The sequence below is a fragment of the Lactobacillus sp. wkB10 genome (assembly GCF_000760615.1).
Lineage (GTDB): Bacteria > Bacillota > Bacilli > Lactobacillales > Lactobacillaceae > Lactobacillus > Lactobacillus huangpiensis.
On the sequence record NZ_JRJB01000007.1, the window covers coordinates 1 to 112,574 of the forward strand.

134 protein-coding genes, 7 tRNA genes, 1 riboswitch and 1 other annotated feature (1 of these 143 running past the window's edge) are annotated in these 112,574 nt (G+C 36.3%); of the genes, 126 read left to right on the forward strand and 15 right to left on the reverse strand.

Going from position 1 to position 112,574, the window contains the following annotated elements; genetic code table 11:
* Positions 1–96 precede the first annotated feature (96 nt).
* Together LACWKB10_RS05550 and LACWKB10_RS05555 are read left to right on the forward strand one after the other, a co-directional pair.
* Positions 97–169: transfer RNA gene (locus LACWKB10_RS05550), tRNA-Asn, on the forward strand.
* Between the two features lie 8 nt (positions 170–177).
* Positions 178–267 (forward strand) — tRNA-Ser (locus LACWKB10_RS05555).
* A 73-nt stretch (positions 268–340) separates the two neighbouring features.
* On the opposite strand, the gene LACWKB10_RS05560 is transcribed toward LACWKB10_RS05555, so the two are convergent.
* The 3 genes from LACWKB10_RS05560 to LACWKB10_RS09825 all read right to left on the reverse strand — a co-directional run bounded on the left by LACWKB10_RS05560 (position 341) and on the right by LACWKB10_RS09825 (position 3,268).
* Entirely contained in the window at positions 341–1,453 is a 1,113-nt protein-coding gene (locus LACWKB10_RS05560; protein WP_034979873.1) for a tyrosine-type recombinase/integrase, read from the reverse strand.
* 132 nt (positions 1,454–1,585) lie between these two features.
* On the reverse strand, positions 1,586–2,428 hold the full coding sequence (locus LACWKB10_RS09820; RefSeq protein ID WP_052060297.1) for a hypothetical protein: 843 nt from the start codon (positions 2,426–2,428) through the stop codon (positions 1,586–1,588).
* Positions 2,429–2,521: 93 nt separating this feature from the next.
* On the reverse strand, positions 2,522–3,268 hold the full coding sequence (locus LACWKB10_RS09825) for an XRE family transcriptional regulator (protein WP_052060298.1): 747 nt from the start codon (positions 3,266–3,268) through the stop codon (positions 2,522–2,524).
* A 147-nt stretch (positions 3,269–3,415) separates the two neighbouring features.
* Between LACWKB10_RS09825 and LACWKB10_RS05580 the strand changes: the two genes are divergently transcribed.
* Positions 3,416–3,706, forward strand: coding sequence for a helix-turn-helix transcriptional regulator (locus LACWKB10_RS05580; protein ID WP_161779308.1), 291 nt, complete (start codon positions 3,416–3,418; stop codon positions 3,704–3,706).
* A gap of 21 nt (positions 3,707–3,727) precedes the next feature.
* The gene (locus tag LACWKB10_RS05585) at positions 3,728–4,069 is read left to right on the forward strand and encodes a DUF771 domain-containing protein (protein ID WP_034979878.1); all 342 of its coding nucleotides are present in this window, start codon (positions 3,728–3,730) and stop codon (positions 4,067–4,069) included.
* A 38-nt stretch (positions 4,070–4,107) separates the two neighbouring features.
* Here the strand turns inward: LACWKB10_RS05585 and LACWKB10_RS05590 are convergent, their stop codons facing one another.
* Positions 4,108–4,332, reverse strand: a complete 225-nt coding sequence (locus tag LACWKB10_RS05590) for a hypothetical protein (protein WP_161779309.1) — start codon at positions 4,330–4,332, stop codon at positions 4,108–4,110.
* Between the two features lie 293 nt (positions 4,333–4,625).
* Here LACWKB10_RS05590 and LACWKB10_RS05595 point away from each other — a divergent pair, with 293 nt between their 5' ends.
* The 67 genes from LACWKB10_RS05595 (at position 4,626) to LACWKB10_RS05910 (ending at position 47,058) form a co-directional block, all read left to right on the forward strand.
* Entirely contained in the window at positions 4,626–4,841 is a 216-nt protein-coding gene (locus tag LACWKB10_RS05595) for a helix-turn-helix domain-containing protein (protein ID WP_034979884.1), read from the forward strand.
* A 70-nt stretch (positions 4,842–4,911) separates the two neighbouring features.
* Complete coding sequence (locus LACWKB10_RS10190; protein ID WP_161779310.1) at positions 4,912–5,076, forward strand: hypothetical protein; 165 nt, start codon at positions 4,912–4,914, stop codon at positions 5,074–5,076.
* A gap of 49 nt (positions 5,077–5,125) precedes the next feature.
* Positions 5,126–5,425, forward strand: coding sequence for a hypothetical protein (locus LACWKB10_RS05600; protein WP_034979887.1), 300 nt, complete (start codon positions 5,126–5,128; stop codon positions 5,423–5,425).
* The gene (locus LACWKB10_RS05605) at positions 5,425–6,339 is read left to right on the forward strand and encodes a DUF1351 domain-containing protein (protein ID WP_034979891.1); all 915 of its coding nucleotides are present in this window, start codon (positions 5,425–5,427) and stop codon (positions 6,337–6,339) included. Before LACWKB10_RS05600 ends, LACWKB10_RS05605 begins: the two co-directional genes overlap by 1 nt.
* On the forward strand, positions 6,339–7,175 hold the full coding sequence (locus LACWKB10_RS05610) for an ERF family protein (protein WP_034979895.1): 837 nt from the start codon (positions 6,339–6,341) through the stop codon (positions 7,173–7,175). Before LACWKB10_RS05605 ends, LACWKB10_RS05610 begins: the two co-directional genes overlap by 1 nt.
* 10 nt (positions 7,176–7,185) lie before the next feature.
* Positions 7,186–7,968, forward strand: a complete 783-nt coding sequence (locus LACWKB10_RS05615; RefSeq protein WP_052060299.1) for a conserved phage C-terminal domain-containing protein — start codon at positions 7,186–7,188, stop codon at positions 7,966–7,968.
* 15 nt (positions 7,969–7,983) lie between these two features.
* Positions 7,984–8,784 (forward strand): DnaA ATPase domain-containing protein, encoded by an 801-nt coding sequence (locus LACWKB10_RS05620; RefSeq protein ID WP_034979898.1) that lies wholly within the window; start codon positions 7,984–7,986, stop codon positions 8,782–8,784.
* On the forward strand, positions 8,781–8,999 hold the full coding sequence (locus LACWKB10_RS05625) for a hypothetical protein (protein ID WP_034979901.1): 219 nt from the start codon (positions 8,781–8,783) through the stop codon (positions 8,997–8,999). The genes LACWKB10_RS05620 and LACWKB10_RS05625 overlap by 4 nt, the downstream gene beginning before the upstream one ends.
* Positions 8,971–9,783, forward strand: coding sequence for a Rha family transcriptional regulator (locus LACWKB10_RS05630; protein WP_034979905.1), 813 nt, complete (start codon positions 8,971–8,973; stop codon positions 9,781–9,783). Before LACWKB10_RS05625 ends, LACWKB10_RS05630 begins: the two co-directional genes overlap by 29 nt.
* Before the next feature lie 2 nt (positions 9,784–9,785).
* Entirely contained in the window at positions 9,786–10,025 is a 240-nt protein-coding gene (locus LACWKB10_RS05635; RefSeq protein WP_034979908.1) for a hypothetical protein, read from the forward strand.
* A gap of 25 nt (positions 10,026–10,050) precedes the next feature.
* Positions 10,051–10,488 (forward strand): helix-turn-helix transcriptional regulator, encoded by a 438-nt coding sequence (locus LACWKB10_RS05640; protein WP_152560565.1) that lies wholly within the window; start codon positions 10,051–10,053, stop codon positions 10,486–10,488.
* Positions 10,489–10,504: 16 nt separating this feature from the next.
* Entirely contained in the window at positions 10,505–11,236 is a 732-nt protein-coding gene (locus LACWKB10_RS10195; RefSeq protein WP_052060300.1) for a helix-turn-helix transcriptional regulator, read from the forward strand.
* A gap of 137 nt (positions 11,237–11,373) precedes the next feature.
* Entirely contained in the window at positions 11,374–11,727 is a 354-nt protein-coding gene (locus LACWKB10_RS10270; protein WP_200878506.1) for a hypothetical protein, read from the forward strand.
* Between the two features lie 9 nt (positions 11,728–11,736).
* Positions 11,737–11,931, forward strand: a complete 195-nt coding sequence (locus LACWKB10_RS05660) for a hypothetical protein (RefSeq protein ID WP_034979913.1) — start codon at positions 11,737–11,739, stop codon at positions 11,929–11,931.
* A 180-nt stretch (positions 11,932–12,111) separates the two neighbouring features.
* Entirely contained in the window at positions 12,112–12,237 is a 126-nt protein-coding gene (locus LACWKB10_RS10350; RefSeq protein ID WP_255358044.1) for a hypothetical protein, read from the forward strand.
* Positions 12,237–12,734, forward strand: coding sequence for a class I SAM-dependent methyltransferase (locus tag LACWKB10_RS05665; protein ID WP_034979915.1), 498 nt, complete (start codon positions 12,237–12,239; stop codon positions 12,732–12,734). Before LACWKB10_RS10350 ends, LACWKB10_RS05665 begins: the two co-directional genes overlap by 1 nt.
* Positions 12,703–12,984, forward strand: coding sequence for a hypothetical protein (locus LACWKB10_RS05670; RefSeq protein WP_034979918.1), 282 nt, complete (start codon positions 12,703–12,705; stop codon positions 12,982–12,984). Before LACWKB10_RS05665 ends, LACWKB10_RS05670 begins: the two co-directional genes overlap by 32 nt.
* Positions 12,968–13,327, forward strand: coding sequence for a hypothetical protein (locus tag LACWKB10_RS05675; protein ID WP_034979921.1), 360 nt, complete (start codon positions 12,968–12,970; stop codon positions 13,325–13,327). Before LACWKB10_RS05670 ends, LACWKB10_RS05675 begins: the two co-directional genes overlap by 17 nt.
* A 17-nt stretch (positions 13,328–13,344) precedes the next feature.
* Positions 13,345–13,770: a single-stranded DNA-binding protein gene (gene ssb / locus LACWKB10_RS05680; RefSeq protein WP_034979923.1), complete on the forward strand. Its 426-nt coding sequence runs from the start codon at positions 13,345–13,347 to the stop codon at positions 13,768–13,770.
* A gap of 12 nt (positions 13,771–13,782) precedes the next feature.
* The gene (locus LACWKB10_RS05685) at positions 13,783–14,010 is read left to right on the forward strand and encodes a hypothetical protein (protein ID WP_034979926.1); all 228 of its coding nucleotides are present in this window, start codon (positions 13,783–13,785) and stop codon (positions 14,008–14,010) included.
* 8 nt (positions 14,011–14,018) lie between these two features.
* Complete coding sequence (locus tag LACWKB10_RS05690) at positions 14,019–14,345, forward strand: hypothetical protein (protein WP_034979929.1); 327 nt, start codon at positions 14,019–14,021, stop codon at positions 14,343–14,345.
* 11 nt (positions 14,346–14,356) lie between these two features.
* Positions 14,357–14,749 carry a hypothetical protein gene (locus LACWKB10_RS05695; RefSeq protein WP_034979932.1) on the forward strand — a complete coding sequence of 131 codons (393 nt, stop codon included), beginning with the start codon at positions 14,357–14,359 and terminating at the stop codon, positions 14,747–14,749.
* 14 nt (positions 14,750–14,763) lie between these two features.
* Positions 14,764–15,273, forward strand: a complete 510-nt coding sequence (locus tag LACWKB10_RS05700) for a RusA family crossover junction endodeoxyribonuclease (protein ID WP_034979936.1) — start codon at positions 14,764–14,766, stop codon at positions 15,271–15,273.
* Positions 15,266–15,763 (forward strand): hypothetical protein, encoded by a 498-nt coding sequence (locus LACWKB10_RS05705; protein ID WP_034979939.1) that lies wholly within the window; start codon positions 15,266–15,268, stop codon positions 15,761–15,763. The genes LACWKB10_RS05700 and LACWKB10_RS05705 overlap by 8 nt, the downstream gene beginning before the upstream one ends.
* A gap of 11 nt (positions 15,764–15,774) precedes the next feature.
* Positions 15,775–16,263, forward strand: coding sequence for an ArpU family phage packaging/lysis transcriptional regulator (locus LACWKB10_RS05710; protein WP_034979942.1), 489 nt, complete (start codon positions 15,775–15,777; stop codon positions 16,261–16,263).
* A gap of 114 nt (positions 16,264–16,377) precedes the next feature.
* On the forward strand, positions 16,378–16,692 hold the full coding sequence (locus LACWKB10_RS05715; protein ID WP_034979945.1) for a hypothetical protein: 315 nt from the start codon (positions 16,378–16,380) through the stop codon (positions 16,690–16,692).
* Positions 16,693–17,146: 454 nt separating this feature from the next.
* Positions 17,147–17,217: transfer RNA gene (locus LACWKB10_RS05720), tRNA-Trp, on the forward strand.
* A 36-nt stretch (positions 17,218–17,253) separates the two neighbouring features.
* Positions 17,254–17,427, forward strand: coding sequence for a hypothetical protein (locus LACWKB10_RS10200; protein WP_161779311.1), 174 nt, complete (start codon positions 17,254–17,256; stop codon positions 17,425–17,427).
* Between the two features lie 87 nt (positions 17,428–17,514).
* Entirely contained in the window at positions 17,515–18,042 is a 528-nt protein-coding gene (locus LACWKB10_RS05725) for a terminase small subunit (protein ID WP_034979948.1), read from the forward strand.
* A complete protein-coding gene (gene terL / locus LACWKB10_RS05730) occupies positions 18,026–19,474 on the forward strand; it encodes a phage terminase large subunit (RefSeq protein WP_235191504.1) in 1,449 nt (482 codons plus the stop codon). Before LACWKB10_RS05725 ends, terL begins: the two co-directional genes overlap by 17 nt.
* A 15-nt stretch (positions 19,475–19,489) precedes the next feature.
* A complete protein-coding gene (locus tag LACWKB10_RS05735; RefSeq protein WP_052060302.1) occupies positions 19,490–20,893 on the forward strand; it encodes a DUF1073 domain-containing protein in 1,404 nt (467 codons plus the stop codon).
* Positions 20,877–21,668, forward strand: coding sequence for a phage minor head protein (locus LACWKB10_RS05740; RefSeq protein ID WP_034979951.1), 792 nt, complete (start codon positions 20,877–20,879; stop codon positions 21,666–21,668). The genes LACWKB10_RS05735 and LACWKB10_RS05740 overlap by 17 nt, the downstream gene beginning before the upstream one ends.
* Positions 21,669–21,713: 45 nt before the next feature.
* Positions 21,714–22,100, forward strand: a complete 387-nt coding sequence (locus LACWKB10_RS09835; RefSeq protein ID WP_052060303.1) for a LysM domain-containing protein — start codon at positions 21,714–21,716, stop codon at positions 22,098–22,100.
* A gap of 2 nt (positions 22,101–22,102) precedes the next feature.
* Positions 22,103–23,245, forward strand: a complete 1,143-nt coding sequence (locus LACWKB10_RS05750) for a DUF2213 domain-containing protein (RefSeq protein WP_034979954.1) — start codon at positions 22,103–22,105, stop codon at positions 23,243–23,245.
* Between the two features lie 15 nt (positions 23,246–23,260).
* Entirely contained in the window at positions 23,261–23,785 is a 525-nt protein-coding gene (locus LACWKB10_RS05755) for a hypothetical protein (protein WP_052060304.1), read from the forward strand.
* A 10-nt stretch (positions 23,786–23,795) separates the two neighbouring features.
* Positions 23,796–24,725: a major capsid family protein gene (locus LACWKB10_RS05760; RefSeq protein WP_034979956.1), complete on the forward strand. Its 930-nt coding sequence runs from the start codon at positions 23,796–23,798 to the stop codon at positions 24,723–24,725.
* 9 nt (positions 24,726–24,734) lie between these two features.
* Complete coding sequence (locus LACWKB10_RS05765) at positions 24,735–25,121, forward strand: DUF4054 domain-containing protein (protein WP_034979959.1); 387 nt, start codon at positions 24,735–24,737, stop codon at positions 25,119–25,121.
* Positions 25,118–25,750 (forward strand): hypothetical protein, encoded by a 633-nt coding sequence (locus tag LACWKB10_RS05770; RefSeq protein ID WP_052060305.1) that lies wholly within the window; start codon positions 25,118–25,120, stop codon positions 25,748–25,750. The genes LACWKB10_RS05765 and LACWKB10_RS05770 overlap by 4 nt, the downstream gene beginning before the upstream one ends.
* Positions 25,743–26,141 carry a hypothetical protein gene (locus LACWKB10_RS05775; RefSeq protein ID WP_034979962.1) on the forward strand — a complete coding sequence of 133 codons (399 nt, stop codon included), beginning with the start codon at positions 25,743–25,745 and terminating at the stop codon, positions 26,139–26,141. Before LACWKB10_RS05770 ends, LACWKB10_RS05775 begins: the two co-directional genes overlap by 8 nt.
* Positions 26,119–26,667 (forward strand): hypothetical protein, encoded by a 549-nt coding sequence (locus LACWKB10_RS05780; protein WP_034979965.1) that lies wholly within the window; start codon positions 26,119–26,121, stop codon positions 26,665–26,667. The genes LACWKB10_RS05775 and LACWKB10_RS05780 overlap by 23 nt, the downstream gene beginning before the upstream one ends.
* An 11-nt stretch (positions 26,668–26,678) precedes the next feature.
* Positions 26,679–27,833, forward strand: coding sequence for a DUF3383 family protein (locus LACWKB10_RS05785; protein ID WP_034979969.1), 1,155 nt, complete (start codon positions 26,679–26,681; stop codon positions 27,831–27,833).
* Positions 27,834–27,846: 13 nt separating this feature from the next.
* Positions 27,847–28,278 carry a hypothetical protein gene (locus LACWKB10_RS05790; protein ID WP_034979972.1) on the forward strand — a complete coding sequence of 144 codons (432 nt, stop codon included), beginning with the start codon at positions 27,847–27,849 and terminating at the stop codon, positions 28,276–28,278.
* Positions 28,279–28,337: 59 nt separating this feature from the next.
* On the forward strand, positions 28,338–28,745 hold the full coding sequence (locus LACWKB10_RS05795; RefSeq protein ID WP_052060306.1) for a hypothetical protein: 408 nt from the start codon (positions 28,338–28,340) through the stop codon (positions 28,743–28,745).
* Positions 28,729–28,956: a hypothetical protein gene (locus tag LACWKB10_RS10235; protein ID WP_052060307.1), complete on the forward strand. Its 228-nt coding sequence runs from the start codon at positions 28,729–28,731 to the stop codon at positions 28,954–28,956. Before LACWKB10_RS05795 ends, LACWKB10_RS10235 begins: the two co-directional genes overlap by 17 nt.
* 77 nt (positions 28,957–29,033) lie before the next feature.
* Complete coding sequence (locus tag LACWKB10_RS05805) at positions 29,034–33,842, forward strand: phage tail tape measure protein (protein WP_034979974.1); 4,809 nt, start codon at positions 29,034–29,036, stop codon at positions 33,840–33,842.
* A gap of 53 nt (positions 33,843–33,895) precedes the next feature.
* Complete coding sequence (locus tag LACWKB10_RS05810) at positions 33,896–34,870, forward strand: LysM domain-containing protein (RefSeq protein WP_034979977.1); 975 nt, start codon at positions 33,896–33,898, stop codon at positions 34,868–34,870.
* 6 nt (positions 34,871–34,876) lie between these two features.
* Positions 34,877–35,287 carry a hypothetical protein gene (locus LACWKB10_RS05815; RefSeq protein ID WP_034979980.1) on the forward strand — a complete coding sequence of 137 codons (411 nt, stop codon included), beginning with the start codon at positions 34,877–34,879 and terminating at the stop codon, positions 35,285–35,287.
* Positions 35,287–36,276, forward strand: coding sequence for a hypothetical protein (locus LACWKB10_RS05820; protein WP_034979982.1), 990 nt, complete (start codon positions 35,287–35,289; stop codon positions 36,274–36,276). Before LACWKB10_RS05815 ends, LACWKB10_RS05820 begins: the two co-directional genes overlap by 1 nt.
* Before the next feature lie 11 nt (positions 36,277–36,287).
* Positions 36,288–36,740, forward strand: a complete 453-nt coding sequence (locus LACWKB10_RS05825) for a hypothetical protein (RefSeq protein ID WP_034979984.1) — start codon at positions 36,288–36,290, stop codon at positions 36,738–36,740.
* On the forward strand, positions 36,737–37,117 hold the full coding sequence (locus LACWKB10_RS05830) for a hypothetical protein (protein WP_034979986.1): 381 nt from the start codon (positions 36,737–36,739) through the stop codon (positions 37,115–37,117). Before LACWKB10_RS05825 ends, LACWKB10_RS05830 begins: the two co-directional genes overlap by 4 nt.
* Positions 37,107–38,285 (forward strand): baseplate J/gp47 family protein, encoded by a 1,179-nt coding sequence (locus tag LACWKB10_RS05835; protein ID WP_034979988.1) that lies wholly within the window; start codon positions 37,107–37,109, stop codon positions 38,283–38,285. The genes LACWKB10_RS05830 and LACWKB10_RS05835 overlap by 11 nt, the downstream gene beginning before the upstream one ends.
* A complete protein-coding gene (locus LACWKB10_RS05840; RefSeq protein WP_052060308.1) occupies positions 38,278–38,856 on the forward strand; it encodes a DUF2612 domain-containing protein in 579 nt (192 codons plus the stop codon). The genes LACWKB10_RS05835 and LACWKB10_RS05840 overlap by 8 nt, the downstream gene beginning before the upstream one ends.
* Before the next feature lie 14 nt (positions 38,857–38,870).
* Positions 38,871–40,565 (forward strand): hypothetical protein, encoded by a 1,695-nt coding sequence (locus LACWKB10_RS05845; RefSeq protein ID WP_034979991.1) that lies wholly within the window; start codon positions 38,871–38,873, stop codon positions 40,563–40,565.
* Positions 40,566–40,576: 11 nt separating this feature from the next.
* The gene (locus LACWKB10_RS05850; RefSeq protein WP_034979992.1) at positions 40,577–40,999 is read left to right on the forward strand and encodes a hypothetical protein; all 423 of its coding nucleotides are present in this window, start codon (positions 40,577–40,579) and stop codon (positions 40,997–40,999) included.
* 48 nt (positions 41,000–41,047) lie between these two features.
* Positions 41,048–41,326 (forward strand): hypothetical protein, encoded by a 279-nt coding sequence (locus LACWKB10_RS05855; protein WP_034979994.1) that lies wholly within the window; start codon positions 41,048–41,050, stop codon positions 41,324–41,326.
* An 11-nt stretch (positions 41,327–41,337) separates the two neighbouring features.
* A complete protein-coding gene (locus tag LACWKB10_RS05860) occupies positions 41,338–41,730 on the forward strand; it encodes a hypothetical protein (RefSeq protein WP_034979997.1) in 393 nt (130 codons plus the stop codon).
* Positions 41,730–41,885, forward strand: coding sequence for an XkdX family protein (locus tag LACWKB10_RS10010; protein ID WP_081945349.1), 156 nt, complete (start codon positions 41,730–41,732; stop codon positions 41,883–41,885). Before LACWKB10_RS05860 ends, LACWKB10_RS10010 begins: the two co-directional genes overlap by 1 nt.
* Positions 41,860–42,249 (forward strand): hypothetical protein, encoded by a 390-nt coding sequence (locus tag LACWKB10_RS05865; protein ID WP_152560567.1) that lies wholly within the window; start codon positions 41,860–41,862, stop codon positions 42,247–42,249. Before LACWKB10_RS10010 ends, LACWKB10_RS05865 begins: the two co-directional genes overlap by 26 nt.
* Positions 42,250–42,261: 12 nt before the next feature.
* Positions 42,262–42,492, forward strand: coding sequence for a hypothetical protein (locus LACWKB10_RS05870; protein ID WP_034980002.1), 231 nt, complete (start codon positions 42,262–42,264; stop codon positions 42,490–42,492).
* Positions 42,493–42,522: 30 nt separating this feature from the next.
* Entirely contained in the window at positions 42,523–42,843 is a 321-nt protein-coding gene (locus LACWKB10_RS09840; RefSeq protein ID WP_052060309.1) for a phage holin, LLH family, read from the forward strand.
* The gene (locus LACWKB10_RS10310) at positions 42,830–43,627 is read left to right on the forward strand and encodes an N-acetylmuramoyl-L-alanine amidase (protein WP_052060310.1); all 798 of its coding nucleotides are present in this window, start codon (positions 42,830–42,832) and stop codon (positions 43,625–43,627) included. The genes LACWKB10_RS09840 and LACWKB10_RS10310 overlap by 14 nt, the downstream gene beginning before the upstream one ends.
* A gap of 126 nt (positions 43,628–43,753) precedes the next feature.
* Entirely contained in the window at positions 43,754–44,227 is a 474-nt protein-coding gene (locus LACWKB10_RS05885) for a Panacea domain-containing protein (RefSeq protein ID WP_052060311.1), read from the forward strand.
* Complete coding sequence (locus tag LACWKB10_RS05890) at positions 44,220–44,642, forward strand: hypothetical protein (RefSeq protein ID WP_034980008.1); 423 nt, start codon at positions 44,220–44,222, stop codon at positions 44,640–44,642. The genes LACWKB10_RS05885 and LACWKB10_RS05890 overlap by 8 nt, the downstream gene beginning before the upstream one ends.
* 217 nt (positions 44,643–44,859) lie before the next feature.
* Positions 44,860–45,276, forward strand: a complete 417-nt coding sequence (locus tag LACWKB10_RS05895; RefSeq protein WP_034980011.1) for a hypothetical protein — start codon at positions 44,860–44,862, stop codon at positions 45,274–45,276.
* Between the two features lie 11 nt (positions 45,277–45,287).
* Positions 45,288–45,788: a hypothetical protein gene (locus LACWKB10_RS10240; protein ID WP_034980015.1), complete on the forward strand. Its 501-nt coding sequence runs from the start codon at positions 45,288–45,290 to the stop codon at positions 45,786–45,788.
* Positions 45,789–45,924: 136 nt separating this feature from the next.
* Positions 45,925–46,284 carry a hypothetical protein gene (locus LACWKB10_RS05905; RefSeq protein WP_034980017.1) on the forward strand — a complete coding sequence of 120 codons (360 nt, stop codon included), beginning with the start codon at positions 45,925–45,927 and terminating at the stop codon, positions 46,282–46,284.
* Positions 46,285–46,704: 420 nt separating this feature from the next.
* Positions 46,705–47,058 carry a hypothetical protein gene (locus tag LACWKB10_RS05910; protein WP_034980021.1) on the forward strand — a complete coding sequence of 118 codons (354 nt, stop codon included), beginning with the start codon at positions 46,705–46,707 and terminating at the stop codon, positions 47,056–47,058.
* 1,107 nt (positions 47,059–48,165) lie between these two features.
* Here LACWKB10_RS05910 and LACWKB10_RS09845 read toward each other — a convergent pair.
* Positions 48,166–48,834, reverse strand: coding sequence for a hypothetical protein (locus LACWKB10_RS09845; RefSeq protein WP_052060312.1), 669 nt, complete (start codon positions 48,832–48,834; stop codon positions 48,166–48,168).
* A gap of 623 nt (positions 48,835–49,457) precedes the next feature.
* Between LACWKB10_RS09845 and LACWKB10_RS05920 the strand changes: the two genes are divergently transcribed.
* The 7 genes from LACWKB10_RS05920 (at position 49,458) to LACWKB10_RS05950 (ending at position 54,481) form a co-directional block, all read left to right on the forward strand.
* Positions 49,458–49,530 (forward strand) — tRNA-Val (locus tag LACWKB10_RS05920).
* A 119-nt stretch (positions 49,531–49,649) separates the two neighbouring features.
* Positions 49,650–49,721 (forward strand) — tRNA-Glu (locus LACWKB10_RS05925).
* Positions 49,722–49,725: 4 nt separating this feature from the next.
* Positions 49,726–49,798: transfer RNA gene (locus LACWKB10_RS05930), tRNA-Val, on the forward strand.
* 80 nt (positions 49,799–49,878) lie between these two features.
* Positions 49,879–49,959, forward strand: a riboswitch (SMK box riboswitch).
* Complete coding sequence (gene metK, locus LACWKB10_RS05935; protein WP_034980024.1) at positions 49,957–51,156, forward strand: methionine adenosyltransferase; 1,200 nt, start codon at positions 49,957–49,959, stop codon at positions 51,154–51,156. It overlaps the preceding riboswitch by 3 nt.
* Before the next feature lie 29 nt (positions 51,157–51,185).
* Positions 51,186–52,640 carry an MDR family MFS transporter gene (locus LACWKB10_RS05940; protein ID WP_034980028.1) on the forward strand — a complete coding sequence of 485 codons (1,455 nt, stop codon included), beginning with the start codon at positions 51,186–51,188 and terminating at the stop codon, positions 52,638–52,640.
* A 139-nt stretch (positions 52,641–52,779) separates the two neighbouring features.
* Positions 52,780–53,526, forward strand: a complete 747-nt coding sequence (locus tag LACWKB10_RS05945; RefSeq protein ID WP_034980031.1) for a tyrosine-protein phosphatase — start codon at positions 52,780–52,782, stop codon at positions 53,524–53,526.
* A gap of 466 nt (positions 53,527–53,992) precedes the next feature.
* Positions 53,993–54,481: a cupin domain-containing protein gene (locus tag LACWKB10_RS05950; RefSeq protein WP_034980034.1), complete on the forward strand. Its 489-nt coding sequence runs from the start codon at positions 53,993–53,995 to the stop codon at positions 54,479–54,481.
* A gap of 55 nt (positions 54,482–54,536) precedes the next feature.
* On the opposite strand, the gene LACWKB10_RS05955 is transcribed toward LACWKB10_RS05950, so the two are convergent.
* A complete protein-coding gene (locus LACWKB10_RS05955; protein WP_034980037.1) occupies positions 54,537–55,199 on the reverse strand; it encodes a phosphatase PAP2 family protein in 663 nt (220 codons plus the stop codon).
* 285 nt (positions 55,200–55,484) lie between these two features.
* On the opposite strand from LACWKB10_RS05955, the gene leuS reads away from it, so the two are divergent.
* Both leuS and LACWKB10_RS05965 read left to right on the forward strand, forming a co-directional pair.
* Positions 55,485–57,899, forward strand: a complete 2,415-nt coding sequence (gene leuS / locus LACWKB10_RS05960; protein WP_034980040.1) for a leucine--tRNA ligase — start codon at positions 55,485–55,487, stop codon at positions 57,897–57,899.
* 95 nt (positions 57,900–57,994) lie between these two features.
* Positions 57,995–59,638 carry a polysaccharide biosynthesis protein gene (locus LACWKB10_RS05965; RefSeq protein WP_034980042.1) on the forward strand — a complete coding sequence of 548 codons (1,644 nt, stop codon included), beginning with the start codon at positions 57,995–57,997 and terminating at the stop codon, positions 59,636–59,638.
* Between the two features lie 232 nt (positions 59,639–59,870).
* Here LACWKB10_RS05965 and LACWKB10_RS05970 read toward each other — a convergent pair whose 3' ends face one another.
* From LACWKB10_RS05970 to LACWKB10_RS05980, 3 genes are all read right to left on the reverse strand, one after another.
* On the reverse strand, positions 59,871–60,974 hold the full coding sequence (locus tag LACWKB10_RS05970) for a pyridoxal phosphate-dependent aminotransferase (protein WP_052060313.1): 1,104 nt from the start codon (positions 60,972–60,974) through the stop codon (positions 59,871–59,873).
* A 151-nt stretch (positions 60,975–61,125) separates the two neighbouring features.
* Positions 61,126–61,350: a PspC domain-containing protein gene (locus LACWKB10_RS05975; protein WP_034980044.1), complete on the reverse strand. Its 225-nt coding sequence runs from the start codon at positions 61,348–61,350 to the stop codon at positions 61,126–61,128.
* 325 nt (positions 61,351–61,675) lie between these two features.
* Positions 61,676–61,759: transfer RNA gene (locus LACWKB10_RS05980), tRNA-Leu, on the reverse strand.
* Between the two features lie 101 nt (positions 61,760–61,860).
* Between LACWKB10_RS05980 and LACWKB10_RS05985 the strand changes: the two genes are divergently transcribed.
* The 5 genes from LACWKB10_RS05985 to fba all read left to right on the forward strand — a co-directional run bounded on the left by LACWKB10_RS05985 (position 61,861) and on the right by fba (position 67,627).
* On the forward strand, positions 61,861–63,141 hold the full coding sequence (locus LACWKB10_RS05985; RefSeq protein WP_034980046.1) for a serine hydrolase: 1,281 nt from the start codon (positions 61,861–61,863) through the stop codon (positions 63,139–63,141).
* Position 63,142: 1 nt separating this feature from the next.
* Complete coding sequence (locus LACWKB10_RS05990) at positions 63,143–63,985, forward strand: NAD(P)H-hydrate dehydratase (RefSeq protein ID WP_034980049.1); 843 nt, start codon at positions 63,143–63,145, stop codon at positions 63,983–63,985.
* A gap of 41 nt (positions 63,986–64,026) precedes the next feature.
* Positions 64,027–64,674 (forward strand): L,D-transpeptidase, encoded by a 648-nt coding sequence (locus tag LACWKB10_RS05995; RefSeq protein WP_034980052.1) that lies wholly within the window; start codon positions 64,027–64,029, stop codon positions 64,672–64,674.
* Positions 64,675–64,929: 255 nt separating this feature from the next.
* Positions 64,930–66,615, forward strand: coding sequence for an arginine--tRNA ligase (gene argS, locus LACWKB10_RS06000; protein ID WP_034980055.1), 1,686 nt, complete (start codon positions 64,930–64,932; stop codon positions 66,613–66,615).
* Between the two features lie 97 nt (positions 66,616–66,712).
* Complete coding sequence (gene fba / locus LACWKB10_RS06005) at positions 66,713–67,627, forward strand: class II fructose-1,6-bisphosphate aldolase (RefSeq protein ID WP_034980057.1); 915 nt, start codon at positions 66,713–66,715, stop codon at positions 67,625–67,627.
* A gap of 54 nt (positions 67,628–67,681) precedes the next feature.
* On the opposite strand, the gene LACWKB10_RS06010 is transcribed toward fba, so the two are convergent.
* Positions 67,682–68,251 (reverse strand): histidine phosphatase family protein, encoded by a 570-nt coding sequence (locus LACWKB10_RS06010; protein WP_034980059.1) that lies wholly within the window; start codon positions 68,249–68,251, stop codon positions 67,682–67,684.
* Between the two features lie 129 nt (positions 68,252–68,380).
* Between LACWKB10_RS06010 and LACWKB10_RS06015 the strand changes: the two genes are divergently transcribed.
* From LACWKB10_RS06015 to LACWKB10_RS06050, 8 genes are all read left to right on the forward strand, one after another.
* On the forward strand, positions 68,381–69,244 hold the full coding sequence (locus LACWKB10_RS06015; protein ID WP_034980061.1) for an aldo/keto reductase: 864 nt from the start codon (positions 68,381–68,383) through the stop codon (positions 69,242–69,244).
* A gap of 330 nt (positions 69,245–69,574) precedes the next feature.
* Positions 69,575–71,065, forward strand: a complete 1,491-nt coding sequence (locus LACWKB10_RS06020) for a PRD domain-containing protein (protein WP_034980063.1) — start codon at positions 69,575–69,577, stop codon at positions 71,063–71,065.
* Complete coding sequence (locus tag LACWKB10_RS06025; RefSeq protein ID WP_034980065.1) at positions 71,046–71,483, forward strand: PTS sugar transporter subunit IIA; 438 nt, start codon at positions 71,046–71,048, stop codon at positions 71,481–71,483. The genes LACWKB10_RS06020 and LACWKB10_RS06025 overlap by 20 nt, the downstream gene beginning before the upstream one ends.
* Before the next feature lie 12 nt (positions 71,484–71,495).
* Positions 71,496–71,972: a PTS sugar transporter subunit IIA gene (locus LACWKB10_RS06030; protein WP_034980067.1), complete on the forward strand. Its 477-nt coding sequence runs from the start codon at positions 71,496–71,498 to the stop codon at positions 71,970–71,972.
* A gap of 6 nt (positions 71,973–71,978) precedes the next feature.
* Positions 71,979–72,308, forward strand: a complete 330-nt coding sequence (locus tag LACWKB10_RS06035) for a PTS fructose transporter subunit IIB (RefSeq protein ID WP_034980069.1) — start codon at positions 71,979–71,981, stop codon at positions 72,306–72,308.
* A gap of 80 nt (positions 72,309–72,388) precedes the next feature.
* Complete coding sequence (locus LACWKB10_RS06040; RefSeq protein ID WP_235191505.1) at positions 72,389–73,432, forward strand: PTS fructose transporter subunit IIC; 1,044 nt, start codon at positions 72,389–72,391, stop codon at positions 73,430–73,432.
* A gap of 84 nt (positions 73,433–73,516) precedes the next feature.
* Entirely contained in the window at positions 73,517–74,416 is a 900-nt protein-coding gene (locus LACWKB10_RS06045; RefSeq protein ID WP_034980075.1) for a ketose-bisphosphate aldolase, read from the forward strand.
* A 221-nt stretch (positions 74,417–74,637) separates the two neighbouring features.
* The gene (locus LACWKB10_RS06050; RefSeq protein ID WP_034980078.1) at positions 74,638–75,369 is read left to right on the forward strand and encodes a S9 family peptidase; all 732 of its coding nucleotides are present in this window, start codon (positions 74,638–74,640) and stop codon (positions 75,367–75,369) included.
* Between the two features lie 78 nt (positions 75,370–75,447).
* Here LACWKB10_RS06050 and LACWKB10_RS06055 read toward each other — a convergent pair whose 3' ends face one another.
* Entirely contained in the window at positions 75,448–76,815 is a 1,368-nt protein-coding gene (locus tag LACWKB10_RS06055; RefSeq protein ID WP_034980082.1) for a serine hydrolase, read from the reverse strand.
* Positions 76,816–76,998: 183 nt separating this feature from the next.
* On the opposite strand from LACWKB10_RS06055, the gene LACWKB10_RS06060 reads away from it, so the two are divergent.
* Together LACWKB10_RS06060 and LACWKB10_RS06065 are read left to right on the forward strand one after the other, a co-directional pair.
* Positions 76,999–78,765 carry an oligopeptide ABC transporter substrate-binding protein gene (locus LACWKB10_RS06060; protein WP_034980084.1) on the forward strand — a complete coding sequence of 589 codons (1,767 nt, stop codon included), beginning with the start codon at positions 76,999–77,001 and terminating at the stop codon, positions 78,763–78,765.
* 19 nt (positions 78,766–78,784) lie between these two features.
* On the forward strand, positions 78,785–79,699 hold the full coding sequence (locus tag LACWKB10_RS06065) for a proline-specific peptidase family protein (RefSeq protein ID WP_034980086.1): 915 nt from the start codon (positions 78,785–78,787) through the stop codon (positions 79,697–79,699).
* Positions 79,700–79,854: 155 nt separating this feature from the next.
* Here the strand turns inward: LACWKB10_RS06065 and LACWKB10_RS06070 are convergent, their stop codons facing one another.
* Complete coding sequence (locus LACWKB10_RS06070; RefSeq protein WP_034980088.1) at positions 79,855–80,724, reverse strand: RluA family pseudouridine synthase; 870 nt, start codon at positions 80,722–80,724, stop codon at positions 79,855–79,857.
* A gap of 84 nt (positions 80,725–80,808) precedes the next feature.
* On the opposite strand from LACWKB10_RS06070, the gene LACWKB10_RS06075 reads away from it, so the two are divergent.
* The 5 genes from LACWKB10_RS06075 to LACWKB10_RS06095 are packed head-to-tail and all read left to right on the forward strand — an operon-like array spanning position 80,809 to position 87,903.
* Entirely contained in the window at positions 80,809–82,866 is a 2,058-nt protein-coding gene (locus LACWKB10_RS06075) for a PBP1A family penicillin-binding protein (RefSeq protein ID WP_034980090.1), read from the forward strand.
* 14 nt (positions 82,867–82,880) lie between these two features.
* A complete protein-coding gene (locus LACWKB10_RS06080; RefSeq protein WP_034980093.1) occupies positions 82,881–83,234 on the forward strand; it encodes a YlbF family regulator in 354 nt (117 codons plus the stop codon).
* Positions 83,235–83,236: 2 nt separating this feature from the next.
* On the forward strand, positions 83,237–84,448 hold the full coding sequence (locus LACWKB10_RS06085) for a DNA repair exonuclease (protein WP_034980096.1): 1,212 nt from the start codon (positions 83,237–83,239) through the stop codon (positions 84,446–84,448).
* Positions 84,432–86,933, forward strand: a complete 2,502-nt coding sequence (locus LACWKB10_RS06090; protein WP_081945350.1) for an AAA family ATPase — start codon at positions 84,432–84,434, stop codon at positions 86,931–86,933. The genes LACWKB10_RS06085 and LACWKB10_RS06090 overlap by 17 nt, the downstream gene beginning before the upstream one ends.
* Positions 86,926–87,903 carry a 3'-5' exoribonuclease YhaM family protein gene (locus LACWKB10_RS06095; RefSeq protein WP_034980102.1) on the forward strand — a complete coding sequence of 326 codons (978 nt, stop codon included), beginning with the start codon at positions 86,926–86,928 and terminating at the stop codon, positions 87,901–87,903. The genes LACWKB10_RS06090 and LACWKB10_RS06095 overlap by 8 nt, the downstream gene beginning before the upstream one ends.
* 40 nt (positions 87,904–87,943) lie before the next feature.
* Here the strand turns inward: LACWKB10_RS06095 and LACWKB10_RS06100 are convergent, their stop codons facing one another.
* From LACWKB10_RS06100 to LACWKB10_RS06110, 3 genes are all read right to left on the reverse strand, one after another.
* Entirely contained in the window at positions 87,944–88,843 is a 900-nt protein-coding gene (locus tag LACWKB10_RS06100) for a peptidylprolyl isomerase PrsA (RefSeq protein ID WP_034980104.1), read from the reverse strand.
* A gap of 114 nt (positions 88,844–88,957) precedes the next feature.
* Positions 88,958–89,302: a hypothetical protein gene (locus LACWKB10_RS06105; protein ID WP_152560568.1), complete on the reverse strand. Its 345-nt coding sequence runs from the start codon at positions 89,300–89,302 to the stop codon at positions 88,958–88,960.
* Positions 89,303–89,308: 6 nt separating this feature from the next.
* On the reverse strand, positions 89,309–89,740 hold the full coding sequence (locus LACWKB10_RS06110; protein ID WP_034980109.1) for an HIT family protein: 432 nt from the start codon (positions 89,738–89,740) through the stop codon (positions 89,309–89,311).
* Between the two features lie 90 nt (positions 89,741–89,830).
* Between LACWKB10_RS06110 and LACWKB10_RS06115 the strand changes: the two genes are divergently transcribed.
* The 26 genes from LACWKB10_RS06115 to LACWKB10_RS06240 all read left to right on the forward strand — a co-directional run.
* Positions 89,831–90,571, forward strand: a complete 741-nt coding sequence (locus LACWKB10_RS06115) for an ABC transporter ATP-binding protein (RefSeq protein WP_034980112.1) — start codon at positions 89,831–89,833, stop codon at positions 90,569–90,571.
* A complete protein-coding gene (locus LACWKB10_RS06120) occupies positions 90,564–91,760 on the forward strand; it encodes an ABC transporter permease (protein ID WP_034980114.1) in 1,197 nt (398 codons plus the stop codon). Before LACWKB10_RS06115 ends, LACWKB10_RS06120 begins: the two co-directional genes overlap by 8 nt.
* Positions 91,761–91,768: 8 nt before the next feature.
* Positions 91,769–92,428, forward strand: coding sequence for a tRNA (guanosine(46)-N7)-methyltransferase TrmB (gene trmB, locus LACWKB10_RS06125; RefSeq protein WP_034980116.1), 660 nt, complete (start codon positions 91,769–91,771; stop codon positions 92,426–92,428).
* Between the two features lie 35 nt (positions 92,429–92,463).
* Positions 92,464–92,784, forward strand: a complete 321-nt coding sequence (locus LACWKB10_RS06130) for a thioredoxin family protein (protein WP_034980119.1) — start codon at positions 92,464–92,466, stop codon at positions 92,782–92,784.
* Positions 92,785–92,805: 21 nt separating this feature from the next.
* Entirely contained in the window at positions 92,806–93,453 is a 648-nt protein-coding gene (ytpR, locus tag LACWKB10_RS06135; RefSeq protein ID WP_034980120.1) for a YtpR family tRNA-binding protein, read from the forward strand.
* A 156-nt stretch (positions 93,454–93,609) separates the two neighbouring features.
* A complete protein-coding gene (gene murC, locus LACWKB10_RS06140; RefSeq protein ID WP_034980122.1) occupies positions 93,610–94,920 on the forward strand; it encodes a UDP-N-acetylmuramate--L-alanine ligase in 1,311 nt (436 codons plus the stop codon).
* Between the two features lie 471 nt (positions 94,921–95,391).
* The gene (gene polA, locus LACWKB10_RS06145) at positions 95,392–98,076 is read left to right on the forward strand and encodes a DNA polymerase I (RefSeq protein WP_034980124.1); all 2,685 of its coding nucleotides are present in this window, start codon (positions 95,392–95,394) and stop codon (positions 98,074–98,076) included.
* Between the two features lie 12 nt (positions 98,077–98,088).
* Entirely contained in the window at positions 98,089–98,919 is an 831-nt protein-coding gene (mutM, locus tag LACWKB10_RS06150; protein WP_034980126.1) for a DNA-formamidopyrimidine glycosylase, read from the forward strand.
* Complete coding sequence (gene coaE, locus LACWKB10_RS06155; RefSeq protein ID WP_034980129.1) at positions 98,916–99,533, forward strand: dephospho-CoA kinase; 618 nt, start codon at positions 98,916–98,918, stop codon at positions 99,531–99,533. The genes mutM and coaE overlap by 4 nt, the downstream gene beginning before the upstream one ends.
* On the forward strand, positions 99,520–99,987 hold the full coding sequence (gene nrdR / locus LACWKB10_RS06160) for a transcriptional regulator NrdR (protein WP_034980131.1): 468 nt from the start codon (positions 99,520–99,522) through the stop codon (positions 99,985–99,987). The genes coaE and nrdR overlap by 14 nt, the downstream gene beginning before the upstream one ends.
* Positions 99,988–99,989: 2 nt before the next feature.
* Positions 99,990–101,351: a DnaD domain protein gene (locus tag LACWKB10_RS06165; protein WP_034980133.1), complete on the forward strand. Its 1,362-nt coding sequence runs from the start codon at positions 99,990–99,992 to the stop codon at positions 101,349–101,351.
* Between the two features lie 10 nt (positions 101,352–101,361).
* Positions 101,362–102,261, forward strand: coding sequence for a primosomal protein DnaI (dnaI, locus tag LACWKB10_RS06170; RefSeq protein WP_034980135.1), 900 nt, complete (start codon positions 101,362–101,364; stop codon positions 102,259–102,261).
* A gap of 318 nt (positions 102,262–102,579) precedes the next feature.
* A complete protein-coding gene (gene thrS / locus LACWKB10_RS06175; protein WP_034980136.1) occupies positions 102,580–104,514 on the forward strand; it encodes a threonine--tRNA ligase in 1,935 nt (644 codons plus the stop codon).
* Positions 104,515–104,722: 208 nt separating this feature from the next.
* Complete coding sequence (locus tag LACWKB10_RS06180) at positions 104,723–105,460, forward strand: amino acid ABC transporter ATP-binding protein (protein ID WP_034980138.1); 738 nt, start codon at positions 104,723–104,725, stop codon at positions 105,458–105,460.
* 14 nt (positions 105,461–105,474) lie between these two features.
* Entirely contained in the window at positions 105,475–106,293 is an 819-nt protein-coding gene (locus LACWKB10_RS06185; protein WP_034980141.1) for a transporter substrate-binding domain-containing protein, read from the forward strand.
* On the forward strand, positions 106,290–106,928 hold the full coding sequence (locus LACWKB10_RS06190; protein WP_034980142.1) for an amino acid ABC transporter permease: 639 nt from the start codon (positions 106,290–106,292) through the stop codon (positions 106,926–106,928). Before LACWKB10_RS06185 ends, LACWKB10_RS06190 begins: the two co-directional genes overlap by 4 nt.
* Before the next feature lie 13 nt (positions 106,929–106,941).
* The gene (locus LACWKB10_RS06195) at positions 106,942–107,595 is read left to right on the forward strand and encodes an amino acid ABC transporter permease (RefSeq protein ID WP_034980151.1); all 654 of its coding nucleotides are present in this window, start codon (positions 106,942–106,944) and stop codon (positions 107,593–107,595) included.
* Positions 107,596–107,658: 63 nt separating this feature from the next.
* Positions 107,659–107,770 (forward strand) — a sequence feature (ribosomal protein L20 leader region).
* Between the two features lie 37 nt (positions 107,771–107,807).
* A complete protein-coding gene (gene infC, locus LACWKB10_RS06200; protein WP_034980154.1) occupies positions 107,808–108,320 on the forward strand; it encodes a translation initiation factor IF-3 in 513 nt (170 codons plus the stop codon).
* Between the two features lie 22 nt (positions 108,321–108,342).
* On the forward strand, positions 108,343–108,543 hold the full coding sequence (gene rpmI, locus LACWKB10_RS06205; RefSeq protein ID WP_034980158.1) for a 50S ribosomal protein L35: 201 nt from the start codon (positions 108,343–108,345) through the stop codon (positions 108,541–108,543).
* 36 nt (positions 108,544–108,579) lie between these two features.
* Entirely contained in the window at positions 108,580–108,936 is a 357-nt protein-coding gene (gene rplT, locus LACWKB10_RS06210) for a 50S ribosomal protein L20 (protein WP_034980161.1), read from the forward strand.
* Between the two features lie 106 nt (positions 108,937–109,042).
* Positions 109,043–109,567: a YqeG family HAD IIIA-type phosphatase gene (locus LACWKB10_RS06215; RefSeq protein ID WP_034980172.1), complete on the forward strand. Its 525-nt coding sequence runs from the start codon at positions 109,043–109,045 to the stop codon at positions 109,565–109,567.
* Positions 109,560–110,675, forward strand: a complete 1,116-nt coding sequence (yqeH, locus tag LACWKB10_RS06220) for a ribosome biogenesis GTPase YqeH (protein WP_034980174.1) — start codon at positions 109,560–109,562, stop codon at positions 110,673–110,675. Before LACWKB10_RS06215 ends, yqeH begins: the two co-directional genes overlap by 8 nt.
* A gap of 11 nt (positions 110,676–110,686) precedes the next feature.
* Complete coding sequence (locus LACWKB10_RS06225; RefSeq protein WP_369792487.1) at positions 110,687–111,325, forward strand: nicotinate-nucleotide adenylyltransferase; 639 nt, start codon at positions 110,687–110,689, stop codon at positions 111,323–111,325.
* Complete coding sequence (gene yqeK, locus LACWKB10_RS06230) at positions 111,318–111,914, forward strand: bis(5'-nucleosyl)-tetraphosphatase (symmetrical) YqeK (protein WP_034980179.1); 597 nt, start codon at positions 111,318–111,320, stop codon at positions 111,912–111,914. The genes LACWKB10_RS06225 and yqeK overlap by 8 nt, the downstream gene beginning before the upstream one ends.
* Before the next feature lie 9 nt (positions 111,915–111,923).
* Entirely contained in the window at positions 111,924–112,271 is a 348-nt protein-coding gene (gene rsfS, locus LACWKB10_RS06235) for a ribosome silencing factor (protein WP_034980181.1), read from the forward strand.
* A 6-nt stretch (positions 112,272–112,277) separates the two neighbouring features.
* A protein-coding gene (locus tag LACWKB10_RS06240) for a nucleotidyltransferase (protein WP_034980183.1) crosses the window boundary here: on the forward strand, positions 112,278–112,574 show its start. The gene runs 858 nt beyond the window's last position; the window shows 297 of its 1,155 coding nt (coding positions 1–297); its start codon is at positions 112,278–112,280; its stop codon lies off the right edge, out of view.

Here is a 112,574-nt window from a genome sequence, read left to right on the forward strand (position 1 = left end):
TAACCATGCCGAACACAGCAGTTAAGCTTCTTCACGCCGAGAGTAGTTGGTGGGAGACTGCCTGCGAGGGTAGGACGCTGCCGTGCTTTTTAGCAATCCGGCTTAGCTCAGTTGGTAGAGCGCTTGACTGTTAATCAAGATGTCGTCAGTTCGAGTCTGACAGCCGGAGTTTAAATTGGAGTGTTGTCCGAGTGGCTTAAGGAGCATGATTGGAAATCATGTATATGGGTTAATCCTGTATCGAGAGTTCAAATCTCTCACACTCCGTAAATAAAAGCTCATAACAATTGATGTTATGAGCTTTTTACTTATCTATGTTCGCCAAAAGTTCGCCATGCTTCTAAATTTCATCAAGTATCTTTACAATTTGTTGATCAGATTTTTGTTTCAGCTCATCAAGCATGTATGCATAAACACCTGCCGTAATACTCATATTTGCGTGCCCTAAGCGTTTAGAAATAGAATATAGGTCAACTCCCTTAAATAATAATAAAGCCACGTGAGTGTGCCGTAAGCTGTGAAAATGGAAGCCTTTTTTATTTATACCGATTTTTGCTAAATGTTGTCGCAAAGTTTTATTTACGGCATTTGAAGTAGGAATGGTTCCTCTATTGTCGATAAAAATTCTTTCATGATTATTTACTTTTAATTTGCTTAAAATATCGAGTAATTTTTGATCAACTTTAATTATTCTGGTTGAAGAAATATTTTTTGTGCTCTTGTTAATTTCATTTGAGTCATAATTTACAATATTTTTATTATCGTAATCCCATGACTTATTTATTGTTATTGTTTTATTTTTAAAATCAATATCATGCCATGTTAAGACTTTTATTTCACCAGGACGCATTCCAGTATAGATAATGGTTAATAACATGTATCTGCTGGTGTAACGAGTATTTAAACCGTTTAGTAATGACTCTTTTAATTTTTGAACTTGCTTAAAGTTTAGATAGTCTATTTTACGTGTACGTTCAGAATTCCACGTTAGGTTAATTCTATCTGTAAAATTGGCTGATATTAATCCTTCACTGATTGCATCTTTGACACAGCTACGAATTGTACCATTTGTTTTTTGAACAGTTACTTTAGCATGTGTTTTTCCATATGAGTTAAAAAAGTCTTGATAACGTGCCCTGGTCATTTTAGACAGCTTTATATTGCCAAAATTTTCTTTAATAAGATCATAGGCTCTACGATAACGCCTTTTAGTGCTATTAGATTTTCCAGGCGCTTTATAGCGGTTATACCACTCGTCAAAGTAATCAGCAAAAGTTGGATCTTGATCCGATATTAAATTTTTATCTTTGGCTACTTCAAATTCATTAGCCCATTTTTTAGCCTGCATTTTGGTAGCAAAGCCGCTTTTAGTCTTATATTTACGATTATTTTGCTCATCATACCAAGATACCTGAGCTTGCCAAGATTTACCACGCTTTTTTATATAAGCCATTTTAAATTTTATCTCCTATGCTATAATAGGGTATGCAAAAGGGCATAACCCTGTTGTATTTGTGATACTTCTAAGAAATTACTATTCGAACTGAAATTTCTTAGAAGTTTTTTGTTTCCAAATATTTAAATTTTATTTTTTTGTCAAGCCTATTAATTCTAAATTAGATAATATAACTTCTCCAGCAGTTAAATCAGCCGTTACTTTGCTGACTTGGCCGCTTTCAGTGTCTGTGCCTAATATTTCGTTCAAATCATCATCTGATCCATCAGAAATCAAATTACCACTTCCTTTTATTGGCCTTATGACGTATCTGCCAGGTTTAATATCACGTCCTACTAGCCATATGCCAGCACTAATTTGTGTTTTATAAGTATATTTATCTGGAGTTGGGGTGAAGCTTGTAGACTCTATCCCGTCTAAATTAATTTTGTCACCCTTTACCAAGTTTGTAGTAAATGAAGTTACCTGGTCGCTATTCACATCGTTGCCCAAAATAACGTTAATTGTAGCATCACTATTAGATAGATTGCCACTTCCTTGAATAGCTTTTATAACGTATCTGCCAGGTTTAATATCTCTACCCACCTTATATTTACCTGCGCTTAAAGTAACTGCTTTAGCTGTGTTTTTTTCAGGTTCGGGTTTGGAAGCCTTTTTGGTATTGGAAACTGAAATCTTTTTCTTCTTTTTTTTAACAGATTTTCTAACATTTTTTGGTTTTTTTGAATGATGAGCGGTAGTATTGTATGCTTCATCATGTTTTTCGGCATCATTTGAAGCTGATACAAAGAAACCGCAAATTAAAACTAGTATTAAACCCCATACCCACCAACGTTTCACTAATAGTTTCTTTGGTGGCTTTTTGCTTTGTCTTAATGCCTCTTTATAATCTTTGCTTTTTTTTAACTTTCTGTCACTAATAATCATGTAAATAATAAATATTATTAGTGCAATTATCCATAATAATTCCATTTGCATTCTCCTATTATACTTTTAACAATACATTTACAATTTACCATTTTTATAAACGACTTAAAAGATTAAAATGGCATATGTTTTTCATTCCTACTTAACATCGTATTCCACATGGACAACTTTACCTAGAATTTTTCCAGGCTTATCTTTATTTAAAACGATCGGATCATAGGCATTATTTTCAGGAATTAATATTACTTCATTACCAGCAAATTTAACTCGTTTAATCGTTGCTTCATCATCTATTAGAACAGCTGCTAAATCACCATTTTCAACAGTAGGTTGTCTTACCAATGTTACTAATGATCCGTCTGGAATTAAAGGCTGCATGGAATTTCCTTGGCAATATAGCATAAATAACTTATTAGAAGGGACATGGTCAAATGTCAGATCACGATAGCCTACAACATTTTGTTCTGCAAAAATTGGCTCACCACAGGCAATATTGCCCAAAATTGGTACTCTAACTTGATAATTATGTGGTTTGACTTGAGTATGCTTTTTAAATTCCTGATCGTTAGCTGGCTGAAGTGGACTTTCGCCTATTGGATAAGAGTGCAAAATTTTAGATAGAGCATCCTTTGTATTCTCATGAACTGTATATTGCGCTTCGTGAAAATTATTAATAGTTTTATTAACTTTGTCAGTCGGATCATTAATTAGATCATCTACAGAGCAATGTAATACACTTGCTACTTTTTCCAAATTTTCAACACTTGGACGCTGCTTTTTCCATTTATAAATGGCATTTTTCCCTAAATGAGCTTGGTCATTTAATTGCAAAAGGCTTAATCCGTGTTGTTTAGCCAACATTTTAATATTATCTATAAGCGACATGTTTATCTCTCCAAAATCTAGACAATCGTCTTGACATATTTAGACAAATGGCTTATTATTAAATCATCAAGTAATTAAGCAAGAAAAAACAAGCCTATCAATTTATATTTTTGGCCTTTAATTGATAAAGCGAACTTTTTCTTTTATTTGTCATACGTTAATTATAGACAATTGTCTAAATTAATGCAAGAACTTGATGAAGAAATAACAAAAAAGAAGGTGAAATGGATGTTTGATCAGTCTTTAGAAGAAAACGCTAAAAAGTGTGAAATTAGATTTAAAGTTGCCTTATTAGAGCATCAGATTAATCAACGCGAGATGGCTACTAAGCTAGGCACCGGACCGCAACAGATTAATCGAGCTATTAAGGGCGATACCTCTCCTATGTCTAAAAAGCTTAGAAAAAAGATGCAAAAAATCTTAGGTATCACTGACTAAATGAAAGGAAGTGATTATGTAATGGCAAATGTAATAGATTTACCAATACCAGTTGAAACTTTGACTGGTGTAGTCGACCAAATAATGGAAAAACGGGGCTACGTTCCCGCAAAGTCTTTGGCTGGTAGAACTATCAAAATGAAAGAATTTTCCGAGAAGTATTGTGGTAAGAAAGCTCCAAACTGGATTAGGTTATTCATTTTTGATGAATTTCCAGAAGTTAACGTGAAAAACGGTGGATGGGTGGTTAATCCAAGGAGAACGGAAGAGGGCAGCAAAACTATTATTTTTGAAAAACCTGCAGCTGAATGGATGGAAAAGCATCGCAATGACATTGACTGGAATGCAAAACTACCCCAATAAGGAAATTAAACAAAAAGAAAAGCCATCCTAAAGGATGGTTAATAAATTGAATTACCTTGTGAAATACCAGCTGAATTTAATTTTTGTGAAATAGAAGAAGTGATAGGTTTATTGCTTTCTTTCAAAGCATTCATCTCCTTCTTAGCTTCTCCGCTAACAGGATCAAACTTAAACTTAAGATTATCCTTAATGAACGATTTTCCACTATAACCCTTTGCTGCTTCAATTGCAGGTTTTATTTCTAAATTATAAGAGTTTATCAATTCTCTAAAAGCTGTATTCAATTATGTTAACGCTAAGGCTTTTTATCCTTAGCTTCTACTAGTTTTCTAGCAGTTCAGCATATATCTTCAACTCAAATGAGTTGCCGAGCGCTCGTGGGATATTGTCCTATGCGTTGCACCTTCAATTAAGCTTGGCTCAGGGTTGCCATATCCAAAAGACTTAGGTTTTCCCTGAATTCACTCGGTTCACATGATATATCACTATATCAAGGGGCAATTCACTATAAGTATATAGCACTATATATAGTGCTTTCAAGAAAAAGGCATACTAAATGTGGAATAAAATTCAAGAAATCATGGAAGCTAAAAAGATTAGCATTTATAAATTGTCAAAGCTAACAGGATTACCATGGAGCACTATTGCGAACTATAAAAATGGCTCTGAAATGTCATTTAAAAATGCTTGCAAAATTGCTGATGCGTTGGAGATTAGTTTAGACACACTTAGAAAGGAAGTGAAGGCAAATAAGAGAAAAAATTCTAATTAAAATTCATGTAAAGGAGCTAAACAAAGGAATTTTTGAATGAGGAAAAAATTATGGAAAGGATATTAGAAGAATGGCAGCACATATTATACGCAGGTTTCGGCACTTGTCCGAAAAGCAAAGGATTGTTAATCGTGTCATTGCTAGTAGCAATTGCTGGGCTGGGATTAATGATCTACGTCCTAAGTTTACCGCCCTTTCTGCCAGGGACAATTTGACACACAAAAAAGCCCGATAGCGATCGGACCTTAAGTTAATAAAGAATACTAAGGAGATTATAGCACATTATGGAGTGTATTGGAACAGAAGCTAATGGTGGCTTAGCTACCTATGGTGAATATGGCTGTGACTACAGCACTGCAAGAGACTTTGTGGTTGCACAAGCCTTTTTAATGAACGACCTTAAAAAGTTTACTGAAACAGTTGGCTATTCACCACAAAATCCACGGGGAATGCGAACATACGAGGACATGTTGGAAGATTTTGCATCCTGGTGGGATGACCCCGATGGAGAATGGTGGTACGACGTAGCAATGTTCTACTTTGACGGGCATGAATTGACTGACAAAGAAAGAGAGGCGCTTTAATGATGGCTGAGAGTGAAGAATTAAAAAAAGGACAAGAAATAATTGCACTAGGGAGTAAGCAATATGGCATTGCCTTTACTCCTGCAAAAATAGATTTTCCTGAATACGAAAAAATGAAGAGCAGTGTTGATGCAATTAATTCTGAGTTTACCAAGTATGACGTAGACACAAACAATTTTAAATCAGCAAAAGAAGCAAGAGCTAGGCTTAATAAACTAAGCAAAGCGCTAAATGACAAGAAGATAACGATTGTTAAAGAAGCCGACAAGCCAGTATTGATCTTCAAAAAGCAAATTAAAAACCTACTGGATGAAATAGGTCAGGCTTCCGACCACATCGGAGATCAGATCAAAGTGTTTGAAGAGAACGCTAAAAAACAACGTGAGGCCAATATTAATGTTGATATTGATAAGCGTTGTAATCAAGCTGGAGTTGATCCAGCAAAGATTGAAATTAATCCAAAATGGTACAACAAGTCGGAGTCTTATGCAACGTTCGAAAAAGAAATCAATCAGCAAATTAATATTTTAATCAAAGAAAAAAAGCAAAAGACAGAAAACATTAAAGTTGTCTCTGCTAAAGCGGATGAATTAGGGCTACCTTATCAACATTGGGTTGAGCAGTTAAATAATTCCTCTCTAAGCAATGTTTTAAGCGAAATGGATAATTATGCCAAAGAAGTCGAAAAAGCCGCTGAACGTGAGAAAAAGCCTAAACCCGAGGCAAACAAAAACATTGTTGAGAAGAACGGTAAAGCTATTGATAAGAACACTGGTGAAGTTATAGCTGACTATCACATAGCCTACCTGATTACTAAAAAGGCAAGAATTAAGCTAGGCGGTACTAACTATCAATTTAACCAATTATTGCAATATCTGAAAGACATGGGATTCAAAATTGAGAAGGTGAACTAATGGAGTTTATCGGAGATGAACAGAGCCGTGCTACTTGGAATCAGCATTTTATTCAGGTTAAAAGCAAGATAAAACAGCCTAGAAGGACACACACAGTTAAAGTTGTGACGCAAAAGGGCAGGAATTACAGTTACAAGTATGCTGATTTAGCAGACGTAGACAAAGCTGTAATGGACGCTTGTCGACTAGTTAAGGACAAAGATGGCAATACAGCGTTTGCATACTACTTCGACATAGAAAACAGTAGCCAGGGCGTGTGTGTGCAGACAGTTATGGTAGACACATCAGGTGCTCAAATGATAACAGATAAGGTCTGGTTCAGCAATTCCAAAAGCGAAGATGCACAAAAGACAGCGAGTTTAATAAGCTACGCAAAGAGATATAGCTTAAGTGCTGCTTTCGGAATAGCAAGTGAAGATGACGATGATGCGCAGAGCCTTAAACCACAAGATACACGTAAGCGGGTATTAACTCTGGATAAAGACGAACTAGATAGGTTCCAAGTCGATGTTTATGGCAAAAAGCTTTATCTAAAAGATATTTGGCAAGATTACATAGAAGGTGAAGACCCTGAAACAATGCACTGGCTAATGGCACAGAAGGATCCTCAGACATTGCAGGCTATTAAACAGTTGCTGGATCAATATAATCTTAAAAAGCGGATTCAGGAAGTTAAGTACAAAAATTTAAAAAAACCTGAAGACGAGAAGAAAAAAATTGATGAAAAAGAAACTGGCACAAAAAAGGAAAATGAGAAAGAAAAAAATGATGAAATTAAGAAACTAGTTGACGGTGATACTACTGATGACGAAACCCAGACACTTAATCTTTTTTAGGAGTTAAAAAATGGCAAAAATAATTAAAAAAGGTAACAAGAATTTTACCATTACTTCAAATAAAGCAATTAGGGATAGTCGCTTAACATGGGAAGCTAGAGGCGTTTTCAACTACCTATGGTCACAAGCAGACGAGTGGACTTATAGAGCTAAGGAAGTAGCCACTCATTCGCCACAAGGAATCGACAAGTTGAATAAGTGCCTCAAGGAACTTGAGAAGTATGGCTATCTTGAAAGAAAGCGCAGTAGAGAAGGTGGAATGCTTAAAGAAAGCATATGGACTCTAACAGATTCACCTAAGTTGGATTTACCAATACAGGTGAAACCTAAACAGGCAAAACCTATATTGGCAAAACCTAAACAGGCAAATCCAAGACTAAGAAATACTAATAGTAAGAAACAACAAGTAGAAGAAACAACAAGTAAAAGAAATAATGGTTCAGCTGAAGCAGAACCTAGCACTATCCACAAAGATGTCATTGATTATCTAAACGAAAAGATAGGTGCTAGATACAAGGCTAGTTCTGCTATCAACAAAAGGCTGATTGATGCACGAGTCAAAGAGGGATACAAGTTAGACGACTTCAAGCGAGTAATAGACAACAAGGTGGCTAGTTGGTCACATGATCAAAAGATGAGCAAGTACCTGCGACCACAGACGTTATTCGGGACAAAGTTTGAAAGCTACTTGAACGAGCGAGCGCCTAATGTGCCAGCACATGCAGACTTTGGAGCAGAAGCTTACGCAAACGGGACAATGGATGGTGTGGATGAAGATGACCTACCCTTTTAGGCAATTGGAGGAGCTATGAAAATAAATGGCAAAGCAGTAAATATAATTGCACATCGCACAAGAAAAACTGATCAGATTTGTCCTAAACACCATGTGCACCTGGTTTACTTAGACGGCTTTAAAAAAATGAAACCGTTCTGCGAACAGTGTCAATACGAGAAAAATCAGGCGCAGATAAAAAAGATGGCTCAAAACCTGAAGATAAACCAAACTAAAGGCTATCTTAAGCGGCAATCGTTAGTCGATCGGGATGAAGTATTTGATTATACATTTGATAATTTCAAGGCTAAAGCTGGTTCAGTTGAGCGCCAAGCTAAGCAAGGCGCAAGAATGATTGCTGGCGAATATCTCAAATACCCAGATAAGAAGGGCAACAGCCTGCTGTATGGCAATGCAGGTGCAGGAAAAACGCATCTGGCAATGGCTATCCTTAACGCAGTTAATGACAATTCTGATCCAATGGTGAGATGTCTATTTATCAGCGTAAACAAGCTAATTCGGGAAATGAAGAACTGGTTCCAGGATAAAACAGGAATATGGTCACCTAAGCATGTAACCGATGTAGTCAGCAAGGCTAATCTAGTTGTCCTAGACGACTTGGGAGCTGAGAGTGCTAACAATATGGCTACCAGCTTTGTGCAGGACACGATATTTGATATTTACGAAAGTAACCAACGGATCATAACAACAACTAACTTGAGTTTAGATGAGTTGTATAGAACCTATCACTCGAGGCTAGTAAGCAGGATGCAAGAGAGCGATAGACGGAAGGTTATTGACTTTTCAAAAATAGCTGATAAAAGGCCACGAATATGACTAATAAGAAAATAGAAAAAGCTAGTGACTGGGACACTATCTACAACAGGATGTTCCAGAAACGAGCAGTAGAGAGATTTAATTATGACGTTGCTAATGGTATTGGAGCGTTTGACAAACAAGAGAAAAAACAGCTAGAAAAGCTACACCAGTTTTTCGTAAATTTAGAGAAAGAAAGTGACAGTAATGCAGGACGTTCAGTTATTTACATTTAACGGAACAGAGGTAATAGACAGTCGTGATGTGGCCAATATGATTGGCAAGTCACATGCTCATCTGAGCAGAGACATCGACAGATATATCAGAGATATAGATGATAAGGAGCCCGATCCAAAATTGGATTCGGCTCGCAAAGCCAATAACAGCAGTGGTTCGGCTGATTTTTTCATTAAGTCAACGTATACCGATAAAAACAATCAAATAAGACCGTGCTATTTGTTGACTAAACAAGGTTGCGAATTTGTCGCAAACAAGCTTACTGGTAAAAAGGGCAATCAATTTACAGCAGAATATGTGACGCTATTTAATCGCATGAGGCAAAGAGAGGATAGCCGAATTGAGATGGTTTATAAAGAGTGGAATATCCCGACTACCTTTGCAGGTGCTCTAAAGTTAGCTACCGAACAAGCAGAGCAACTAGAAAAGCAGAAGCCCAAGGTCGATTATTTCAATTCACAAATGAGGAACCCAGGTTTGATGACTACAACAGAAATCGCTAAAGATTACGGCTGGAGTGCTGCCAAACTTAATCAGGAATTGCATAAGCGTGGCATTATCTACCAACAAGGCAGTGGCCACCGCAAAGTATGGGTAGTATATCGTGACTACGCCAATAGAGGCTACACACAATATGAGCCATTTACTTATCAGAATGGCGGTAAACAGGGAATGCACAACAATCTCAAGTGGACGCAAAAAGGTAAAAAGTTTATCTACGACCTACTGGCAAAAGATGGTATCAGGCCAACACTAGAACAAATGGACTTAATGGAGGATTAAAAATGTCTGTAAAAGTTTTCAACAATACAAAACATAAATGGTTAAGTGAGATTAGACAACACATGATTTCAGAACGACTAGAAGCTGTTTTTCTGAAAAGAAAAAGTAATGGTTACTCGTTTAGCAATTATAACGAGGCTAAGAAATGGGTAGATAAGCTTAAAAATAATGGCTACAAAGATTATTCAAATGATGACTGGCTATTTTATGAGGAAGATAAATTGATAAGCAAAAATATGTAGAGGTATAAAAATGAGAATTAAAGAATTGTGCAAAGAAAAAAACGTTAGCCAAGAAGAGTTGGCCAAATTATTTGGAGTAGATGTTGATGAATTTTGCCAGCTCCAAAATAACTATGAAAATCGTGGATTTGATCAAAGGCAATTAGAAAAAATTGCAATGCACTTGGGTGTAACAGCTACCTATCTAAAAGGAAATACCCCATATGTTAGCAAGGAAGAACGTGAATATCGAAAAAAACTAAAACAGATGGCCCAGTCTCAACTTGACATGACTGAATATAATTTTCATCCAAGTAATAATCTGGATTCTGGTTATGGTGTAACAGTATCTGTAACGGCACAGCTTTGTATTGCTGCAAACCTTGTAACGCTAATTGAAAGAGCTGAAGACCTGAGCGATAAAATCAGTGAGCTAGATAACACGCTATATAGCTTAGGCATGGCAGTTAGCAGTCATCCTTAAATAGAGGCAAAGAAAAATGAACAGGCTAAAAGAACTTAGAAATCAAAGGAAATTGACCCTTGATGATATAGAAGAAAAAACTGGAATAAAGCGAGGTACATATAGTAATTACGAGAATGGCAAGACTGAGCCAAAGCTAAAAGTGTGGCAAAAGCTGGCAGACTTTTTCAATGTATCAGTCACATACCTACAGGGATTTGAAACACAAGTACCTAATAGACTAAGAGAATTAAGAAGAAGTCATGGATTAACTTTAAAAGATACAGCTGAAAAAGTAAAAGAAAAAGAAGCCTTAATTATCACAGCTGATGCTTTAGCCAAGTACGAAAGAGGGGATAGAGAACCCAAAATTGAAACATGGCAAAAATTGGCAGACTACTTCGGCACATCAGTTTCTTATATCCGAGGCGATTTAGATACAGAATATCTAGAAAAAATAGTTGAGTTGTTGATGCTTATTAATTTTCCAAATGTATGCTTAAAGTATCGAAAAAATGAATTGAATGATTCATATAAACCATTTTTCACCATCTCTATTACTAGTCAAATTATTAAGTTATTAGGATATGACTCGAGAGAAAAATTCCAAGAAATTTATAAAAAAGCAATGAGGCTAGGTGATAATCCTGAAAATAGTATTGAAGTAAAAGCGTACAAGGAACCATTTTTAAAAATTTTAACTACGTCAAAAGAAATCACGAATCATTTACTTAAAGAATATGAAAAATTAGAGGAGAAACAAAAATGAACGGCAAGAAAATAACATTTAACGGTGACTTAGACAACTTTAAAACTAAGGATAAGGGTGTCACAATTCAGATTAAAACAACGACAGATCACCTTTCGCTAGACAAGCTTAACGACATTGCAGACGGTCAGATCACTGTGTATCTCGAGTCCAGCCAACTGGAACTGATTGAAGAACTGGACGGTGAGTTTGAAGTTAGCGATATAGCAATGCTAGACAAGTTGCACAGGATAGATGCTAATGGTCAACGAGAGACCAAATACACGGTAACAACTAAAGATGGCAGTGTTTACGGCTTAACTGAGGACCTATTCGAGAGTCTCAATCAGCAAATGCCGGATGAGCCTGAAGAGCCAGTGGATAATGGCATTGATGATGTCCCAGCAGATAGCAACTTTGAACCCGAAGACGATAACAAAGATGACGGAGAAAAGATGGATCTGTTTGAAGTTAACCCTGAGACTAAAAAGATAGAGCAGGTTACAGAATAGAGGCAAAAAATGTGTGAATATTGCGAAGGGAAATATGGCTCAGAACTTCTTATAAAAGGGAATGAATCTGTATTTATTGATGTGTCAAAAACCAGATTAGAGTTAGTTAAGGCAACTAGAGACGGATATGGACTAGTTACTTTCGATAGTCAAAAGATTAACTATTGCCCAGTTTGTGGCAGGAAGTTGAATAAGGATAATTGATGAAGCAACAAAAGTATTGCTCAACATGTGAGAAAAAAATTAATGGGCAAAGCGAAGATTATATCTCCATAAAAAGCCTACATGAAGGCAGTATAAACTTCTGCAATATTGATTGCATGTTCGAATACATGAAAGTACATAACGAGTATTTATTAATTGGCAAGAAAATGGAGGATTTAAATGGCAAGAGCAGTATATCGGAAGAATAAGTATGGCAAGGTTACCTATGTGGGGCATGTGCCACCGCAATATAAGTTAAAGGACAACGAGTTCTTTCAAAAATTGCCGAATGAAAGGCATGATTGATGAAGATACTAGATGCATGTTGTGGCTCTAAGATGTTCTGGTACAACAAGCATGAGCCACATACGACATATATCGACAATCGAAGTGAAAAGGATCAGGTCAAGGATCGTCAATATATCAGGGATATAGTTATCAGTCCTGACATCATTGCAGATTTTAGGAAGCTGCCTTTCAAAGATGATGAGTTTGACCTAGTAGTCTTTGATCCACCACATTTAATCCACGCAGGTGAAAACAGCTGGCTAAAACTTAAATATGGGTGCCTTCCTAAAGACTGGTCAACTTACATTAAGGCAGGATTTGACGAGTGCATGAGAGTTTTAAAGCCAACAGGAACTTTGCTTTTCAAATGGTCTAATAATCAAATTCCTTTTAACAAAGTTCTTAACGTGATTGATCAAAAACCTATTTTGGGAGACCGCAGAGGTACTACAAGGTGGTCTGTGTTTATCAAAGGAGCAGAAAATGGACAAAGCAATGACAAAAAACAAAATTAAAAAGAATGTAATTACTTTTGATAATACGAAGGGCGAAGGCTGTGCTATTAATCTTGACGATTTTGATTATGCAGAAATTGTTCAAATTAAAACAAGCGATATTTTTACAGTTGAAATCTGGAATGATCAGGGCTACTTAATTGGCGATTACATAGTAACAAGCGATGTGGCAGAAAAAATCAATAGTGCGCTTGAAAAAGTTAAAAAGAAGAAAGAAGAAGGAAGAGATAAAAATGAAAATGCTAATTGATAGTAATGGTGTCTTTTGCTTTTCTCAAAGGGCAATTAAATTAATGTGCAAATACAAAAATTTAAACTATGACGACAATGAAAGTAATGATTTATTTGAAATAGCTTGTAACCCTAAAATCAGATTTGATAAAGATGCAATAAAAGCAGTAGAAAAACTTGGTATTACAGCCAACGCAGACGGTAGCAAAATTGTAGTTGCTGAAATTCCAGATGGCTATGATTATAGAATTATTGTTCCAGATACTGGGGGAGAAGACCTATATTTTAGCAAAAGCAAAATACATTTATACAACTCCGAGCCAGAATATGATGATGAAGAACAAGAGATTGATTATTATTAAAAGAAAGAGTTAAAAAGATGATTAACAGAGTTGTATTAACTGGTAGGTTGACTAAAGACCCTGAATTGAGAACAACACAGAGTGGGCTATCTGTAGTTGCATTTAACTTGGCAGTTGATCGGCAATACAGCAATTCCCAAGGTAAAAGAGATACTGACTTTATCAGCTGTGTCATTTGGCGCAAAGCAGCAGAAAATTTCTGTAATTTTACGTCTAAAGGTTCACTTGTTGGTATAGATGGCCGAATTCAAACCAGAAGCTATGAAAACAAAAATGGCCAGAAAGTATATGTAACAGAAATAGTTGTTGACAGTTTTTCACTTTTAGAGTCGAAAAAGGATAGGTTGGCAAACAATAACAGTAGTAATGAAAGCCAAGCACCTGATCCATTTGCTGAATCGGGAGACTCAATTGATATTTCGGATGACGATTTACCGTTTTAGGAGGGATGCAAGATGAGCGAAACTGTTAAATTTAGGGGAAGCTCTAATGACGGTGTTATCAGAATGTACGAAAAGCAAATATCAGATATCACTGGTTTAAATATTGATATTCAAAATAAAAAAATTGTAGTTTACACAATAAAAATTAAAAACCGAATTTACTACATTAATAAAGATGTTTTTTTTGAAACTTTAGACAAACTGAAAAACCTGAATTTACACGATATTAATTTTAGTTGAGGTAAAAAATGAAGGCATATTTAATTGACTATTTGGATAGAGATTTTCAGGACTTTGTTTTTGCTAAAACAAAAGAAAGTGCTGAACAAAAGTTTTTAGGAGGGAAAAGTGCGTTTGGCAGTAAGCTTAAATATCCTGATGAATCTAACATTCGAATTGAAAGATGTAAGAAATTAGATAACTGCGAAAAGTTATCAAAGTTGCAAATGGCTGAAAAATTAATTACTGACTTCGGCTGGTGCTGGAAAACCGATGGCAATGAGTATGACCAAATTAATTTTGACAAACAAAAATTTGAGAGAGACTGGGACGATCGCTATTGGGGAATAGCTTAGGAGATACAAAAATGGATGAAACAGAAGCATTTTTAGTCAAATCAATAATAACATTTAAGCAATTGCTGCTATCTGTAGAAGGCTGGAAAAATGGTAAGGATAAGCCTATGGCGCCAAAGAGTGAATTGCCAGACTGCATTAAGAAAAGAGTGATTTGGGTTAGAAACAATCTCATGGATATCGATGATGTAACTTTTATTGATTGTATGCAAATAGCATTACCTAGTCCCGTTAATGAAAACAAGCTCAAAAAAGAATATCGCGACCTTTGGCTTCCAATGGGTGATGATTATAAGCAATATTGTCACCATTTCAATGCAAGATTGCTTAATATTCTAGGACAAGCAGTTGCGGTGGCATTAATATATGGTCTTAATGACGATTCTGAAGGGGATGAAAAATGAAAGGAGGCTAATTAATGCAGAGCGATAAGTTAAACTATCACAGCTTGGTATTTGGCATTCTGGGTGATCCACAAGGTAAGGCTAGGCCGAGATTTGCTCGCAGGGGTAAGCTTGTTAGTACATACACGCCACAAGTGACTCAAAAATATGAAGAACTGATTAGATTCAGCGCTTTAAAAGTAAGACAGAAGAATGGCATAACTAAGCCTATTTCGGGAGACATAATATTAAACATCAGGGCATACTTCAAGATTCCAAAGACCTATTCTAAAAAGCGCAAAGAAAGATGCCTTAATGGGGAAGAGAGACCGAGCAAGAAGCCTGACAGCGACAATATCGCAAAAATTATCCTGGACGGCTTGAATCCAAAGATGAAAGTGGATCATGTGCAGCACAAGGCTGTATGTGTGCATGAGGGGCTATACCGTGACGATAAGCAGGTGGTGTCGCTCAAGGTGGATAAGTATTACTCAGACAAGCCAAGGGTAGAGATTACAGCAATTTGGAGTGATGAAAGTGGCTGACATACCTTACGATATTATTCATAAAATAGAAGCTAAATATGGCACGCTAGCAATACCAGATGATAATCCGTTAATGATAAAGTTGCACAAAGCAACAGGTGCAGAGCCACGGCTAAAAATGAAGACAAGTGCAACGGGCCAGCAGTTCACACCGCACTATTACGATGATGAAGTTATCAGGCTGACTAAGATGGGCTATTCTGTAGGTGAGATTGCCGAAAAGTTATGTCATGCCAGGTCAACAATAAACAGAATATTGCTATACTACAGAGTTAAACCAAGGGCCTCTTTCAAAGGAAAATATGATGATGTTTATATTGTTGATTTAAGCAATTTGAAATATTGGGGAATTGTTGCTAGAAATATTGAAGAAGCAAAAAGAAGGACTCACGGTGAATTTAACGCCAAAAAATATCATTGGTGCGATATTAAGCCCGGTGAAAAGTTTATGATAGCTGGAAATGACACTGAAGTATTTGTAAAAAAGTAGGTTTGAAAGTAATGATTGGAGTTGTCGAATTGAGCTTATTTAAAAAATCAAAAATCGATAAAGCTAAAACAATACAGAATGTTAGGGACTTCTTTGAAGATGACTTCAAGCATTATCTCAACCTTGCCAATAAGCATTTAAGTGATATCTCTAGCCCCACACTAGATGATAATGGTATTACAGTACATGATGGACTCAACCATCAGGATGAGCGGATGGCGGTAAACATTGACGCTCAAAATGTTGTTAAAGCTGTGGATCACACTATCAGTAGTTGCAGCTATCCAAACAGCATTATCTTGTATCTTTATTTTATTCAGAAAATTTCAAACGATAATATTGCTAAAAGGCTGGGCTATCAAAATACTAGGTTCCATGAAATAAAAAATGATGCGTTAGTAGAATTTGCCGAAAGGTTTGATTATTGGAGGCAGGAAGACAGCACTGATATTGAAGATTTACGCAGTTTTGAAGATTTAGAAACTGTGAGCGAAAAATAAAAAAGCGGAGTTTTAGCGGACATTTAGCGGAGTAATAGCGGACAAAGAGCGGAGGTCAAGCGGAGTGTTTTCGTTATATTATGGTAATGTCGAAAGATTAGGAGAAATAAGCTAATGGATAATTTTAGTGATGAATTAGTTAAAAGTCTGACAAATCTAATTAAAGATCATGACAGGAAATTATTAATTTCAAGTATTGCTGAAAAGCAAAAGAGGGAAAAAGAAAAATCCAACATTATGATGAATACGGATGAAATTTCTAAAAAAGTTGTTGATTTCTCAAGTACAGCAATGGATTTTTGTAAAAAAGCTTTAGAAGTACAGATGGAAGATCTAGAAGACATGGAAGATCTAGAAAACATAGATCCTTCTAGATTGTCAGCAATAACAAATCTTTATAAAGCTGTTTACAGTGCATGGTTTAATTAGTATTCGTCCGAAACGACGTTAAACTAGCAACAACAATTTTTTCTTAAATTATACTCCTCCAAGAGTTGCGGTAATGGTTGTAGCTGAGTTCGAGTCTCAACACCGCAATAGCAATAAGCAACTTTCCAACGCGTGCAATTATCAAATGGGAATTCAAGATAAGACGGCATGTGCATTATATGGCACGATGAGTCTTACACTTATTGCAATATAGGGACGTGGCAGTAATGTAACTGCATGTGGCGATCGCATAACACAAGAAACACAAGTTTTAGGTGCAAATCCTAACGTCCCGCTAGACACGCTATAACCTTAATGCATGTTTATTTAGGATATTCATAATATGTTTTAGAGTTTAATATTAGGTATTAAGTGAGCGTGTCAGATATGGATTATTGATATGGTGGTCAATATTATTAATGCAAGGATTAGACCTATCAATAGTCCATTTTTTATGCCCTTGGTGCAAAGGTAGCATAGCGGTTTCCAAATCCGTTGATGTAGGTTCAAGACCTGCAGGACATGTATCAATAAATTTATTAAAGAAAAGAAGGACAAAAAATGAAGATAACAGTAGAAATAGAGCCTAATGAAATTATTGAAATGGTTGAGAAATTAAGTAAAAGTGATAAATATGCAGAGACAATTGCAAATAGAGTTGGACATTATTTTGAGGATGATTTCGTCAAGTCACCAGACAACACTAATGCGCCCAGATTTCGTATGAATTATTAACATTAAAAATAAGCATAAATAAGATTATTATGCACCTGAATAAAGGCGCTTTTTTTGTACCTGAAAATAGAAAGAAGGTGATAAGTATTGAAGGATAAACTTACGGTTAAACAGCGCAAATTTGCAGATGAATATATGATTTCAGGTAACGCAACGGAAGCAGCGATTAAAGCAGGATATAAGAAAAAATCAGCCTATTCAATAGCCGGTCAAAACTTGAAAAAACATGAAGTCATCGCCTACATCCAAAAAAGGCGGAAGTCAATTGAGAGTAAGAAGGTTGCCGACCAGAAAGAGATTTTTGAATACTTATCATCTATCATGCGTGGGGAAGAAAAAGAAAAGGTGATGACATCAAACGGCATTGTTGAAGTTCCAATCCCGGTTAAGACAAGACTTAATGCAGCAAAAGAATTGCTTAAACGTAATCCGGGAGATCCACTTATTAAGGCTCAGACAGAAAAGGCAATTGCAGAAGCTAAACTTGCTACTGCACAGGCAGAGGAAGTAGACAAGATAGTTGATTCATCGTCTAAAAAGTTTGAAAAACTGTCTGTTGATGACCTTAGAAAATTAGCACATATAGGGGATGATATTGATGAATTACAGCCATAGCGAAATACGTGCAATCGAACGCGGGGCACAAGAAGAATTAGCTAGACGTGAGTATCAATATTTCTTCGAGTTGGCAAATCCTAAATTGAAACTTTTTCCACATATAAAATACATTTGTAAAAAGCTACAAAAGATCATGGATGGTGAACAAAAGTTTTATATTGTAGAAATGCCTCCACAACACGGAAAATCGACAACTATTACCGAAACTTTTGCCAGTTATTTTCTTATGAAAAACCCTGATAAGCATGTGATGATAACGACATATTCAGAGTATCTCTATACCCAGTTTGCTGAGGCTAACAGGAGAATTTTTAGCCAATGGGCTCCTAGACTATTTGGCTTGCGGATGAGCAAAAACACATCAAAAACATTCAATATCCTTAAACATGATGGTGGATTCTACGCAACATCAATGCTTGGTGGCGCTTCTGGTATGTCAGCAGATTTATTGATAATTGATGATCCAAACAAGAACGCTGAGGAAGCATCTTCAGCAACAATAAGGAAAAAGATATGGGATGAGTGGACAATGACCTTTTATCCCAGGCTCCAAAAAGGTGGCTCCGTTATTGTCATTATGACAAGATGGCACACAGAAGATCTTGCCGGTCAATTGCTTAAAGGAAAAGCATTGCCCTGGGAAGAGATCAAACTCCCAGCAATTGCTGAAAACATCCCTGCTGGCGAAACAGATGCAATAGGCAGGCACAATGGGGATGCACTATGTCCTGAATTACATTCATTGGAAGAACTGGAAACGCATAAGCTTGACATGGGAAGTCATAAATTTGAAGCAATGTACCAACAATCACCAACATTAGAAGGTGGCAACATCTTTAAACGAGATTGGGTTAAATTTTATGTTCCTGATCGTCAAAAGATGACAGAGCTAGGTCTTACTGACAAAGATGTGGAAATACCTGAAAGGCACTTCGATGAACAGGTCCAAGCCTGGGATGCAACATTCAAGAGCAAAGAGAATGATGACTTCGTAGCTGGGCAAACGTGGGCAAGACGTGGAGCTAAACTATATCTCTTACCACACTGGTGTCATAAGCGCTTATCTTTCACACAAACATTGGATGCCATTAGAGCAATGACGCAACGATACCCACATGCTACAGCAAAGCTAGTTGAGGACAAAGCTAATGGTCCTGCTATTATCGATACTCTTAAGAAAGAGATACCTGGTATTGTTCCAGTATCGCCAGGAGCAGACAGCAAAGAGGCACGTGCTAGTTCTGTTAGTCCAATCTGGGAAGCAGGGCAGATATATGTACCGCATCCCTTGTGGATACCTGAAATTGACGATTGGCTTGAAGAAATATTCGGGTTCCCTAACATGCCACACGATGACAATGTGGACTCGATGGTTTATGCAGTGAGACGGCTGAATAAAAAATCAAATGGACCGTTTATCAGATTTTAGAAAGGAGGCAGGTCATTGTTTGGAATTGGAAAGAAAGAAAAGAAAAATAAGACTATCCGCTCTGATGGTTTGGATATGAACTCACATCTACCGTATTCGTTGTTACATTGGCGATATAGTTGGGATGAGCAGGACTATAATAAACTTAACAATCAGTACAAGCATGATGCTATTGCACGTAGAGTAGTGGCCAAGCCTGCAGAAGATGCTACTCGTAATGGCTGGCGGTTGGTTATTGCAGATGACCCAGATAAACAAGAAACATACCAGGACGCATTAGACAAGCTAAGGCTTAATGATGTACTTACTCAGCAATTAATATATCAGCGACTGCATGGGGATGGATACATCAACGTTGGCGTGAAGGAGATAAACAACGGTAGTTCTGACCTCAGAAAGCCATTAATACCAGAAAACGTAAAAGACGTGGCATTCGTTCATGCTTTCGGGCAGAATCACATTGAACAGTATCAATACAATGATGATCCAACAAGCGATAATTACAAAAAAGAGCAATCAATTACTATCCGTCCAACTCAGGCAGGATATAAAACAAATGAGCAAGGGATGCAGATACCTAATCCGGTCAATTCTAAACCTATTATATTAGACAGGAGCCGTTATTTTCATATAACGCTCGACAAATTCGAGGATGATGCAACTGGTACGTCAATCATTACTAGATGTTCAGAGCAATTAAAGGCGATGAACATAGCTCTTGAATCAACAGGCAAGATGCTTCGGGAATTTACTTTTAAAGTCATAAACAGTGACGAACTGGCAAATGAAAACGATGAAGATTTCGAGCGAGATCTTCATCGGCTGACTCAGGCAATGAATACAGAGGCAGTTGCAGTCCTTCATGGGGATGATGAATTGACAAAAGTAGCGACACCTGTTAACGGATATGACACGTTGCTTAACTTCGTCTGGCAAGAACTCAGTGCTGCATGCAACATCCCTAAGTCAGTGCTGACTGGAGAACAAGCAGGATCATTGGCAGGTGCAAGCCAGGATGTAGTTAACTACTATGACACTGTCAAGGCGATGCAAGAGTCACTGCTTAAGCCAGAAATAGAGTACATTGTCAGACTGCTGATGTATGCCGATGATATAGGAGATGGCCAGGAAGATCCAGACGATCTTGATTGGCACATTGAATTTAATCCGCTATGGTCACCAGACGATAAAACACAGTCAGAGACTTTCAACAACAATGCTAATGCTGCTTCAACTTTGGTTGGCTCTGCTATTTATGATCCTGATGAGGCAAAGCAGATACTGAATGGCATGAGCAATAACGCTATTCAGGGGATGCAAAATGTCACTAAGAATGACAGCTCTGACAAGCTGACACCAGAACAGGTCAAGGAGTACTTGGATGACATGAAGAAGGCAACTCATGGGCAAAAGACGTAATGGCTATCCGCTTAAGTTGGAACGCTGGTATGAGCGAAAAATGGATCAGCTAATCAGACAGTGGCAAAAGCAGGCTAATCAGTTTGTTGAGCTACATTTAAAGCCTTATGTAACTGGTGGCACAAAAGTATTGCATGATGCTGCTAATGACGATCCCAATTGGGCAAACTCAATTCAGCAAACCTTAAAGCTTTTTTCTTTGACAATGGATGATACGCAAGATGAAAGGACTATTGTGTCACTCGTTACTAGGTGGCTTATATCAATCAATAACTTCAGTTTGCAGAAGGCTAAGAAGTATACGGTCACTGTGGGTAAAGAAGAAGGCACAATAGCTGTTAATCCTTTGATGGGAGAAACGGTATTGAGCAATTACACTAAGGGCAAAATAGCAGAAAACACAGCTTTGATTAAGACTATGAAGCACAGGTATATTGATCAGCTAAAAACAGACATTTATCAAAATATCAATCATGGAGGTGGTGTAACAGACATATCTCATGCAATAAACTATCGGACAGGGATGTCATTACGGCATGCAACGTTGATTGCTAACGACCAGACGGGCAAAGCCTTATCACAGCTAGACGCTTATCGGAGCCAGAAGGCAGGATATACAAAGTACGTCTGGCGGTCGATGGAAGATGGACGTGTGCGTCCTAAGCATCAAAGTCTTGACGGCAAGACATTCAAATATAACGATCCTAGCGGTGGTGATAATGGACTATTACCAGGAGAGCCAATACGATGTCGTTGCTATGCCGAACCAATATAGCTGACACTCACTCGAGTGTCTTTTTTTATGCCAAGGAGGACAAAAATGGCAGATGATAACAAGAAAACTGATAAGAGTAATAACAATAATGGCAATGCAGATAGCAATACTGTTAAGCCAAGTAGTACGACAGTAGCTAGTTCGAATAATAGCAGTGGTAGCACAACACCAACATGGACTAAGCCAACACCAACCGCAAATAAAGGAGGTGAGAAGATGGCAAAAGACCCAGAAGGGATTTTTGACTACTCTAAGTGTCAGACATATACCGTTAAGAAGGGCGATACATTGTTTGATGTAGCTCAGAAGTTTGAAGTTGCATTACAACAACTACGCTATTTTAACCATTTGGACAAGGCAACATGGCGGATTAAGGAAGGACAAACATTGTATGTTCCAACCAAACCAATTCATGTGCCAACAGGTAAATAAAGATGCTGACACGGTATGATACTGCACCTATCGATAAGGTTACGCAAGACGCTCAGACAGGGTTTGTCCACATAACAGATGTGCCAATAGCTCGTGTGGGCGTCTTCCCATATCTCAAGGCAGATAGTTCTATTGAAATGGAAGCCAAACTTCCTGACGAACTCTTGAGCGATAGCACAGTTTCTAGTGCTGATAGTAAGCCTGTTACCAATGATCATCCCAAAGAGCTGGTTAATCAGCAAAATGCTTCAAAATATATGAAGGGGTTCACAGCTGATAATGCACATGTGGATAATGACACATTAAAGGTAGACATGACGATTACAGACGCTGATCTTATTTCAGAAATTAATAAGGGAAAGCAGGAGCTGTCAATTGGCTTTGAAACGGAGATTGTGCCCGAAAAAGGTGAGTACAAGGGTATTGCCTACGATTCGGTACAGAGAAATATACAGATAAATCATGTTGCTGTCGTAGAACATGGTCGTGCTGGTCACTCAGTACGGTTAATCGGTGACAGCGCAAAAATGGTTCAACAAGATGAAGTTCATAAGAAAGGACAAAGTATGGAAACAACAAAGGTGCGCTTAAATGACGCAGATGTAACAGTTGCTACTGGGGATGCAGACAAGATCATCAAGTTAGATGCTGACAATTCTGAAAAGCAAAAGCAGATAGATGACCTTAAGGCAAAAATAAAAGATTTGCAAGACCAATTAGACAAATTGCAAGGTGACGATGAAGAAACCAAGAAAAATGCTGATAAGGCACAAGCTAAAGCAGATGCGGCTGAAAAAGAGTTAGCAGACCTAAAGAAAAAGTATTCTGGGGATGCTATGGATAAAGCCGTTACTGCACGTTTGGAATTGATTAACAAAGTTAAACCTTATGTAGGGGATAGCTACGATTTTGCAGGCAAATCAGAAAAGCAATTGAAGCTTGATGCAATTAAAGCACTAGATGATTCAGTTGATTTGACCAACAAGTCTGATGACTATATTGAAGCTTATTTTGATTCAATGTGTAAGACAAACGATTCAGCACACATTAATGGATATAATGGTCCACAGCCTAATATTGGCAAAGATAGTAATGATTTAGATGAATTAAGAAATAAACGTTACAACTTTAGTAATCAATTTTAAGGAGGTAAAAAAATAATGAGTTTTGGAATACCAGACGGTAGGCTATATCACGATAATCCGCTAAGTGCAGGATCAGTTGCAGCACCTTTTGACTCAACATCAGTAAACACAGAGCATGCAGGAGCTGAAATTGCTTTTGGTGGAGCAGTTGTGATTAAGGACGGCAAAGTTATACCAGCAACAGCTGGTCCAATTTATGGTGTTGCTTTAAAGAGAACTTATGTTGATGGCGATAACTTGTTCGAAGAAACCATTGAAAATGATAGATGGAAAGTTGGAGAAACTTTAGGTGTGATTAGGGATGGAACTATATGGGTTCCAATCAGCGAAGATGTTGATCGTGGAGAAAATGCAGCGGTTGACTCTACCGGTAAGTTTAAACCAGCAACAGGAAACGATGTAGTAGTGGGTGTGTTTACTTCAGATGGTGAAAAGGATTCTACGGCAAAACTGCAAACCAGGATTCAATTCGCATCAAGCGCTCAAACAACTCCTGCAAGCACATCCGCACCTGATAAAACAGAAACTAATAGTAAATAGGAGGAACTAAATGATAAATTCAGGATTAATTAGTAGCCGAGATTTAATTTATCTTGACAAAATCGTATATAACCCGAAGAGCGCACCACTAATTGCAGACAGCTTGTTTTCATCAATTCAAATACCAGAAATTTTAAAGGAATATCACTTCCTAGTACGTGATGGTAATGCTTCTGCAGCAGAGTTTACTAATCGTATGACTGACATCCCAGAGGTTGATGAAGGCGTAACAGAGTATTCTGTACCGATTACTAAAAACGTGCTGGCGCTATCGTATACTGAGGATGAACTAAAAGAGGCTGCTGTGTTAGGTATTGACTTATTAGCAGATAAAGCTAGTTTGGTGAACCGTGGTCTTGCTGAACGTAAGGACAAAATCATTTTTAACGGCTTGGAATCAAAGGGCATTATCGGTTTAACAAATACGAATACTGATAAAACAGGCTTTCAACAGATTAATGCAGAACAAACCTTTGCCGAATTTGGCACAGATACTGAAGATGGGGCTCTCAAATTACGGAATTTTTTGAAAGATGCAATTAGCAAAATTACACACTTAGTAGGTTATGCTGATTCAAAACCAACATTGCTACTTCCACAAGCAGAAATTGATGAATTAGAGCGCCCTTTCAACAAATACAATCCAGATAAAACGGTTAGATCAATGATTGAGCCATGGTTGTCAAAGATTGTTGCTGTACCAGAACTGGAAGGCAAGTATTGGCATGCAAAGAATTCACACTTGGCTGACAGAAACAAGGACATGGGTATCTTATGTTTAACAGACCCAGATATTGCTCAGATTCCCGTTGCTTACAAGGTACAACGCCAACCAACAGAATATCATAATATGGTCACTAAGATTCCGTATAAGGAAAAGCATGGTGGTCTAGCTGTCCGTTATCCTTCTGCCTTTGTTCAATTGCTGAACATCAACTAGAGGTGCATCATGAGTGCGGATGTTAAGCCAGATGATCTCAAAAAGCTGGCACCAAGCTTAATATCAGATATCCCCGAAGAAAGCATTACTGCGTTAATTGGTAATGCTTATTTAATTGCATTGGGTGACCATTTCCCAAAAGAAGTGACAATCGATGGCGAAGGGATGCCTGTGCGGAAGATGGCAACTGAATACATGGCTCTGCACCTGGTATCGACAGAGGGTAAGTCTGGTCAGGGCATCGTGTCTGAGAAAGTAGGCTCTCTTGAGAGACACTATAGTGCTTCTGTTAACACAGACTGGCTTAATGGCTCTCCTTGGGGACAGGCATACTTGCGACTATATAAGCAGTATGGTGGCAGTAGGAAAAGCAGATATGCGGTGGTTCAGCATTGAGTCTCGAAAAAAAGGGTGACTTTGGATTTGAGAAAATCGAAAAAGAACTGAGCTACCTGAAACAAAACCAAGTAGCTGTTGGCTTCTTTGGCGAAGATGACAGTCTCTTATTAACAGTTGTTCGTGCTAACGAATATGGAGCGCACATAGTGCCGAAAAATACTAAGTATCTTTGGGTTCCATCTAGCAATGCAATTCATCGTTATGGCAAAACCGTTCGTGCAAGGGATGTTAAGGGACTGTTTGTACCTAAAGGCAAACATGTTGCATGTGTTTTTGAGAACGGCAAATCGGTAGTCTATTTCTACCTGATGTCAAAATCTGACATACCAGCAAGACCGTTCTTGAGGAAATCACTGGATGAGAACAAGAAAAAGTACGGTCGAATCATTAAAGCAGGTATAGAAGATATTCTTTACAAAAGCGGAACTGGCAAAAAACTATTATCTAAGTTAGGCATTACTGCAGTGGCAGATATTAGACAGACATTGACCAGATGGACAAAGCCAGGCAATGCTCCGCTGACAATTGCTAATAAAAAAGGACAGAACGATCCATTGACAGACACAGGTGACTTGCCAAAACGAGTTACCTGGAAGATTATCCCGACAGGAGGCAAGGATGAGTAGTTTTTATTTATCGTTTAAAGAAATGCTGAAAGACTTTGGAGTGGATATCAAAGTTTACCCGTATAAGAGCCCAGCTGATAAACCTCATTACCACTATGTGGGAGGGATAAAAGTTCCTGATAATGATGAAGAAGTAGAACCTGAACTGCGTCATGAACCTGTATTGCCTGTCAGCGATATGACAGCCATGATGCCTCAAATTTTACCCGGCGGAATAATGCAACAAGGAGACCTGGTATGGTATTCAACTGGAGTATATTCAGAAAATACCAAAGTTGAAGTACCTTCACAAGGAGGGATGTTTAGAGTTATGCCTTTTTCAAATTACAAGGATTATTCAGATGTCATTATTTATGAATTAAAAGGGGATGATAAGCATTCAGCAAACTAAACTGCCTGAATTAAGGGATCACTATTTAGTCCAATATATTTTGGGCAAGATAGTAAACCATGTGTGCAATTGTGAGCTGGTTGAGCAGAACAATATAGAGGAAATGGAAAATTATCCCTTTGCCACGTTCAATTGGATTACATTAAGTAACCCAACAACGAGCGACTGGCTTAGAGATCATCCCCAGTATGTCTGCACCATGCAAATTGACATCCATGCTACGACTTCAATCGAAGCATTAAATTTAGCAGGCAAGCTTTACACTGCACTACATGAGAGCCCTTATGTTAGGGCATTTAAACAGGCACAAATCGTGCCACAGAAAATAACAAATACGAGCAATCGGACCACATTGTCAGGTATTAACTATGACAATGACTTTGGCTTTGACTGCTCGTTTTTAGTTAATGGTAATTTCACATTTCAAGAAAACGACCTGCAGTTTGACTTCGAAGATACAGAGATTAAGTCAATTAACGCTGCAGGTAACACAAAATTGACAGACGGAACTGTCACAAACAATTAAAGGAGGAAAATATGGCAAATTCAATAGTAGCCTACGATAGACCATCAGATGTTGTCGTTGTGATGTCTAGTGTGAGACCTAAACCAACTGTAGGTTTAGGCAATCTATTAATTATCAATCAATTATCGAGCGCACCAGCACAAAGTGGCTCTGGCAATACCAGCGCACCAACTGATCAAGCAGAAACACCATCGGACAGTATTTCAGAAGAGGAAAGACTGGATGGTTTGCTATTACGCAAAACTGATACAGCCACTGGGGCTGTATATCGCGAATATTCATCGCTTGATGGCGTTAAGGTTAACTACTCAGACAATGAAGATGTTTTGGCAAAAGCAGAAGCATATTTTGCGCAAGATAACCATTCAGATCGAGTAGCCGTGTTAGACGTGCCTAATGGCAAGGAACAGGATGCATTAGGTGCATTCTGGTTTTTTAACTGGACATTTGCAATCCGTGCAAAGAGCGATGACCAACAGTCTGAGCTGACATTACTGTCAAATATTTTTGAAGCTAACAAAGATCATTTTCTGGTTATCCAAACCAATGATGTATCTGCGTTAGTTGGCTTACAAGGTCAAAACTACACTATTGGTTTAAAGCATGATACGGCTGAGGCAATGGATGCAGCTTTTGTTGGTGCAATTGCAACATTACCTGTAGGCTCTGTTACCTGGAAATTTAAGACTCTAAACGGAATTACACCTGAAAGCTTAACAGCCACAGAGCTAGTTGGTACCAACAAGGTAAATGCTGTAGCTTACACCACTGTATTTGGCAAGGATCAAACTACAGAGGGCAAGACACTATCTGGTGAATACATTGATACAGTGCATGGCATTATCTGGGTTAAGAACAACACGGAATCAGCAATGGAAAAATTGCTACAGAACAATGGCAAAGTTCCATATAGCCAAGTTGGCATCAATTTGGTTCTGGGTGCAGCAACTCAAGTTTTAAACAAGGCGTATGAGCAAGGCATAATTCAAGCCGATGCTAATGGCAAGGCAGACTTCTCAATTAGTGCAACACCTAGAGAACAACAATCAGCACAAGACCTTTCTAATCGTCATTATGGTGGCTTGAGTTTCACCTACCATGCATCAGGTGCAATTCATACCTTAACAGTTCACGGAACAATTGATTCAGACACTATTTTTCAATAAAGGAGGATAAAACATGTCACAAAATTCAGTATTAACAGGTTTAGCAACCAAAACATATAATGCGGCTGATACCGTTGTTATGGTAGATGGCCATCAATTGTACGCTTATGGCGAAGACACAATGTATACGGCAGACTATGATAACGACACTATTACCGTTAAACAAGACGCACAGGGCAACGGTTTTGCCTCAAAAAATGCAAAGCATGGCGGAACAATAACGCTTAATATGGTGGAAACATCACCAGCAGCTAAGCTCCTGCATGAATTAGCAGAGACCGGAAACTTCCCAGTCGATATTGTAACCTCATCAATTCATATATCTGCAATGCACTGCTGGATTGCCAAAAAGCCAACCTCAACTGGTGGCGCTGAAGCGTCCAATCAAGCTTGGCAGATAAAGGCTCTGTACATGGATGAAACACCACTCGTTGATGAAATGTAAGGATTGTTAGTTAATATAAGCCCTGATGGGATGCACAGTAACAAAGGAGATAAATTTAAATGGCAACTACAAAAAAATCAGAAACCAAAAAGACTAATTCGGAACTAGCACTTGAAGCTCATGCTAAACAGAATTCGGCAAAAAAGAAGGCAGAGTCTTCAACAATTGCAAATATGATGGGAAAGACACAAGATTTTGTTATCTGTGAAGGTACCTCAAAAGAATATACAATTACACTACAGTATCCAGGTGCTGCTAGGGCACTAGAAATCGAGGACATTGCTGGAACAGGAAAATCAGTTGGAGATATTGCTTACAGCACTTTGATGGAGGAGGCTATTAAAGACGTAATCGTTATGCCTAAAGTCCAAACTATTGACAGTTACTGGAATTCCCACGCTGGCTTAGCTGAAGTTGCAATAACGGTATTATCCTTTCTTAACGCAGGGATTGAAGGCAACTTATAGTCAAGCCCAAGTTAAGAGAAAAGCTGATGCACTTGAGCGTCAGCTACGTCTAGTAATGCATGGTGTTCCCCTAGAACTAGTTGATCATGCTACAGGTGATCAATTGTTGGTTATGGAAGAAATAGTTAACAGGGATATCGAAATTCAATATAAAATAAAGGAAGCCGCCACAAGCAATGGTATTGGCATTGCATTTGGCGGAAAAAAATAAACAGAATGAGGGATGAGGCCATTCAATAAATGATGGCTTTTTATTTTGCAAAAATTTAGAAGAAAGGAGGATGGTTAATGGCTAGTAATCACGAAGGATATAGCTTAGATGTTAATGTTGATTTTAGTGAACTTGAAAAAGCTAATAAGGCCACAGGTGCATTATATGAAGCTCTCGGTAAAGTTAATCAAAAGTTCTCTGGGATGCACGTCCCTGACGGTATTCCCAGAGAAATCAATAATATTAACAGTGCCACTGCTTCATATGTCAAAAGACTGGAGTCAGAGGGCAGAATTCATCAAGCTAATACCGAGCGTGTTAAAGCTTATCAAGCAGCTGTTTCTAGCCTCACTTCTAAGCAAAAAAGTTTAGAAATTCAGTTAAGCAAAATTGCTGAAAAATCAGGTGTAGCAAGTAGTGCTTATCAAAAACAGCAAATTAGAATTAATGAGACCGCAACAGCTGTTAATAATCTTAATTCTAAAATTCAAAATCTACGCCCAACAGGATTTAACAGACTAGTCAGTGCTACTAAAAAGGTAGATGATGCTACTGAAAAAATGAAGTCCAAGCTGCATAGTGTATGGGCTGATATCAAAGGTGGTGCAACTGTAGCCGCAGGCGCAATTGGTGCAGTTGGTGCAGCTACTATCTCTGGTGCAAAAAAAGCTGGTGATCTGCAACAGACCTACAAAGAAATAACTAACCTAGCTACTCTAGGCGGTGAAAAAGCTAAAGAGGTTACTAAATCCGTAATGACCATGCAATCACAGGGTCGTGACATGTCTATAAAGTATGGTAAATCTCAGTCAGCTATTGCAGAAGGTTATGAAGATTTAGTAAAACGTGGCTACACCACAAAGCAAGCAATTGGAGCCATGGAAAGTGAGTTACAGGCATCTGTAGCTTCTGGTGACAAGTTTGCGGATGTAACTACGGTTTCTTCACAAGTTATAGATTCATTTGGATTAAGAGCTAAAAATACGACCAAAATGCTTAAAAATACCAAAATGGCAGTTAACGAGCTGGCATATTCAGCTGATGCAACGTCAACCGGGTTTTCAACAATTGGTATTGGTATGTCATATGTTGGTGCCGCAGCTAAAGCTCTTAATGTTTCGTTAGCAGAAACAGCGTCCGCAATGGGCGTTCTTTCTAACAATGGATTAGAAAGCGATAAAGCAGGTACTGGACTTAGATCAGTAATTAATGGTATTGGTAATCAAGTAAACCTAATTGGCAGCAAAAAATCTATTTTTGATCGAATAGGTGTAAAAAGATCAGATATAGTAGATGCTCGTGGAAAAATTAAGCCACTATCTCATGACCTTTCAGTAATTTATAAACAAATAAAAGCTCATAGTAAAGATACTGTTCAATCAAATGGATTTTTTAAATCTATTTTTGGAGCGACAGGACAGCAAGCAGCAATAATTCTTGCGAAAAACACAAAAGAATTAAAAGAGTTAACCAATAGTACGCAAAAAGCAGGTAGTAAAGGTAACTATGTTGCACGTCTTGCAGCTAAGAATGGACAAACTGCAAAAATGCAGGTTGCTAAGGCTAAGCAAGCAATATCCGCCTTCCAAGTTGAAATGGGAGCTAAGTTCTTGCCTGTTATAAACAAAGCGGGAAATAAGCTGGCCAAATTTTTAACGACAAAAGATGGCAAAAAATTTGAGAAAAATGTGGCTGGTGGAATTAGCAAAGTTTCTGACGCTTTGATTAATTTTATGGATTGGTCAACTAAGCACACTGGCACACTTAAAACTATAGGTGGAGCTATATTAGCCGGATATTCGGTAAGCAAAGGCATCAAATTTATCAATTTTTTAGGTGATGCTAAGAAAGCGTTAGAAAAAATCAGTACTGCTAAAGGCCTAGTTGGCAATGGCTCTAACTTTACTCCGCTGAATGGGATGATGAAATCGGCTCATTCAGCTGGAGGGTTTAAAGGTCTTACCACAGCAGGAAAAATTGGAACTGGTTTAGCAGGAGCAGGTGTAGCAATAGATGCAGGCTCTGAATTTGTCAATGCTTTTAACGATCGTCATTCAGCTGACAAGCGTAGCCAAGATATCGGCAAGGGCATTGGCTCTGGCATTGGTGGTGGTATTGGTCTCTGGTTTGGCGGACCCTTAGGCGCAGCCGTTGGTTCCCAAATTGGCAAAGTCGTCGGTGGCTGGGGTGGCCAAGCGGTTAACAAGTTCACCAAAGGCTGGCAGGCTAAGAAACCACCTAAAAAGTTTTGGAGCCTAGAAAACCTAGGCTGGTCTACACATGATATGGCCAAGAAGACTGGTAAAGCAGCAGGTCAAGCCGTTAATAGCCTTAAAAAAGGCTGGCAATCTAAAAAGCCACCTAAGAAATTCTGGTCATTAGAGAACCTAGGTTGGACTACACATAATATGTGGAACAAGACAGTCTATGGTACAGCAATTAATGCTGGAAAAGCTCTAACCAAGGGATGGATTGCCAAGAAACCGCCAAAGAATTTCTGGAGTCTTGAAAATCTAGGCTGGTCAACCAAGAACATGTTTAATGGCTTTATTAAAGGGGTCAAAAACGTAATCGGATGGTTCAAGGACCAATGGCATGGGTTGACTTCATGGTTCAGCGACAAGAAACAAGGCTTTGACAAGTGGGCTAGTGGTGTCGGCAAAGCAATTGGCAATTTCACTAAGCCAGCTACTAAATCAGTTAAAGCCCATGCTCAAGGTGGTCAGATTGGGACTACTCACACTGCCCTTGTTGGTGAAGGTGGCGCAGAACTAGCCTATACCGTTAATGGCAATAATGCTCGTATTCTAGGGGCTAATGGTCCTGAAATAGCAAAAGTTCATGCTAATGAACATATTCTTAATGCCAAAGATACCCACAAGGTATTGCATGGTGGCTTGGGACAAGGCTATGTTTTAAAAGGCTATGCTAACGGCAATACCAATCTTGATAAAGTAGCTAAAAACACCTCTTCATCATGGGCAAAGATTACTGCAGAGACTGGCAAAGAGACCAAAAAGACACGTGTCCGTACAGTTAAGGACTACACTACTATGCGTAAAGGTGTCCACTCTCAAATGGGCAGTTTGCATGATGGCACCATCAATTTAGCCAAATCAACATCTAAAGGCTTCGGCAAAGCACTTGACAAGATGAAGGGCTACGCCAAAGATGCGATGCAAGATACGATTGATCAGATTAATCGTGGCATTAGTGGCATTGATAAGGTATTAAGCCAGTTTGGCGGTAATGCAAGTGTCATTAAACCTGTTAAGTTTGCAGCAGGTTCAAATGGTCGCTTAACACAAAACACGCTGGCTATGGTTAATGATGCTCAATCAGGACCAAGACAAGAAGCAATCGTTAAAGGCTCTGGTGACATCTGGATTCCAAGAGGCAATAACCGTATCCTTCCACTTGAAAAGAACGATGCTGTCCTGAATGGGACGCAAACGCAAAGCCTAGCTCATAGTTGGGGAATGGCACACTTTGCCAAAGGTAGTGGTGTGTCTACTAGCTTTTTGAAGAAGTTAGTTTCAAAAGGCAAGGCTAATCCAGCTAAGAGTTTTGCCAATATGTTTTCTAACAAACTAAACCGAGGCAAGATTGACATTACCGCTGGTACAGTTGACCTTGCTAAAAATTCAGGAACTAAATATGGTGTTCCCTGGACTAATGCTATGTGGACTGTTATTGACAATGCTATTGGTGCAGGCAATGGTCATGGCGGTACTCGTGAGGCATTTCTAAAATACGCTGAAGCCACATTCAGCGGAGTTAGATACGTCATGGGTGCTGCATCAAAAATGGCAAGCGACTGCTCAGGCATGGTCATGCAAGCCTTGCGTCACTTTAACATTGACATCGGTCGGTCAACAGTTGATATGCAACATTCGGGTGGTACTGAATATTTGGGTAAATCATTATCTAAGACAGTACCAGGTGACCTTGTTATCTTTGGTCACGGAACTGGTGCTGCAGGACATGTGGGGATTATTAAGAACCCACAGACAGGCACCATGTTTAATGAGACTCCACCTAGCGCTAGAGTATCACGAATATCAGACGATACTTCAATGGGCTATGGCTTCTACCGTGTTAAAGGATTACATGATGCTTCTGCCAAGTCAGCTAATGCAAAGCCTTCTGGAAGGCTTATGAACTTAGCCAAGAGTCAAATAGGTGCAGGTGCCATAAAATGGATCAAGGATAAGCTTGGTGATGAAGGAGCACTCGGAGCCAATATTGGCGGTGAAGGTGTCCAACGCTGGGCAGGCACGGTTAAACGCATCCTAGGGATGCTTAATTTGTCTACGTCTAAAGGCATGGTCGATAAGGTATTGCGCCAAATTCAAACAGAATCTGGCGGTAATCCTGCAGCAAAACAGCCAGGAGCAGATCCAGACGGTGATGGCTCTGGCCCAGCACTCGGATTAATGCAAACCAAACGTGCAACATTCGATGCGTACAAGCGCAAAGGTGCGGGTAATATCTTTAATGGACCCGACAATATCTATGCTGGCTTAAACTATGCAAAACACAAATATGGTTCTGATCTTTCAGCATTAGGCAATGGTCATGGCTATGCTGAAGGTGGTAATCCTCCTGTCGGGCAGAACGTGCTTGTTGGCGAAAAAGGACCAGAAATTGCTAGGTTTAAAGAACCAGTTCATGTTTATTCCAACAAACAATCCAAGAATTTTGGCTTAGATCGAGTTCTGCAGAAAGTAAAAATTAAAAAGCCTAAATCTGTGGGGATGTCCCCAAATGTCACTATTAACATTAATGGTAATATTTCGTCAGAAAGGGATGCCAGAAAGTATGCTGATATTATTGATCGCAGAATTGCACAGTATTTTGAAAACATTGGCTTAGATTTTGGCTAATTTAAAAAGGTAGCTTAAGTGCTGCCACTTTTTGGTAAAGAAAGGAGATATATGTGTCCTACAAATACAAGCTAGTAAAAGTTAAGTCCTCAACGTCAACTAAGAAAGCTAAAAAAGCCGAGAGCAAAGCTAAAACTGCCTTGAAAAAAGCGGAAAAGAAGAAAAGCAAATCTGATAAAGCAGTCAGGGAGCTAAAAAAAGCACCTAAGAACGAGTCTGCTGGAGCTAAAGCTGTACGTTTGGCTAAGTTGAAAAAAGCCGAGAAACGCAAAAGCGCTGATGACAAAAATTATCAGCGTAAAAAAAGTGCGCACACCAAGGCATCTTCTAAACTTTCAAAGCTAAATAAGAAAAAAAAGCAGAAGAAGTATGATGACAAGATCGCAGCTAAGTTGGAAAAACACGATGCTAAATGGACCAATGAGGGCAAGTGTGCCATATATCCCACCAATGCAACTAAGCATGGTACTAAGATCATCTATATTTTGCCTTCTGATAATGAGAATGAGAGCAATTCAGTAAACGTCACCTCATGGCCAGTAGACAAAGGCACTCCAAGATCTAGCTATGCGAGGATGTCTGATCGTGGGATAACAGTTGAAGGTATTTTAAAGGGCAAAAATGGTGATAATGCGCACGACAAGTACGTTACTTTGAGAAAATGGGCAGAAGACTGCGTGGAGCTGTCATATCGTGGAGGCATTGTCTATTACACACATCTGATAATATCGGGACTTAGTAAAGATAATCCAGGGCTAAAAGATGACCTGCACGTGTCTATTACATTCAAATATGTCACTGCAGCATCTATTTCGACCAAGTCTGGTAAAAGCAAAAAGTCGGCTAAAGCTTCTAAATCAAAGTCTGGGAAACGGACTAAGAAGTATACTGCGTTAACCATTAAGCCAGGCGATACTCTTTGGGCATTGTCAAAGAAGTATGGCAAGTCTGTCAAATGGCTCACCAAAGTCAACAAAATAAAGGATCCCAATAAGATCTATGCAGGAAAAAAGATAAGGGTTAGGTAGAAAAATATGAGAGATTACATTGATATAGATGTCGATGATCTGCCTGATATCTTTGACATTAATATATTTGATGAAGAGTACGTTATGCGTGTCGATTATAATCGTTTTGCTGATTTTTACACGATCACCATTCAGAAAGATGGTGAAACATTGGTGGAGCAGGAGCCGTTAATATTAGGACAGCTAGTCGGCATCGATATATCCGATCCACGCTTGCCAAGAGTTGACATTAGAGTAATGGATGAAACAGGACAGGCAACAGATGCAGGCAGGGGCAGTTTTGGTGAAAACGTCAGGCTCTATTTCGATGTTGTCGATCCTAACGGCTCTGAAACTGTTGATCCGACAATCGAACCTTTAGGCTTTGACCCAGATGAAACTGCGGATGATGAAACAGACGAGGAAGTGTCTTATTAATGGCTATAGTTACGAAAAGCCCTCACATGTGGTTTGTTGTTGAAAATAGCAGTGGTGAGAAACAGACATTGCTTAATGAGCAGAAGTTTGAAAAGAACTATCCGTTTAGTTTTACCGCACCTTTTTCTGATACCCCTAGTCCACAGGACAATACCGTCACTATTTACAATATGAGCAAAGAACATGCTGCCTTTTATAAAAAGAAACAAAAAGCACTGCTCTATTTTAATTGGGGTTCAAGCAAAAAACTAATTGCTGAAGGTTTTATCTCGAAAGTCGAACCAGGACAAAGCGATGGTGTCACCACCTCCAAGATCATTACTTTTACAGAAGGAAAAGATTACAACAATCTACAAGCCCGAAAATTAAGACTTAAAAAAACTAAAAAAATAAATAAATATAAAACCATCAAAACCAATGTTCCGGGACATTATAAAACTTATAAGAGCGGTAAGAAAAAATGGATTAAAGCAACTGTTAAGAAAAAGCGCATTAAGACACGTGCTACTAAGACCATCATGGTCAATAAAACTTACCGTAAAGGCACAAGCTATAAAAAATTGATCCAAGGAGTTGCTTCTCAATCTGGCATTAAAATTGCCAAAATTGATTTAGCCAAAAATCCAACGATTAAAAAAGCTTATACAGCCAAAGGAAAGCCATTGACCCTTTTGAAACAACTTGTTACTAAAACAGGCTCTAAGATGACGTATATTCAAGGTAATTTGGAAATTGTGAATCCTAGAAGCAAAAAGCGTTCCTGGATCGTTATTGACGATGATGATCTAATTCAGCAGCCAAATCCGAGTGAAGATACTGACAAGGACAATGTTTGGGAAATTGTAACGCCACTAATTCCTGAAGTGACAATCAATGTTGGTATCAAGATGAACAGCAGGTTCCTTAAAGGCTCATTTTACGTTAAGTCAGGAGAACATTCATTTGACGGTGACAATCCACAAACCCAGATGTCGATCATTAAGATTTAGGAGGTGCAATTATGGCTAATGCACACATAGCAGCTAAGGATGCAGTTTACAAAGGGATGCAAAACTTTAAAGAAGCGATAATGTCTGAAATAGAGTGTGCCCAAATTGCCAAAGTTATTAGCTATGATAATAAAAAGCATGTGGCAGACATACAGCCTTTAGCGGTGGGACCAGATGGTCAGCAGTCAGCACAATATTTGGATGTCCCTGTATCCGCTAATTGCTATCTAATGGACGAGTTTATTGACAGCCTCAAATCTGGCGAAAGTTGGCTCAAACAGAACGGTATTAGTCTGCCGAAGAAAAAGCTGATGAAAAAAGGAGCAATTGTCGTAACAGTCGTGCTAGACAACGATAGTACCAACTGGGATGGCTCGGGCAATACTTTTGATACTGATACATCAAGGCTACACGATGCCAATGACGCTATTGTTATTGGTGTTTTAGGGGGCGATATTTTTTGAGAGATTTGAAAGTTGACGACCATGGGGATTTGGTCATTGATCCAGTCACGCACGACTTAGAAATAGTTGATGGAATAGATGAAATTGCTCAAAGAATTAAGGCTACATTATCTATCCACCTGGGCGAGATGGCCAACTTAGATCCTGACCAGGGTACAAATTACACTAATTTTTTCGTTAAAAACTTTAAAAAGAATATCGCCCAGACTGATATTGCTGATGCGATTGAACGCAATATTCCAGAAGTCAATGAGCTGACAGATGTGACTTTTGAAAAACAGCCAGAGCGTGGCTTGAAAGTTGAGTTTAAAGCTAATGTGACATTAGAAGATGGAACTAACGATACAGCGGAAGGAGGTTTAAATATTGGCGATTAAATTTGGAATAACCGATAAGGGCTTCATTTCTCCAACCTATGAAGAATGGCTTGACTCAATAAAGGACGATCTTAAATCAAGATTCGGGGATGATATTGCTTTATCATCAAACTCAAACTTTGGCATAATTGCTGAAATGTTCGCTTGGAGGCTAACCGAGATAGCACAACAGCTTGAGCTAGTATATTATTCAGGCTTTTTTTCAACCGCTAGTGATACTGCCTTAGACAGATTAGGAGCTAACATTGGTGTTGCTCGGAAGATTGCGACTAAGTCGCATGTGCAAATTGTTATCCAAACTGATGGCGAGTATCTCATACAGGCTGGCGAAGAGTTCGAAACTGATGATGGGATTATCTTTGAATTAACGGATGATGTCATTACGTCAAAGGACAAGGATGGCAACTGGGTTGGTACAGGAAATCTTGAATCAGAAGAAACTGGCAAGATGAATAACGTGCTAGCTAACACAGTTACCATTGTGTCTAATCCAGATGATACTATTCTTGATGTTACTAATCCTGAACCAGCAACTGATGGTGAAGATGACGAAACTGATGAGGACTACCGCAAACGGCTAGTCATGGAAAATGCTGCGAAAGAAGGACCAACGAGAAATGGCATTAGGTCTGCTTTGCTCAATCTTCCAGGCGTTAGGGATGCAGACGCAGTTGATAATGATCAGGATAAAGTAGATGAATATGGTAACCCACCATACACTGTTCATGTCTATGTGCTAGGGGGCAACGACCATGATATAGCCCATAGTCTTAACGACCATGTTGCAGCTGGTACTACTTTAACAGGCTCTAAGGCAATTAACATTTCTGACGAAAGTGGCGTGGTTAAAACAATTAAATTTGATAGTGCTACTGAAAAGCCAATCTTTGTCCAGGTAAAAGTTAAAACAAATATATCGTGGAATAGTGATGACAATGTTGCTGATATTAAGGCAGATATCGCAGAAAAGATTAACAGCTTGGAAATGGGACAGACGGTCTACTTAACAAAGTTATATTCAAATGTTTATGACAAATCAGGCGTTGAAGAAGCGACTATTCAAATTGGTATAGCAAAAGACGGTTTAGGCAATTCAGACATTAACACAAAACGCTTTGAGGTACCCGTCTGTGACGCTGACCATGTGGAGGTGGTAGTTGATGGTTGATGACACTAACGCTGAATCTCCAACTAGCACTGATGAGTTATTAGCAGAAGTATCGCAATATTGGGCTAACTATAATGGCTCTAACTTATGGCAGTTAATGGATGTTTTAAATAAGCCAATGACTGACATCAGTGCAACAGCACAACAAGTTGAAAATTACCGTGAAATAAATGTTGCCAGTGGTTCAACTTTGGATTTGTTTGGTGAAGATTTTAAAGCTAGCAGAGTAAATCATGATGACGAACTCTACCGCTTTTTAATTTATATCAAGTCATTAGTTGCTAAATCACAAGGAACAGTTCCTAGTATAGTTAACATCTCTGAAACAGCTTTACAGAAAAGGCAAGGTGTCAAAGTATTTCAAAATGGAACGCGTCATATTATTATCCAAATACCACTAAGTAAAATTGATAGTCTTAAAACTGAGCGTCTCATTTTGGATAACCTAAAAGGTTTAGTTGCTCTGGGAATCTGGTTAGATAAGATCAGCTTTGATACAAAAACGGATGCACAGCATTACCTGGGTACAACTACAACAATTTATGAAAAAGTTAAATTAGTTGCGGAATAAGAAAGGAGATTAACATGCAAGGATATGGACGCACATTAATTACTACTGCTGGAAGTAAAATGCTGACAGCTGTAGATGGTGCCAAGGGTAAAATAACCTACACTAAGGCAGTTCTTTATTCACAAGATATAAAAGGGATGTCAGAAGATGAGCAACGTGCATTAACGGTAATGAGCGGTGAACAGATGTCAACTTTAACCAATGTAACTGATATTAACGACAAAACAGTTACTGTTTCGGCAAGTTTCAATAATGCTAAGGTAACTAAAGACATTACGTTTAATTCCATTGGCTGGTTCGCTAAAACCACTGTTGATGACCAAGAAAGACTATTAGCTGTTACGCCAAGTGATACTGAGCAGACATTAGTAGCAGGCTCCAACGGTGCCTCAACTTCTGCACTCGACATTAATTTGGCATTTGCACGAAGTGATAACGCAACAGTAGAAATTAGTCCAACAGAAGCAGGTCTAATTAGTCAGGCACAATTGGATGCAGCAATTAATCAGGTTAAAATCAATCTTGAAGCTGAATTTCCAAACGTTGTTAATACTGCTGTTAGTCAAGTTAATAATAATATTGAAAGCCTTACCGCTCTAAATAGCGATAGTGGCAATAACATCTACAATACGAAAATTAACCTTGATACGTTCTCAACGATTGGTATCAGCAAGTTCTTAGGTTGTCAGTTGCAGTCAGATGGCAAAATGGCAGACTTTGATTCAACGCAAGGCAATTTATATGGTTGGATATTTGTCGTGCCAAAGTGGAATGGTGCTCAAACGTACGAACAAATTGTCTACATCAGCGACTTCGGACAGGGAGGCTTAACTTATGTAAGAACTAAAGCTGATGCGACCAGTAAGGAAGACTTCCTTAAAGTTGCTAATGACAAAGATTTGGCCAAAATCCATACCATTTCTAATCCAATTGAAGTTGACAACAAAACTAACCCTGATTCGCTCACTGAACCAGGGATTTATTTTTCCAAAAATGGTTTTAATTTTTCCAAAAATGACATACCAAATGGCTATCGTAGTGATGGTAAAACATATATTTTCGTACTGGAGGGTGAAAACCCAGGGTATTCGTTAAATTACTACCAGCAGTTAATGTTTCAAGCTACAAAATTTAATTTTGAGTGCTGGTACAGAGCTGGCTATAAATATGACAGTGATGCTTACTATACGGTCAGCTTTGTAAACCTGAAAGACATCTTTGGCAAGCTCAAACAGATTAGCCTTAATGATGACACACCAATTAGTCCTAATGATGAAGGAATTGCTAATCTTAAGGTAGTTACATCTGTACAAAATATTGCACCCGACAACCAAGGTAACGTTAAACTTATAAAGCCAGCAACAAATAGCAATTTAGATAAAATAGTTCAGGACGGAATCTATGATATCCAAGGAACGTATAATGGGCAATATATTAATGGACTACTTATTGTACGTAATTTTACAGTGAGAACGTTCCAGCTGCTGATTAGCTATGACATGGACCCAATGATGCAGTACCGATACATTAACGTAGATGTTGGGTTATATAGGAATTGGGAGAAGCTGCTAAATCAGGACGACTATAAAAATTTAACCAATAGAATAGCTATCCTAGAAAACAAAGAAATCGTGCACCAGTGTGATGACCTAGACAGTGGGATTGCATACTCAAAAGCGCATCCTAATGTCTTCGTGGCAACGCCTTAGGAGGTAGATCAATGTTAATGAATGGTAAAGAAGTAAACAATCTAATTATTGATGGCGAAAGGTTTGCACGTACATATGACAACTTAATCGGTAAAAAAGTTTGGATTCCAGTTAATACTAATGCATTTAATTCAATTGCCAGCATTTATCATAGAACTAATAGTGAATATAACTATGCTGATTGGAATAATCAGATTAGGAGCCGTTTGACTGATGGGCCGGAACATAAAGATGATAAATATGGCCAGACTGTTACGGTCAATGATTGGCAAATGAAAATTGGTTTCAAGCCTGAAGTAGCTCCCAATTCAGATTATGTAAGTTTTTGGGGGATTTGGCTATGCGTAGGGGATGTTAGTGCTAATGGACCACAAAGTAATTTGTGGGTTAATTTAAAAGATGTAACGATTTTACAAAGTGGGGGGGGTAAATAGTCCCTCCTGTTTACTATTATTATATAACGTGAGGGAGGTGGCTTCCTCATGTTAATGAACGGCAAAGAAGTAAATAATCTGATAATAAGTGGACATAGGTTTAGAAGAGATGATTTGGCTGGTAAAAAAGTTAAACTTTTGAACGGCTGCGTTAGGGGATGTTATCTTACATTTGATAATGATGGTCATCCAGATGTTGTCAAACCAAGTGGTGGTGGTCTTATATTGGAGGCTGGGTCAACTTGGACTGTTATTGTCGCATATAGCGACTATATATACATAAAATCTGCATGGATTAAACCTGCTGATTATCAGGTTTTAAATTAAGGAGAATTAAAATGGCAGAAAATAAGGAAACTAAAGGATTTATTCAGGTTTATAAATCAACAAACACAATACCATGTGAGCCGTGGTTTGCACCTGCTGATGCAGAAATTGCATACCCGTATGTGAAGGATGCACCTGATCCTAAATTAAAGGCACCTAAATATGACTGGAATAATTATCGATTGTATGAAACTGATGGAGCTGTTCAAGGTCAAAAAATATCTGAAATGGCAGACACATTGAATAAATTAAAAGATGATGTTGCCAATGGCAAACTAAGCAATGAGGCTCTAAACCAACAGCTTGGAACACTTGTAGGCTTAGTATCGCAAGGTGCTGTTGCACAACAGACATCAAGCGACAAAGCTGACAGTGCTGCTAAATCTGATGGAGGTGCGAAATAATGAACATAATGAATGCATTTGAGTCACTTTACCAATACTTATTCAGCGTCAAAGTTTACACCAAAGCTATGATTGCTGGATATGTAGGCAAAACTATTGATGAAGCGGCATACAAGAGAATTACAGGTGATGACTATGTGGCGCCGTCTGCTTAGAAATTTAAATGAAAACCACGACCAGACCATAGCAGGTGGCACCATTTTAGCCATTGGCAGCGCTTTGCTACGTGATAGAAACTATTTCTATTGGCCGCCAGAGTGGACACTTTTTATGAACGATAAAAGACTTGACCTAGCAATAATATTACTAGGTCTTTTAATTACCGCTGATTCTATGTTTAAGAAGAGGCATAGAGGTTGGCGCATGTTTATCTTGATTTTGGGTGCTTGGACTTTGTGGTTTTTAATTGGTTTGCAACTGGGACATGCTTTTGGCGTGGGCGAATTCCGCATGGAAGTAACAGTGATTGTTGAAACAGCAATTTCAATATTGTGCCTATATTGTATTTATCAAAGCTAGAGAGGTGGTTATGTGCATGATGTTAGTACCCTAATTTATGTACTAGGAACTTTTTTTGAAGCAGTTGCTACCTTTTTAGCCGTTACTCATACATCTCATAAAGAGGACACAGACGACATAATTAAAAACCTAAAAGCTGAAAGAGATAATTTTAAGCAAGATTACCTTTTAGAGCGAAAAAGGCGATTAGAAATCGAAAGTAAGTACGAAGAATTAAAAAAGAAGTTAGAGAACACTGTGTAGTGTTCTTTTTTTGTTGAAAGGATTTTAAAAATGACTCAATTTATTAATTTGTTAAATTCATTATTACCATACTTTGTTTTAGCAGCAGTCGGTATAGTAGCTGTTTATCAATATGCAAAAGTGCATAATCCTGATTTTGCTAAAAAGATGGAATGGCTGTATGACGTAGCGCAATATATCGTCACACAACAAGCAACGCATACGGATGCTTCTGGAGCAGAGAAGAAGCAGGCAGCAACTGACGCATTGCTTGAGCAAGCCAAAGCATCTAAGGCAAAGATAACGAAAGAGACTGCTGAAGGGATGATTGAGAAAGCATACCAGGAAGGTGTAAAAAATGAAGCTAAATAAGAAGTATGCATTGTCGGTTAATGAAGGTGCGTCTGCTCTTGCTAAAAGAGATATTATTGTGGCTCATTCAACAGCTACGCCAAATGGTGAAGCCTGGGCTATTGCGCATAATATGAAGGTTGGCATTAATACCGCACAGACCTACGTCCATCTGGTAGTAGATGACAAAGAGTGTTATCTGGTAGGTGGCTTAGGCTATGTCGCTTGGGGATGTGGTTATTATGGCAATCAAATATCACCTATGCAAATCGAATTATGTGAGTTCAGCAATAAGACTCGAGCAAAGAAAGCATACCGAAACTATATCGGTCTAATTAGAGAATATGCTAAGAAATATGGCATTCCGTTAACGCTTGATACCTCTGCTAAACGTGGAGTGAAAACACACAATTGGATCACTCAGCATTTAGGAAATACAGACCATAGTGATCCTTACGGTTATCTTTCAAGTATCGGTATCAGCAAAGCACAGTTCGCACACGATATTGCTCATGGTATTGGCGGTAAAGCTACTTCAGCAAAGAAGCCAGCTAAAATTGCCAGCAACAAATCAGGTTGGATTAAGAAACCTGGTACTTTTGTTTTAGGGAAAGCACTTAAACTGCACACGTCACCACACATAAGTGCTCCAGCGATAGCTAAATTGCCGAAGGGCAGTGCAATTAAGTATGATGCGGTATTGCAAGGTCCGAAACGTCTATGGCTAAGACAGCCACGTGCTAATGGTTATGGCTATATTGTCGGAAAAGATAAGTACGGCAAAGCAATGGGGCAATTTAAATAATATTAATTATGCCACTCAGATTAAGTTCTGGGTGGCTTATTTTTGTTATTTTTTAATAAATTATTTGACAATAGTCATATTAATGGGTTTATAATGTGTGTGAAAAGGTAGAAAGAGGTGATGACTATGATTAGTGAAGAAAAGATAGTTAACTGGCTTGCAGTTAAGTCTGACGTCAATGTCAAGATGTTTCCTGAAAGAGACGAGCTTACTCAGCTTAGACTACAAAAGTTACTGTACTTCATTCAAGGTACTTACTTATCTTTATATGATGAAAAGCTATTTGATGATGAAATAGTTCATGCTGATTATGGTCCGCTTGCTGTAAAAGCTCATGCTAAATACGAGGGAAAAAGAAAATTGAATTCCCTAATTAATTGGGAACAAGCTCTTAAGGATTTTTCTGAATTAAATAATATTCCAAAAGTAAGTTTAGTTTTAAATTCTGTATTTAATAAGTATGCCGATGTCAGTACAAGTAAATTAGTCGATGTTACTCATCATCAAAAGCCATGGAATAGCGTAAAAAGTGGTGAAGAAATTTCACCAAAAGTTTTAAAAGAGTTTTTTGATAGTATTGTAGTACAGGCTAATGCATAAAAAAGATATAATTAAAATTTCAGATACATTTTTGGAGAAGTTAACATTTAACTTCTCTTTTATTAGTAAAAACTATTCAGTAGATTATAAAAATCTTGACAAAAATAATGCCAGGAGCGTTTTAAAAAAACTTGTTAAGGCTTCCTGTGTCGATTATGAAGTTTTACTTGAACAAAATAATATTGAATATATACCTAAGGAAAAAATGCGGGAAGATATGATGTCTATACCTTCTGAATTTAAAAGAACAGGTAGATATGATAAATGTTCAACTAATTATGTAGTTATAAAGGGATCCGACCTTAGAATAATAGGAAAAATTAACCCTATTTCAAAAATATTTTATATCTTAGCAATAGATGCAAATTTTGAATTGTACGATCATGGTAATCATAAAGGTGTTCATCGTTCTTAGATTTTAATAAAGCCACTTAGATGTAGGTTGTCTAAGTGGCTTATTTTTTGCAATAAAAAACTCCCAAATGGGAGCATAAGGTAAATGAAGTTAGTTCGAAACTTCAAAAATAATTTTAACTTTTTTTAGAAAAAATTGCAAAAAGTAGTTGACTTTATACGTTAAAACGTATATTATAATGTTGTAAGGTGAATGAAGAAAGAAAGGAACTTCAAAAATGTCAACTACAAGTTTTAACAATTACAGATTTAAAGGTTTCAAGTATCAAGATCAATCTCACAAGTATTGGGATTTCAAAGATCAGGTTAATGCTGACGAAAGCAAGGTTCTAATCAGAATTAGTCCTGACAATGTATTCAGTTATGTTAACTATAATAATGGCTGGAGGAACTACGTTCTTAAACTAGATCGTGACCACTGTATGTTTTTAAAAAATTGGCAATACTTCGATGGTTATTATGGCACCTACGTACTTTTAGATAAGAATTATTTCAAGGTTTGCGATGCTAGGGAGCCATTTGAAGACATGGTAAGCCAGGGCGATATGTTAACCTGGGATGATGCACTTGAAATTGCTAAAGACCAACAGAAAATAATTAGTGAAGATAATTTAGTTTTAGTTGCAAAAGATTAGGAGTTGAGTTAATGAGCAAAGTTAGCGAGGCTCAGCTTAAAGCGAGCAAAAAATGGGATGAAGCCCATAAGGAGCGAAAAAAATACATCGTTGCTAGATCTCAGGCAAAACGATTTATCAGAAAACTGGCAACACAAGAAGATTTAAAAAACTTAAAAAAATTAATTGAAGTAAAGGAGAACAACATGAACAAAGAAAGCATTTTTGCAGTTCTATCAAAAAAGGCTAATTTAAGCGCTCAAGAAGAAGACTATGCATTAGTTTGGGATGAAGATTACATTAACGGTAGGATTTCTGATTTGGTAAACGGTAAGTATAAATTTGGCAGTAAAATTGTTGATTATGATGAAGCCAAAAATTATAATTCTAGTTTGCAAAGTGAGCTCGATAATTTAAAGGAAGAAAAAGCTGCACTTTTAAATCATGATTTTTCAAAAATTCCAAACTGTGTTGCTGGAGATGTTATCAACAACAAACCATACGCCCTAGTTTGCACACTTTGGAGAAAATAGTTTAAATTATTTGATAGCTACTTTAGTTTAATACTAAGGTGGCTTTTTTTATTGTCCAAAATAATTAAAGTCTTCCGACTTGCTCACTCAGCACCATCATTTTATAATAATTGCAAACAAATGTTTGGTGGTAAAAATGAAGAACAATTTTAACGATACAGTCAATAACTTTTTTAAGAATTATCAAGATAGAGGTATGAAGAAGTGGCAAGGATTCATGCTCAGCGACCACATAGCTGCTCTTAATAGTGATAAGGAAGAAAAAGCTAGAGTATACTCTGAAAAAGATACTATGTCTGAGACTGAGATTAGCCAGGTGCTATTGCAGGCTTTTGCCAATAATAAGACTGTCGCTGTTCAGCTTAAGGAAAAAACTCTGGACAAGAAGATACAGCCCGACATTGTGGGGTTGGTAAAAGGATACAATGGTGATAAAATAGTTGTAGGTGATACAGAAGTTGAGCTAAGTAATATTAACAATATTGAGATAAGGTAACTTGATATTTGGCAATGTTCGCTAAAATGTTCGCCAACTTCATATTTAACAGTTTTTATCATCTTAAAAATTATGGAACATTACTAATAAATAGGGAAATAAATTCTATAATTTCCAACAATTTTAGCTATTTGCGCCCTCACACTCCGTTAATAGTAATAAGAAGCTTGTAATATCAACTGTTACAAGCTTTTATTATACTTTCGCACGGCATAAAAGTAATCGGCCGACCGTGCTGTTAAATTTTATCCGGTACTTTTGCAATTTCTCAGAAATTTGAATTAATTTATCTAGCATTCAGTCATTAACCCATGGCACAATAATGCGCGAATTTGGCGCTCTTAAATTATAGGTGAGCCTTATGTGTAGGCCTTAAACTCTCGAAATGAAATTCTTTTTCTTTAATGCCAAATTTTTAAAATGTTAGAGAAAAATTTCATTTATATCATTTGTGGAAGAGAAATAGATGAGAGGTTTAATGCAACTTGGTATGGTTCATCAAATCCTGTTTCTTTTAAAATTATAAAAAAGCAAAAACTAGAAAAATTACGTTACAAACTTATGTGTCCTACATCAGATTGCGAAGTCGAATTATCTTTTGTGGTGGCGGGAAAATCTTATTTTAAATCAAGCGACAAAATCAGCTATTTATTTTATGCCGGTGTAAAGATAAAGAAGAAAAAGTTAGTTTCATTAGATGAAAATAGCGTTTATACTATGCTTCATGGATTTAAAAATTATTTTTATACTAATTTAAAGACCAAAACTAATTAGCTAAAATATAATAACAAACACATTTAGAAGACTAAAAATAGTGTTCAAAATTCCAAGCCACAAGGTGTTGTTAGTGCTAATAGTGTTGTTTCACCTAGAGTCAGTAAAAAACGCTTAAATAAATTAATATTAAGTGATCAAGGGGAAAGTTTTTCAAGTAGCTGCAAAATTAGGAGAAATAAACAAATATAGCACCAACAAGTATATTTTTAAAATTGAAGATAAAGTAGGATTGCCTTGCAGTTAATTAAAGGTGGCTGACCAGCTAGTTTTAAAGTGGTTAGAAGGAATATGAACGAACTGGGTTTAGGGTTTAAAAGCCAATAAATGAAATCGACGTATGTATTCTAGTTATTGCGATATAGTTGGTATGATTGCACCTAATTTAATTAAACTTACCTTCTTTTACTTAAGACCAAATATGAAATAGTATGCGGATATTACTGAATTTCATCTTAAGGGACTAAAGTTTTATTTGTCAACCATTCTGGATGACTATGTTGGCGATATCGATTTCTACTTAATTTCAGGGCATCTTAATATGGAACTGTGTCAATGCTGGATAAAATTTTTGCTAAGCATTAGGCTCTAAATGCTTGTGATTTCCATACAGTGTAATATCAAAGTTCGATTTATCAGAGTGTATTGAAATTACATGGCATTTTTCAAAACGTGTAGCACAAATGAAATCCAATGCACAATCGCTTAGTGGAGATCTTCTTAACTTGATTAAAACGAAAATTTTTTATAGCCAAGAATATAAGTACCATAATCTGTAAAAACTAACTCAAGAAATTGCGTAATACACTATAAAGGAGAAAGAAAAAAGACAGACCAAAAAGCCTGACTCCGAATGAATATCGGACTCAAGCTTTAAAGAAATTATATAATTTTTATCAAAATTTTTGGACTCAAAACGTAATATAAATTTAAATTAGTCTTTTTTCATTAATAATAAGATCAATTGAATTGTCTTTTCTTTTTAAAATAGTTTTTCATCAATCAGATTAATGGAATAAAACCCCTAAAGTTATGCTTTATAAACGAATTAAATGAATTAATAAAATTAAATAAGTTTGACTTCTATAATGCTTGTAATTTTAGTAGTTAGTCTTCTACTAATTTTATTTTAGGAACATCAGAAGTTATTATTTCACCTTTATTTAATTCAACATGAATTTTTGATACCTGGCCGTAATCTTTATCAGGGTGCTTAGCTAAAATTTCATTAATGTCATCTTCGCCATTGTCAGAGAATATGTTTCCAGTTCCTCGTACAGCTTTAATAGTATAATCGCCAGGTTTGATATCTTTACCTACTGTCCAACTGCCGGGGGTCAGTATCTTTCTAAAAATACGTTTGTCTGGAGTTGGGATTAGTTTTGTTGATTCAATTCCGTCAATCTTTATCTTTTCTCCAGCTTTTAAGTCAGTGGTGTACGAAGAAAGTTTCATCCATGTATCATCCTCAGTTGGCCCTAAAATGACATTTATATTACGATCATTAGGACTGTTTCGTGAAAATAGATTGCCACTACCTGAGACGGCCTTAATTACATAACGCCCAGGTTTAATCTCTTTACCGACTTTATGAGTACCCGCCGATAGTGTTACTGCTTTAGCAGTATTTTTCTCTATTACTACTTTTTTGCTTTGTCGATTGTTACTTCCACCTTTATCACCTGATTTGTTCGTATCATTAGCTGAACATCCTATCAAAGAAAAGATGAATAAGCTTGTTATTAAAAATGATAAGGTTTTTTTTAGATTACCCATTACTTCCTCCCAAAGATTTACTACCATAGGTTTAATGTCGCTGGCGTTATGGACAAAGTATGAACCTTAATATTTAAGATTTTTAATGTAACAAAAACTTTATATAATTAAATTAAAAAATTTCATGTGATGCTTTTATTTTTTTAATTCTAGTATAAATAATTATTATAGAAGATACAAGAATAGATTATTTTAAGTGACAATTTTTCAGTATCAAAGTATATTGTACTTTTTAAAATAAAAGTTGAAGTAGGATAAAATCTAACAAGTGAATAAGAAAACTCTTTTATCAGAAAATAGAAATTTTTAATGGAGTGTGAGAGATTTAAACTTTCGATATAAAATTTTCAATCATACTCTCCAAAATTCAGATGAAAAATACATAGAGATTAAACTCCGATTGTTATACTTGATCCGACAACTTCTTGAATAGTAGTCAAGCATTCTTCACCCGATATAGTTATATCCTTAATCTTTAATATAAAAAAGAATTGAAAAAAGTTTAGTTAATTCATAGAAATTAATATTAATGAACAGAATCCTACAAAAATTTCAAAAAAATGTAGACATAAATAGAAACTTATGCTAAATTATTAAGAGTGGTCGAGAGATGACAACAAAATGGAGGATTAGCTCAGCTGGGAGAGCATCTGCCTTACAAGCAGGAGGTCACAGGTTCGAGCCCTGTATCCTCCATAATGATGGTGGTGTGAAGGGAAGTTCGCGCCGCCATTATTTATTGATTTAATAAATTGAATCCTTGCATTTTCTTTCAAAATAGGTATACTATTGAATGTGCTTTGATTCAGAATAATGACCCGTTGGTCAAGTGGTTAAGACATCGCCCTTTCACGGCGGTAACATGGGTTCAAATCCCGTACGGGTCACTTTGGAGGATTAGCTCAGCTGGGAGAGCATCTGCCTTACAAGCAGGAGGTCACAGGTTCGAGCCCTGTATCCTCCATCGTTCTATGGCTACCGAACATGCGGTAGCTTTTTTTATTATCAATGTATATATAAGAACATAGAACGAAAATTTTAAAAAATCGGTTCAAGTCCTGAGAGGATCCTTAAGTGGAGATGCCTTGTAACCGAATAGCTATTGTCTATAGGGGGACTAATATGGAAAAACGTTTGTTTACTTCAGAATCTGTTTCTGAAGGTCATCCAGACAAAATTGCTGATCAGATTTCTGATGCAATTTTGGATGCTATTATTGCCAAAGACCCTCAAGCTCATGTAGCTTGTGAGACCATCGTCAATACTGGTATTGTCTATGTCTTTGGTGAAATATCAACTAGTGCTTATGTTGATATTCAAGGAATTGTTCGCAAGACAGTTTTAAGAATTGGCTATGATAAACCAGAGCTTGGCTTTGATGGCAATAATTGCGCTGTCTTAATTGATATTGATGAACAATCACCTGATATTGCTCAAGGCGTTGATCATTCTCTTGAAACGCGTGAAAATCAATCTGACGAAGATCAGCTTGATCAAATCGGGGCGGGAGATCAAGGCTTAATGTTTGGTTTTGCAATCAATGAAACGCCTGAATTAATGCCTCTGCCTATTTCGCTTGCTCATCGCTTGATGAGACAGGTTGCTAAGCTACGCAAAGATGGTACTTTAACTTGGCTTAGACCCGATGCTAAGGCAGAAGTGACTGTTGAATACGATGAAAAACAAAAACCAACACGTGTAGATACAGTTGTTATTTCAACACAGACCGATGATAAGGTTTCAAACGAAGAGATTCGCCAAGCTATGATAGATTTGGCAATTAAAAAGGTAATACCTGCTAAATACCTTGATGAAAAGACCAAGTTTCTGATTAACCCATCAGGTCGCTTTGTTATTGGTGGACCTAAGGGTGATTCAGGACTGACTGGACGTAAAATTATTGTTGATACTTACGGTGGCTATGCTCGCCACGGTGGTGGAGCATTTTCTGGAAAGGATCCGACAAAGGTTGACCGCAGTGCCAGTTATGCTGCCAGATATGTGGCTAAAAATATTGTTGCTGCAGGCTTGGCTGATCGCTGTGAAGTTCAATTAGCTTATGCAATTGGTGTTGCTCATCCAGTTTCAGTTATGGTTGATACTGCCGGAACAGGTAAAGCAAGTGACGAACTCTTAACAAAAGCAGTACGTAAAGTCTTTGACTTGCGCCCCGCGGGGATAATTAAAATGCTTAATTTAAGGCGGCCAATTTATGAGCAAACAGCAGCTTACGGACACTTTGGCAGAACAGATATTGATTTACCATGGGAGAAAACTGATAAAGTTCAAGATCTTTTAAATTTTGTTCATGAAAATAAATAATTTTAGCAGCTAATGAAGGGGTTGTAATTGTGAAGAAGACAAATGTACGAGTAGTGATGATTGCGATTTTTATGACGACATTTATGACCGCCATCGAAGGTACAATCGTTTCTACTGCAATGCCAACAATTGTTTCTGATCTGAACGGATTGGAAATTATGAATTGGGTTGTTTCCATTTTTTTGTTTATGACTGCTGTATCAACTCCTTTATATGGCAAATTAGCTGACAGCTTTGGGCGTAAACCAATTTTTCTATTTGGAATAGCTCTTTTTGTGATTGGATCTGCTCTTTGCGGTCAGGCTCAGAATATGGTTGAATTAATTTTATTCCGTGTTATTCAGGGTCTGGGTTCTGGAGCCGTTCAACCGGTGGCTATGACCATAATTGCAGATTTATACAGTCTGGAAAAAAGAACAAAAATGCTAGGTCTAAATTCTGGTTTTTGGGGCGTAGCTTCAGTCATTGCTCCATTACTCGGTGGCTTTATCGTACAAAATCTTTCTTGGCATTGGGTTTTCTACATTAATGTGCCAATTGGTATCATTGCACTTTTATTAGTTGTCTTTTTCTTAAATGAACCAAAGAATAAGCAAAAGACAAAGCTCGATGTTAAAGGAACTTTTTGGTTAGTTGTTTTGCTTTTAACCTTAATGTTTACGCTTCAAGATTTAGGTACTCTTAATCCTTTTATGCTTATTGCTTTAATTGTACTAATCATAGTCAGCGCAATTATCTTTTATCATGAAGAAAAGCGCGCGGATGATCCGATAATGCCACTGTCAATGCTCAAGGGCAAAGAGTTCTTGGCTGTTAATATGATTACCCTGCTTGTTGCCGGAGTAGTTATTGGCTTTGAATTTTATATTCCAACCTGGATGCAGGGGATTAATGGTACTTCTGCTACTATTGCAGGTTTTGCCGTAACTCCAAGCTCTGTTATGTGGGTTGTGGGTTCATTTTTGATCGGTGGCATGTTGAGTCGCTGGGGTGTAAGAAAAACCTTCTTTGGATTGCTTACAATCCTGCTGATTGCTGACTGCATGTTATTGCTTGTTCCTATTCATACTCCGTTTTGGGTCTTTTGTGTCATAGCAACACTTAATGGCTTTTCCTTTGGTGGAGTTCTAACAGCTTCGCAAGTCAGGTCACAGGTTTTAGTTTCTAAAGAAAATATTGGTGTTGCTACTTCCTTTAACACATTAATGAGGTATTTAGGTCAAACAATGATGGTTTCCATTTTTGGTATTACCTTCAATACTGTCGTGGCACATCAACTTGCAAAACATCCGAATTTGACACAAGGCATGATGAACAAAATAGTTTCATCAGCTAAAGCCCAAGAACTATCTGCGAACTTAATTCCACAATTAAGGCAAGTACTTTTTAGTGCTTTAAAAGGGGTTTACTTCGTTTCGCTTGTTGCTATAGTAATATCTGTTATTTTTAATTGTATTTATAAAAGCAAAGAAAAAGCTAATTAGTCGTTAGATTTATAACAGACCTGCTGGTTTATTTACCAGCAGGTTTTTTATTTTAAAATTTTTTCATTAGTAGAAATATTTTGCCTGAAAAATTATAATAAATAATATTAAACTTAATAAGTAATTGGAGTATTAAAAAATGGCAAGGGAAATTACTAATTGGCGTTCCTTAGGTGGTTACACTGGATTTGAAGGAAGAAAAGTAAAAGACGGGATACTTTTTAGATGTGGGCAATTGTATAACTTGACTCCTTATCAAAAAGAACAAGTACAAGATAAATATCAAATTAAGAGAGTTTTTGATTTTAGGGGCGAGGAAGAAAGAAAACAATTTCCGGATTGTTTGTGGTCCGGATTAGATTATGTTGTAATTGATGTTTTAAAAGATGCTCAGGTTAATCAAGCCAGTGTTGATGAAATTGTTTCTGGTAATAATCAGGCTGAAGAAGATATGCTTACCACCTATGAAGAATTAGCTTTACAGAAATCTGCTCAAAAAGGCTACCATCAATTTTTAATGACTCTCATAAATGATCCTGTTCCGACAGCATTTCATTGTTTTGCAGGTAAAGATCGCACAGGAGTGGCAGCAGCTTTAATTTTGAAAAGCCTGGGAGTAAGTGATGATCAAATCTTAACGGATTATCTAAAAACTATTGAAGCGCGCAAGCAGGAAAATCAGGAAATTTTGGACTACCTCAGAGACCAATTAACAAATTCACAATTAAAAGATGTTGCTATAGCTTTAACGGTTCAAAAGTCATATTTAGAACGGTATTTTTCTGCCATTAGGCAAAATTATGGGGATTTTGATAATTACCTGATTAAAGGACTGAATTTACCGAGTGATTTTAAGAGCAAAATGAGGCAAATATATTTAGTCTAAAATTTAATTAAACAAAAAGATGATATGTTCCTTGAATTTTGGAATCATATCATTTTTAAGTTTTTGACTTCTTTCACTATTGATTTTGAGTATTAGTACATACCAAGTTGAAAACTTTAACAATTACGATTGTAAATAGTAATCTATACAGACAAAAGAAAAGTAAAGTTACAGACTGGTTAAACTAATGATTATTGCTTTACGACTTAAATCATTAGGAGAAAACTCAGTAAAATAAATTTGTACAGAGCTATTTTTTATTTTAATAAAATATATATGTTAATAAAAGAATAGTTAAAATTTTTTATAAATAATAAAACATATAACCGAAACAATAATAACTTTATACTAAAACTATAATAGTTATTAGCCTTATGAAATTAATTTTCAGATGACATTTTGACAAAAATAGGCTAGATTTGTAGAAAGTAGTTTTAATTATTAAAATTTTTACTAAGGAGAAAAAATGCAGCGCGATGATTATATTAAAAGTCTAGATCTTGAACCTCATCAAGAAGGTGGCTGGTTCAGGCAAGTTTATACTAGTGATCAACAATTTTATGATGAGGATAGTGATGGAAATCGATTTTATTACACTTCCATTTACTTTTTGCTTGATGATACCAGTTGTTCTCACTTTCACCGACTGAACCATGATGAAATGTGGTATTACCACGATGGAGAAGCGATTACTATTCATTGTATTGCTCCAGATGGTAAATATTCAGCTGTTAAATTGAGGAAAAATGTTTCTGCTGGAGAATTCATGCAATTCAAAGTTCCCAAACACACTATTTTTGCATCAGAAGTTACTAAACCAAACAGTTTTTGTTTAGTAAGCTGTGTTGTTTCACCAGGATTTGATTATCATGACTTTGAGATGCTTAAAAAGGCAGATTTACTAAAACAATATTCTGAATACAAAGAAGTCATTGAACGTCTAGCGCTAGATTAGAGTGATTATGAAAAAAGGATCCAAGGCTTTGAAAATAAGCTTGAATCCTTTTTATTTAATAAATAGTACTTTGTGCTCTTTGGTTTTCTAAATAATAATGGTAAAGGAAGGAATAGCCGATTAAAAGAAATGATATTCCTTCTAAAAATCCGCCAACTACGTCTGAAGGGTAGTGGACATGGCTAAAAATCCTTGTATAACCAATTAATATTGGAAAACATGCCCAAATGATACATAATACAGTTTTAGCGGCTTTATTTTTTATTAATAAAATTGTTAAAACAATCAAAATTCCAAATAATGTGGCACTGCCAACAGAATGACCAGATGGGAAACTATATCCGTGAGCTGTCACAAGGTGGTGGGTAAGTGGTCTGTGACGAGCTATTGCATGTTTGATAATCCAGTTGTAACCATTGGCTGCAATCATTGTTCCAGCTGTAAAAAATGCATAAGCAAATTTTCTGCAAAATGCTAAAACAATAACCATGATGATTGTTTCAATCATAATTACATTGGTATTGCCTAAATTGGTAAATGTTGTAGCAAATTTGATTACTGCAGGATTGTTATTGCAGATAATACTAATAATTGTTTGATCAAATTCACGAATAAATTGATTTTCAGAAGCAACCAGTATTGCCCAGATAGCATATAAGATCAAAAATATCGTCGCAGGTATTATGGTGTCTCTCTTTGTTTGAATTGTTTTGTTCAAAAACTTTCTCCCCTTGTTTTTTTTTGCATTTGTGGTAAATTATAATCATTATTGGTCAAAAAATAAAGATCAGGAACTAGTAGCAGTTTTGTTTTTCTATAGAGAAGAGTCGGAAGGTGCAAGACTTGAAAAGCAGATTGTGAACTGAGCCTGGAAAAAATCTAACGTTTGCTTTCCGCGTTAAGGGGCATGAGTGTCGCGCTTTTGGCGCGGAACTTAGGTGGTACCGCGATTATTCGTCCTATGAAAAAATATTTCATAGGACTTTTTTTATGAGGTAAAAATATGTATAATCACAAAGTTGTAGAAAAGAAATGGCAGGATTACTGGGAAAAAAATCAAACATTTAAAACCGGTAATGACCCGAAAAAGAAAAATTATTATGTTTTAGATATGTTCCCTTTTCCATCTGGTAAGGGACTGCATGTAGGGCACCCGGAAGGATACACAGCAACTGATATTGTCGCACGAATGAAACGTAGTCAAGGCTATAACGTCCTTCACCCAATGGGCTGGGATGCTTTTGGTCTTCCGACTGAACAGTATGCTCTCCAAACTGGACAAGATCCGGCCGTTGTTACTACTGAAAATATTGCCAATTTTAAAAGACAGCTGAATACTTTGGGCTTCTCCTATGATTGGAACAGGGAACTTGCAACTTGTGATCCAAAATATTACAAGTGGACCCAATGGACATTTGAACAAATGTATAAAAATGGTCTAGCCTATGAGGCTGAAGCCCCTGTTAACTGGTCACCAGATTTAGGTACAGTTGTTGCCAACGAAGATATTGTTGATGGTAAGACTGAACGTGGTGGTTACCCAATCTATCGCCGTAACATGAAGCAATGGATGCTTAGAATTACCAAATATGCTGACCGTTTGCTGGCTGGTTTAGACAATCTTGATTGGCCGGAAAACATTAAAGAAATGCAGCGCAACTGGATTGGTCGTTCTGTAGGTGCACAAATTACTTTTAAGGTTAAAAATTCCAATGAAACTTTTGATGTCTTTAGTACACGTCCGGACACATTATTCGGTGCAACTTACGCTGTGTTAGCTCCAGAAAACGAATTAGTTCAAAAAATTATGACTGATGGTCATAAAGATGAAGTCAATGCCTATATTAAACAAATTGAATCTAAGTCCGACCTTGAAAGAACAGATCTAAATAAAACCAAGACAGGTGTCTTTACAGGTGCTTATGCAATTAATCCTGTAAATAATGAAGAAATTCCTATCTGGATTGCTGACTACGTACTTGGCAGTTATGGTACTGGTGCGGTAATGGCTGTCCCAGCTCACGACTCCCGTGATTATGAGTTCGCCCGGAAATTCAATTTGCCTATTAAGGCCGTTATCAAGGGTGGAGATATTGCACAGGAAGCCTATACCGGTGATGGTCCACACATAGATTCTGAGTTCCTAAACGGACTCAACAATGCGGAAGCTAAAGAGAAAATTGTTGCCTGGCTCACTGAACACCATGCTGGAGAGAAAAAGGTTAATTACAAGTTACGTGACTGGGAATTTAGTCGTCAGCGCTATTGGGGTGAGCCAATTCCAGTAATTCACTGGGAAGATGGAGAAACAACGCTGGTTCCAGAAGATGAATTACCACTCGTTTTACCTCATGCTACTGACATCAAGCCGTCAGGAACACCTGAGAGTCCATTAGTTAATCTTAAAGACTGGGTCAACGTGGTTGATAAAAATGGTCGTAAAGGTAAAAGAGAAACTAATACTATGCCTAATTGGGCTGGTTCATCATGGTACTTCTTACGTTTTGTTGATCCTCAAAATGATAATAAATTAGCTGATTACGAATTGCTCAAGAAGTGGATGCCGGTTGACCTCTATATCGGTGGTGCAGAACATGCTGTACGACACCTGCTCTATGCAAGATTTTGGAACATGGTTTTATATGATCTGGGAGTTATTCCAAATGAAGAGCCGTTCCAAAAATTATTCAATCAAGGATTAATTCTTAAAGATCATGATAAAATGTCTAAGTCAAAAGGCAATGTTGTTAACCCAGATGACGTGATCGATGAGTACGGTGCAGACAGTCTGAGAATGTACGAAATGTTCATGGGTCCACTGGATGCTTCAATTGATTGGGATGATAATGGCCCTGCTTCTACCAAAAAGTTCTTGGACAGAGTTTGGCGTTTATTTGTTAACGATTTAGACCTTAAAGCTATTCCTCAAGAAAATATTGTGACTGAAAATGATGGCACCTTAGATAAAATCTATAACGAAACTGTTAAGAAAGTTACAGAGGACTTCGATAATTTACATTTCAACACCGCAATTTCTCAATTAATGGTTTTCATTAACGCAGCACAAAAAGCTAAAACTATTCCAAGAAAATATGCGGAAGGTTTTATTACCCTCTTGGCACCAATTGCTCCTCATATGATGGAAGAAATTTGGCAAATATTTGGTCATGATGAATCTGTTACGTTTGCAAAATGGCCAACCTATGATCCGGCTAAATTAGTTGAGTCAACGGTTGAGATTATGGTACAAGTTAATGGTAAACTGCGTGGGAACTTTACAGCAGCTGTTGGTTTGGATAAAGATGAAGTTCAGAAGCAGGCACTGGCTCTACCACATGTACAGAAGTTTTTGCAAGGCAAAGATGTAAAAAAGGTCATTGTTGTACCGAATAAAATTGTCAATATTGTAGCTAAATAAAGTTAATTTTTCCTAAAGTGCAAAGTATATTTGTTGTTAATTGCTTTTTTTCATTCACAATAATATAGTTAGTAAACTAGATTTAGGGAATATTAATGAGAGAAAATAATTTATCTGAAAAAAATACACAAAATACCTTCATTAAGGGCAGTGCATGGATGACTTTTGGCTCTATTACGTCACGTATTTTAGGAGCACTCTATATTATTCCATGGTTTTATTGGATGTCACCTTATGGCAACATTGCCAATGCATTAACTGCTAGAAGTTATAATATCTATAGTATTTTTATTTTAATATCTACAGCAGGTATTCCTGGCGCCGTTGCGAAACAGGTGGCAAAATATAATGCGCTTAATGAGTATGGTGTAGGACGTAAGCTTTTTCATCGTGGTCTGATTTTGATGGTAATTTTGGGTATCATTTCAGCTGCAATAATGTACTTTGCTTCGCCTTTTTTGGCTTCTAATGGTTCGCAGATTGATCCCAGACAGGTAAAAGTCATGCGTAGTCTGTCATACGCCATCTTGATAATCCCTGTTTTAAGCATTATGAGGGGATATTTTCAGGGATATGAGGATATGATGCCATCAGCCATGTCTCAATTTGTAGAGCAATTAGCACGAGTTATTTGGATGTTGTTAACCGCTTATATAATTATGCAGATGCAACATGGCAACTTTGTTGACGCTGTTGTGCAATCAAATTTAGCTGCAGCAATCGGAGCAATTTTTGGAATTGCCGTTCTAGCCTGGTTTTTGCTTTCGAGGCGTAACAAGCTTAATGAATTAGTTGAAAATTCTAATAATGAAATACAAGTTTCAACATCTGCTCTTTTTGCAGAAATTATTGCTCAGGCAGTACCGTTTATTATTATTGATGCAGGAATACAGCTTTTTTATCTGGTAGATCAGTATTCTTTTCATCCAATGATTGCCAGTTTGATCAATGCATCCAATAATACAATTGAAACTTGGTATGCGTTATTTGCTCTAAATGCTAATAAGCTGATTATGATTATCGTGTCTCTTGCTAGTGCAATGGCCGTGACAACAATTCCTTTGTTGTCCGCAGCACACACAAAGCATGACTTTCACGGGATTTCAAATCAAATAGGCAACACTTTAGATTTATTTCTATTTGTCATGACTCCAGCCTCTTTTGGTATGGCAGCAATTTCTACACCGGTTTATACAATTTTCTATGGGTATGACAAGCTAGGTTCAAATGTTTTATATCTTTCATCATTTACAGCAATTAGTTTAGGTTTATTCACTGTATTGATGGCGATTTTACAAGGTCTGTCAGAAAATGGTCTTGCAATTAAATATTTAGTATTAGGACTAATTATTAAAATTTTAATGCAGTATCCAATGATCTATTTGTTTAAGATTTTTGGTCCGCTGATTGCCACTAACTTAGGGATGCTCGTTATTATCTTTATGGCCTTAAAACACCTTAAAGTTGGCTATAATTTCAACCAGGATAGAACAAGAAGACGTTTTATTGGAATTACCGCATTTTCTGTAACCATGTTTTTAATTGTTTTGGCAGTAGAAAAAGGACTTGAATTGTTCTTGAATCCTGCAAGTAGTTTGCAGTCGTTGATTATAGTAGTTATATCCATTATTGTCGGGTGCTTATTTTACGGATTTGCTGCGATTAAGTCTGATTTGGCACAAAAAATTCTTGGGGATAAAATTATTCCTATATTAGAAAAATTGCATATTCATGCATAAGTGAAAAGGTAATTTAAAACTTGGTACCGTAGTAAAAACGGTATCAAGTTTTTTCTTTGGGCTAAATATATTTGGAACAATTTTATTAATAAACTTATAATAGCTTTTAGCTTTTAAAAGTTAAATAAAAAACTCTTCGCTAATTGAACTAAAACGCTATAAGCAAAGAGTTTATTAATTTAAACTGAAATATAATATTTAATTTATTGACTTAATCTTTTTAAGAATGCAATTATTTATAATTCAAAGTATAGTCTACACAGTCAATAATCTTATGCATACCTTCAAATAAAGCATCTTTTTCGGTAGATAACGAAATTCTAAAGTATCTGTCGGAATATTCCAAATCACTACCCTTGGCAACAATTACATGAAAGTGGTCTTCTAAGAGTTTATAGTACAAATCAACATCTTTGATTTCATCAGGAATTTTAATAAACATATATAGGCCTCCTAGATACTTTGAGGAAGCAAAATACTTACTTGTAGAAAGCAAATTAGTTAGTTTTTTACCTCTTTGTCCAATTTCTTCAATATGATGGGTATAATGATCTGGTTCTTGTAAAATTATTTCACCAATGAATTGACTAATAGTTGGGGCACTAAAAGTGATCCCCTCATTATAATAACCGTCTTGCTTAATAATATCGGCAGGAGCAATCACATAGCCTAGACGTATTCCTGGGATAGCAAAAGTCTTGGAAAAACTGCTGACTAATATTTGATGAGAAATGTCAGTTGAGACTGGTTGATATTTGTAGGTGCTCGGATAGTCGCTATAAACATGATCATCAACTAGAAAAATGTTGTTTTCCTCACATAGTTTATTCAAGAAGTTACGGTCTGATTCTGATAAACTTGCGCCTGTGGGATTATTAGGATAGTTAATGATAATAGCCTTAGTGTTTTGGTTTACTGCGTTTTTGATTTGATCTTTTGGTAGTGCAAAATCGGGAGCCTCTGATTTGACTATCACTGGCTTTGCTCCCACTCCTGCAATTAAATTTAAGTATGAAGGGAAGAAGGGAGCAATAACTATAATTTCATCACTTTGAGATTTGATGATTGACTTTAAGGATAAAAATGCACCATGTAAGCATGACACTGTGATTTGGATGTTATCTACATCAATATCTTTTATGCCATATTTTTCTTTGTAATATGTCACAATTTCTTTTCTAAGTTTTGGCAAACCCATACCCGGAGTGTATCCGTTGCCTTCTTTTTCAACTCGTTTCACAAGTTTGTCAATTATTCTTTTGTTTATTCCAGAACGAAAATCACCAATAGATAAGTCAATGTAATCTGATGGTAGTATATTAACGTCTAAGCTCATAATATATTAACCTTTCTTTAAGTAAATTATTGTATAAATCATATTATTTAATTCGAAAAAGGTCAAATTGCACAAAAAAATTCAGGTCTAATTTTTCATATAATCGAACTTGAATTTTTGAGTAAGACAAATAAATTTATTTTTTAAGAATTTAGTACTTATGAAATTCACCGTCAGGAGTGTCATTACTGTGATCCTTTTCAGGCATAACAATTGCAGCAATAATATATAAAAGCAATCCTGTAAAGAATGAAAACAATATTAAGGCTCCGCCTCCAATCCTGGTCCACGCCTTATCCCAGCCAAAGTATTCTGCGACTCCGCCAAAGACACCGGAGACAATCTTATCCTCAGATTTTGTTAAACGTTTTTGCATGACAATACCTCCTTTTACTATAATTTTAATACAAAAAAATCATTTAAGTACAATTGAAAACATATTTTTAAAAATAAAAGTAGCCAAGTCTAATTTTTTAAAAAATCACGTGCGAAATACCATTGATGCTGTTTAAAGGAATAGCAATTTTTATACTAATATAAGCATTTAATTTTTGCTTATTTTTAGTTGAATTGAAGTTGCTTCAAGTAACTACTGTGACTGTCAATTAGCAAGTTCTAAATAATACGCTAGAAACGGAGAAAAATAATAAAAACAAAAGAGCTAGATCCTTAATGGACTAGCTCTTACTATCTTAATATGATGCCCCGAAAAAGATTCGAACTTTCACTTAGTTACCTAAACAGCGACCTGAACGCTGCGCGTCTGCCAATTCCGCCATCGGGGCTTATTATTTTTAGCACAGTAATAATCATACCAAAAATTTGGTAAAATGTAAGCATAAAACGTAAAATAATCCAAAAAATATCAGGGAAGGGAGAATCATACTTGAAAAAGAAAGCAAAAACCATCATTCTATTTTTTATCAGCTTTTTATTACTGGCACTTCCAGTTGACGTGAATGCTGCTTCAAAATTGCCTGATAATTTTGATCAAGATAAAGTAGCTATAGATGCTAAAGCAGCAATAGCAATTGATAGTAAGACTGGCCAATTATTGTATGGCAAAAATATTAATCAGCCATTGCCCATAGCTTCAATGACAAAACTGATAACCGCATATTTAACCCTAAAGGCAATTGATCAGGAAAAAATCAATTGGAACACTAAGGTTACGCCTACTCGGCAAATTTTTGCCGTTGCCAGTAACAGAGAGTATTCAAACGTTCCCTTGCGTATGAAGCACACGTATACGATTAGACAATTGTATCAAGCAACTTTAATTGAATCCGCTAACGGAGCCGCAATGATGTTAGCAGAAGCAATTAGTGGTTCTCAGGTTGCGTTCGTTAAGCAAATGAGACAGCAGTTGCAAAAATGGGGCATTAAAGATGCTCGCATTTATACAACCTGCGGATTGCCCAACAAAAGCGTTGGTAATGATGCTTATCCTGGGGCAGGTAAAAATGATGAGAACATGTTGTCTGCCAAGGATATGGCTATTGTAGGCCAGAAATTAATACAGGATTATCCTGAAGTACTTAAGACTACTAAAATTGCTAAAATGGACTTTATTGACCAAAATATGGCAACGCCAATGAGCAATTTTAACTGGATGTTAAAAGGGATGCCGCAATATCATAAAAATCTAAAAATCGATGGTTTGAAAACAGGAACTACTGACGCTGCAGGTGCTTGTTTCATTGCCACTGCACCTTATCGTGGAGGGCGAATAATTACTGTGATAATGGGAGCGAAACATGTTACTAACACTGATCCTGCCCGTTTTATTCAAACAGCTAAACTGCTCAATTATGTTTATCAAAAGTACGAGCCATTAGTTTTTCAGCGTAATGAAGTAATTATTGGTCACACTAATATGGCAGTTCACAATGGACAAGCCAGGCAGATAAATATTGGTATCAAAAATAAAGCACTGATCTGGATACCACGAAATGGCTCTAAATTTCAGGTGGGTTTAACATCCAAAACTGTTGAAGCTCCAGTAGAAAAAGGGCAAAAAATCAACGCTTATTACTTTAAGATTGGCAAAAACAAAATTATTTCACTGCAAAGTCCTAATGGACTATTGTTGCCCGCCCATGCTTTAGAATCAACAAATAGAGTAAACATTTTTGTAAGGTTTTGGCGCTGGCTATTTGGAGGCTAATATGGCAGTAATTACAGAAGATATTTTGACCAAAGTAATAAAAAAAAGACCAAGTGACTCTCATAAAGGCAATTACGGTCGGATTTTATTAATAGGTGGCAGTGAAAACTATGGTGGTGCAATTATCATGGCCGCTGAGGCTGCACTTAATAGTGGTGCGGGACTCATTTCTGTGGCCACCCATGCGATGAATCTTGATGCATTGCATGCACGTAATCCTGAGGTCATGTTTATTGACTGGCGTGATCGGAATTTGATAAATTTAATGAAAAAAATGGATGTTATTGTTTGTGGGCCAGGTTTAGGATCCAGCACTTTTACTCGGCAATTAATGTCAAAGATATGTCAAAATGTTTCTCAAAATCAAATATTGGTTTTGGATGCGAGTGCTTTGGACATGATTGGTCAGGATCCAAAGCTAATTCCAACTCACCCCGGTTTAGTGGTCATAACACCACATCAAATGGAATGGCAAAGATTGAGTCAAATTAGAATTTCATATCAGACTGACAGTGCGAATTCAAATGCTTTGAAAAAGATTTTTCCTACCCAAAATGCTATTTTGGTTTTAAAATCAAATCACACTCACATTTATACCAAAGCCGATCAGATTTTTGTAAATCCATTAGGCAATCCTGGCATGGCTACAGGTGGAATGGGAGATACCTTAGCTGGTATAATAGGTGGCTTTACAGCTCAATTTGGCAATAGTTTGGATTCTGTTCTGGCCGCAGTTTTTATTCATTCTTTGGCAGGCGATAAAATTGCTGAAAATAATTATGTAGTGCGACCGACCGAAATAAGCGCGATGTTGCCACAGCTAATGAATCAATATGCTAATTAGATATTTTACGTTGAAAATTTGGTTGGGAGAAAGGTTATAACATGAAGAAAAGTCTTTTAAAAATTCTTACTGCTTTTTGTGTTTTATTAATATGTGCTATTAGTCTGGCACGAATTTCAATGCCATCTCAGCCAGAAAAGAAAAATTCAGCTATGGAAGTAAAGAAAACTGCTGTTATTAAAACAGCGGCATCTTATCGACCGTATCAGGATCCAAAAGATTTACGTTCCCCCTTTAATTGGAAAAAGCCAAGTGAGACAAAGCCCTATCCTAAAATTAAGCATCTCGAAAATGACTTAACAATTAGAGTCTCCCTAAAGGGTAATCGAGTTTACATCTTGCGGGGTAATAAACGAGTGTACACCATGCTTGCAAGTGCTGGTTTGTTTAAAAAAGGCAAGTCATTGACACCAACAGGAAATTATAAAATTAAAAATGGTCGTGGAGATTCTTTTTATAATCCTGAATTAAATGAAGGTGCTAATAACTGGACTAGTTGGGACAAAGAAAATGTTTATCTTTTTCATTCTGTTCCTACGAAAGGCAATGGCAAATACAATATTAAAGAGGCTGAAAAGTTAGGTGTCAAGCCTGCCTCTCATGGCTGTATCAGATTAAGCGTACCTGATTCACGCTGGTTGGCTGAAAATATTCCAGTAGGTACCAAAGTAATTATCAAAAATAACTAAAAAATTTGGCTAAGCTTTCATTTCCTGTTATAATCTTTTGATGAAAGTGGTTAGGAGTAGTAGGCATTTTTCTAGAAAAGCGAGTTTGAGTTGGTGAAAGTCAAGCTGGAAAAATGACTGAAGGCGTGCCTAACTAATAATTTAGCAAATTTAATAAGCGGATACTTTGTATCAAATAGAGTGGTACCGCGGGTTATAACTCGTCTCTTCTTCAAATAATGAGGAAGAGACTTTTTTTGGCATTTAGGAGGAAAAATGGATTTTAAAGATAAGGTAGTTGACTTAATCGCTAGTCAGGTTGACCTTTCCAAAGATCAAATCAATTCATTAATTGAAAGACCAAAAAATGAAAAAATGGGTGACTATGCTTTTCCAGCCTTTGCATTGGCAAAAATGCTGCATCAAAATCCTGTAGTTATTGCGCAAAATATTGCAGACAAACTAAAAAGCAGCGACTTTGCTTCAATTAAAGCTGTTGGACCCTACGTTAATTTTTCTATCAATCACAGCAAGTTGATTTCACAAACTCTCACAGAAATCTTGCAACAAAAAGAACATTATGGTGACCAAAAATTGGGAGAGGGGAATGTTCCTATTGATATGTCTAGCCCCAACATTGCAAAACCAATGTCGATGGGGCACTTAAGGTCAACAGTAATTGGCAATTCAATTGCCAAGACCCTGCAAAAAGTTGGTTACACACCAATTAAAATCAACTATTTAGGTGATTACGGTACACAATTTGGTAAATTAATAGCGGCCTACAAGCACTGGGGTGTGGAAGAAGACGTTAAAAAAGACCCGATCATGAATTTATTTAAATATTACGTCAAGTTCCATAAAGAAGCTGAAAAGCACCCTGAGCTTGAAGATGAAGGTCGCGCGTGGTTTAAGAAATTGGAAGAGGGTGATCCAGAAGCAGTTAAATTATGGCAATGGTTCCGGGATGTTTCCTTGGCTGATTTCAACCGTATTTACAAAGAATTGGGTGTCACTTTTGATTCGTATAAAGGTGAGGCTTTCTTTAACGATAAAATGCAACCTGTGATTGATGAACTGAAAGAAAAAGGACTTTTACATGAATCTCGTGGTGCACAAGTGGTTGACATGGGTGAAGATGAAAATCCAGCTTTGATTGTTAAATCAGATGGTACTAGCATCTACTTGACACGTGATCTGGCAGCTGCGATTTATCGTATGAAAACTTATCATTTTGTTAAAATGCTTTATGTGGTCGGCAACGAACAGGCTCAGCATTTTGTAGAATTAAAATCTGTTTTGAAAAAAATGGGTTATGATTGGGCTGATGAAATTTACCATGTTCCTTTTGGATTGATTACTCAAAATGGTAAAAAATTATCTACTAGAAAAGGCAATGTGGTATTTCTTGATCAAGTTTTACAAGATGCCGTTAAACTAGCTCAAAAACAAATTGAGCAGAAAAATCCTGATTTGACCAATAAAGATCAAGTAGCTCATGATGTTGGAGTTGGCGCAGTTATTTTTCATGATTTAAAGAATGAAAGAACCGAAAACTTTGACTTTGACCTTGATGAAGTTGTTCGTTTTGAAGGTGACACAGGTCCATATGTGCAGTATACAAATGCTCGTGCACAAAGTGTTTTGCGCAAGGCAGCTGCTCAAGGTCACGAACCGCAATTAACAGATATAAAAATCGATGATGACTGGTCTTTTGGTGTTGCTAAGTCCCTTGCTGATTTTCCTCGTATCATTGCTCGCAGCAGTGATAAGTTTGAGCCGTCAGTTATTGCTAAGTTTGCTCTTGATTTAGCTAAGAAATTTAACAAGTATTATGCAAATGTTAAAGTTTTAGTAGATGATGATCAAATTAGTGCTCGATTGGCATTAGTCCAGGCAACTTCAATTGTTTTAACTGAATCTTTGCGTCTATTAGGTGTGAATGCTCCTAAAGAAATGTAAAAGTTTTAAATAATAACGTTTACATCAAATAAAAGATTGTTCAACGATTAATTAATACGATACAATATGACTGTAAGTTTAATAGGAGGTATATTTAATGGCATATTTAGATAATGGTAATCAAATCTTTAAAGATGCTCGTAAAAACCATTATGCAGTAGGTGCTTATAACACTAACAACTTGGAATGGACACGTGCAATTTTGCAAGCAGCTGAGGAAACAAGAACCCCAGTTTTAATTCAGGTGTCAATGGGTGCAGCTAAGTACATGGGTGGCTATAAAGTTGCTAAAGACTTAGTTGAAGACGAAATGGATGCAATGGACATTTCAGTTCCAGTTGTATTGAACTTAGACCATGGTAGTTTTGAAGCTGCTAAAGAATGTATTGCTCTTGGCTACTCATCCGTTATGTTTGATGGTCATGCTTTACCAACTGAAGAAAACTTAGCTAAAACCAAGGAAATCGTTAAGTTAGCTCATGAACGCGGTATTTCAGTTGAAGCTGAAATTGGTAAAATTGGTGAAAACCAAGGTGCCGATGGTGGAGAATTAGCATCTGTTGAAGACGCAAAAACTTTTGTAGCTGCAGGTGTTGATAAACTTGCTTGTGGTATTGGCAACATTCACGGCGTTTACCCAGAAGGCTGGAAGGGCTTGAACTTTGATCGCTTAAAGGAAATTGCTGATGCAGTTTCTGTACCATTAGTTTTACATGGTGGTTCAGGCATTCCTGAAGAGCAAGTTAAGAAGGCTATTTCCCTTGGAATTTCTAAAGTTAACATTAACACTGAATTCCAATTGGCTTTCCAAGCTGCTACTCGTAAGTACTTTGAAGCTCACAAGGATGAAGACAAGGATAACAAGGGTTATGACCCTCGTAAGCTTCTTCTTCCTGGTACTGAAGCAATTACAGCTTCAATGAAGGAAATGATCACTTGGCTTGGTACTCCATCAATTGATGACAAAATTAAGTCAGCAGGTTTTGACAAGAGTTCATTGAACTTGGAATAATTTAATAATTATAATATAAGAGAGATCAATCTGAATTATTGATCTCTCTTTGCTTTAACAGCTGGGGTTAAAAATCGACTGCAAACGAAAAACACCATTTTCGTAGTCGTATTTTAAGACTGAACAGTTTTTAAAGTGATATTTGCGTTCAAAAGTATTATATTTTTCCCACTTTCTGTAAAAATTTGCTATAGCACCGGCGTGCGATACAATCAGAATATGTTGATAAGGAGATGATTCTGCAATACTGATAATCGCTTTATTGATTCTTGCGACTACCTGTTTTTGGGATTCACCACCAAATTGAACAAAAAAGTCGTTATAAGGTAGTGGCGGATTTAAGTGTTCACCTTCTCCTTCGTATGTACCGAAATTCCACTCGCGTAAATCTTTGTGTGTTTTAAAAGGTAGATCGGTCACTATTTTTAAAGTATCTATTGCCCTTTCAGAAGTTGAACAATGTGCCTCTTCTAAATTGACTTTATCATGCTCAAAATATTCTTTTTTCGTTTCTTTTGCTTGTTTGATTCCTAAAGAAGTTAAAGGTGAATCACAAAATCCCTGAATCTTATGTTGGACATTAAACAAAGTTTGTCCGTGACGCATTAAATAAACATATTTCATATTTTTACCTTCTTTGATATATATACATTTAATTGTAAACAAAAAGTTCATAAAAATCTAAATGAAATAAATTGACTTAAAGTTCAATTTAAGCGTTATACTCAAGAAAAGAAGTATGGAGGGATAAACATGATTTTTGAAGAAACATTTACACTTAATAATGGGGTAAAAATCCCTAAACTAGCATTAGGAACCTGGAAAATCCCAGATAACGAGGTAGCTTCGCCCGTGCAAACAGCCTTAAAAATGGGTTACAGGCATATTGATACTGCTCAGGCATATCATAACGAAAAAGGAGTTGGCCAGGGTATCAAAGATTCAGGTATTAGTCGTGACCAAATCTTTATTAATTCTAAAGTAGAGGCTGAAATCAAAAATTATCAAGAAGCTAAAAAGTCGATTGATGAAACCCTTACTCGTATGGATCTTGACTATTTAGATATGATGATTATTCACAATCCTCAACCTTGGAAGGAAGTTAACCAGTCAGATGATCGTCATTTTGAAGGAAATATAGAGACTTGGCGAGCATTAACAGATGCTATGAAAGAAGGAAAATTACGCGCAATTGGCGTTTCCAGTTTTCAGCCAGAGGATTTGCAGAATTTAATTGACAACAGTGATGTTAAACCAATGGTAAATCAAATTTTGTGTCATATTGGAGCAACACCAAAAAAGTTGATTGATTTTTGTCAAAAACATGACATTGTTGTGGAGTCATTTTCTCCAGTTGCTCACGGTGAGGCTCTGACGAACAATACTATTAAGACTATGGCAGAAAAATATCAAGTTTCAGTTGCACAGCTATGTATTCGATATGATTGGCAGCTCAATACAGTGGTTTTGCCAAAGTCTGTTAATCCAGAGCATATGAAGCAAAATGCAGAATTGAACTTTGAAATAAGTGATATAGACATGAAAACTTTGGAAAATATTCATAATTTTGATTATGGCTCTTCGAGTCATTTTCCAGTATTTGGTGGAAAAAGATAAAAAAGAGTGTTTCAAATCTTTTAAAGTGAACTTGAGTTTAATTTTTTCGAATAAGTTATCAGAATATAAAGTTAATTTATTGATTTAATTTGATAATAAAGACAATCAAAAACCTAACTTACCTTCTAAGCTGATTTATCAGTTTAGAAGGCTTTTTTGTTTAAAAAATTTAAATTAAGTCAATTTTTACCTAATAAAGTAACTTCTTGATAAGCATATTTTTACTTACAATTAATATAAATGTCCGTTGTAGAAACAAACAACGGACACTTTTTAATTATTTAAGCGTTTACATAAGTAGCAAAATAAAAATATCAGGAGGTATGACCAGTGCATAAAGAAATTAGTCAAGAAATTATTGATTATCTCAAGCTTCACAATAAGTTCATTACTTCTGAAGAACTATCAAATGGTTTAAATGTTTCAAAAAAAACAATTGCTCGCCATATCAATAGTATCAACAAAAAATATTCTCAACCAATAATTGTTTCCCAAAGGGGGCGGGGCTATGAGCTAAATTATTCAAATTATCTAAATGTGGCAAATAGCAATGTCCATAATGATTCATCAACACAGCTCAGACAGGAGAACATGCTGGCAAAGTTGCTTTTTGCATCCCCCAACGATGTTAAAATTTATGACTTAGTTAACAGTTTGTATATCAGCGAACCTGTCTTGAGAAATGATGAAAAGCAAATCAGTAAAAGAATATGTAAGTGGAATTTAAAACTTGAAAGCAAACAAAGATCAGTAAGGATTACTGGCAATGAGAAAGACATCAGAAGTGCTTTGATGGAGGTAGTACTTCACATTAATAAGTCTACTGACATTGAAACTTTGCGGAAAAATACTTCTCAATTAGATCAAAAGGATTTTAATTTTGCTTTAAGCCAGGTAGAAATGGCACTGCGAGTTTTAAATGGCTCGTTACCTTATCCGTATAATATAAATTTTTTTGCTCATATTTACGTTCTTTTGATTAGGGCAAAAAAATTTAAGGCAATTGATAAGTCAATTTCTTTAGATACCAGTTTGCAAACAGAAATTAAAATGAATCCTGAAATTTTTAGCATTTGCAAAAGTATTGTATCAAACATGAAAAAGTATCTGGGCTTTAAAGGAGAAGAATTAGATTCCGAGGTGTATTACTTGTTTAAGTATCTGCTAACTTCTCGTTTTAATTCATTTGATGGCATTGTTCTTGATGATCGCGATTTGGCAGATCAGGTTACCGACTTTTTTATTTCCAAAGTTTCCGCTTATTTGCATTGCAGCTTTTCACCTTCTATAAAAGATGAAATTAAAAATCATGTTTTGGCCATGATCAGCAGGTTGAAAATGAAGATATCCTTACCAAATGCCCTTTTAAAAGATATCAAACTGGAATATCCGCAAGTTTTTACCGCTACTAAAAAAGCTGCAACCATAGCAAGTCAAAAATTTAATTTACCGGTAATCCCGGATGATGAAACTGGCTTTATCTGTTTGTACTTTGCTAAATATTATGAAGAAAATAATAAATCGAATAAGAAGATTAAGGCCTATGTGATTTGCACAACAGGTATTGGGACCTCTGGAATTATTTCTACCAAGATAAAAAACTCAATCCCTGAAATTGAAATTGTTGGATTAGCTTCTAATTATAATATTGAAAATATTATCAAAAATAAGCCTGAAATTGAATTGTTAATTAGTACAGTTCCTATTAATTATCACGGAAAGATTCCTGTTGAATTAGTAAGTGCCTTTTTTACGAAAAAGGATGAGCAGAAAGTCAGAAATGTAGTAAGGAACATCATTAATGAACGAAATTTTGCTTAAAAGTTGTGATTTTGATGTAACAGATCAAAAAGCGGCTTTTAAAATTGTAGCTGATATAGTCGCTTCAAAAATGTTTGTGAGCAAAGCAACAGTTTTAAAAAGTTTGTCAACGAGAGAAAAAATCGCTAACACGGCTTTGGTAAAGGGAATTGCCATTCCTCACATAATTTTAGAATCCGATTTTACGCCTTGGTTATTGATTCTAAAATCAAAAATTTTGATAGCTGATTGGGATTGTCTTGATGATTCCAAGGTTAATACGCTTATCTGTTTAGTAGTTCCTAAAATAATAAAAAAATCCAACAAAAGCTTTAAAAAAATAATTCAGATCATAGACAAGTTGGCTAACGACACTGTCATTGCAAAAATAAACAAAGCTGAAAGTGCAACTGAAATTGTTCAGATTTTAAAAAGATAGGAGGTCAAAAATTTGGCTGATAAAGAAATTAATATTGCGAAAGTCATTAATTTAAACTTGATTGACCTTCATTTAAATGGAAAAACTAAAAAAGATGTAATTAAAGAGCTCAGTACTCTTTTGAAAGAGGATGACGATATTACAAATACCCAGGACTTCATTGATGACGTATTTCTACGTGAAGAAGAAGGGGAAACTGGAATTGGTCAAGGGGTAGCAATTCCACACGGCAAATCAAAAGCCGTCAAAAATACTATGATAGCGATTGGTCTAAGTGATCATCCTATACCTTGGGAAACTTTAGATGATAAACCAGTTACAGCCGTAATTTTATTTGCAGTCAGGGATCAAGATGCGGATACGTTGCACCTAAAGCTTTTACAAAGAGTGGCAATTTTACTGTCTGATGATGATTTCATTGATAAGCTACATGCCGCCAAAAATAAGAAAAATGTTATTGATCTTTTGTGTGGAAACAAAGGGAGATGATTAATTATGAAAATAGTTTGTGTTTGTGCTTGCACATCTGGTATTGCCCATACTTATCTAGCAAAGGCAAAGTTGGAAAAGGCAGCCAAAGAATTGGGGGATGAAATTCATGTTGAAACCCAAGGAACAATCGGTACTGAAAATGCATTAACTCCTGAGCAAATTGCTGAGGCAGATGTAGCATTGCTGGCTGTTGATATTGCAACTACTGGCAACGAGCGCTTTAAAAATATTCCGACAGTAAAAGTAGGTACTTCTCTGGTTGTAAAGGCTCCCAAACAATTGCTGAAAAAAATTGAAGAAGAAGTGAAAGAAAGAAAGAGTCAAAAGGAGTGATTTAAATGAGTACATTTGTCACAGGTGCTAAAAAAGCTGGATCAGCCGTCAAAAAGCATCTGTTAACTTCCATTTCATACATGTTGCCATTAGTTGTGGCTTCTGGGTTATTGATAGCCATAGGTAATCTGATGGGCGGTAAGCAGGTAACAAGCCTTGCACAAATGAACTTTCCCAATAGCATGACCACTTTAGGTGTGCTGGGAATGGGATTATTACCATCGTTCATCGCCGGCTATATTGGTTATTCAATTGCCGATAGACCGGGTATTGCGCCTGGATTTCTTGCAGGACAAATAGCTTCTTTTTTGGGAGCAGGTTTTCTTGGCGGTATCATTGGAGGATTTATTGCTGGTTATATTGCACTAGGTATTAGAAAAATTAAAGTCCCTCGGTGGGCTAACGGACTGATGCCTATGTTAATAGTACCAACTGTTACTGCAATTTTTACAGCTCTGATTATGTTTTTCCTATTAGGTCAACCATTAACAGCTGCCACGACCGCTCTTAATCACTTCATTACTGGCTTAGATCGGTCACAAAGAGCCTTATATGGCTTCTTAATTGGCTGGATTGGTTGTGCTGATTTTGGTGGAGCTATCAGCAAAATTCCAAACCTAATTTGTGATGGCTTATTGCTTGATGGGATCAAAGGGCCTGAAGGAATTAAAGTCCTAGCTGCCATGGTGCCACCATTTGGAATTACTATGTCTTACTTTTTAGCCAAATTATTTCATAAAAATATTTATACCAAAAGAGAAATTGAAAATATCGAAGTAGCTTTTCCGATGGGATGTTGCATGATAACTGAAGGTGTCATTCCAATTGCAATGAATGACTTATTACGGACTTTGCCTTGTACTTGGATTGGCTGTGGAATTACAGGAATGATTAGTTATGGCTGGGGAAATGAAAGTTCAGTTCCTTCTGGCGGAATCTTTGTCATTCCAGCTATGTCTAAGCCTATGATTGCCGTAATTGCTTTATTAGCAGGTTCATTAGTAACAGGAATTTTATTGGCAATTATTAAAAAGCCATTGACTGATAAAGAAATAAATGAAACACAAGACGAAAGTCAAGATGATGAAAAAGATGTTGACCTTTCAGGTGTGAATTTACAATAAAAAATTTAGAGGAAGTGATGCAGAATTTAATTTAAAAAAGTTAATTTAATTTAATGTAATGTAATTAGTAGACGAGGAGAAAAAATGACCTTAGTAAATATGAATCAGCTGCTTGAGGTAGCAAGAAAAAACAATTTTGCAGTAGGAGCATATAATGTTTCAAACTTGGAATTAATGAGAACTTCAATTGAACAATGTGAATCTGATTATGCACCTGCGATTATTATGATCCACCCAACAGAATTAAGATATTGCAAAGATGATTTTATTAGCTATGTTTTAACTCGTATTCGTGACAGTAAAATTCCAGTAGCACTCCATCTTGATCATGGTGATTCTGTGGATAGTGCAGCTAGAGCAATTCATGATGGCTTTAGTTCAGTAATGATTGATATGTCGGCTGAAGATTGGGATACAAATGTTGCTCTAACTAAAGAAACAGTAACAATGGCTCACAGAGTTGGTGTTTCTGTTGAAGGTGAAGTTGGTACTATTGGTCAGACTGGAGTTCATGTTGAGGGACACAAAAAAGAAGGCATTTATACCACACCTGAAGAAGCACAAAGATTTGTCGAAGAAACAGGTGTTGATACTTTGGCTGTTGGTATTGGAACTAGTCACGGCATTTACCCAGCTGATGTTACTCCTAAAATCAGAATTGATATTTTACAAAAGATAGTTCAGGCAGTTCCTGATACACCTCTAGTCTTGCATGGTGGTTCTTCAAATCCAGATGAGCAGATTGCTGAAGCAGTGAAGAATGGAATTAGCAAAGTTAATATTTCATCGGATTATAAACATGCTTTCTTCGAAAAGACTCGTGAAATCTTATCCGAAAATGATGGCTGGGATCCAAATCATTTGTTGCCAGAAGCAATTGAAGCAGGGAAAAAGGTTATACACCATAAAAATGATTTGTTTAATTCAATTGGAAAAGCTAAATTATATGAAGGCATTGATCCTTGGAGATCAGATAAAATTTAAGTATTAATCATTATAGAGGGTCTACAACATTGGAATTTTGTTTCAAAAGTTTGTAGACCTTTTTTATGTGTAGTCGCAAATCCATATATTATTTTGATATTTACCTGGAAAATAGCAGTATAATATATCTTATATTATTAAATTAAAAAGATATATTTAAGGAGATAATTGCAGTGCGTGAAGAGTTAAGGTTTTTGAATTGCATCGACCATGAGGTGCCAATGCAAGTTGATATTCCAAATGATGGAGAAAAATTTCCTGCTGTATTGATGATTCATGGTTTCATGTCTTCCAGGAATAATGATAACCATATGTTAGCAAGAATTAGCAAAAAAATTGTAGAAGCCGGAATCGTTGCGGCAAGAATTGACTTATGCAGCATGGGAGAGAACCTTTATTCAAGAGAAAATTATGGCATGAAAGTGATGACGGATGAGGTTAAAGCGAGTTTTAAATATTTGCAGTCTTTACCATATGTTGAAGAAAATAATGTTGGACTTTTAGGTCATAGCCTTGGTGGTCGCTTAGTATTTACTTGTTCTACGTTACCAGCAAAAATTATAGTTTCTCTAAATGGCGCTATCAATACTTCTGAGCCTCTTGAAATGGCATATGATAAATTTCAAATGGATAATTTAGGTTACTGCATTGTTCATACCAGTAGCGGTGGTGTTGAACTGGTATACCGCAGGTTCTTTGATGAATTGAAAACAACTTTGAATGACAACATTAAAAATTTTAAAAATCCAATTTTAGTTGAAGTATGTACCAGCGATCCTACTTTGGATCCAAATATCAGTCTGAATTTTATTAAAAACTGTCACATGGATAATGTAGATTCGTTTACTGTTGAAAATGCGAACCATACTTACAATGTTGAAACTGGTGATTTTACCAAACTTAATGAAGTTATTGGTAAGGTCGTGCCTTGGATTAGTTCGCATATAAAATAAAAAACCAGTCTTTTGTAAGACTGATCTGTTAAAAATAATTTTGAGCTAAACTTTAATTATTAAAGTTTAGCTTTTTATTTATAACTTTGTGAAAGTAGTTGGTTCTTTAAGTGCACGCTCTGTCCAAAGCAAAACTTGATTTTGATGAATTTCAATTGGTAAAAGCTCATGCTGATACAATCTTTCTTCCACATACATTTTACCTTTTTCATTAACAATAACAGGATAATCCCACTTGCCAATTGTAACTGTTAAATTACCATCTTTTTCATTTAGAGTGATTAAACCGTAGCCTGGGTTTTCATAATCTCCTAAAAGATTATCTTTAGCCGCAAAATTTTTGGGTGATTTTCCTTTAAGAATGGCAATGTTTTCTTCACGGGTTGCTAATTTTTGATCAACAATCTGTTTAATTTTGCTAGTCCAATCCGTATCAGAAATACCTAAGGTATCATCTATTGTTTGATATGCCAATGCAAAAATTGCATCTGTTGAATCCATATTTGTGGTCGAAACAAAAGCTAAATCAAGATCAGGAACAAAGCCCATGAAAGAGCAGTAACCAATGTATGAACCACTGTGGTAGAAGTATTTGTGTCCGCGGTAATCTTCCATCATCATACCTAAACCGTAAGCACCAAAATTAGCACCGCCGTAAGCACGGCTTGGAGCCATAATTGATTGAGGCAAAAAGTGTTCAGCCATGGCATTGCCTTTGTTTTCTTTTTGCAATTTTAACTGGTATTCAGCCCAGGTAAGTAAATCCGAAATAGATGAGAGCATACTGCTGGCACCACCAACTTTACCAGGTGCAATAAAAGGAACCTCTTCTGTAATTCCTTTGTCTCTAATATATGGTTTAACTATATCTTCTCTTGGTGCTTCATGATGGTTAATATAAGTTCTGGTTAACTTAAGGGGTTCGAGTAAATGCTGTTGCTCATAAGTACCGTAATCTTCGCCAATTACTTGCTCAAAAGCATAGGTGGCTAAAGCAAAGACCAGGTTGCTGTATTGCATTTTATAACGTAATTCATGGTTAGGCTTTAAATGACCAACATGTTCAGCTTTTTCTTTTAAAGAAAGATCATGCTTGTTCATATTAGTGAAACGCATTAGATCGTGAGCTGGTAAGCCACTTTGATGGCTAAGGGCATCCCTCCATGTTAAATGATCTTCAGCATATTTATCTTCTAGCTTAAGCTCAGGCCAAGACATTTTTAAAGGATCATCTAGATTTATCTTACCTTTATCAGCTAATTGACAAACTGCAGTAGCAAAAAATGTTTTGGAAATTGAAGCTAAAGGATAAAGATTGTCTTGCTCAGCTTGACCATATACATGACTATAGCTTTCACCTTTGTGATAAACACCAATTCCTAAACTGGGTAAATTAAAAGTATTAATAGCTTTTTGAGCTAAATCGGCAATTTTTTGCTTGTTCATATTCACTTTCTAACTCTTTCTATATTTATTTTTTCCATATTAAAATTATACAGAAGCATTTGTTATTTTACACTAAATAAAAATTCTTTTAAATACACCTTTAAAATATATGATTATACGATTTGACATAAATGAAAAATTTATTAATAATATTAGTAAAATATAATGAAATGAGTGATTTTTATGAAAAAAAGAAGTAAGCTTGCTTCTGCTGGCATTTTGAGTCTAGCTACCATAACACTGGCAGCCTGTGCTAAAAGTGCTAACAATAGTGATGACACTAATACAGTGAAAAAATTTCCTGTTGAAGCTCCTAAAAAGAATGTTAAAGATGGTGGAACTGTGAAAGTTGCAGTTGTTACAGATACACCTTTTTCAGGTATTTTTTCACAAGAACTTTCCTCTGAAGACCTAGACTCAATGGTTGCAGCTCCCGGTCAAGAAACTTTATTCGATAGTGATGATCAATATGGTGTCACTGATAAAGGTCCAGCTACACGTAAATTAGATCCTAAAAATAAGACGATCACAATCAATATTAAAAAGGGCGTTAAATGGTCTGACGGTAAGCAAGTAGTAGCCAAAGATTTCGAATATGCGTATGAGATTTTGGCTAACAAAGATACAGCTTGTCCGCGGTATAGCAGTCAGTTTGAAGTCTTAAAGGGCTTAAAAGAATATCACGAAGGCAAAGCTAAAACTATTTCTGGAATTGAAATGCCTGATGGAGAAAATGGCCGTAAAGTTGTTTTACACTGCTCAGCTTTAAATCCAAGTATGTCAAATGCAGGAAGTCGTTCGCTTTGGGAAGCAGTTGAACCTTATCATTATTTAAAAGATATTCCTTTTGCTAACTTAAAGTCTTCAGATAGGATCAGGAAGAATCCCTTATTTTTCGGACCGTTTAAGATTGAAAAACTAGTTAGAGGGCAATCTGCAACCTGGGTACCGAACAAATATTACTGGAGAGGGAAACCAAAATTAGATAAAGTTGTTATTTCAGTGGTATCTCCTAATTCTGCTTCTCAAGCAATTAAAAGTCATAAATTTGATATTATTCCTGTAATTAATACCCAGTGGCCACAAGTTAAAAATACTAAAAACGTGAACTTCATTGCCCAAATCCCAATTGCTTATCATTATTTAGGCTTTAAAGTAGGAAAATGGGATGCTGAAAAGAGCAAGAATGTTATGAATCCTAATGCTAAAATGAATAATAAGGCTTTAAGGCAGGCAATAGGTTATGCCATGAATGTTGATGCGGTTAATAGGCGTTATACATATGGTTTAACGTTTAGAGTAAAAACTTTGGTTCCAGAAAAGTTTGGTGACTATTTTGATAAAACTGAGAAAGGATATAATTACGACTTAAAAAAGGCAAATCAGATTTTGGATAAAGCGGGTTACAAGAAGAAAGGAAAGTGGCGCGTTCAGCCAAATGGCAAGCCTTTGGTAATTCATTTTGCAGCTATGAGTGGAGATACTACTCAGGAGCCAATAGTTCAAAACTACTTGCAGCAGTGGCATAAAGTTGGACTGAATGTACAATTGTCCACGGGTCGTTTAATTGAACACAATTCTTTCTATGATAAATTACAACATGATAATAAAGGCGTCGACATGTATCTGGCTGGTTGGTCAACACCTACTGAACCTTCGCCACATCCATATTATAGTGAATCAGCACCTTTTAACATGACCAGATTTGTAACTGAAAAAAACAATAAACTTTTGGATGAGATAAATTCTCAAAAGGCTTTTAATCATGATTATCGGGTTAAAAAATTTCATGAATGGCAAAGATATATGAATGATGAAGCCTATGTTATCCCAGTTGATAATTCCTATCAGATCTTTGCAGTTAATGACAAGATTTCCGGCTATTCGCTTAAGCCGTCAAAACAAAACAATAATCATCCTTTGTGGAATGAAGTAGGTTTTACTAAATAGAAAGAAGCTGTAAATTTCAATGAGAACTGGAACAAAAATTATAACTTTAGATAATGGCTATCATTTGTGGACAAGTACCCAAGGTGAAGGCGATATTCATTTATTAGCTCTTCACGGTGGACCAGGAGGAAATCATGAATATTGGGAAGACGCTGCTGACCAATTAGCAAAGCAGGGACTACATGTTCAAGTTACTATGTATGATCAGTTAGGCTCTCTTTATTCAGATCAACCGGATTATGATAATCCTGAAATTGCAGCCAAATACTTAACTTATGAATACTTCCTTGATGAAGTTGATGAAGTTCGTGCCAAACTTGGTCTTGATAATTGCTACTTGATTGGACAAAGTTGGGGTGGCCTGCTTGCACAAGAATATGCGGTGAAATATGGTCAACACTTAAAAGGGACGATTATTTCTTCCATGGTTGATGATACTGATGACTATATTGAGTCAATTAACCGTCGTAGACAAGAAATTTTCCCGCAATCAGAAATTGACTTTATGCGTGAATGTGAAGAAAGCAATGACTATGACAATAAACGCTATCAAGAGGATATTCAAATATTAAATATTAACTTTCTTGATCGGCGACAGCCATGCAAGCTATATCATATTAAGCGTATCGGTGGTTTGCCTGTTTACCATGCCTTTCAAGGTGATAATGAATTCGTAGTAACAGGTAAATTAAAAGATTGGCATTTTAGAAAGTACTTAAAGCAAATAAAAATGCCAACCCTTTTGACTTTTGGTGAAGAAGATACCATGCCTTTAGAGACTGCAAAGATTATGCAACATGAAATTCCTAATTCACGCTTAGTTACTACACCAAATGCAGGACATCATCACATGGTTGATAATCCTGATGTTTACTATAAGCATGTAGCAGATTTTATTCGTGAAGTAGAAGCTGGTACTTTCGTGGGTGATTAAATTATTAAAAATCCTAGCAAATAAATTTTGTTGAATAAATAGGTTAACAGTTTTATTATTTACTAGCAAAATTGCTTGACTGGAATCTTCAAGTACTACATTATAAAATTTTAATTAAATAAAGAAGACCGATGGTCATTTGACAAACGGTCTTTTTAATTTTGCAGTAAAAAAACATTTTTATGCGGTAACTTTACTTTCAGTTTGTCTAATGTAAAAGGCTTTTGTAGTGATATTTGGTAAGCAGTTAGGTGCAAAAATTGATCATTTTTAAAGTTAGGGTTATACAGTGGATCTCCCACAATTGGGCAGTCAATCGCAGCCAAATGAACCCGAATTTGGTGTGTTCTTCCTGTTTCTAGTTCTAATCTAACTAAAGCAGTATTGTTGTCTAAATACTTTAAAATCTGATAATGTGTGATTGACTTTAGACCATTGCTTATTATTTTGCGTTTGCGTTGATCAAGTGGGTCATGGCCGATTGGCAAATCAATTGTTCCTCTGTTAGCTATCGGTTCATTAACATTAATCACAGCTAAATACTCGCGTTGAAAAAGTTTACTGGTTAATTCGCGATTCAAAATAGGAACAACAGCCGGGTTTTTGGCAACCAGTAGCAGACCACTGGTTAACATGTCTAGCCGATGTACAATAAAAGGGGAAAATCCTAAATAGGTGGCACAATCATTCAAAGCTGTATTAGTTTCATTTGAATTAGGATGCGTCTTTTGCCCTGCAGGTTTATTTATGATTAAGAGATTGTCATTTTCGTAAATAATCTCTGGAATTTTACCACTTTCTGGATAAATATGTTGCTTGCTTTCAACGTGATCGAGCCATAGTTCAACTTTATCATTTGGCTTTACTTTTTGATTAAAATGATAATAACTACCATTAATTTGTACTTTTCGTTCAACGCGTAAAAAATGACGCCATTTTCTGGGAACCAGTAATAGACGTAATAAATCATTTACAGAACACGGATTGAGATTTTTAGGAAAGTTAAAGGTAAAATAATAGCTCATAAATATTTGTTAAATCTTTTTGAAAATAAAGGTAATTTCCTTTAATATGGTACAATTTTAGTTGTTTCTAAAGGAGCAGATAAAATGGAAAACAATGAACCAAAGAAAAACGGGATAGGTGGCCTATGGCACCGTTTTGATAACCGTTTTTTTATCGGTCGCTGGATCATTTTGATTTTGCTTACCGTGATGTTATTGGTTTGTACTTATTATACCGTTAAAGTTAAAACTTCAAACATATCAAATTTAAAGGCATCATTATCAGCTACAACTGGTATTTACGATTATAGAAGCCAAAAATCTGGTTCACTATACTCACAAAAAGGCACGTATGTTGGTTATAATAAAATTTCTCCTAATGTAAAAAATGCCGTTATATCAACAGAAGATCGTACTTTCTGGAAGAACCCGGGCTTTAGCATCAAGGGCATGGGCAGAGCTGCTTTAGGCTTGGTTCTTAATCGTGGTCAAATATCTGGTGGTGGTTCGACTATCACACAACAATTGGCTAAAAATGCTTTGTTGACCCAAAAGCAAACATTCTCTCGTAAAGTTGAAGAGCTTTTTTTTGCTGTCGAGATAAATCACGTTTATTCTAAAAAAGACATATTGACTATGTACCTTAATAAAGCTTATTTTGGCAATGGTGTATGGGGTGTTGAAGATGCCAGTCAAAAGTATTTTGGCAAGAATGCCAGTCAGTTGACAATCGGAGAAGGAGCAACTTTAGCCGGTATTTTACGTAATCCAAGTAAATATAATCCAATTGACCATATGTCCTATGCTTTGTCTCGGAGAAACCTGATTTTAAATCTAATGGTTGATAATAAAAAATTATCAAGTTCCAGGGCGAAAAGTGAGCAAAAAATTGGTTTAACTTTACATGATACTTATCATAATAAAGATGGGTATCGTTACCCTTATTTCTTTGACGCAGTAGTTGATGAGGCAATTAATCGCTATGGCCTAAAAGAAGAAGACGTAATGAATAAGGGATTGAAGATATATACAACTCTTAATCAAAATTATCAAAGTCAGCTGCAGCAAAAATTTGACCAGGGTTATCTGTTCCCGCAAAACGCCACTGATGGTACTAAACCTCAAGGCGCATCAGTGGTAATGGACCCTACAACAGGTGCAGTTAGAGCAGTAGTAGGTGGTCGAGGCAAACATGTTTTCCGTGGCTATAACCGTGCGACTCAAATGAAAAGACAGCCAGGCTCTTCAATTAAGCCGCTAGTTTCTTATGCTCCAGCACTTCAACAGGGTTATCACTATGATTCACAGCTTTCTAACAAACTGCAGCGTTTTGGTAAGAATGGTTATCAACCGCATAACGTTGACAATGGCTATTCTGATAAAATCCCTATGTATTCTGCCTTGGCGCAGAGTAAAAATGTTCCTGCAGTTTGGCTATTAGATCGAATTGGAGTATCTAAGGGAGTTCAATCAGCTAATAATTTTGGTATCAAAGTACCAAAAGAAGACCAAAATCTTGCTTTAGCATTAGGTGGGCTATCAACAGGTGTTTCACCAATCCAAATGGCTCGAGCATATTCAGCTTTTGCCAATAAGGGAAATTTGCCTAATAATTCTTATTTCATCACTAAGATTACTGATGCTAGTGGGAATGTGATTGCTGAAAATCATGATACAGGCACACACCGCATTATCTCGGAAAATACCGCTAAAGAAATGACCACCATGTTATTGGGAGTTTTTGCAGGCGGAACTGGAACATCGGCTCAACCAGCCGGTTATCGGGTTGCAGGAAAAACTGGGTCAACTGAAGTACCAAACTCTTATGGCTTTGGTACTAAAGATCAGTGGATCGTTGGTTATACACCTGACGTTGTGGTAGCTACTTGGGTTGGCTTTGACCGTACTAATCAGCAGCACTTTATGCATGGTGTTTCAGAAACTGGTATTACTAGGCTATATAAAGCTGAAATGGAAGCAATCTTGCCATATACTGCTCAAAATCAATTTAAAGAACAAGCGCCAAAGCAAATTATTCAAAATAACGGTGCTGGTTCTGATTGGACAAAGGGCTTTGGTGATAAAATCGAAAAAGGCTTAGGTTCAGCAGGAGAAAAAATTAATGAATGGTATAATGACATTAAAGGACTTTTAGGTCATTAATTAGGAGGAAAAATATGATTAATATTTATGATTCAGCAAATCAAGTAGCAACTGATTTGCAAAAGCTTGACGAATTTAAAGCTTTAAGTGAGGCTGTTGCTGCTGTTAAAAGCAATGAGGAAAGTGCTGCTTTGTTCAAACAGATGGATGAGATGCAAACAAAAATTATTAATTCACAGTCTGAGGGAAGAGATTTTCCTAAGGATCTCGAAGAGGATTATAAAAAATTAAATGAAAAAGTGCAAAAAGATGCACAAATATTAAAACTCTTGCAGGCTGAACAAAGTATGTATAAAACAATTGACGACGTTCAAAAAGCAATTACTAAGCCAATTAATGACCTTTATGATGGTCTTAGGAATAAATAATAATGAAATTTATCCATTTTGCTGACGCACATTTAGATAGTCCATTTTTGGGGCTATCTTTTTTACCATCTGAGAGCTTTAAGCAGATTCAAAATGCTCCAATGCAATCTTTAACTAAAATTGTAGATCTGGCTCTGAAAGAAAAGGTTGACTTAGTATTAATTGCTGGGGATACTTTTGATAGTTTCAAGCCAACTCCCAGTGTACAAATTTTTTTCGCCCATGAAATTGAGCGACTAGTCAATGCGCAGATTCAGGTAATTATGATTTTTGGTAATCATGATCATATGGCAAAGGAAGACTTATTGGTCGCTGAAAGTCCTTATTTCAAATTATTGGGTAATGGTGAAAAAGTAGAAACTGTCTCTTATAAAACAAAAAATGGTTTTGAGTATGACGTGAGCGGTTTTTCATATTTGGCCAATCACATTAATGATGATATGACGGCGCAATTTCCTGCTAAAAGCAATCGTTATACTTTTGGCATTATGCACGCACAGGAAAGAGCTGGTACAAGTTCACAAAATGTTTATGCTCCTTTTAGTTTGAGTGAGTTACAAAATCTTAATTACAATTATTTTGCATTGGGTCATATTCATTTAAGACAAGTCTTGTCCGAAACTCCTTTAATTGTATACCCGGGAAACATCCAAGGGCGTCATATTAATGAAACCGGTCCAAAAGGTTGCTATTTAGGAACAATTGATGAGCAAACAAAACATACTAAGATTCATTTTGTGCAGACTAATTCTATTACATGGAGTAAAAGAGAAATTGAATTAACACAACCAATGACAAAAACAGATCTGGAAAATTTAGTTATTAATTGTTTGTCCGCAATATCAACAACTTATTTTTGTCTGCAAATTAAGGGTGCTGATTTTTTGAATGAAAAAGAAAAAGAATTGGTTCAAGACAGTGATTTTTGGCAAATGATTTCCAGAAAACTGGCTCACGATTCACAATTGGTAGATGTGAGGTTTATTAATGGGGATAATTTAGAAATTGCCTCTAATGATCAAAAGTACTTTAAACAGGCTGAAAAAGAAGTCTTTAGTTCTGATCAATTTGCTCAAATAAGCAAAATTTGGGCTTTAAAATCTGATTATACTGATACTTTAGCCCAAGACCCTGAATTCGCCCAGGAAGTGAAGCAACTCGCTGAAGTTAAGTTGAATAGTAAATTGAAAGGAGCTAATGATGAAATTAGTTAGAATTCAAATAGTTAATTTTGGTCAATTTTCAAACTTTACTTTTGACTTATCAAATTCAAATATTGATGTTTTTTATGGGGTAAATGAAGCGGGAAAGAGTACCGTCGTTGCCTTCATTAAGCAGATTTTATTTGGTTTCCACCTTGCCAATCAGGGTTCAGAATTTTTTGAGAACTATACTCCTTTGGCACAAGTTAGCCCAATGGGTGGGTCTTTATTTTTTGAAAATGAAAATGGTCAGCATTATCAGTTGGAAAGACTTTACGCAAAGGGTAAAGGGTCAAAAGCTGGCACTCTGACTGTTAAATGTGACAATCAGGTTATACCAGAAAGTGTTTTTTTTGATCAAATTAAAAATATTGATGGTAAATTTTATACTGACAGTTTTATTTTTAATCAGGATATGCTGGCAAAAGTTGATCAGATTAAGCAGAAAGACTTAATGGAACGTATCTATTATTTGGGTGCGGCTAATAGCGACAGTCTGATAACTTTACGTGACGATTTTGCTAAAAGTGCTGACGCCTTGTTCAAAAAGACTGGTAGAAAGCCGCCTATTAACCAATTGTTGTTAGAAATTAAAGAACAAGAAAATGAAGTCAGTAACTCTGAAAATGAATTTTCGGTTTACCAAGAACTCAATGACAATTTTAAGAAGCAAAAAGGTTTGCAACATCAAGAAGAGCAAAAAGAACTTGAATTACAAAAAGAGTATGACAGTTTAGATAAGATTCAAAAACTTTTTCCGAGTTACGAAAAACTGCAAGATTTGCAAAATCAAGTTAGAACAATTAATTTTGATTCAAAGCAATTTCAGTCAGCTCAAACTCTAACTATACAAGCTGAATCTTTGCATAAAAAGCAACAAAAAATAACTGCAAAGTTAAATGAATATTCCGATGATCCGGAAGAAAATACATCAGTTTCAAAGCTGTTACAAAAAAAGCCGGAAGTATTGCAATGGCAATCAGAATATCGCAACTGCTTACAAAAAGATGAACAAATAAAAGATGAGCAAAATCAACTTATTGCACTCGATTCAAATTTAAATAAAATTGTGAAAATGAATCAAGAGCAAATAATTAAGTTGCAAGAAGATTATCAAAAGTTGCCTCAAAAGGAATTGAAGATTGAGCAGAGTATGAGTGATAATTCTAAGCAATTTCTTCTTTTTGGTGGCATTATTTTTGTTGTCGGTTTAATTTTATTGTTTATTGCACGAGTTTTTGGCTTTTTAGCTAGCGGTGTTGGACTGGCATTAATAGTATTTGGTTCTTATCGGCAAAAACAAACACAAAAAACAGTAGAAACTGCTGCAGAACAGAACGAAAAAATAAGGCAACAAAGGCAGTCTTTTGAAAAACGGTATGGTATTAATCCAATCAATTTAGATATAAATAATTTAATTAATGAGTGGAGACAATATCAAGTATTAATTCAAAACTTAAAAAGAAATAATCAGCGAAAAAATGAGTTAATAGGATTAGTCACACCGATAGCAGTCCAATTAGGTGATGAACTGAATCAAACTGTAAGTACTTTTGAAGATGTATTGAATGCATTAGACCAACTAACTGAGAAAATAAATTTAGAGAAATTGCGCCGTGAAAAGCAAACTAGTTTAAAAAATAGTTTGGCTGAAAATAAAGATGAACTCAATGAAATTACCACTAAACTAAAAATGATCTTAGCAAAAGCGCAAGTTTCGAGTTTAGCTGAATATGAGCAAGTCCAAAAGCAAAAGTTAAAACAGGATAAGATACAAAACCAAATTGATGCTCTTAAGTCAAATTTGCAGAATGATTTAAGTGAGTTGAAAAGTTATGCAAAAAATAAAACCCAAAATCAAAATGATTTCGAAAATTTAAGGTTAAAGATCTCTTCTGTTCATGAAAATATTAATCATTTACAAGAAAAAACAGCTGAAATAAAAGTAAAAATGGAAAATTTAGCAAACTCCACAGCTGTTTTCGAAGAAAAACAAAAACTGGCTAATTTAAAAGCAAAATTAAAAAATTTGAGTATTGAATATCTGGCTAACTTATTTACAGCTAAATGGATTGGTCGAGCTCTTGATCTGGCATCGAATGAACGATTTCCTAAAATGTTGGTTACTGCAAAAGAATATTTGCGACTATTAACGAATAATCGGTATAATAATATTGAATTTGGTAAAAAAATAACGGTTACTCGTTTTGATGGTAAAAAGATAGAAGTGCAATATCTTTCTAGAGGAACTTCTGAACAATTATATTTTGCTTTAAAACTGGCTTTTGTTCAACAGATACAAGATGAAATAAATTTACCTATATTAATAGACGATTCTTTTGTTAACTTTGATGATCAAAGAGTTGATGAAATTGAAAAGCTGCTTCAAGCTATTGCTGGAAGCAATCAGGTATTAATTTTTACTGCACAAACAAGTCTAGTTGATAAATTGCAAATACAACCGCTAACTTTTAAGAGAGGAACTAAAAATGTATAAACGTTTGCTGGATTATAATGATGGCGAAGAACTAGAGTTGGTTGTACTGATTAAGAATTCTCAATTAAGACATACAAAAAAGGGCAAACTATATTTAGCAATGTCATTTAGTGACTCTTCTGGTGAAATTCGTGGCAACTTTTGGGATGCAAATGATCAAGATGCTGCAACATTTAATGCAGGGACTATTGTTGAGCTTGATGGTAAGCGCGAAGAATATCAGGGTCAGCCACAAATAAAGATTTACAGCTTGCGTGTTGTTGGTCCAGAGGAAGGTTATGACCTCAGGCAATTTATTAAATCAGCTCCCGAAAAAATTGCTGATATGAAAGAAGAGATAAACCAATATGTCTTTGAGATACTGAATCCTACTTGGAACAGAATTGTACGATTCTTATTAAAAAAATGGGATAAACGTTTTTTTGATTTTCCAGCGGGAAAGAGTAACCACCATGCAGTGCGTGGTGGTTTAGCATACCATACTGTATCAATGCTACGCGATGCAAAAGGCCTTGCGGACAATTATTCTCAAGTTAACCGTTCTTTGTTATATGCCGGCTGTATTCTTCATGATATGGGTAAAGTGCTTGAATTAACCGGCCCAGCAGCGACCCAATATACTACTGAAGGTAATTTGATTGGACATCTGGTTTTAATTGATGAACAAATTATGCTGGCGGCTCAACAACTTAAAATTGATTTAGAATCTGAAGACTTGTTGCTGCTACGGCACATGGTTTTATCTCACCATGGTAAATTTGAGTATGGTTCACCTAAGTTACCTGCTTTGCTTGAAGCAGAATTATTGCATCGTATTGATGATTTGGACGCATCTGTTTATGCTATTACTAATGCTCTACAGCACACTCGTCCAGGAGACTTTACAGATAATATAATGAGTCAAGGTGGTCGAAAATTTTATAGACCCAAAATAGATGAATCATTAGGAAAAGCTCATAAATTAGAATAAAAAAAGAGTTCAAGCTTGCTTGAACTCTTTTTAATATCTATTATTTTTTACTAGTTGAAGTAGAAACGTAAGAAGCTAAAACATCTTTTAGATCTTTATCTTTTATGTCAACTCCAGCTTTTTTAATAACCTTAGCTAGTACATCGTGCATAGTTTGTTGATCCTGTGACATTGTCTGATATATCTGGTCATCAATCTCTTTTTTGTGTGAAGCAAAGGATCCTTTAGCAGGGTGCTTAATCATTCTGATTACGTGATAACCTGATTGAGATTTAATTGGACTCTTTGTAGTTTCACCGGTCTTTAATTTAAAAGCGGCTTTCTTAAACGCAGGATCCAAACTTGAATCGGTAGAATCAAAAGCTGGCAGTTTTCCTTCATTATTCTTAGTTCCAGTATCTAAAGAATATTTCTTTACTAAACTCTTAAAGCTTTTACCATTCTTTAATTCATTAGTAATTTCTTCAGCTTTAGATTTTTTGGAAACTAAAATATGTTGCACTTTAACCTTAGGTTGATATGCTTTCCAAGCTTTTTCTTCTTGACTCTTTGAAATCTTCTTGATGTCTTTTAAGGCAACTTCAGTAAGCAAGTTTGTTTTCAAGTTTTGCTTGAAGCTTGAAGCAGTCATGCCATTTTGTTGCAAAACGGCATCAAATTGACTGCCGTACTGTTTTTTGTAGTTGTTATACTGTTTATCAACTTGCTTTTTTGAAACCTTGTTGCCATACTGTTGCTCTAAAACACGATTGATAATCATATTTGCCAAGGCAGATTTACCTGACTGAGACTTTTTCATTTCATCATAGTATTCTTGTTGAGTAATCTTACCGCCTTTGTATGAAGCAACGGTTTTACCACCATTGGAACAGGCTGCTGTCGATAAAGCCATACTTGCTACGGCAATAACAGCTGCTGCTTTTCTAATATATTTTTTCATAAAATAAATTCTCCACATCCTTAATAAATTAAGTCACCGACAACTAATATAACATAAAGTGACAAATCTAGTTTTTATTTTTAAGTTTTTTGCCAAAAATTCGCAGTTTCTTTACTAATTTTTAGAACTATCTGTTCCATTATCAATTTTACTATTAATTTTTGTAGTTTTGGCTTTTAGCTTGGCGATAATCCGGCTAATGCCTATCTGATAATATTCCGTTTCTTTTTCTAATTCAGAAATTGCTTTTTTAGCTTGTGGCAAAGACTCTTTTAATTCTTGCTTGGCAATCTTTAATTTTTTGCTAGATGTGGAAAGATCAGTAAAGTCTTCCTTCACTGATTTAATTTGTTTTTGCGCTGATGGAAATAAACGATTACCTTTTTTATCTTTAAATAGTGAAAGAACAACCCCAAAACCAGCACCTACTGCTAGACCTAAACTAAAATGTTTCATCATGTCACCTTAGAACTCAGCTCTAATTGCAGCAGCTATTTTTTGGTAATCTTCTTCAGTATATTTTTCGGCGTTATTGCGAGTAGCGATCTTTAATCCGTCTCCTTCAAAGCGTGGAACAAAATGAATATGTGAATGCATTACAACTTGGCTTGCACTTGCACCATTATTGCTACTGATGTTCATACCAGTGATTCTAGGGTCAAATTTCTTAATTGCATTAGCAATTGTTGGAATATATTGTAGATATCTCTGAGCGTCTTCAGGTGTATAATCAAAAAAGTTAGTGATGTGTTTTTTAGGTACCATTAAAGTGTGACCTGGGTTGACTTGAGATAAGTCTAAAAAGGCTTTGACGTCATCATTTTCGAAAACAGTGTAGCTGTTTGCTTCACCTTTGATAATTTTACAAAATAAGCAATCTTTATCTAATTCTTCCATTTTAAAACCTCTTCATTTCAAAATTTAGTTTCTTTTAATATCATGCTATCATATTAAATGAGTAAATTCATTAAAAGAAAGATAGGAATTATGACTTTAAAAATTGAGCATCTGACCGGTGGCTACACAGGTGTACCGGTAATTAAAGATATTAATCTGGAGATCACTCCAGGCGAAGTTTTAGGGCTAATTGGACTAAATGGTGCAGGCAAATCGACAACAATTAAACATATCTTGGGATTGTTACGACCACAAAAAGGAAAAATTACTCTAAATGGCATTGATTTAGCGGCACAACCTACTAAATTTAAAAGACAAGTCGCATATATTCCAGAGACGCCAGTTTTATATTCAGAATTGACTTTGAAGGAACATCTGCAATTAACGATTCTCAGCTATCAGCTGAATGAAAAGCAGGCATGGGCAAAAGCCCATGAGTTGCTGCAGATGTTTAGGCTTGATGACAAGCTCGATTGGTTGCCAATTCACTTTTCTAAGGGTATGAAGCAAAAAGTAATGATCGTGACGGCTTTTTTAGCAAATACAGAACTGCTTGTAATTGACGAGCCTTTCACCGGACTAGATCCTTTGGCAGTGGCCAATCTAGTACAATTAATCAAAAGTGCTGCTGGTCAGGGCAAAATGGTATTGATGTCAACACATATTTTGGCTAACAGTGTTCAGGCAGTTTCACGTTATGCGGTCTTAAACAACGGCAAAATTGCTTCTACTGGCACTTTGGCTGAAATTCGAAAGCACTATGACTTAAAGGAAACAGACTCGTTTGACCAAATCTATCAAATTTTAAGTCAGGAGCAACAAAATGCGTGACTTGGCTAAAAAAAGGCTGCAGGAAAATATACGCCAGTCTTTAAAATATCTAGTATTGGTTTTTAATGATTTCTTTATCTTGGCTCTGATTTTCCTTTTTGGAGCACTCATGTTCTGGTATGCACAGACAATGAAGACTATGCCTGAAAGTCTGTGGTATTATCGTCCGCTAGTTGGTATTTTGTTATGGTTGCCACTTTTAATAGGAAAACTGGTAACATTGCTAAAACCAGCTGATTTACAATTTTTACTGCCTGAAGATGAAAATTTATCATCATATTTGAAACCAATGTTAAATTATAGTTTAATTGTACCCGCAATTTGCTTGGTTTTAATGGCGGGAGTTATATTTCCTTTTGCAACGATTAAGGCAAAGATTGAACCTTTAAATTATGTTTTCGCTGTTTTTGCTGTTTTTTTGGCCAAAATATTGCAACTTAAGGTTATGGAATATAATTTATATTTTAACCGAAAAATTTCCATTTTAATTTTAAATATCTTTTTCCTGCTTCTGTTTGGTTTGGGAATGTTTAAACCGCAAAGCATGATCTTAATCGCAATTTTGCTGGCAGTTTCTGTCGTTATTTTTGTTGTGAAGCCGCAACATGCTGCTCTTTTTGATTGGCAATATGCCGTAAAGCTGGAAGAAAATCGCAAAAACATTATTTATAACGTTTTTAGTATGTTCACAGACGTTAAAGAAAGACAGACTAATATTAAAAGACGAAAATATTTGGACTTTTTATTGCCTAAAAATTTATCGTCAGAAAATCCGCATAAATTTTTGTATCGTCGTTCAGTGCTTAGAAACCCTGAAAATATCAATTTAGTTTTTCGAATGACTGCATTTGCAGTTTTAATCTCATGGTTAGTACAAAATTGGGTTTGGGCATTATGTTTATCATGTTTAGTAGTCTTTTTGACTATTTACCAGTTGGTGCCAATGGTTAACGAATTTGATAATAATATCATGTATCGTGTTTATCCAATTGAGCGTTCCAATCGCGGCCTTGATTTAGTATCTGCATTAGCAGGAGTACTATTTGCCCAATGGGTTGTAATTAGTGTTTCATGGCTATTCACTTTACCAATTAATTTACACTTGTTTGCAGCAATGGGATGCTTAGTTGTTTTCAGTTGGGGCATGTTAAGGTTATACTTACCTGCAAAAGTAAAGAAAAGGAAGTAGCAGAAAAGATGAGATTACGTAACAAGCCGTGGGCTGTAAAGCTGGTCCAAGAGCATCCAGAAAGTGTGATTGATCGACCAGATCCAAGTCAAAAAATTGATTGGACAAAGCGGTTTGCTGATATTTCAAAGCCATTAGAGATAGAAGTAGGACCCGGCAAAGGAAAGTTTATTACTACGATGGCAGAAGAGCACCCCGAAAAGAATTTTGTTGCTCTGGAATTGCAAATGACCGCGGCAGGCATGATTTTGCGAACCAAACTTGTTAAAAAATTGTCTAACATCCAAATTCTTTGCGCAGATGCTGCTAATATTGACACTTTTTTTGATGCTCACAGAGCAAGTAAAATATATTTGAATTTTAGTGATCCCTGGCCAAAAACTAGGCATGAGAAAAGGCGGTTAACTTATAAGTCTTTTTTACAAAAATATCAGACTGTCTTGCAGGAAAATGGTCAAATAGAATTTAAAACTGATAATGCAGGGCTTTTTGCCTATTCTGTGCAGAGCATGAATAATTTTGGGATGCATTTTGATTTTGTGTCAGTTGATCTTCATAATGAAAAAGATGAAATTGTAGCTGCCAATATTGAAACGGAATATGAACACAAATTTGCAGCTAAAGGAAATCCAATTTATGCTCTGCATGCTGATTTTGGGGTAAAATAATTAAATAAGAGTAAGGATTGAGAGGTTTTTTCAAAATGGAACAAATAAAAGAATTGAATAAAGATAAATTAGACTCGATTACCAAAAATGGACGAGTAGTTTTAGAATTTTCAGCAGGTTGGTGTCCAGATTGTCGCTTTTTAGACCCTTTCATGCCAGAAATAGAAAAAGATTTTGCCGATAGCAAGTTTTATCAGATTGATCGTGATGGTTCTATTGACTTAGCTAAAGAAATGAATATTATGGGTATTCCTTCCTTTGTGGTCTACCAAGATGGCAAAGAAATTGGTAGACTAGTTAATAAGGATCGTAAAACTAAAGATGAGGTTGAAAGCTTTTTACGGTCACTTGACTAAGTGAAAGAGGATTATTGATTCATGATTACTAGTATTAATAAAAGAAGTTATCCCAATACCTTGATTGTAATTTTAGGTCAGGATAAGGGCAATAGTGAATACGATGAAAAAGGTGATATCACGCGCATTACTGATGAAGAGGGTAATGTTACCGGTTATAACTTTTTTAACGTTGATCAGCTAATTGACTACGACAAATTACCAGATGGACAAGTTAAGCTGTCAAAAGATGATTTAAATGCTTTAAATGAAAAACTGGTAGAAGTTGGTTTTACTGATAAACTTGCTTATAGCAAACCAACGCTTGTTTATGGCTATGTCAAAAGCTGTGAAAAACATCCTGATTCTGATCATTTGCATGTTACACAAGTTGATGTAGGCAATGGTGAAGAACATCAAATTGTCTGTGGTGCGCCTAACATTGCACAGGGGCAAAAAGTGGTTGTTGCTTTACCAGGTACTTTGATGCCTAATGGTCAAGTAATTTGGCCAGGCCAACTGCGTCATGTAGATTCCTATGGTATGATTTGTTCTGCTCGTGAATTGGGACTTGAGCATGCACCTAAAAAGCGTGGAATTATGGTAGTTCCTAATGAATTTACTGTTGGAGATGCATTTGATCCCGAGAAGTGTGATGAACTACTAGCAAACGGTCAGATTACTTTATAGCACTTAGGACTTTATCATTTTGATGGTAAAGTCTTTTTGTATCATCAATTTATGAAGAGCATTTTAGCTAATTTTTAAAGCTTTTTTGATGATCCTGCTTTTTTGACTCAGCAATGGTAAAATAAACAGCAATGATAAAATTTTGGAGTTCAGCAAATGTTAGATAAAAATAAGCAAATTTGGTTTATCGGAATTAAAGGAACTGGCATGGCCTCTTTAGCTTTACTGCTAAATGATCTAGGCTTTAATGTAGCTGGCAGCGATATTAAAAAGTATACTTTTACCCAAGAACCGCTAAAAAAAGCTGGTATTGAAGTTAGAGAATTTAGTCCGAATAATATTAAAGATTCGGGACAAGTCATCGTTAAAGGAAACGCATTTAAAGATGACAACATAGAAGTAAAAACTTGTGAAAAAAAGAAACTTGCGTGGCAAAGCTATCCTGATACAGTAGAAGAAATTATTAAAATGCATACCAGCATTGGTGTTTCAGGAACCCATGGCAAAACTTCTACTACTGGTCTTTTAGCTCATGTTTTAGGTGAAGCTGCACCCACGTCCTATTTAATTGGTGACGGTGAGGGCAAGGGTGTTAAGGATTCTCGTTTCTTCGTCTATGAAGCAGATGAATACCGGCGTCACTTTTTAGCTTATCATCCAGATTATCAAATAATGACCAACATTGATTTTGATCATCCGGATTATTTCAAGGATCAGGCTGATTACACTTCGGCTTTTCAAACAGCAGCGGATCAGACTCGAAAAGGACTTTTTGTGTGGGGTGGAAATGAAAGACTAAGGAAATTGCATTCTGATATTCCTAAATATACTTATGGTTTTGAAGATAATGATGATTTTCAAGCAGTCAATATTAAAAGAACAACTAAAGGTTCAAGCTTCACGGTCGTAAATCATGGTAAAAATGTTGGTGAATTTCAAATACATCTTTTTGGTGACCACAATATTCTAAACACAACAGCCGTGATTGCTGTTGCCTACACTGAAAAAATTCCTGTGGCAGATATTAAAAAAGGACTGCTTACTTATCACGGTGCAAAGCGGCGCTTTTCTGAAAAAGATTTCGGTGATATCAACATTATTGATGATTATGCTCACCATCCAACTGAAATGAGAGCAACAATTCAGGCTGCACGACAAAAGTTCCCACAAAAGAAATTAGTTGTCGTTTTTCAGCCACATACTTTTTCCAGGACAAAGAAATATGCTAAAGATTTTGAAAAAATATTGCGTGATGTAGACAAGGCCTATGTTACCCCGATTTATGCTTCTGCAAGGGAGGCAAGTGGAGATATTTCAAGTGATGATTTAGTTGCTAAAATTCCTGGCTCAGAAGTAATCGATCTTGATAACATTGCAGATCTTGCTCAAAACGAGAATAGCGTAATTGTCTTTATGGGGGCAGGAGATATTCAGAAATATGAAGATGCTTTAGAAGAGTTGCTGTAATTTTATTTGATAGTCTTACTAAAAGTTTAGTAAGGCTATTTTTGTGTTTAACAGCGGGCACAGAGCTCCACAATTTAATGAAGCAATAAAGAAACGGTTGATAGTAAAAAGGACTTCACAATCTTTTATATTAGCTGATTCTAGTAAGTTCGGAGCATCTTCTAATGATAATGATTCTCAGATTGCTAAAGAAACAAAGATTATTTGTCCGTAACTAAAACATGAAAGTCAGATAAGACTTTATTTATTAGTAGAAACATCAAACTTAAAAAGAGTTTGATGTTTTTGCTTAAAAAAAGTTCTAAAAATTCTATACAAAAAGCGTAATAAGCGAAAAGTAAGTTGTTAATTTGAAGTTGATAAACGAAATTTAACCTGTTTGTTATAAAAACAGTATTGTGCAAGATCCGTGCAAAAACTGTTAAAATGGTAGTTGAATAAAGAAAATTGGTTTAATTGTAAGGAGATCTAATGGCTGATAAAAAATTACTTTTAATTGATGGTAATTCAGTTGCCTTCCGTGCCTTTTATGCACTATATCGCCAACTTGAAAATTTCAGAAATCCTGAAGGATTGCATACTAACGCCATTTACACATTTAAAAATATGCTTGATGTCGTGCTAAATGATGTCGAACCCGATCATGTTTTGGTTGCTTTTGATGCAGGTAAAACTACCTTTAGAAATAAGATGTACGCTGACTACAAAGGTGGCAGACAAAAGACTCCCTCAGAATTATCTGAACAACTGCCATACATTCAGGAGCTTTTGCATGACTTGGGTTTGTCTACATATGAGCTTGATAACTATGAAGCCGATGACATCATAGGAACTTTCGTAACTAATGGTGAAAAAGAAGGCTTTAAAGTTACGGTAGTTACAGGTGATAAAGATTTGACTCAGCTGGCATCGCCGCAAACAACAGTAATGGTCACTAAATCAGGGGTGCTAAACTTAGAAGCTTACACACCTGAACACATGAAAAAAGTTAATGGTGTTACACCAACTGAATTTATTGATATGAAGGCATTAATGGGTGACAATTCTGATAATTACCCCGGTGTAACTAAAATTGGACCTAAAAAGGCATCACAGCTTATCCAAGAATATGGTTCAGTAGAAAATTTGTATGATCATATCGATGAAATGAAACCTTCTAAAATGAAGGAAAATTTGATTAATGATAAAGATAAGGCTCTTTTAGGCAAAAAATTAGCTACTATTGATCGTCATACTCCTTTAACCATTGGGATCGATGATGTTAAAAGGCGTCCTATTGACTATCAGAAATTGCGCAGATTCTATGAAAAGATGAACTTTCGTAAATTCTTGAGTGAATTAAATCCGGACGGAGAAAATCAAACACAAGATCAATCGGAAAAAACATATGATAATGATAAAATAGTTGATTTCACTGAACTTAAAGAAATTGACATCAATAATTTTGCTGTTACTGATGGACAAACTATTACTTTTTATCTCGGAATGCTTGGTGCTAATTATCATTTAGCTGATTTTGTCGGTTTTGCCATTAAGGTAGATAATCAAATATATATTAGTCGCAATGTTGAACTGCTAAAAGAATCTAAACTTAAAAACATACTTGAGAGTGATAAAGTTTCCAAAAATGTGTTCGACCTTAAAAGGACAACTGTAGGTTTGAACCGATTAGGTATTCATGCTCGCGGCATTGACTATGACATGCTTCTTGCTTCATATTTGATTAATAATGAAAATAATTCAGACGATATGGGCGAGATATGTCGGATGTACGGCGATAATTCGGTTAAAAGTGATTACGATGTCTATGGTAAAGGTAAAAGTGCCCACATTCCAGAAGACGATCAGGTGTTATTTAACCATTTGGCTGGCAAGATAGAAGCAATTGAGAACTTAAAAGAGACATTGTTAGCTAAACTAAAAGAGCACGAGCAGGATGATCTTTATGCCAACATCGAAATACCAGTTGCACGAGTCTTGTCTGTCATGGAGATAAATGGTATCAAAGTCCAAGCTGATACCTTAACGCAGCTCCAGGATGAATTTGCGGTTGACCTTAAAAAAATGGAACAACAAATCTATGATGAGGCCGGTGAGGAATTTAATATTAATTCTCCTAAGCAATTGGGCCATATTTTATTCGAAAAAATGGGCTTGAAGCCAATTAAAAAGACCAAGACTGGCTATTCAACTTCTGTTGATGTTTTAAACCAGTTAAAGGATGAGAACCCTATTATTGAGCAAATTTTGACTTACCGGCAAATTGCAAAAATCCAATCTACCTATGTTAACGGCCTGCTAGATGTTATTCAAAAGGACGGTCGCGTTCACACGAGGTATTTACAAACTCTGACCGCAACCGGTCGTTTGTCCTCCGTTGACCCTAATTTACAAAACATCCCAACTAGAACAGAAGAGGGTAAACAAATTCGAAAAGCTTTTGTGCCTAGTGAACCTGACGGCTATATTTTTTCATGTGATTATTCTCAAATTGAATTGCGGGTACTAGCACAAGTTTCTGGTGATGAGCAGATGCAGGAAGCCTTTAGAACGGGTTATGATATTCATGCTCACACCGCAATGCGCATTTTTCATCTTAAGTCAACCGATGATGTGACTCCGCTAATGCGCCGCAGAGCTAAGGCAGTTAATTTCGGTATTGTATACGGTATTTCTGATTATGGCTTGTCTAAGAATCTCAATATTAGCCGTAAAAAGGCTAAGGAATTTATTGACAATTACTTTGAACAATATCCGCAAGTTAAAGAATATATGAATAAAGCTGTGCAAGTGGCACGTGAAAAAGGTTATGCGGAGACAATAATGCATAGAAGGCGTTATTTACCTGATATTCACGCCAAAAATTATAACGTCCGTTCATTTGCCGAAAGGACAGCTATCAATTCTCCTATTCAAGGTTCAGCTGCAGATATTATTAAAATAGCAATGATTAACATGCAGAAAAAATTGGATGACATGCATCTCAAGACAAAAATGGTAGTCCAGGTTCATGATGAATTGATTTTTGATGTACCAAAAGATGAATTAGAAACAATCAAAAAAATTGTGCCTGAAGTTATGCAATCCGCTGTGAGACTTGATATACCTCTTGTAGCTGACTCTGGATATGGTCATAACTGGTTTGTTGCGAAGTAAGGAGTAATTTTAATGCCCGAAATGCCGGAAGTTGAAACTGTCAGGCGAACACTTCTTCCTCTTATCAAAGGAAAAACAATCAAAGAAGTAACTGTATGGTACCCAAAAATTATTACCGGAGATGCTAAAGAATTTGCAAGACAATTAACTGGAAAAAAGATAGAAAATATAGATCGTTACGCTAAATATCTGCTAATTCGTCTCAGTGACAATTTAACAATAGTGTCACATTTACGCATGGAAGGTAAGTATCGCTTAGTCAAAATAAATACAAAAAAAGACAAGCATGATCACGTGCAGATCATTTTTAGCGATAACTCGGCCTTACGTTATAATGACGTGCGTAAGTTTGGCCGGATGCAGCTGATAAAAACCGGAACAGAAAAAGAAAAAACTGGTATTGGCAAATTAGGTGTTGAACCCAACTCAGCAGCTTTTACCGTTTCTTATTTACAAAAAGGCTTAGCCCGTAAAAAGAAAAATATTAAAAATACATTGCTTGATCAATCAGTAGTGGCCGGTCTGGGTAACATTTACGTGGATGAGGTTTTGTGGGAAACAAAAATTCACCCACTAAGTATGGCCAATAGTATCCCGGATACAAAAGTTGCAGAACTGCATGATAAAATTAATTCGCTGATAGAATTAGCCATAGCAGAAAGGGGTACTACAGTTCATACCTATCTAGATGCAAATGGTAAGACAGGTGGTTTTCAAAAAATGTTGCAGGTATATGGTCACAAGGGTGAACCTTGCATGCGTTGTGGTACGCCTCTTGAAAAAATTAAAGTAAACGGACGAGGTACAACATTTTGTCCTAAGTGTCAGGTGATTTACAAATGACAAAGATTTTAGGCTTAACCGGCGGGATAGCCAGTGGTAAAAGCACTGCTGATGTTTTTTTTAGAGAAAAACAAATACCGGTTATAGACTGCGATCAAATTGCTCACGATATCTTAAATAAAGGCGAGAAGGGTTATGAACTAGTAGTAAAACAGTTTGGAAAAAGAATACTTAAGTCAGACCAATCTATCAATCGTTCAGCGTTAGGACAGATTGTTTTTGATGATGAAAAGCAGCTTGAAGCTTTAAATGAAATTACCCATCCGTTGATTTTTCAAGAAATACAGGCTAAAATTGCGCTAAACAACCGGAACAAAAATTCTTTGGTTGTTGTCGATGCACCAGTTTTATTTGAATCAAATGGTCAAAAATATTGCGATTTTACCTTATTGATTGCAATACCAGAATCTCTGCAAATGAAGCGGTTAATGTTAAGGGATAATTTAAGTAAAGGTGCTGCTTTGAAGCGAATTCGTAGTCAGATGCCCTTGTCCCAGAAAGAAAAATTGGCTGATTTTGTGATTAATAATACTGGTACAAAGCAAGATCTGAAATCCAAATTAGCACAGTTGCTTCTTGAAATAAAAGGGGAGGACTTATATGGAATGTCCTAATTGTCATAAAAATGCATCAAAAGTCATTGATTCACGTCCAAGTGATGAAAATCGTGCAATTAGACGTCGCCGTGAATGCGAAAACTGTGGCTTTCGGTTTACCACGTTTGAAAGAGTTGAAACTACTCCTTTATTAGTGATTAAGAATGATGGTACTCGTGAACCTTTTAATCGTAAAAAAATTTTGCATGGCGTAATGGCGGCTGGTCAAAAGCGGCCGATATCAAGTACACAATTTGAAGAACTAGTCGACCATGTAGAAAACAAAGTCAGACAACAGGGGGTTAGCGAGATTTCTTCGAAAAAGATTGGTCAACTGGTAATGGATGAGCTGGCAAAAATTGACGATGTGGCCTATATTCGTTTTGCTTCCATTTATCGGGAATTTAAAGATATGTCCAGCTTTATGAAAACAATGGAAGATATGATTGCAAAAAGGGAAAAGGGTAATTAATTATGTTTGAGACAAATGATCCCAAACAGCCGTTTTTCATTACCAACAAAGTGGATATTTTTCCTAAAGATTTGCACATATTAATTAAATTGTATCAACCTCTTATTGGCTCCCTTGCTTTAGCTGTCTATTTAAGTCTAAATGAAGATTATAGTGCACAGGCAATGCTTTCTGATGCTAAGGGAATCTATACTCTTCAAGAACAGACAGATTGTGATATAAAAAAGTTGTTTGGTGCACTGCACAAGCTTGAAGCCGTTGGTTTGATTCAAACGAGACTGCTCGATAACCAAATTATGGGTCAGGTTTTGTGTTTCAAAATTAAGAGAGTTCCAGCAAGCAGTGAATTTTTTACAACTGCACTTTTAGCTAGTTTATTAAAAGAAAAAGTTGGAGTATCTGCCTTTAACAAATTGAGTCACGAGTTTGCCAGAGAAGCTAAACAAAATAAGAGTGAATTAAGTGGCATCAAAGAGGCACCTAATATTTCTGCTTCATTTATGGATGTTTTCCATTTATCCGATCAAGAAGCAATAGATCCTTCAATTGAGGTTAAAAAAGCGGCTCGAGAGAATAATTATTCTGCAAGCAATTATGCTACTATTAATGATCAAGATAATATTGACTGGAATTTTATGAAACAGCAATTCGAAATTTATCAAATAGCTGGCAGTGAAATTGATCAGAACAAAGAAGCTATTCGCGCAGTAATGCGCATATATGGGCTGACAGAACAGGAATTTGTTGACGAGGCAATACCTTGTTTGCATGGTGACTATCATTTAAATATGAGAGAAATTAAGCAAACTATTGCTAACAGCATTCATGGTAGTGCTACTCGCAGACATTTGCAAAGCAAGGCTAAAATATCTGACAAATTTGATAATAATAGCCAATTAAATCAGGAAGAGCAAAAATTATTGCAAAAAGCACAGACTGATACTCCGGCACAGTTTTTATATCATTTAAAAGCTGAGAAAAATGATTATGTCGATGCGAGTGAATATCAAGTGTTAGACAGCCTATATAATGATAAGGGAATATCAGCGGAATTACTTAATATTCTGACATATGCTTGTTTAAAAAGTGGCCCCAACATTTCTTTTCGTTTAGCAAACAAAATTTTGCATGATTGGCTGCAACATGGTGTTAAAACGGGTGCTCAGGCCTTGGATTATATGGACAAGAGGAAAAAAGCACAAGAACAAAGGCGAAGCAAGCGGTATAACCGCTTTGCTCCCGGAAAAACGGTTGAAAAGGGCACTGATTGGAACAAGCAAAAGCCAAAATTAAAATCTGATGTCTCAAGTGCGGAGCTAAAAGAATTTTTCAAGAATTTTGAAGATAAAAACGGCATGAAGTAGGTGAAATAAAATGCAACCCATTAAAAAAATTATGGCTAAAGGACAAACTGCTAAAGCAGAAGACGAGAGTACCGCTAAAATTAAGCAAAAAGTTTTGGCAGAACCCAAAGTGCAACAATTTATCAGTCAGCACCGAGCACAACTTAATGACAGTATAATTGATAAAAGCCTTCCCAGTCTTTTTGAATTTTATCTGAGCCAACATAAAAAAGATCCTGTGACCAAAGGATATTATCCAGATTTGATAATGAATAAAAATGCCATTAGTCTTAAATTTGTTCCTGAAGACAGTAAACTGATTCATGATCAGGAAATTAATATTAAAAAGCACTTGCGTTTAATTAATTTACCAGAGGGTTTGCATGATGTTCGTTTAAGTAAAATTGAAATGACACCAGAAAGAGCAGAAGTAATGACTGCTATTCAGCGCTTTTTATATCGGTATTCACAAGATATTCACCAAAAGGGTCTTTATTTATCAGGTAATTTTGGTATTGGTAAAACGTATATTTTAGCAGGACTGGCAAATCAGGTAGCTGCAATGGAAAAATATGTCGTTTTTCTGCACGTTCCAACCTTCATTGCTAGTTTGTCCAGTCATTTTAATGACAATAGTTTACAAACTGAAGTACAAAAAATTGCTAATTCTGACTTGTTAATATTGGATGATATCGGTGCGGAAAATTTAAGTCAATGGTCACGAGACGAGGTCTTGGCAGTAATTTTACAGGCTCGAATGGACAATATTTTGCCAACCTTTTTCTCGTCCAATTTTGCTATGGCTGATTTGGAGGACCATTTCAAGGAAACCAAAAGTTCAATTGAACCAGTGAAGGCTGCTAGAATAATGGAAAGAATACGTTCTTTAGCAACGGAAATAGTAATATCTGGACCTAATCGACGTCACTAAGTTATAAAAGATGCAGAATAATTTAATTTTTTAATGAAAATATACTTGCATTAAAAAATTATTGGGTTATAATTAAGTCCAATGAATGAACATGTTGCAACGCAACTCAGAGAGAAAAGCATTATTCTGAAAGCTTTCATTAGCGCTTGCAATCCACTCATTCATACCTAAATTTTGATAATGGGTTAGATTCCGTTAACAATCTATAACGAGATAGTTCATTTTCTTGAACTAAATTTTGGGTGGAACCACGTTAATTAACGTCCCAGTGCTTAATTGCACTGGGATTTTTTTGTTATAAAAATTTTGGAGGAAATAATGAGTTTTTCGATTACTTTGCCTGACGGCTCAAAAAAAGATTTTACAGATGCTGTTTCAATATCTGATTTAGCACATAGCATTGGTACATCTTTAGGTAAAGCAGCTCTTGGTGCAAAAGTAAATGGTCAAATTGTTGCTTTAGACTATAAGGTGAACAAAAATGCGGAAGTTGCAATTATTACCGACAGGGATAAAGAGGGCTTAGCAATTTTGCGTGATACCGTTGCATTCGTTCTTGAAGCTGTGGCCAAGAAGGCCTATCCTGAGATTCATTTTGGTGAACATGGAGCTGACGACGAAGGCTTTTACGTTGACACTGATAAAGAAAATCAAATAAAAATCAATGAATTACCTGACTTGGAAAAAGCGATCAAAAAAGCAATTAAAGCAGGAGAAAAGATTGAATCTAACTTAATGTCTAAAGATGAATTGGCTGCTGTATTCAATGAGGATCCTTATAAGAGTGAAATGCTTAAAGCTGAAAAAGGTGACCAAGTTCGAGTATACAAACTAGGCGACTTTATCGACTTTGGCTTTGATGCATTACTGCCTAACACAGGAAAAATTAAGCAATTTAAATTATTGTCAGTTGCCGGTGCTTACTGGAAAGGGCAATCTTCTAATCCTATGCTTCAAAGAATTTCGGGTACAGCATTTTTCAAAAAGGCAGATTTGGATGCGGACATTAAAAGACGTGAAGAAATTAAAGAACGTGATCATAGAACAATTGGTCGTGATCTTGATTTATTCTTTGTTGATCCAAAAGTTGGTGCTGGTTTACCATACTGGATGCCCAAAGGTGCCACAATTCGCCGGGTAGTAGAACGCTACATTATCGATAAAGAAGTCGCTGACGGCTACCAACACGTTTATACTCCAGTTTTAATGAACGTTGACGCTTATAAGACTTCAGGCCACTGGGCACACTATCGTGACGACATGTTCCCACCAATGGATATGGGTGACGGTGAAATGCTTGAGCTGCGACCAATGAATTGTCCTTCCCACATTCAAATTTACAAACATCACATTCGTTCATACCGCGAGCTCCCAATTAGGATTGCAGAACTAGGTATGATGCACAGATATGAAAAATCTGGTGCTCTGTCAGGACTGCAACGTGTACGAGAAATGACTTTAAACGACGGTCATACATTTGTGACTTTAGATCAAGTTCAAAGTGAGTTCTCAAAAATCTTGACTCTAATTTTAGATGTTTACAAAGACTTTGACATCACTGATTACTACTTCAGACTTTCTTACCGTGATCCAAAGAATACTAAAAAGTATTTTGCTAACGACGAGATGTGGGAAAGAAGTCAGTCAATGCTGAAAAAGGCTATGGACGATATGGGACTTGACTATGTTGAAGCTGAAGGTGAAGCTGCATTTTACGGTCCAAAACTAGATATTCAAACTAAAACTGCTTTAGGTGCAGATGAAACAATGTCCACAATTCAACTAGACTTCATGCTGCCTGAAAGATTTAACTTAACCTATGTTGGTCAAGATGGTGAAGAGCACCGACCAGTTATGATTCACCGCGGGATTGTTGGTACTATGGAACGTTTCATAGCTTACCTGATTGAGATTTACAAAGGTGCTTTTCCAACTTGGCTGGCTCCAGTTCAAGTAGAAGTGATCCCAGTAAATTTGGAAGCCCATTCAGATTACGCCAAAAAAGTTCGCGACGAACTAAATAAACGTGGCTTTAGGGCTGAAGCAGATTTACGTAATGAAAAATTAGGTTACAAGATTCGTGAGTCACAAACACAAAAAGTACCATATACTCTTGTTTTAGGTGACAAGGAATTAAAGGACAATGGTGTAAACGTTCGTCGCTACGGTACTGAAGAAGAGGTAGCCAAGAGTTTTGACGAATTTATCAGTGAAATTAAGCAGGATGTTAAATCATATTCACGTGAAGAATAATCGAGTAAAAAATAGTAAAGACAAGTTTAATTTAATAGATTGCAGGAATAATTTGATAACTTAGACCTTAAATATAAAAACCGCTAAAATTTGCACGTCGAGTAACAAAATGTAGTGTTGACGGGATGCACTTTTGATTAATTAATCAATTGCTAAAAAAGCTTGGTTTAAATAGTTAAATTAAGACTGCTAAAAAGGAGCATTAATTATGTCAATGGTAGAATTTCATGACGTGCAGAAATTTTATGGCAAATTTCACGCGTTGCATAGTATTAATTTACAAATCGATAAAGGCGAAACTGTTGTTTTAATCGGACCTTCCGGTTCCGGTAAGAGTACGCTTATTAGAACAATAAACCGCTTAGAGTCAATTCAGGGTGGAAAGCTGATAGTTAATAATCAGGATTTGTCCAATCCCAAGACTGATTCAAATAGGTTGCGCCAGGATGTCGGCATGGTTTTCCAACACTTTAATCTTTATAAAAACAAAAATGTTTTGGAAAATGTGATGCTGGCACCTAGAATTGTCAGTCATATACCTGAGGATGAAAATAAAAAACAGGCAATGAATTTGCTTGATATGGTTGGTGTGGCTGATAAAGCCCAAAATATGCCAGCACAGATATCTGGTGGACAAAAGCAACGTGTAGCTATTGCTCGATCTTTAGCAATGCATCCCAAATTATTGCTTTTTGATGAACCAACTTCAGCACTTGACCCAGAGATGATTGATGAAGTTTTACAGGTAATTAAAAAGATTACATCTTCTAGTGATATGACTTCCCTGATCGTTACCCACGAAATGGGTTTTGCTAAGGAAGTGGCTAACCGCGTTATCTTTATGGACCAGGGTCATATTGTTGAAGATGATGACAGTTCTTCCTTCTTTAAACAGCCAAAAACAGAACGGGCTCAGCAATTTTTAAGCAAAATAATAGCGCATTAAGAGGGGGCAATATCATGAAAAAATTAATTTGCTCAATCTCGCTATTTTTGGGAATGTTCCTTTTATCAGGTTGTGGCAACAGTGTCACTGACCAGTCAGCTTTGAAAAATGTGCGCTCGTCCAATACCATTACTTGGGCAGTTGAAGGTGACAAAAAGCTTTTTAGTCTAATCGATATTAGAGATGATAAAGAAAAGGGCTTTGATATTGATATGGCCAAAGCCATTACTAGAGAAATTTTAGGTCCTAAAGGACAAGCTCGCTTTACGCTTGCCACTTCACAGTCGAGAATACCTTTATTGAAAAATGGTAACGTTGATGCGGTAATTGCCACTTTGACAATTACTCCTGAAAGAGCGCAAGTGATTAGTTTTTCTAAATCGTATTTTCAGGCTGGTAAATCATTTCTTGTCCCTAGAGGATCAAAAATTAAAAAGCCAAGTGATCTTAATGGCAAAACTGTAATCGGTATTGTTGGAGACAACTCTGTTGAGGCAGTAAAGAAAGTTGCTCCCAGAGCAAAAGTTGTCGCAATGCAAGATTATGGTCAGGCAGTATCAGCTTTGAAATCGCATCAAGGAGATGCTTTGACTAGTGATAATGGTATTTTATATGGTTTAGCCGCACAGAGTCCTGGAAGCCTTGAAGTAACCGGAGGAACTTATACTAAAGAACCTTATGGCATCGCAGTAAATAAAAATCAAGAACCTTTTCATAGGGCTATAAATCGAGCGATTGACAAGATTCAAAAGAGTGGAGAATACAATCGCTTAATTAAAAAGTGGTTCGGTCAAGTTCCTGGTTTTAACTATAAGGAGATGTATATAAAATGATTCGTATCTTCAATAATTTTAGTAGTCAACTATTTTCAGGATTCGGCTGGACTATTTTATCAAGCTTGTTAACCTTAATATTTAGTCTGATTTTTGGAGTTTTATTAGCGCTTTTAGAGGTTATCCCTAATAAAGTGGCAAACAAAATCGGTAGAACTTACGTTGAGATTTTTCGCAATATTCCGTTATTAATTATCGTAATGTTCTTTTACTTAATAGTACCGAAATATTTTGTTCAAATTGACGGCTTTACTGCAGGTACAATTGGTTTGTTCTTGTATACTTCAGCTTTTATTGCTGAAATAATCCGTTCAGGCATTCAGTCTGTTTCACAAGGCCAAATGGAAGGTGCCAGATCTACGGGGATGACTTATAAGCAAGCTATGCGTTATGTTATTTTACCTCAGGCTTTTAAAATTGTTATTCCACCATTAGGAAATCAATTTGTCAATTTAATAAAAGATTCGTCTATTTTAGCTTTTGTGGCTGGTTTTGATTTAATGTACCAGGCTAATGCAATTGCTTCTGTGACTTTTGATACTTTTAACAGTTATTTTGTAATCGGTGTGCTATATTTAATAATTACTATGCCGTTAAGTTATTATATGCAATATCTAGAAAAGAAAATGGCGTAGGGAGGGGACTAAAATGCAAACATGGATTAATGCCCTATCATGGTTAAACTTTGGTTTTCTATTAAAGGGGTTAGCAGTCACATTATTTATTTCAGTTTTTGCAATCGTGCTAAGTTTCATTTTAGGATCGATTCTGGGAATAATTCGCTATGCAAAAATTAAATTTATTTCGGCAATTGTTGGTTTCATTATTGACATTGTGAGAAATTTACCGTTATTATTGATTATTTTCTTTACCTATTTTGGTTTGCCAAATATTGGTTTAAGGCCAGGAGCAATTTTGTCAGCAATTATTGCAATGACAATCTTTGAATCCAGTATGATCGCTGAAATTGTGCGCTCAGGTATTCAGTCAGTTGCTGTGGGTCAAATTGAAGGTGCCAGATCCACAGGAATGACATTCGTGCAGGCATTATGGCATGTTGTTTTGCCGCAGGCATATCGTCATATGATTCCTACTATTATTGGACAGTTTGTGTCCTTAATTAAGGACACATCTTTAGCTACTATCATTGTTGTACCTGAACTAATGCAACACGCACAAGTTATTTATGGTCAAAATGCCAATTATATCGTCCCAATGTTTGCGGCCCTGACGCTTTTATATTTTATTGTTTGCTTTACCCTGTCCTTAATCGGTAATAGACTCAATAAACAATTGGCATAAATTAAAGCATTAAAATTTATCTGATTGACATAGTTACAAAAGACGAGTATAATTACGACAGTTGAGAACAAGAAGAAGCTTCCCGCTTCTCGCCTAAGTTAAGTTGACCTCTGGGCTGATCGATATTTTCTGTTGATTATGGGCGGGTAAAGTTTACCCGCCTTTTTCTTGTCCTCAGATTAACATGGAGGTGAAGAATTATTCCAAGGAATTTGATATTGAACGATCAAATTCGCGCTCGCGAAGTTCGTTTAATTAATGAAGATGGTGAACAAGTTGGTGTTGTAACTAAAACTGAAGCTTTACGTCAAGCAAGTGTTGCAAATTTAGATTTAGTTCTAATTTCGCCTAATGCCAAGCCACCTGTTGCTCGTATCATGGACTATGGAAAGTACCGTTTCCAGCAACAAAAGAAAGTTAAAGAATCTCGAAAAAAGTCTAAAACGGTTAGTGTAAAAGAAATCCGTTTAAGTCCAACGATTGAGGGTAACGATTTTAACACCAAGTTAAAACATGCGCGTAAATTTATCACCAAGGAAGGTGCTAAAGTCCGCGTTTCGATCAGGTTCAGAGGTCGAGCAATCACTCATAAGGAACTAGGTCGTGAAGTGTTGGAAAAAATGGCTGAAGCCACATCCGATATTGCTACTGTAATTAGCAAGCCCAAGATGGAAGGCCGTTCAATGTTCTTAATGCTCGCTCCGAAGAGTGACAAAAATAATTAGTTAATTTGGAGGAATTAGAAAAATGCCAAAAATGAAAACCCACCGCGCTTCTGCTAAGCGTTTTAAGAGAACTGCTTCTGGTCAATTAAAGCGTCATCACGCTTTTACAGGTCACCGTTTCCACGGCAAAACTAAGAAACAACGTCGTCATTTGAGAAAGGCTGCAATGGTTTCACGCAGCGACTTGAAGCGCATCAAACAGATGCTCTCTCAAATGCGTTAATCAAATATATAAAACGATATTTAGGAGGAATTTTAGATGCCAAGAGTTAAGGGTGGAACAGTTACACGTAAACGTCGTAAAAAGATTATGAAGCTTGCCAAGGGTTACCGTGGCGCAAAGCATATGCAATTTAAGGCTGCAAGTACACAGTTATTTGTATCATACAGATATGCGTTTCGTGACAGAAGAAGACGCAAGAGCGACTTCAGAAAGTTATGGATTGCAAGAATTAATGCTGCAGCAAGACAAAATGATATTTCATATTCTAAGTTAATGCACGGCTTAAAATTAGCTGGTGTTGATATTAACCGTAAGATGTTAGCTGATATTGCTTATAACGATTCAAAGACCTTTGCAAAATTAGCAGAAACTGCTAAAAAGGCTTTAAATTAACCAAAAATGGCGCTTATGGCGCCGTTTTTTTATGTCAAAATTTAGCACTTGCAGTAGAAAATTTGGTATATTAAACTAGTGCAGTGATAGATAAGAGGGAAATTGAATGTTATTCAGACCACACTATACAATTGACACAATTTATCATTTAGATATTAAGGTGCTAAACCAAATTGGTATCAAAGCAGTATTTTCAGATTTAGACAACACTCTTTTGGCATGGAACGAATTTGAAACTGCTGAAAAAATGAATAATCTAAATAAAAAATTAGCACAAGCCAATATTAAGTTAGTTGTGATTTCTAATAACAATGCTGAAAGAGTGGGCAAAGTTCTAAATCCTTATCATATTGACTTTGTAGCCAAGTCGAAAAAGCCATTGCCCTTTGCTATAACAAAGAAAAGAAAAAGAATGGGATTAAAAAAAGACCAGGTCATGATGGTTGGTGATCAGTTAATCACAGATATACAGGCAGGAAACTTGGCTGGTGTAGAATCAGTATTAGTAAAACCGCTTATTCAAACTGATAAGTGGAATACACGTATTAATCGTTTTTTTGAGAAAATTATTTTTTTCTTTTTAAGCCTTTCACACCCAGTTACATTTAAGGAGACATTAAAAAATGGATGACCAAATTATTTGTATCGGTTGCGGTGCTGTTCTTCAATCAGATAGTCCACAAGAAGCAGGATTTTTACCCGCTTCCTGTTTGAAGCAAGCAAGAGAAAGTGAAGATGAGGGCAATGATATCTATTGCCAGCGGTGTTTTCGCTTGCGTCATTATAATGAAATTATGCCAGTCGAGTCTGATAATGATGACTTTTTAAAATTATTAAATTCTTTATCAGAAAAGAAAGCATTAATTGTCAACGTCGTAGATCTATTTGATTTCACCAATTCTTTGCTTTCTGCAATTACACGTTTTATTGGAAAGAATGATTTTATTCTTGTTGGCAATAAATTTGATCTTTTTCCGCAAAATTCTCGTCAAAGCAAAATAAAGGACTGGATGCGACAGGAAGCTAATCGCGTTGGTTTATTTCCTAAAAAAGTATTTTTGGTTAGCGCTAAAAATAAAGAGAATTTATCAGAATTGATAGCATATTTAGATCAAAACTCACGTGATCGAGATGTGTATTTTGTAGGAACAACAAATGTAGGTAAATCCACTCTTATCAATGCAATTATTGATCAAATGGGAGATATTCAAAATTTGATCACTACATCACGCTTTCCGGGAACAACACTTGATAAAATTGAAATTCCTTTGGCAAATGGTCATTTTTTAGTCGACACTCCAGGAATAATAACGGAAAATCAGTTGGCTACACGTTTAAACGCTCAGGAATTGAGCATGATTTCACCGCAAAAGCAGCTTAAGCCTGTAACTTTTCAGCTTAATTCAGGTAACACTTTATTTTTAGCTGGATTAGGCAGAGTGGACTTTTTAAAGGGGGAAAAAGCAAGTTTTACGGTTTATGCAGCACGGGGATTATATATTCACAGGACTAAAACGGAAAATGCAGATAGTTTCTATGATAAACATCTCGGTGAACTGCTCAATCCACCTTCGCAAAGTGATGAGTTGCCCCCTTTAAAATGGCAGGAATATCATACTAAAGAAAAAAGTGATTTGCTATTGGGTGGAATAGGCTTTGTTACAGTTCCTGCGAATTGTTTGGTTAGAGTATATACACCAGGTCAAATTGGTCTAGGTATTAGACGTGCATTAATTTAGAGGATATAATGATTGCTATTGCTAAGAATTATCAAAAAACACCAACTGTTGAAGTAGCTGAAGAAAAAATAGAACACAAAAAAGGTCGTCAAATCGGTATTTTTGGTGGAACATTCAATCCAATTCATTTAGGTCATTTAATAGTAGCTGAACAAGTATTGACCAAACTTCATCTTGATGAAATTTGGTTTATTCCTACCAATGTTCCTCCATTAAAGGATGAGCCAGTGGTTTCTGCACAAGATCGTGCAAATATGCTTGAGTTAGGTACTCAGGATAATCCTCGTTTTCAAGTAAAATTATTCGAATTATATCGTGGAGGGGTTTCATATACAGTTGATACCTTAAGATATTTGCGTGAATCTCAACCCGAAAATCATTATTATTTGATCATGGGCAGTGATCAAGTTAATAATCTAGGTGAATGGAAAGAGCCTACTAAATTGGCTCAACTGGCAACTCTTGTTGGAGTTCAAAGGGCAGGATACCCCCAAAAAGCAAAATTACCAATGATTTGGGTTGATGTTCCTGCCATTGCAATTAGTTCCAGCCTTGTTAGACAAACAATTGCGATTGGGGGTTCAATCAGATACCTGGTACCTGATACAGTGAGAAATTATATTCAGAAAAAAGGCTTATATCATGAATGATTTATTTTTCAAAAAGACTTATTCGGTTCTATCTAGTGATGAAATTGTGTCTAAAGAAAAAAGTAATATGACTGAAGATCGTTTTGAGCATTGTATTGGAGTTAGCAAAACTGCTAAAAAATTAGCAGAGTTAAACCAATATGATGAAGATAAAGCCGCATTAGCTGGATTTATACATGATTATGCAAAACAAGTTTCAGTCGAGGAATATCGTGAAGTTATTAAAACCAAGGGCTTTGATCAAGATCTGTTAAATTGGAATCGAAGCATTTGGCATGGTATTGTAGGTATATATTTTATTCAGAGAGATCTGAAAATTAATGATTCAGAAATTTTAACGGCAGTACGCAGGCATACAACAGCTGACGTTGAAATGACAACTTTAGATAAAATTGTATTTATGGCTGATTATATTGAACCTGGCAGGTCATTTCCAGGAGTTGAAGAAGCGCGTAAAATAACTTATGCTAATCTTGATAAGGGAGTTGGCTATCAATTAGCACATACTCTTGAATTTTTAATTGAAAAAAGAAATAAAATCTATCCACGTACTTTAGACGCTTATAATGTTTGGGGTATTAAAGAATAAGGAGAAAAATTGACTAGTAAAGAAATATTGGCTTTTACTCTAAAGGCAATTAGTGATCGTCATGGAGAAGATACTGCAGCTTATGATATGCAGGGACATAGTATTTTAGCTGATTATTATGTTGTGACCAGTGCTGGTTCAAACAGACAATTACATGCTATAGCTAATGCTATCATTGATGAAGCTCACAAGGTTAATTATTATGATTATCGCGTTGAAGGCACGAGTGAATCAAATTGGCTTCTGCTTGATTTAGGCGATGTTGTTGTAAATGTTTTTACTGAAGATGCACGTGATTTTTACAATGTTGAAAAACTATGGGCTAACGGTAAAAGATTAGAATTAAAGGAAGATTAACTAACAATGAGTGTAGTAGGGATCATTGCAGAATACAATCCCTTCCATAGTGGGCATGAATTTTTAATGAATCAGGCTCGATATATTGCTGGCAGTGAAGACCCAATCATCGTAGTCATGTCTGGTAATTATGTTCAGCGTGGGGAAATGGCAATTATGGATAAATGGACTCGTACGCAGGCAGCACTTGAAAGTGGTGCTGATTTAGTACTTGAACTGCCATTTTCCACTTCCGTTGAACCAGCTGATTTGTTTGCACTTGGCAGTATAGATCAACTGGTCAAAGTTGGCGCAACTGACTTG

Bases quoted from the DNA above. Each gene is read 5' to 3' on its own strand.
- murC (WP_034980122.1), top strand. From the start codon at position 93,610: ATGTTAGATAAAAATAAGCAAATTTGGTTTATCGGAATTAAAGGAACT.
- leuS (WP_034980040.1), top strand. From the start codon at position 55,485: ATGTATAATCACAAAGTTGTAGAAAAGAAATGGCAGGATTACTGGGAA.
- LACWKB10_RS06045 (WP_034980075.1), top strand. From the start codon at position 73,517: ATGACCTTAGTAAATATGAATCAGCTGCTTGAGGTAGCAAGAAAAAAC.
- LACWKB10_RS10240 (WP_034980015.1), top strand. From the start codon at position 45,288: ATGAGCAAAGTTAGCGAGGCTCAGCTTAAAGCGAGCAAAAAATGGGAT.
- LACWKB10_RS05865 (WP_152560567.1), top strand. From the start codon at position 41,860: ATGACTATGTGGCGCCGTCTGCTTAGAAATTTAAATGAAAACCACGAC.
- fba (WP_034980057.1), top strand. From the start codon at position 66,713: ATGGCATATTTAGATAATGGTAATCAAATCTTTAAAGATGCTCGTAAA.
- LACWKB10_RS05825 (WP_034979984.1), top strand. From the start codon at position 36,288: ATGGCTAATGCACACATAGCAGCTAAGGATGCAGTTTACAAAGGGATG.
- LACWKB10_RS05990 (WP_034980049.1), top strand. From the start codon at position 63,143: ATGGCAGTAATTACAGAAGATATTTTGACCAAAGTAATAAAAAAAAGA.
- LACWKB10_RS05675 (WP_034979921.1), top strand. From the start codon at position 12,968: ATGAAAATGCTAATTGATAGTAATGGTGTCTTTTGCTTTTCTCAAAGG.
- LACWKB10_RS05685 (WP_034979926.1), top strand. From the start codon at position 13,783: ATGAGCGAAACTGTTAAATTTAGGGGAAGCTCTAATGACGGTGTTATC.
- LACWKB10_RS06115 (WP_034980112.1), top strand. From the start codon at position 89,831: ATGACTTTAAAAATTGAGCATCTGACCGGTGGCTACACAGGTGTACCG.
- LACWKB10_RS05795 (WP_052060306.1), top strand. From the start codon at position 28,338: ATGGCAACTACAAAAAAATCAGAAACCAAAAAGACTAATTCGGAACTA.
- LACWKB10_RS05945 (WP_034980031.1), top strand. From the start codon at position 52,780: ATGGCAAGGGAAATTACTAATTGGCGTTCCTTAGGTGGTTACACTGGA.
- LACWKB10_RS10010 (WP_081945349.1), top strand. From the start codon at position 41,730: ATGAACATAATGAATGCATTTGAGTCACTTTACCAATACTTATTCAGC.
- metK (WP_034980024.1), top strand. From the start codon at position 49,957: ATGGAAAAACGTTTGTTTACTTCAGAATCTGTTTCTGAAGGTCATCCA.
- LACWKB10_RS06060 (WP_034980084.1), top strand. From the start codon at position 76,999: ATGAAAAAAAGAAGTAAGCTTGCTTCTGCTGGCATTTTGAGTCTAGCT.
- argS (WP_034980055.1), top strand. From the start codon at position 64,930: ATGGATTTTAAAGATAAGGTAGTTGACTTAATCGCTAGTCAGGTTGAC.
- LACWKB10_RS06075 (WP_034980090.1), top strand. From the start codon at position 80,809: ATGGAAAACAATGAACCAAAGAAAAACGGGATAGGTGGCCTATGGCAC.
- LACWKB10_RS05970 (WP_052060313.1), bottom strand. From the start codon at position 60,974: ATGAGCTTAGACGTTAATATACTACCATCAGATTACATTGACTTATCT.
- LACWKB10_RS05805 (WP_034979974.1), top strand. From the start codon at position 29,034: ATGGCTAGTAATCACGAAGGATATAGCTTAGATGTTAATGTTGATTTT.
- LACWKB10_RS06055 (WP_034980082.1), bottom strand. From the start codon at position 76,815: ATGAACAAGCAAAAAATTGCCGATTTAGCTCAAAAAGCTATTAATACT.
- LACWKB10_RS10195 (WP_052060300.1), top strand. From the start codon at position 10,505: ATGAACAGGCTAAAAGAACTTAGAAATCAAAGGAAATTGACCCTTGAT.
- LACWKB10_RS05755 (WP_052060304.1), top strand. From the start codon at position 23,261: ATGAGTTTTGGAATACCAGACGGTAGGCTATATCACGATAATCCGCTA.
- LACWKB10_RS05740 (WP_034979951.1), top strand. From the start codon at position 20,877: ATGGGCAAAAGACGTAATGGCTATCCGCTTAAGTTGGAACGCTGGTAT.
- LACWKB10_RS09820 (WP_052060297.1), bottom strand. From the start codon at position 2,428: ATGGAATTATTATGGATAATTGCACTAATAATATTTATTATTTACATG.
- LACWKB10_RS05620 (WP_034979898.1), top strand. From the start codon at position 7,984: ATGAAAATAAATGGCAAAGCAGTAAATATAATTGCACATCGCACAAGA.
- LACWKB10_RS06040 (WP_235191505.1), top strand. From the start codon at position 72,389: ATGTTGCCATTAGTTGTGGCTTCTGGGTTATTGATAGCCATAGGTAAT.
- mutM (WP_034980126.1), top strand. From the start codon at position 98,089: ATGCCCGAAATGCCGGAAGTTGAAACTGTCAGGCGAACACTTCTTCCT.
- LACWKB10_RS06010 (WP_034980059.1), bottom strand. From the start codon at position 68,251: ATGAAATATGTTTATTTAATGCGTCACGGACAAACTTTGTTTAATGTC.
- LACWKB10_RS05765 (WP_034979959.1), top strand. From the start codon at position 24,735: ATGAGTGCGGATGTTAAGCCAGATGATCTCAAAAAGCTGGCACCAAGC.
- LACWKB10_RS05815 (WP_034979980.1), top strand. From the start codon at position 34,877: ATGAGAGATTACATTGATATAGATGTCGATGATCTGCCTGATATCTTT.
- LACWKB10_RS06085 (WP_034980096.1), top strand. From the start codon at position 83,237: ATGAAATTTATCCATTTTGCTGACGCACATTTAGATAGTCCATTTTTG.
- LACWKB10_RS05845 (WP_034979991.1), top strand. From the start codon at position 38,871: ATGCAAGGATATGGACGCACATTAATTACTACTGCTGGAAGTAAAATG.
- LACWKB10_RS06015 (WP_034980061.1), top strand. From the start codon at position 68,381: ATGATTTTTGAAGAAACATTTACACTTAATAATGGGGTAAAAATCCCT.
- LACWKB10_RS05840 (WP_052060308.1), top strand. From the start codon at position 38,278: ATGGTTGATGACACTAACGCTGAATCTCCAACTAGCACTGATGAGTTA.
- dnaI (WP_034980135.1), top strand. From the start codon at position 101,362: ATGCAACCCATTAAAAAAATTATGGCTAAAGGACAAACTGCTAAAGCA.
- LACWKB10_RS06050 (WP_034980078.1), top strand. From the start codon at position 74,638: ATGCAAGTTGATATTCCAAATGATGGAGAAAAATTTCCTGCTGTATTG.
- LACWKB10_RS05610 (WP_034979895.1), top strand. From the start codon at position 6,339: ATGGAGTTTATCGGAGATGAACAGAGCCGTGCTACTTGGAATCAGCAT.
- rplT (WP_034980161.1), top strand. From the start codon at position 108,580: ATGCCAAGAGTTAAGGGTGGAACAGTTACACGTAAACGTCGTAAAAAG.
- LACWKB10_RS05885 (WP_052060311.1), top strand. From the start codon at position 43,754: ATGATTAGTGAAGAAAAGATAGTTAACTGGCTTGCAGTTAAGTCTGAC.
- LACWKB10_RS05790 (WP_034979972.1), top strand. From the start codon at position 27,847: ATGTCACAAAATTCAGTATTAACAGGTTTAGCAACCAAAACATATAAT.
- LACWKB10_RS06105 (WP_152560568.1), bottom strand. From the start codon at position 89,302: ATGATGAAACATTTTAGTTTAGGTCTAGCAGTAGGTGCTGGTTTTGGG.
- thrS (WP_034980136.1), top strand. From the start codon at position 102,580: ATGAGTTTTTCGATTACTTTGCCTGACGGCTCAAAAAAAGATTTTACA.
- LACWKB10_RS06080 (WP_034980093.1), top strand. From the start codon at position 82,881: ATGATTAATATTTATGATTCAGCAAATCAAGTAGCAACTGATTTGCAA.
- nrdR (WP_034980131.1), top strand. From the start codon at position 99,520: ATGGAATGTCCTAATTGTCATAAAAATGCATCAAAAGTCATTGATTCA.
- LACWKB10_RS05635 (WP_034979908.1), top strand. From the start codon at position 9,786: ATGTCTGTAAAAGTTTTCAACAATACAAAACATAAATGGTTAAGTGAG.
- LACWKB10_RS05965 (WP_034980042.1), top strand. From the start codon at position 57,995: ATGAGAGAAAATAATTTATCTGAAAAAAATACACAAAATACCTTCATT.
- LACWKB10_RS10310 (WP_052060310.1), top strand. From the start codon at position 42,830: ATGAAGCTAAATAAGAAGTATGCATTGTCGGTTAATGAAGGTGCGTCT.
- LACWKB10_RS05695 (WP_034979932.1), top strand. From the start codon at position 14,357: ATGGATGAAACAGAAGCATTTTTAGTCAAATCAATAATAACATTTAAG.
- LACWKB10_RS06070 (WP_034980088.1), bottom strand. From the start codon at position 80,724: ATGAGCTATTATTTTACCTTTAACTTTCCTAAAAATCTCAATCCGTGT.
- LACWKB10_RS09840 (WP_052060309.1), top strand. From the start codon at position 42,523: ATGACTCAATTTATTAATTTGTTAAATTCATTATTACCATACTTTGTT.
- LACWKB10_RS06090 (WP_081945350.1), top strand. From the start codon at position 84,432: ATGATGAAATTAGTTAGAATTCAAATAGTTAATTTTGGTCAATTTTCA.
- trmB (WP_034980116.1), top strand. From the start codon at position 91,769: ATGAGATTACGTAACAAGCCGTGGGCTGTAAAGCTGGTCCAAGAGCAT.
- coaE (WP_034980129.1), top strand. From the start codon at position 98,916: ATGACAAAGATTTTAGGCTTAACCGGCGGGATAGCCAGTGGTAAAAGC.
- LACWKB10_RS05995 (WP_034980052.1), top strand. From the start codon at position 64,027: ATGAAGAAAAGTCTTTTAAAAATTCTTACTGCTTTTTGTGTTTTATTA.
- LACWKB10_RS05760 (WP_034979956.1), top strand. From the start codon at position 23,796: ATGATAAATTCAGGATTAATTAGTAGCCGAGATTTAATTTATCTTGAC.
- LACWKB10_RS05860 (WP_034979997.1), top strand. From the start codon at position 41,338: ATGGCAGAAAATAAGGAAACTAAAGGATTTATTCAGGTTTATAAATCA.
- LACWKB10_RS05820 (WP_034979982.1), top strand. From the start codon at position 35,287: ATGGCTATAGTTACGAAAAGCCCTCACATGTGGTTTGTTGTTGAAAAT.
- ytpR (WP_034980120.1), top strand. From the start codon at position 92,806: ATGATTACTAGTATTAATAAAAGAAGTTATCCCAATACCTTGATTGTA.
- LACWKB10_RS05665 (WP_034979915.1), top strand. From the start codon at position 12,237: ATGAAGATACTAGATGCATGTTGTGGCTCTAAGATGTTCTGGTACAAC.
- LACWKB10_RS05595 (WP_034979884.1), top strand. From the start codon at position 4,626: ATGTGGAATAAAATTCAAGAAATCATGGAAGCTAAAAAGATTAGCATT.
- LACWKB10_RS06120 (WP_034980114.1), top strand. From the start codon at position 90,564: ATGCGTGACTTGGCTAAAAAAAGGCTGCAGGAAAATATACGCCAGTCT.
- LACWKB10_RS05600 (WP_034979887.1), top strand. From the start codon at position 5,126: ATGGAGTGTATTGGAACAGAAGCTAATGGTGGCTTAGCTACCTATGGT.
- LACWKB10_RS09845 (WP_052060312.1), bottom strand. From the start codon at position 48,834: ATGGGTAATCTAAAAAAAACCTTATCATTTTTAATAACAAGCTTATTC.
- LACWKB10_RS05615 (WP_052060299.1), top strand. From the start codon at position 7,186: ATGGCAAAAATAATTAAAAAAGGTAACAAGAATTTTACCATTACTTCA.
- LACWKB10_RS06025 (WP_034980065.1), top strand. From the start codon at position 71,046: ATGAACGAAATTTTGCTTAAAAGTTGTGATTTTGATGTAACAGATCAA.
- yqeK (WP_034980179.1), top strand. From the start codon at position 111,318: ATGAATGATTTATTTTTCAAAAAGACTTATTCGGTTCTATCTAGTGAT.
- LACWKB10_RS06100 (WP_034980104.1), bottom strand. From the start codon at position 88,843: ATGAAAAAATATATTAGAAAAGCAGCAGCTGTTATTGCCGTAGCAAGT.
- rpmI (WP_034980158.1), top strand. From the start codon at position 108,343: ATGCCAAAAATGAAAACCCACCGCGCTTCTGCTAAGCGTTTTAAGAGA.
- polA (WP_034980124.1), top strand. From the start codon at position 95,392: ATGGCTGATAAAAAATTACTTTTAATTGATGGTAATTCAGTTGCCTTC.
- terL (WP_235191504.1), top strand. From the start codon at position 18,026: ATGAATTACAGCCATAGCGAAATACGTGCAATCGAACGCGGGGCACAA.
- LACWKB10_RS06130 (WP_034980119.1), top strand. From the start codon at position 92,464: ATGGAACAAATAAAAGAATTGAATAAAGATAAATTAGACTCGATTACC.
- LACWKB10_RS06215 (WP_034980172.1), top strand. From the start codon at position 109,043: ATGTTATTCAGACCACACTATACAATTGACACAATTTATCATTTAGAT.
- LACWKB10_RS06035 (WP_034980069.1), top strand. From the start codon at position 71,979: ATGAAAATAGTTTGTGTTTGTGCTTGCACATCTGGTATTGCCCATACT.
- LACWKB10_RS05560 (WP_034979873.1), bottom strand. From the start codon at position 1,453: ATGGCTTATATAAAAAAGCGTGGTAAATCTTGGCAAGCTCAGGTATCT.
- LACWKB10_RS05585 (WP_034979878.1), top strand. From the start codon at position 3,728: ATGGCAAATGTAATAGATTTACCAATACCAGTTGAAACTTTGACTGGT.
- LACWKB10_RS10190 (WP_161779310.1), top strand. From the start codon at position 4,912: ATGGCAGCACATATTATACGCAGGTTTCGGCACTTGTCCGAAAAGCAA.
- LACWKB10_RS10200 (WP_161779311.1), top strand. From the start codon at position 17,254: ATGAAGATAACAGTAGAAATAGAGCCTAATGAAATTATTGAAATGGTT.
- LACWKB10_RS06185 (WP_034980141.1), top strand. From the start codon at position 105,475: ATGAAAAAATTAATTTGCTCAATCTCGCTATTTTTGGGAATGTTCCTT.
- yqeH (WP_034980174.1), top strand. From the start codon at position 109,560: ATGGATGACCAAATTATTTGTATCGGTTGCGGTGCTGTTCTTCAATCA.
- LACWKB10_RS06190 (WP_034980142.1), top strand. From the start codon at position 106,290: ATGATTCGTATCTTCAATAATTTTAGTAGTCAACTATTTTCAGGATTC.
- LACWKB10_RS05785 (WP_034979969.1), top strand. From the start codon at position 26,679: ATGGCAAATTCAATAGTAGCCTACGATAGACCATCAGATGTTGTCGTT.
- LACWKB10_RS06165 (WP_034980133.1), top strand. From the start codon at position 99,990: ATGTTTGAGACAAATGATCCCAAACAGCCGTTTTTCATTACCAACAAA.
- LACWKB10_RS05690 (WP_034979929.1), top strand. From the start codon at position 14,019: ATGAAGGCATATTTAATTGACTATTTGGATAGAGATTTTCAGGACTTT.
- LACWKB10_RS10350 (WP_255358044.1), top strand. From the start codon at position 12,112: ATGGCAAGAGCAGTATATCGGAAGAATAAGTATGGCAAGGTTACCTAT.
- LACWKB10_RS06110 (WP_034980109.1), bottom strand. From the start codon at position 89,740: ATGGAAGAATTAGATAAAGATTGCTTATTTTGTAAAATTATCAAAGGT.
- LACWKB10_RS05630 (WP_034979905.1), top strand. From the start codon at position 8,971: ATGCAGGACGTTCAGTTATTTACATTTAACGGAACAGAGGTAATAGAC.
- LACWKB10_RS09825 (WP_052060298.1), bottom strand. From the start codon at position 3,268: ATGTCGCTTATAGATAATATTAAAATGTTGGCTAAACAACACGGATTA.
- LACWKB10_RS05975 (WP_034980044.1), bottom strand. From the start codon at position 61,350: ATGCAAAAACGTTTAACAAAATCTGAGGATAAGATTGTCTCCGGTGTC.
- ssb (WP_034979923.1), top strand. From the start codon at position 13,345: ATGATTAACAGAGTTGTATTAACTGGTAGGTTGACTAAAGACCCTGAA.
- LACWKB10_RS05895 (WP_034980011.1), top strand. From the start codon at position 44,860: ATGTCAACTACAAGTTTTAACAATTACAGATTTAAAGGTTTCAAGTAT.
- LACWKB10_RS06180 (WP_034980138.1), top strand. From the start codon at position 104,723: ATGTCAATGGTAGAATTTCATGACGTGCAGAAATTTTATGGCAAATTT.
- LACWKB10_RS05710 (WP_034979942.1), top strand. From the start codon at position 15,775: ATGATTGGAGTTGTCGAATTGAGCTTATTTAAAAAATCAAAAATCGAT.
- LACWKB10_RS05950 (WP_034980034.1), top strand. From the start codon at position 53,993: ATGCAGCGCGATGATTATATTAAAAGTCTAGATCTTGAACCTCATCAA.
- LACWKB10_RS05605 (WP_034979891.1), top strand. From the start codon at position 5,425: ATGATGGCTGAGAGTGAAGAATTAAAAAAAGGACAAGAAATAATTGCA.
- LACWKB10_RS05850 (WP_034979992.1), top strand. From the start codon at position 40,577: ATGTTAATGAATGGTAAAGAAGTAAACAATCTAATTATTGATGGCGAA.
- LACWKB10_RS05715 (WP_034979945.1), top strand. From the start codon at position 16,378: ATGGATAATTTTAGTGATGAATTAGTTAAAAGTCTGACAAATCTAATT.
- LACWKB10_RS05775 (WP_034979962.1), top strand. From the start codon at position 25,743: ATGAGTAGTTTTTATTTATCGTTTAAAGAAATGCTGAAAGACTTTGGA.
- LACWKB10_RS05910 (WP_034980021.1), top strand. From the start codon at position 46,705: ATGTTAGAGAAAAATTTCATTTATATCATTTGTGGAAGAGAAATAGAT.
- LACWKB10_RS06095 (WP_034980102.1), top strand. From the start codon at position 86,926: ATGTATAAACGTTTGCTGGATTATAATGATGGCGAAGAACTAGAGTTG.
- LACWKB10_RS06195 (WP_034980151.1), top strand. From the start codon at position 106,942: ATGCAAACATGGATTAATGCCCTATCATGGTTAAACTTTGGTTTTCTA.
- LACWKB10_RS05750 (WP_034979954.1), top strand. From the start codon at position 22,103: ATGCTGACACGGTATGATACTGCACCTATCGATAAGGTTACGCAAGAC.
- LACWKB10_RS05780 (WP_034979965.1), top strand. From the start codon at position 26,119: ATGATAAGCATTCAGCAAACTAAACTGCCTGAATTAAGGGATCACTAT.
- LACWKB10_RS06065 (WP_034980086.1), top strand. From the start codon at position 78,785: ATGAGAACTGGAACAAAAATTATAACTTTAGATAATGGCTATCATTTG.
- LACWKB10_RS05890 (WP_034980008.1), top strand. From the start codon at position 44,220: ATGCATAAAAAAGATATAATTAAAATTTCAGATACATTTTTGGAGAAG.
- LACWKB10_RS05625 (WP_034979901.1), top strand. From the start codon at position 8,781: ATGACTAATAAGAAAATAGAAAAAGCTAGTGACTGGGACACTATCTAC.
- LACWKB10_RS05670 (WP_034979918.1), top strand. From the start codon at position 12,703: ATGGACAAAGCAATGACAAAAAACAAAATTAAAAAGAATGTAATTACT.
- LACWKB10_RS05905 (WP_034980017.1), top strand. From the start codon at position 45,925: ATGAAGAACAATTTTAACGATACAGTCAATAACTTTTTTAAGAATTAT.
- LACWKB10_RS05700 (WP_034979936.1), top strand. From the start codon at position 14,764: ATGCAGAGCGATAAGTTAAACTATCACAGCTTGGTATTTGGCATTCTG.
- LACWKB10_RS05855 (WP_034979994.1), top strand. From the start codon at position 41,048: ATGTTAATGAACGGCAAAGAAGTAAATAATCTGATAATAAGTGGACAT.
- LACWKB10_RS05660 (WP_034979913.1), top strand. From the start codon at position 11,737: ATGTGTGAATATTGCGAAGGGAAATATGGCTCAGAACTTCTTATAAAA.
- LACWKB10_RS09835 (WP_052060303.1), top strand. From the start codon at position 21,714: ATGGCAGATGATAACAAGAAAACTGATAAGAGTAATAACAATAATGGC.